The organism is Pseudovibrio sp. W64, from assembly GCF_001623145.1.
GTDB lineage: Bacteria > Pseudomonadota > Alphaproteobacteria > Rhizobiales > Stappiaceae > Pseudovibrio.
In genome coordinates this window covers 1-115,343 of sequence record NZ_LMCI01000002.1, presented here as the reverse complement: position 1 = coordinate 115,343, position 115,343 = coordinate 1, and the positions used below count along the sequence as shown (strand labels likewise).

Below are 115,343 nucleotides of genomic sequence, written 5' to 3'. Positions count from 1 at the left end.
ACCGCGCTCGAAGCAGAAGCTGCGGCTCTCGCAGTTGAGGGCGTTTCCAAATCAGGCGGTGCTGGCGCAAGCTGGGGGCTCTCTGGCATCGTACTTGCCACAAGCCACGGATTTGTTGGTGCTTATCAGCGTTCTCGTTCTGGCTTCTCCATGACAGCTATTGCTGGTGAAGGCACTGGCATGGAGCGTGATTACGAATTCGATTCCCGCACCTATTGGGATGATCTGATGTCTGCGGAAGAAGTTGGCCGGATTGCAGCAGAGCGCACCGTGCGCCGCCTCAATCCACGCCAGCTGGAAACCCGCAAGGCGCCAGTGGTTTATGAACCACGCACAGCGCGCTCCCTGCTTGGTCACTTTGCAGGCGCGATCAACGGAGCCTCAATCGCCCGTGGAACCAGCTTCCTGAAAGATAAAATGGGCCAGCAGGTCTTCGGGAAAGGTATTACCATCTCCGATGACCCGTTTAAGGCTCGCGGCGGTGGCACAGCTCCGTTTGATGCGGAAGGCACCGGTGCTGAATACCTCAACATGATTGAAGATGGTATTCTGGGCCATTGGTTCCTTGACGGATACGCAGCGCGTGAGCTTGGCCTGACCTCAAATGGCCGTGCACGCCGTTCCGGGTCCTCCACCTCTCCAAGCGCAACCAATCTGACGCTTCAGGCGGGTGAGAAAACACCGGAAGAAATCTTAAGAGATATCGGCGAAGGTTTGCTGGTAACGGATTTGATTGGTCACGGTGCAAACGGTGTAACAGGTGACTACTCCCGAGGAGCCTCAGGCTACTGGGTCGAAAATGGCGAAATCGCCTATCCAGTGAGCGAAATCACCATCGCAGGCAACCTCAAGGACATGTTCCTGAACCTGACACCGGCATCTGATCTGGACGAACGATATGCAGTGGCCACGCCAACAGTGGTTATCGAAGGACTGACGATTGCCGGAAGCTAACAAATATAGCGTGCAGGAAGATTTGGAGCTGCTGGTTTCAGCAGCTCTGGAGGGCGGCAAGATCGCCCTCTCTTATTTTGGGAATTCACCAAAAAGCTGGACCAAAGAAGGCGACTCGCCTGTATCTGTCGCTGACATCGAAGTTGATCAGTTTCTGGCATCTAAATTGCGCGAAGCACGCCCTGACTATGGCTGGCTCTCGGAAGAAACTGAAGACGATCTGGTCCGAAAAGACTATGAGACAGTTTTTATCATCGACCCGATTGATGGAACTCGTGCGTTTTTGAATGGGCGCGATGAGTGGTGCCTGTCGCTGGCAGTGGTCAAAAATGGTCGCCCAACAGCTGGCGTGATTTTTTGCCCGGTGCGTGATGAGCTTTACACCTCCGTAGAGGGAGGAGGCAGCTATCTCAATCAGGAAAAGATTGCGGTTTCAGACCGTCCGTCCGTCACCGGCGCCTACATCGCAGGCCCCGTCAGCTTCCTTGAAAAAGAAGGCGTAAAGAGTGAGCAGATTCGGTTCAGTCCTTATCTGGGCTCACTTGCCTACCGTTTTGCACTGGTTGCCTGTGGGAAATTGGATGCAGGTCTGGCGCGAGCAAGAGCGCGCGATTGGGACCTTGCCGCAGCGGATTTAATCATCAGTGAGGCTGGGGGCCAGTTAGTAGACTTGTCTGGATCGACCCTCTACTACAATAAAACTAGAACAAATCACCCCGGACTAGTAGCATCTTCTGCCAAATTGTTTAAAAGGCTTCAGGGAATATCCGTAGAGGATTAATCCTTATCGGTTTCCGGTCGGACTCTCTGTGAAGAAGGTGAGCGAACACTATGAGTGCTCAAGAAGAAAACCAACAGCTACTTCACCTCGTGTTTGGTGGTGAATTAGAAGATATCAGCAATGTTCGCTTTAAAGATCTTAAGGATCTGGACATTGTAGGCATCTACCCGAACTACGCTGAGGCACACGTCGCGTGGAAAGCAAAGGCGCAAGGTACCGTTGATAACGCATTGATGCGTTACTTTATTGTACACATGCACCGTCTGCTTGATCCGGGCGCAGAAACCAAGTAAGTACTGCGCCTCCCGGGAATTCTGCCCGAACTCAAATGGGCTTGTGAAATGTTGAAAAAACTAGGCAAACACCCGCTTGTCATGAAGCTAGCGGGCACTGCCATGGCGTATTATCTGCTCTTTGTCTACAAGAGCAGTAAACTCACCATTGATCCTCCAGAGGTTTATGAGGAACATGAGGAGGGTGCACCATTCATCGCGTCCATGTGGCACGGTCAGCATTTCATGCTACCCTTTGCTTGTCCAAAGCACTGGGATATCAGGGTTATGATTTCTCGCAGTGCTGACGGCGAAATGCAAGCGGTTTGCGCATCAAAACTGGGACTCGGTACAATCCGGGCCGCTGGTGCGCAGCGCTCCAGTCAAATCAAAAAACGTGGAGGCATGCGCGGCTTTATTGAAGCTGTGCGCGTGCTCAAAGCAGGCGCCACAGTCTCCATGACAGCGGACGTACCCAAAGGTCCTGCGCGTAAGGCAGGCAAAGGCATCGTACAGCTGGCCAAGCACTCCGGTCGGCCAATCCTGCCCGTAGCAATGGCAACCAGCCGTCATTATGACCTTGATACTTGGGATAAGGCATCCATCAATTTGCCGTTCAGCCATATTGGGTTATGCTTTGGTAAACCTATTCCGGTGCCGGCTGATGCAAGCGATGAACAGGTCGAGGAAATTCGTCAGCGTCTGGAAAACAGCATGAACGAAATAACTGACAAAGCTTATGCAATCGCCAAATCAGGCAAATAACAAACACTGGCAGAACTGGGTCCCATGAGTTCAGTGATCTTCAGAGTCTATCAAGGTCTTGGCCGTCTGGCCGCGCCGCTCCTTGTTGGCTTGTATAAATTGCGCGCCCGCCAGGGCAAAGAAGATCAGAACCGCAAAGGGGAACGGTTTGGTGTCGCCTCGAAAGAGCGGCCATCTGGAAACCTGATCTGGATCCACGCAGCAAGTGTAGGGGAGGCCAACGCCGTCCTGCCACTTGCAAAGCAAGTCGTTGACGGTGGTTCCAAAGTTTTGCTGACAACAGCGACACTGACATCTGCGCAGGTGGTTGAAGCCTCAGCGCCTGAAGGCGTGATCCATCAGTTTGTTCCTTATGATACGCGCGGCAACATCAAGAGATTTCTGAACCACTGGTCACCTTGTCTGGCAATCACAGTTGAATCAGAAATCTGGCCGGCAACATTCCATGAGTTGGAAAAGCGGCAAATCCCACTGATCATCGTCAATGGACGCATGTCAGAAGGCTCCTTCTCAAATTGGAACCGTGTTCCCTCCTTTGCCCATTCAGTCTTTGGAACCGTCGATTGCGTGCTCGCCCAGTCAGATGATGATGCGGCCCGGTTCAAGCAACTGGGAGCAATCCGCGTCAGACCTACGGGCAATATCAAGTTTGACGGCAATGTTCCTGAGTGCGATCCGGTAGAACTCGCTGACTTCAAAGATCAGCTCGAAGGTCGCCCACGATGGCTTGCAGCCAGCACGCACCCAGAAGAAGAAGTTGAAGTTGCCAAGGCTCATCAAGAGCTCAAGCACAAGTTTGATCGCTTGCTGACGATTATCGTTCCAAGGCATCCGGTCCGGGCACAGGAAATCCGCGAAGAGCTGGAGCAGATGGGCCTTGTGTGCACTCAGCGCTCACGGGGCGAAGCTATTACCAATGCGACCGATATCTATATAGCTGACACGCTCGGCGAGCTTGGCTTGTTCTATCGTGTTGCGCCGATTGTGTTTATGGGCGGCTCGCTGAGGCCAATCGGTGGGCATAACCTCCTTGAACCGGCTCAAGTAGGCTGCGCCATCCTATCTGGTGTGCATACTCAAAATTTCGCATGGATCTATCGCCAATTCTCAAAGGAAGAAGGCGTTCTTCTGGTACACAACACCAGTGAGTTGGCCGATCAGATCGAAAACCTGCTTCACAACCCTGCGGAAGTTCAAAAGCGCGCTGACACAGCAAAAGCGCTGGTCGAATCTGGACGGGGCGCTCTGGCAGCGACCCAGCTTGAGCTGCAGCAATATCTGCCTGTGAAGCAATCAGCAGCAGGGAAGGAGTAGACGATGAACGCTCCTGACTTTTGGTGGACGAAAAACGGAACCTGGCAAGCCAAACTCTTGAGCCCTTTTGGTGCGCTCTACGGCTACATGGCGACACGTCGTTTCAGGTACAATCCCAGATACAAAGCCCGTCAACCTGTCATTTGCATTGGCAACTTCACAGCAGGCGGTACCGGTAAAACACCATTTGCGCTGGCGTTGAATGCTCTGTTGAAAGAGGCTGGCCACAAACCCGGCTTTCTTCTGCGTGGCTACGGAGGTTCGATTAAAGGACCGCTGCTCGTAGAGCCGTCAAAATATGCCGCCGCAGAAGTCGGCGATGAAGCGATGCTATTGGCACGCCGCGGCCCAACTGTGATCTCTGCTGATCGCACAGCCGGTGCCAAGCTTCTGGAAGAGCAGGATATATCTGTCATCATTATGGATGATGGATTCCAGAACCCGTCTTTGCATAAGGACTTCTCCATCGTTCTTCTGGATGCGAAGACCGGTATTGGCAATGCCAGATGTATTCCGGCTGGTCCATTGAGAATGCCGTTCAAGAAACAGCTGCAGCGGGTTGGCCTGCTGATGGTTGTGGGTGAGGGCGATGCGAGTATCGATCAGCAAAAGACGGCACGCCAGGCTGGGATCGATTTGATGCACGCTGCAATCCGTCCTGTGTCCGCAGATGCCTTAGACGGGGAACGCGTGCTTGCATTCGCGGGAATTGGTCGTCCTGAAAAGCTATATTCCAGCTTGCGGGAGGCCGGAGCTGATGTCGTTGAGACCATGTCCTTCCCGGATCATCATTACTTCACGAAAGACGACGCGCGCCTGATACTGCGTGAAGCTGAAACGCAGGACTTGCTGCCAATTACGACCACAAAAGATTACGTGCGTTTGGATGGCCGCGAAGAGCAATCTATTGCGCGGCTTGCAAGCGTGGCAAGTGTGCTGGAAGTGGAGATGAAAATCGCTGAACCAGACGCCCTCATCGAGCGCCTGAAACCTGTGTTGGACTGCGAAAAGCCTTAGGCTTGTAGGCCATTGCTTTCATAGGCTTTAAGGGCAGCATCTGCATCAATGTACGCTTCCTGACGAGATACACTCCAGTACTTGAGTTCTTCAAGCATGATCGTTTTTCCAGTGATCGCACACTTCACAAAGTTACCGGGTGCTTTCACCTGATAATCACCATCCAGATATTGGATACGTGCTTCTGTTGGAACGCGTGGCTGTTCAAAACGGTTCATTATTTCAGCATCCAGAGTTGTTGTGTTTTTCCTTTCTTACCGCTCAAACCTTAAAAAGGCCAGCGGTAAGAACATGCATCTTATGCAAATAAATCTGGCAGCATTTATGCAGTTGCCAGTTTTTCCTTGCGGATTTTCTCAATCGTGCGCCAGCAAACATATTGGGCCAGAAAGGCGAAAACAACGCCGCCAATGGCTTGCCCTGCCAGAACACCGTTTGCCTGATAGAAGTAAGCACCGGCAATGGTGAACGGGATAGTCCCAAGAGTTGCTCTGCCCCAGTTAAACAGCATGGAGTAGATTGGGAAGCCCAGATTGTTGAACACAGCATTGGTGACAAACAAAGCAGCATTGAACAGGAAACCAGCTGCTGCAAAAGTGCAGAAGAAGAAGACCAGTGAAGCGCTGTCACCCTCAGCATTGAAGAACTGCACCAATGGCCCCTGCAACACAAACAGCAAACCCCAGGCTGACAGCGTGTAAACCACGATCAACAAAAGAGAATCCTTCACAACCTTGCTAAGCCGGTCGAATTCCATGGCTCCAAAATTCTGGCCAATAATGGGACCAACTGCACCGGAAAGAGCGAACAGCGCACCGAAAGCAACAGGAATAATCCGACCAACAATCGCAAAGCCTGCGACTGCTCCATCACCAAACTGAGCCATTTCCGCAATAATCCAGGCATTGCCTGCTGGTGTTGCGATGTTGGTCAACATGGCTGGTGTCGCCACTTTGAACAGATCGACGGTATCGCTGACAGTCTTAGAAATCTCAGGCTTGCCGAGCATGTTGTGCTTGATGATCAGGATATAAAGGCCAACACCAACCATCACCAGGCGAGAAACAACAGAAGCGATTGCAGCACCAGTGATGCCCATATCAAACCCGAAAATGAGGATCGGATCTAAAATGGCTGTCACAAAGCCGCTGGACAAAGTCACAAACATCGCACCACGTGCATCACCCACGGATCTCAACAGCGCAGAAAGCACCATTGCACCAACGAGGAACGGCATGGAAGGCACGACGATGTAAAGGAAGAGCAGCGTAAAATCGAGTGTACGCCCAGACGCCCCGAGCAACATCGCCAGATCATCCAGAAACGCCAGACTACCAGCCACGACAGCGAGTGATATCAATGTTGATATTATAAGCGACATGCTCACAAGGCGGTGTGCGCCTTTCACATCACCTTGCCCGATACGCCGGGCAACTGAAGCACTGGCGGCAATGGAAAGTCCAATGCCAATGGCAGAGTTGAAAAACATGATGGTTCCGGCATAGCCAATTGCCGCCGCAAGTTCTTCAATACCCAACTGTGCAATGTAAAAAAGGTTTGCAAAATCAACGAGGAAAATAGCAATCAATCCGACTGAGCCGGTGGATGTCATCACCAGCACATGGCGCATAGTCGAGCCATAGGTGAATTTTGCATCCCGTGTGCCGGATGAAGTTGGTCTGGACATAAAAACTCACTTTTGGCGATGCTGATAGCAATCGCAGGAGAGGGCCTCAATGACCCTGCAATCGTGTATCTTTCCGCTGGAACAGTGTTTCAGCATCTTCTTCAGCTCGGTTTGTAGGCTTTGGAGACGAATAATTTTGTCTTCCACCTCAGTCAGGTGAGCCCGTGCAATCTCGTCTGCGCCCTCGCAGTCATCCTCCGGATGTTCCTTAAGCAGCATAAGGCTCTCGATCATTTCCAAAGAGAAACCGAGATCACGGCCATGACGGATGAAAGAAAGTCGGTTCAGGTGGTCTTCGCCATAACGACGCTGACCGCCCTCAGTGCGCGGAGGTTCCGGAAGCAGCTTTTTTTGCTCATAAAAACGAATGGTCTGGACTTTAACGCCAGCCTTCTTCGCAAGATCACCGATTGAGTACTCACCAGCCATATCGAACCATAGGGATTAATGTGGTCTCTGCGAGAAAGCAGTGCCGCAGATCACGAAATGTTGAAATGAGCGCACACCACGCCCACGCAATAAATGTGCTTCAAATCAACCAGCGTCAAGAGCAGTGCTCTGATAACCTGATTTAATCAGTCAGGTTTTTCTGTTTTGCTTTCATCACGTGGCGTGCGCTGGTGCAACTTGTCTGAGCCAGCAAGATCACCACCGGCAAGCTGCATTGTCAGGCGTTCATCATCTCGTTTGCGAACATCATCTTCAACTTCGTCAATACGGTCTGCCGGCAAACCAAGAAACTCAAGCGCTTTCCGACCAAAAGTCAGGCTGGACTCAAAAGTCTCACGGATCTGATAGTCAACGCCCAGACGGGTGAGATCAAGTGCATGAGCCCGGTCCGTGGCACGGCAATAAAGGGCTGCATTGGGGAACGCGGATCTGATCTGCAAAATTGCCTGCTTCATGACGCGGTCATCCTCAATGCAAAGAGCAATCAAGGTTGCATTCTCGCCTCCAGCTGCCTTGAGCACGTCGGGCCGCGTCGCATCCCCATAATAAACCCTGTAGCCATATTGGCGAGCATAGTTGATCCGATCCGGCTTGTTGTCGAGAGCTGTGACGGAAATTCCTTCAGAAGTCAGCATCTGCGCAACCATCATACCAAACCGCCCAAATCCGACAATCAATACGCTCGGGCATGCATCCTCAAAGGTCTCGATTTTATTGGTCGTGTCGCCATGCTTCTTCATCCGCTCCGCAACAAAATCCAGACCTACCGCACCAAGTGGTGTGAGCAGCATCGTCAAAATAACAATAGCGCTGAGGATATTCGCAGATTCCTCTGGCAAGATTGCCGCGGCAGTCGCCGTTGAAAACAGCACAAAGGCAAACTCCCCGCCTTGTGGCAGAGTGACTGCCACGCGCAGAGCATCAGAGTTGGAAGAGCCAAACAAACGCGACAGGCCCCAGAGCAGAACACCCTTGGTGAGCATCAGCAACACGACCGCTGAAACGACATGCTGCCAGTTCGCGACAATCAGATCAAGTTCGAGCGCCATCCCCACAGTCATGAAGAACAGACCCATGAGCATAGTACGGAAAGGCTCAATATCTGCTTCCAGCGTATGTCGGTAACTAGATTCTGCCAGCATCACACCAGAGAGAAAAGCCCCCAATGCCATGGAGAGGCCAACAAGGCTCATCAAACCTGCACTGCCCAGAGCAACCAGCAGTGCTGCAGCAATCATCAACTCACGAGCGCCAGAAGCCGTTAAAAGCTTGAAGAGGGGAGAAAGTAGGAAGCGGCCCGCAAAGATCACAAAGCCAACAGCTGCGACAACCGTGATCACCTGCATGGCAATGGAAGCTTCTTCCACATCCGCTTCAGCAGGGGCCAGAATGCTGACCATGGCAAGCAGAGGCACAATAGCCATGTCCTGCAGCAGCAAGATGCCGAAGGCCCGTTGGCCATACTTGGTGCTCAGGTGTCCGCGCTCCTGCAGCATTTGCAAGGCAAAGGCCGTGGATGACAAAGCAAGACCAAGCCCGGCGATCAGGGCAACCTGCCAGGACAGGCCAAACACCATAGCGCCTAAAGTCAGTATCAAACCCGAGATTACAACCTGCGCTGTCCCAAGCCCGAATATGTCTCGCCGCATGGTCCATAATCGGGCAGGCTCCAGTTCCAGCCCGATCACAAACAACAGCAGAACGACCCCAAGCTCCGCGAAGCCCAGTATACGCTCAGGCTCATTGAAGAAGCCGATGCCATAGGGGCCAATCGCCATTCCTGCTGCGAGGAAGCCGACCACAGCACCAAGGCCAAGCCGTTTGGTGATGGGCACAGCGATAACTGCAGCGGAAAGAACCACAATGGTTTCGATAAAGAACGGGGGGACGTGAGCTTCTGCCATTGGCATCCTAAAAAGCGGAATTCAAACTATTAAAACAGACATTTCTGATTTCAGTCGATTTTGAGGGGAATACCTTAATTCTATCTAAGAGAAAATGTAGTTTTCCGTATAAAGCTAGTCTGAAGATGGCTTGTGTGGTGAAGTTTTTTCAGAATTCTCTGATTGTTCCTTCTCTGCCTTCTTTTCGGCCTCCGCAAGGCGGCGTGCTGGTTCGTTCAGGGCAGTTGATTCTGATTTCGGTTTGATCAAAGGTTTTACTGGCACATTGGGCAGCTTGAATTGCTTGTAACCCGCATACAGCCCACCCACCTGCTGCAACGCCAAAAGCTCAGCATCTCTGCGCCGCACATCCGCAAGAATTTCATAGGTGCGGTCTTCATCCTCACCCAACTCCTCCAGTATTTCCCGCCCGAACTGTAATGCCGACTCCAGGGTCTCACGCAGCTGATAGTCTGCGCCCGCTGTCACAAGTTGAATAGCGTGACGACGATCGTGGGCGCGGGCGAAGATTTTGGCGAGTGGGAACTGTGTTTTCGTCATGCGCACAATCTGGCTCGTTGTTTCGGCCCGTTCGGTACAAACCGCAATCACACTGGCATTTTCCGCCCCTGCTGCCCGCAAAACATTCAGTCGTCGACCATCTCCGTAGTAAATCCGGTAACCAAACCGGGAGGCCTCCCGGATATGCTGTGCGTCTGTATCCAGAACCGTCACAGTTGATCCCTGCGCAATCAGCATCTGAGAGGCAAGCTGCCCAAAACGCCCAAATCCTATCACCAGCACATTGGTGCGGCCTCCCTCTGTATTGGGTATATCCGGTTTCACGGGCTCAGGCCTCAGCTTCACGCCAAACCATTGCGAGAGCCAAACGCTCAGCAGAGTAAACGCCATGGTGAAAGAGATGATTGCGGAGAGCAGGCTGCTCTGATGCGGGTTCAGCAAGTCAACGGCGACGGATGCTGAGAAGATGACAAATCCAAACTCTCCAGCCTGAGCCAGCAAACCACCAATCTGCAAACTGTTTTCTGGCGTGTGACCAGACAGGCGGGTGACAGAAAAAATGCTCAGACACTTCACGACCATCAAACCAAAACTGCAGGCAAGCACCACCACCCAGTTCTGATAGACAAAGTTCAGGTCGATGGACATGCCGACCGTGATGAAGAAGAACCCGAGCAACAAACCGCGAAAAGGCTCCAGATCAGCCTCAAGCTCATGCCGGAAAGAACTTTCTGCCAGCATCACACCCGCAATAAACGCGCCCAATGCACTCGAAAGACCTACCGCTTTCATCAGCGTTGCTGCGCCAAGCACTGTGAGCAATGCAGAGGCTGTCATCATCTCGCGAGCACCAATACGGGCAAACAGCCGAAACAATGGGGTGAGCAGATAGCGGCCAACAGCAACCAGCAACAGCACGGTCGAAGCCATAATCAGCGCCGTCTCCCAACCTGGCCGTTGGCCCGTATCGATAGGAACAGGCGCCACAATTGCCATCAGCGCGAGAATGGGAACAATCATCATGTCCTGAAACAGCAAGATTGCGATAGATGTTTGCCCCATCGGCGTCGTGCGATCACCGCGGTCTTGCAAAATACGCAAGGAAAGAGCCGTTGATGAAAGCGCGAGTGAAAGGCCAATAATGAGAGATTTTTGCCAGGTCAGTCCTCCAAAATAGATAGCAAGCCCAATTAAAAGCGCGGAAAATCCTACTTGAGCTGACCCTGAGCCAAAAATCTCCTTACGCAAAGACCATAGGCGACCAGGATTCAGCTCAAGCCCAATCAGAAACAGCAGCATGACCACGCCAAGCTCACCAATGGGCCGCAACTCATCAGGAGCGCTAAAGGGACTGCCAAGATACTGCCCAATCCCCCATGGCCCTAAAATAACGCCCGCTATCAAATAGCCGACGATGGTTCCAACCCGGATCAACTTGGCAAACGGCACCACCAGAATCGCCATGCTTAGAAACAGCATGATGTCTGTCACAAAATCCAGTTGGTGGAGTGTGATCATGAAAGGGTGCGGCTCATTATTATTTTTGAAAGAAGCTACAGACCCAGCGTAAATTCGGTTTGAATGCAATACAGACAAGCTGAGGTAAATCTTCAGCACCCTTAACGAAGTGCCAGTTTGAGCTCTCAGGTTGTAGCGTAAATAGATGCAATTTAGACCTTGAACCTACAGTGACTAGAGCCTTTACAGTCGCCTTATTCTCGATTGGAGGCGCAAAATGCTAGACAAACCAAACACTCACTTAAACATCCTGCTCAAGGAAACCCCACTACTCAACTTTAGTGCGCCAACAATCCGGCAGCTCGTTGATCAAAGGAAATGGAAGGATCTATCTCCCTTTGATCGTGCTGGAGCAGTCCACGATTTCGTCCGCAATGAAATCCTGTTTGGTTACAACAAAGCAGACAATATTCCGGCAAGTCAGGTGCTGGCTGATGGAATAGGGCAATGCAACACCAAAGGCACACTCCTCATGGCGCTGATGAGAGCCGTTGGAGTTCCCTGTCGTTTGCACGGCTTCACGATCCATAAAGAACTACAGCGCGGAGTAGTGCCCGAACTGGCCTACCAGATCGCCCCGGACAACATTTTGCATTCCTGGGTGGAGATCTATCTTGAGGACCGCTGGATTAACCTGGAGGGCTTTATTCTGGATGATGCGTTTCTCTCTGCTCTTCAGCAGAAGTTTGCCCCAAGCAGACAATCCCTTTGTGGCTACGGCGTTGGCACCAACTGCCTCAGCGCGCCTCAGGTCAATTGGCGGGGGCAGGACACTTACATCCAGAAAACCGGCATTAACAATGACTTTGGAATCTATAACAGCCCGGATGATTTCTACACTGAACACATGCAGGCGTTCTCGCCAATGGTGAAGGTGCTTTATGAAAACGGCATCCGTCACGTGATGAACTGGAGAACCAATCGCATTCGCGCTGATAAAGTGCCTGCAATTCCCCTGCGGGATTAGAAGTGTTCCCACAAAGAAAAAGGGGCATCTCTGCCCCTTTCAAACTCATAGAACCTGTCTGAACCAATCAGGTCGCAGTGCCACCAATCGTCATCTCGTTGATGCGCATGGTTGGCTGTCCAACACCCACTGGCACGCCTTGACCGGCCTTGCCGCAAGTTCCGATACCTGGATCCAGCTTCATGTCGTTGCCAATCATGGACACCCGTTTGAGCGCATCTGGACCGTTCCCGATCAACATCGCGCCTTTCACTGGAGCACCAATCTTTCCGTTCTGGACACGGTAGGCTTCAGTACAGGAGAACACGAATTTGCCAGAGGTGATATCAACCTGACCACCACCAAAGGAAACTGCATAAATGCCGTCTTCCAGGCTTTCGATGATCTCTTTTGGATCCTGATCACCATTCTCCATGATGGTATTGGTCATGCGTGGCAGGGGCTGATGTGAGAAGGATTCACGGCGACCATTACCAGTTGGCTCAACACCCATCAGGCGTGCGTTCTGACGGTCCTGCATGTATCCAACAAGAACACCATCCTCAATGAGCGTGGTTCGGCCAGTCGGCGTACCTTCATCATCAACAGAGAGAGAGCCGCGACGCTTGGAGATGGTGCCGTCATCAACAATGGTCACGCCTTTTGCGGCAACCTGCTGTCCCATCAAGCCTGCAAACGCCGATGTTTTCTTGCGGTTGAAGTCACCTTCAAGGCCATGCCCCACTGCTTCGTGCAGCAAAATGCCCGGCCAGCCGTTGCCAAGCACCACGTCAAACGTACCAGCAGGAGCTGGGATTGCCTCCAGATTGACCAGCGCCTGACGCAGAGCTTCTTCAACAGCATGCTGCCAGCTTGTCTCAGCAACAAACTCACCAAACCCTTCGCGGCCACCAGAGCCAAAAGAGCCGGTCTCCTGCTTGTCGCCGTCACCAGCCACAATGGAAACGTTGAGGCGCACAAGAGGACGTACATCGCGAATACGGTGACCATCAGCTCGCAGGATGTCCACTGTCTTCCAGCTGCCTGCCAGCGAAACAGTTACCTGCTGTACGCGCGGGTCTTTCGCACGGGCATACGCGTCAATTTCCTGCAAAAGCTGTACTTTTTCAGCAAAACTTGGGCTGCCAATCGGGTTTTCATCCGTGTAGAGCTTCTGATTGGTACGAGCTGGCGGTGCTGCATAGGTACCGGAATGACCGCTCTGGACTGAAGCAACCGCATCAGCAGCGCGTTTCAAAGCAGCCTCGGAAATGTCGTCAGAATGGGCATAACCAGATGCTTCACCCACAACAGCACGCAGGCCAAATCCCTGACCAGTGCTGAACGTGGAGGACTTCAGGCGTCCATTGTCGAACACAAGCCCTTCGTTCTGACTGTATTCCAGATAAAGTTCCCCATCATCAGCGCCTTTCAGCGCTGCCGCAGTAATCTGGCGCGCTGTCTCCTCGTCCAGTCCTGAGGTCTGGAGAAGATCAATCGGTTTATCGCTCATGGGTAAAACTCCGAAATAATGGATTTGCTCTGTTGTGGCGAACAATCCGTGCACTTTCAAGGCTTACTATTCAATAAAGGAGGCGGGAAGGCCATCGCTCCCAAGTATTTGAGGGTCAATGCAGGAAAGCGAGCACCAATCCGGCACACACCAGAACGGCGCCAGAAACTCTATCAAGCCTGAATCTTGCGGAAGGAGCAGACAGCCAGTTGCGGGAATACCCGCCAAGAACGGCGATCAATCCGTCAATTAAAATCGCCATCATAAGATAAGTCACGCCCATCACCGTAAGCTGCGGATCCGCTGGATAAGCCTTGTCAATAAACTGCGGGAAAAATGCCGCCATGAACAGCAGTGATTTTGGGTTTGAAAGGCCAACAAAGAAGCCAACTTTCAAATGCTTATGGCTTCCGCTCACTACCCTGTCATGCCGCCCCGCACGCAACCAGCTAGAGATGCCCAGGTAGATTAAATAGGCCGCTCCTCCAAGCTGAATAACCTCAAAGGCATCAGGGTAGGTGTGCACCACCCAGGAAAGGCCAAGCACGACAGCAATGATCTGGACAGCTTGTGCGATTGTCATGCCGGCCATAACAATCAGGCCCGCTGAAGTGCCTTCGCGAGTGGATTTAGCCAGTATCATCATCACGTTAGGCCCGGGGATAGCCAGTAAGATGAATGTCGCTACAATAAATCCGAGGTAAAGGCTGATATTCATCATCTGAAAACCAACAGTCCCATAAGGAAAACTCCGGCAGTGAGCAAAACGCCACTGTTGAACCGCTTCAGCACACCTTCAACACGTGGAGATCGAAACAACCGCTCAACCAGTCCGCCACCTACCACAAGCGGTAGATCCAGGCAGGTCGCAATCAGAAGAAAAGTTGTCCCCAGAACAACAAACTGGGCATCTACCGGATGAGCGTGATTGAGAAAATGAGGGAAAAGAGCTGCGAGAAAAATGAGAGTTTTGGGATTGGCAATGCTGATCATGAAACCTGTCAGAAAGTCAGAGCCCTGGCTGGTGGGTTCAGCAATCCTACGGCTAGCAGCTCTCCACCTTCGAAGGCCGAGATAAATCAGATAAGCCGCCCCCAAAACGGTCACAGTCTCAAAGACATAGGGATAACTGACAATGAGCCAGGAAAGCCCAAAGGAAACCAGCACCACCTGAATGGCTTCTGCTGCTTTAACGCCAATGAGTGTAAAGAGACCAGCAAAAGTTCCTCCGGATGCGGATCTGGAAAGGATCAACATTTTACTGGCGTCAGGCACCGACATGATAATCAATGTCGTGACAACAAACGCAATATAGACATGCATTGCTATGGGCACGGATCACCTGCAAAGGTCCGGTCTGTTTGCATCAGGAGGCTGACGCTGCCGCAATCAAACAGAATGTGCTCGCATAGAAAACAGCACACCGGATTTAAAGTGCAAAAACCCTTTGCTTTGCGTGCCTCATTTTAGGAAAACTAAGAGGTCTCTTTGAAAACTGCAGAGACTGATCTCAAATTTTTAAGTGACGGAAATAACAGTGCTTCAATATTTTCAAGCGCAGGCCAAAAACAACGCTTGGGCGAATTATCGGCTACTTTCCAGTTGCAAGAAGCTCTCTGAAGACGAGCTAGCTGCAAAACGGACAAGTTTTTTCCCTTCAATCCTGATGACACTGAATCACATCCTCACAGTGGATTGGTTCTATATCAGCGCTCTGGAAGGAACGCCGCTCGGGATTAATGCATTTGATCCTGAGTACCCTTTTGAGCAACTACCGCCTCTTTTCGAGGCTCAAAGAAACTCAGATCAGAAGTTAATTGCGCACATAGGCTCAATGGACCTTGCTGACCTCTCCAAAATACATGTGCTGAGAGATGACAAGCCTCTGAGTGAACGAGCAGACAGGCTTCTTTTGCATCTCTTTCAACATCAGATGCACCATCGCGGGCAAGTGCACGCCATGTTGAGCGGAACTTCAGTCGCACCACCTCAGCTCGATGAATTCTTTCTTAGCAACGAGATGGAGCAGCAGGCCCGTAAGGATGACTTCGCCGCACTCGGGTTCTGTGAGGCTGACATCTGGCCAGATCGTGGGTGATCAGATAGTTCGGCAGGATCTTTCCTCGCGCCTGAAAAGACAAAAGCCGAGGCGATTTTCATCATCTCGGCTTTCAGATTACATTCGAGGGCAAGCACTTACACTTAAGGTAGAGCCGCGATTGCTTCTTTCAGACCAACCAGTGAGATCGGAATACCGATACCTTCTTCTGGTGTCTCAAAGATGATGAAAGTTGCAGTCTGACCAGTTGTGAGCTTGTCGATCAGATCCTTTTCCAGCATCGCTTCAGAAACGCAACCGCTTGGGGCAGGCAGACAGCGGATGAATGGCATCCGGCCAACATCTTTACCATCTACATTCAGACCAAGTTGCATCGGTAGCAAAACGCCAAGTGGAGCGAGAATGCGCAAAACGGTCGCTTGCTGGTCAGCCGTCTTAAGAATAATAGCTGTCAGGCCTACAGTATCACGTGCAGAATCTGTCACACTTTGAATAAGAGCACACTGCTCGACGTTAGAACCTGGGGATTTGGCGCAACGCTGCTGCCAATCACCAAACTCGCCTTTGAGTTCGCCAAGCGCTTGTTGAGCATGACCAGCTCCGGAAAATCCGGCGGCACCCGCCACTGTCACCGCAACTGATAGAGTCAGCGTGCGTAAAAACTGCTTCAAAAAACCTTCCTCCAGTTCACCGGCTGTGCAGTGTCTGTCTCCCCAGCCAGCCAGCGTGGGGTGTTTCCCTAAAATATTGGAATACCGCTCCTGACGTCAAAGCGCAAACTGGCATTCTTGGCTGTCCACTTAACTGACGAGGAAGGAGGGATCCGACTCACATTGTTCACGCCGAGGTAACGTTCCTTTTTGCCGATAAAGTGACGATTTAGTGAGTGAAATTGGACGCATGGATAGAAATGATCGATTTTCGATATAGGGAAAAGTAACTAGGTGAAAACAGCGGAGATCGTTCAAAATCCAATTGCATCTGCGGATTTCTTATGTTTTTTGTCCAACTCATTGATTCAAGTCAAATGATACTGCGACTTATAGTCGCTATAACCTTAGGGGAATCGCGTAGAAACCCTTATTGGGTTATTATGTCGCAGATATTCACGCAGGTGTGAGGACTGGTCGGACGGGCCAAAGTGGGCACCCCACATGTGTGGACAAGAAGAGGATTGCCGTTTCGGCGGCATTTAAGAGGGACAGGGAGCGCAAGACGTGATGAAGCTCTTGAAGCATCACCTGGCAACCATTGCCGCAACTATGGCAATCGGATTGACGGGTTTTATGGCAGGTGCAGCCAATGCAGCACAGCCAACGCCGTGGCAGATGGGCATGCAGCCTGCGGCGACGACAGTGATGGAAGACATTCGCTGGTTTAACGATTTTACCCTGATCATTATGGCCGGCGTGACGGTTTTCGTAGCACTCCTGCTGCTTGTTGTGATCATCAGGTTCCGCAAGAAGGCGAACCCAACGCCATCTCGCACTTCACACAACACTATGATCGAGGTTGTTTGGACGGTTGTCCCAATCCTCATTCTGGTGATGATCTCAGTTCCGTCTTTCCGTTTGCTCTTCAAACAGCTTGATATCCCTGAATACGAAATGACCATCAAGGCAACTGGTTACCAGTGGTATTGGGGTTATGAGTATGCGGATGAAGGCATGGAAGATGTCTCATTCGATGCTTATATGCTTGAAGATGCTTCTGAATTGGCAAAAGATAACTATAATCAATCTCGCGAAGCTCTTAAACCAAATGAACCACGTCTCTTGGCTGCCGACTACAACATTGTTGTCCCGGTCGACACAACAGTACGCGTTCAGGTGACCGCTGGGGATGTGATACACTCCTTTGCAGTTCCTGCATTTGGTATCAAAATTGATGCAGTGCCTTTTCGACTGAACGAAACCTGGTTCCGTGCTGATAACACCGGCATGTTCTACGGTCAGTGTTCGGAGCTGTGCGGAACACGTCATGCATTCATGCCAATCGCCGTACAGGTTGTGACCAAAGAACAGTATCAGGCCTGGGCCGAAGCTGCTCGCTCGGACATCGACGAAGCAAACACACTCCTCGCAAATCTGATTGCTGATGAGAAGAAGGTTGCTGCCACCGCAGCCACCGACGTGAAGGTTGTGTCCCGTTAAGCGGGGCCACTGATTGAGCCGAGTATGCGCGCGTCAAGGGCTGCAGCGCATACGAGCAAGAACTTTACGAGGGAGCACAAGTATGTCTGCGTCTGAAACGCATGCACATGACCATCCAACTGGATGGGTGCGGTGGGTCTACTCCACCAACCACAAGGATATCGGTATCCTTTACCTGATCTTCGCGATCATGGCTGGTATCATCGGCGGTCTTCTGTCCATCGCAATGCGGATGGAACTTCAAGATCCCGGAATGCAATATTTTCCAAATGCTGGAATGTTCAACGTATTCACTACTGCGCACGCGCTGATCATGATCTTCTTCATGGTTATGCCAGCGCTTATCGGTGGTTTCGCGAACTACTTTGTTCCGATCATGATCGGTGCGCCTGATATGGCGTTCCCACGTATGAACAACATTTCCTTCTGGCTTCTGCCACCAGCATTCATTCTTCTGTTGTTGTCTCTATTTGTTCCTGGAGCGGCAGGTGAGTATGGTGTTGGCGGAGGGTGGACTATCTATCCGCCGTTGTCGACATCGGCATCTCCTGGTCCTGCAATGGACTTTGCAATTCTGGCGCTACACGTTGCCGGTGCATCTTCCATTCTGGGTGCCATCAACTTCATCACCACCATCTTCAATATGCGCGCGCCTGGCATGACCATGCACAAGATGCCGCTGTTCGTATGGTCCGTGCTGGTAACAGTCTTCCTGCTGTTGATCTCTCTGCCTGTTCTGGCTGGCGCGATCACCATGTTGCTGACAGACCGTAACTTCGACACCACCTTCTTCACAGCTGCCGGTGGCGGTGACCCAATTCTGTTCCAGCACTTGTTCTGGTTCTTCGGTCACCCTGAAGTGTACATTCTGATCTTGCCTGCATTCGGCATCATCTCCCACATCATCTCCACCTTCTCGCACAAGCCTGTGTTCGGTTATATCGGCATGGCCTACGCGATGGTTGCGATTGGTGTTGTTGGGTTTGTCGTTTGGGCGCACCACATGTTCACCGTTGGTCTGTCCGCAGACACGCAGGCGTACTTCCTGTTCGCCACCATGGTGATTGCAGTGCCAACCGGCATCAAGATCTTCTCATGGATTGCGACCATGTGGGGCGGTTCCATCGAGTTCCGCACGCCAATGATCTGGGCGATTGGCTTTGTGTTCCTGTTCACCGTTGGCGGTGTAACCGGCGTTCAGCTGGCAAACGCAGGTCTCGACCGCGCGCTACATGACACCTACTACGTTGTGGCTCACTTCCACTACGTTCTGTCTCTGGGCGCTGTGTTCGCGATCTTTGCAGCCTGGTACTACTGGTTCCCTAAGATCTCCGGTTACATGTACTCCGAGTTCCTCGGCAACCTGCACTTTGCGCTTATGTTCATCGGTGTGAACCTCGTGTTCTTCCCGCAGCACTTCCTTGGTCTTGCTGGTATGCCACGCCGTTATGCCGACTATCCGGATGCATACGCTGGCTGGAATATGGTTTCCTCCTACGGTTCCTACCTCACTGGTTTTGCAGTGCTCATCTTCTTGTGGTGTGTCCTTGACGCATTCATCAAGAAGCGTGTGGCTGGCGATAACCCATGGGGCAAAGGCGCAACTACTCTGGAATGGACCCTGTCTTCACCTCCTCCATTCCACCAGTTCGAGATCCTTCCAAAGATCAAGTAACTGCACCGAAATTGCCGGGGGCGTGTCAGCGCCCTCGGTTCTAGGTAAAGCACAAGCCCGGAAGTGCTCCAATGTTCCGGGGATGAAGTCTAGAACGCTGAAAAACGGCACAGGTTTCAATATCGCGACAGAGGTACAGGCATGACAATGCTGGAACAGACACAAGGACTTCACGAGGACGCAACCGATCTTGGTGGTCGTGGAAGCGTTTCTGATTACATCGCGCTGCTCAAGCCGCGGGTAATGTCTCTTGTTGTGTTCACAGCAGCTGTTGGTCTGGTCATGGCTCCGGGTAATCAGCACCCGGTCCTCAGCTTCATTTCTATTCTTTGCATCGCCATTGGTGGTGGTGCATCTGGTGCGCTGAACATGTGGTGGGATGCAGACATTGATGCTGTCATGTCCCGCACTAAAAAGCGCCCGATCCCGGCAGGCAAAATCACACGTCAGGAAGCCTTTGCTTTTGGCATGGTTCTGTCCTTCGGTTCTGTTCTGACCCTCGGTCTGGTGGCAAACTGGATGGCCGCTGGTCTGCTGGCGTTCACGATCTTCTTTTACGTGGTCATCTACACAATGTGGCTCAAGCGCAGCACGCCGCAAAACATCGTTATCGGAGGTGCAGCTGGCGCGCTTCCGCCAATGGTCGGCTGGGCAGCTGTTACAGGTGACGTAACGCTGGTCAGCATCGCACTGTTCATGATCACCTTCACCTGGACACCTCCACACTTCTGGGCCTTGGCGCTGGTTAAAAACGGCGACTATCAGGCTGCTGGCGTCCCAATGTTGCCGGTCGTCGCAGGCGAAACCGCGACCCGTCACCAAATCGTTTTGTATTCTTTGCTGTTGCTACCAGTTGGCATGGCACCGTACTTCCTAGGCTTTGCCTCGGTGTTTTATGGTGTTGGTTCAGCCATCCTTGGCCTGGTGTTCCTCGGTTATGCAATCCGTGTCTGGAGAGTGCGCGAGGGTGATGCAGCCAAGAAAACAGCAATGTCTCTCTTCAAGTTCTCTTTGTTCTATCTCATGCTGATTTTTGCTGGGTTGCTCGCTGAGAACATGATTGGTCTGGTCTAACGCATAACTGGAAAGAGAAGAAAATGAGCAAGCAAAAAGCAGTTCTTTCTGAAGAGCAAGTCAAGACCCGCCGCGGACGTTCAGTGGCTCTTGCAGTCACACTCGGCGTTCTTGTTGCTATGTTTTATGTGATCACCATCGTGAAGCTCGGTCCGGGCATCATGGATCGTCCACTGTAAGAGACGCAAATGACTGATCAAAAACCAAAAACAGCAGAACAAGCCAAAGTAAACCGCAGCAACGCTACCGTCGCTGTGATTTGCGGGGGCGTGTTCTTTGGAATGGTTGGTTTGTCCTTTGCAGCTGTCCCGCTTTATCAGCTCTTCTGTCAAGTGACGGGCTATGGCGGCACCACACAGCGAGCAGAAGAGGCATCCGATACGATCCTTGATCGTGAGATCATCGTGAGCTTTGACGCCAACGTCGCTCCGGGTCTGGATTGGGATTTCAAACCAAAACAAAAGAAAGTCCGTGTGAAGCTGGGTCAGATGACCGAGATCATGTACGAGGCCCAAAGCCTCGCGCAGCAGGTTTCTACCGGGACTTCCACGTTTAACGTGGCGCCTTTCGAAGTCGGGGGCTACTTCAACAAAATTGATTGCTTCTGCTTTACCGAGCAACCGCTTGAAGCAGGAGAATCGATCGATATGCCGGTCGTGTTTTTCATCGATCCGGAACTGGACAAGGACGAGAGCCTGAAGAATATCAAGGAAATCACCTTGTCCTACACATTCTTTGAATTGCCGAAAGACGGCGAGGAAGAAACAGCTGCAGTGGCTTCTCCAAGCGACGCGGCCACTGACAAGCTTTAGGTTGCGAGACGGATCTGCCTTTTGCAGAAGCGACCTTTTTTGAAATGGGGAGAAAGATATGGCTGGTGTTAAAAACCACGATTATCACATTATCGAGCCAAGCCCATGGCCATTTGTTGGGTCAGTTGGGGCGCTGGTTATGGCAATCGGCGCGATTGTATTCATGCGCATGAGTGAGGGCGGCGTAAGCTTCTCATTTCTGAGCAACGCTGATGGCGAAACAACCGTTGGCTTTACGCTGAACGGTTGGGGCCTGTTTGCAATTGGTCTTGGTATCGTTCTTTACACCATGTTTATGTGGTGGCGTGACACGGTTAAGGAATCTCGCGAAGGGCACCATACACGCGTTGTATCCTTGCACCTGCGCTACGGCATGCTGCTGTTCATCCTGTCCGAAGTTATGTTCTTCGTAGCATGGTTCTGGGCCTTCTTTGATGCATCCCTGTTCGCGGGTGAAGCTGCGCAGTTTGGTCGTGTTGAGCACACTGGCGGTGTTTGGCCTCCACAAGGTATCGAAACCTTCGATCCGTGGCACCTGCCGCTGTTGAACACATTGATCCTGCTTCTGTCTGGTACAACAGTAACCTGGGCACACCACGCACTGGTTCATGGAGACCGTGATGGCCTGAAATGGGGTCTGATCGCGACCGTCGTTCTGGGTGTGATCTTCACCATTTGTCAGGCCTACGAATACTCTCATGCAGCCTTCGGCTTCTCCGAGAACATCTACGGCGCAACCTTCTTCATGGCGACAGGGTTCCATGGCTTCCACGTGATCGTGGGCACCATCTTCCTCGCTGTGTGTTTGTTCCGTGCATTGGCTGGACACTTCTCCACCACCAAGCACTTCGGCTTCGAGGCAGCAGCCTGGTACTGGCACTTTGTGGATGTGGTTTGGCTGTTCCTGTTTGCATCCGTTTATATCTGGGGCGGCTAAGCTTGCGGCATTAGCCAAGAGTGGGTCTGGAATTCAGACGAAAAAAGAAAAAAGATAAGGGCGGCGCAAGCCGCCTTTTCTATATGTATATGACCTAGGTGCCTTGCGAGCGTTCAAAGTCACCTGTGTATCCGAGGCTTCACATGAGTGAGAGGAAGAAGACAAAGACCTATCTTGGCCTTCCTGCCAACCCATTTTCCGCAGGTCTGCGCGGAAAATGTCCACGGTGCGGGGAGGGGCCATTGTTTCAGGGCCTGCTAAACCTGCGTGCGTCCTGTTCCAGATGCGGTCTTTCCTATGACTTTGCAGATTCTGGAGACGGACCTGCAGTCTTTGTCATTCTCATTCTGGGGTTTATTCTTGTTGGTGGTGTTTTGTTCGTTGAGTTTGCGTACGAACCTCCACTCTGGCTGCATTTGATTATCTGGGCACCCGTGACTGTGGTGTTGAGTGTGACGCTTCTGCGCATACTCAAAGGCCTATTGATTGCATTGCAGTACAAGAACAATGCAGCGGAAGGAAAGCTTGATGATCGCTGAAAGGGAGATTGGCGATGCTTCATCTGATTCAAAGCCTGCGCGAAAAAACGATGTCGCCTGGCATGAGGAACCTGAGTCGGTTCCTGAACACACTCATCGCAACACGAAAAAAAACAAAGATAACACCGTGACAGATGATCAAATGGAACATGACGACACTGATGCTGAGGATGCAGTAGCAAAGCCTGGGCTAGTTGCATTTCTCAAGCGCTACTGGATCTTGCACCTGTGTGCTGCAGTTGGGCTAGCTATTCTTGCCAATCTGAGTTTGTGGCAGTTCAATCGTCTGGATGAAAAGGTGGCGTTGATTGCGCGCGCTGAAGTGCGGGCGACTGAACCTGCTATTGCAGCGCCCGGCCCGACAACCTGGGAAGATATGTCGAGCGATGAAATTGACTATATGCCTGTTGAGCTGTCCGGCCAGTTTATTATCGGCGAGCTGTACTACTTTGATACCCTGACCAAGCCGAAAGGCCCACTGGGCGGGCAGGGGTATTTTGTCTACGCACCCTTCATCACGAATGACGGCTGGAACGTTTTGGTCAACCGCGGCTTTGTTCCAATTGATCGTAAAGAGTTCAGCACACGTTTGGGCTCCGCTCCACCGCGTGGGCAAATAACCATCACCGGCCTTGCTCGCAGAGCCGAGGTGGCGAGCATGTTCTCCGCAGAACCAAACCAGAAGACCAGTGTGTGGTATGTGCGCGAACCAAAGGCTATGGCTGAAGCTATGGGATTGCTACCGGACCAGACCGCGCCCTACACGATTGACCTTCAGGAGACCGTGAGCGTTGCTGGTGATCTGCCGCAAGCAGGTGAGACCCGTATGACGTTCTCTAACAATCACCTGCAGTATGCCTTCACATGGGCAGGTCTGGCGCTCACTCTGGTCGGCGTCTACTTTGCGTTCCTGATCAAGACATGGCTGGATCGGGGCAAGGTCTCTTCTGAAAACGAAGAGGACGATGACGACGACGATGACTTTGATGCGGAAGAAGAAAAACGGAAGGCTGATCGCTTCCGGATGATATCTGACGCGGCACGGCGCAAGCGAAATAAATTTCAGCGATAGACTACAAAAAAGGGGAGCATGGCTCCCCTTAAACGTTCTTGGGCAACTTGCCTTATAGCTGAGAAAGAATGTTCTCAGCAGAGGAGATCGTTGCTTCTCCCGGAGCTTCTTCAATATTCAGAGAAGCCAGCACACCATCTTTCACGATCATGGAATAGCGCTTGGAGCGGATGCCCATTCCAAAGGCGCTTGCGTCAAGCTCAAGGCCAACTGCCTTGGTGAAATCAGCGCTGCCATCAGCGAGGAAGAGGATCTTGTCATCAGCGCGCGTGTCACGTGCCCAGGCCCCCATGACAAACGCGTCGTTCACGGAAACAACAGCAATTGTTTCAACGCCTTTTGCTTTGATAGCTTCTGCATTGTCGATGAAACCCGGCAGGTGGTTCAGGTGGCAGGTTGGCGTGAAAGCGCCAGGAACTGCGAACAGAACTACGGTTTTGCCGGCAAATAGCTCTTCACTGGTCGCATCCACTGGCCCGTCTGCACTCATGGTTTTGAATGTAACGCTTGGCAGCTTTTCGCCTACTTGAATGACCATGGAAAGTTCCCCCAATTTGCTTTTGCTGATCACAACATAACAGACATCTCAATCAGAGGTCTGCATCTAAAAAGAAACGGGCTTCAGTTGTAGCCGCGAGCTATCTATTTCGCAAATACAACTAAAGCCCGTAAACAAGCTTATTTCGAAGCGCTGGCCTGAGGAACTGAAACACTTTGCGTTTCCTCAAAAGCACCATCCTTGGTCACCAGTGTAAGGCGGAGCTCAATGTCGCTCACATCTTCTGGCAGTCCAATATAGGACATAGTCCAGTGTGCCCTACCTTTTTTCACAGAGGCCAGCTTGGGCACTCCATGATAAGAACCTGCAGGGCCTTCAATGAAGAGCTCCGGCGATTTGTCCTTGGAGGAGACTTTCGCGCTGATGTTTACAGTGCGGTCCTTGCCTTCTCCGGTGATTTTTATCTCTGGAAACAAGCTCGGCATGTCGCCTTGCGTAATTGGAACCTGCGCAAAGGCATCATTGACCAGTTTGTCGGCAACATCATCTTTCATCGTGGCCGCAGGAAAGACGAGAGAGACCTCGGCCTGTCCAGGGATACAAATGTCTTTGCAGATGCCAAAGGTCAGATTTGCATTCAAAATGGCCGGGCGTCCGTCGTCCATGCGCTTAATCAGCAAAGGCAGCACCACCTTGTCTGAATAGATCAGAGATGTGGAAAATCCGTCAGAGTAAGCCTTTGGCGCAGGGAACATCAGCTCCGCGCTAGCTATATTGACTGAATTAACAAAGCTGGCTTCTGTCGGAATACCGGCTTCACCTGGATATCTCCAGTATGTGTGCCAGCCTTCTTCAAGGCGAAATTCAATCCCGCCGCGATAGAGGCCATCGGTGTTAGGCTCGCTCGCACGTAAAAGGCGAACTGCACCGCCTTGAACAATAACCCATTCAGACACACTTGATGACAAGGCGCTTGAAACAGAGGCGGAGAGCACCGCAGCAGCGATGAGGGTCGATTTGAAGAATCTAGAAATCATAGAGTCTATTTAAACGGTCCCTTTTCAAATTCCCATTAAGATTGCCTCTCAGACAATCAATGATCCGTGAACAATCTCACCTTTTTTCCACTGATCATTGATCACCGGAAAAATCCGTGAGTACCTATAATATAATTGCCTCTACACTGAACTGAGGCAATCCGTTTGAAGCATGAGGAGAGCGCCCCCAACATGTCTGGTGAAAAACCGGGTTACATTGACGGACAATATCTCATTGCCATGCCCACTATGGAGGATGGCCGTTTTGCCCATTCCGTCATCTACGTGTGTGCTCACTCCGAAGAGGGAGCGATGGGGATTGTGCTCAATCAGCCGGCCCCTAACATCACATTTGGGCAACTTTTGGGTCAACTGAATATCGTCGAAGACGAAAATGAAGATCCGCTGGCAATCGATATTTCTGAACGCAAAGTCTATCGCGGTGGGCCAGTTGATGCCGGTCGCGGTTTTGTCCTCCATTCAGACGACTATTTTCTGGAGGAGACGAGCCTCAAGATTGAAGACGGCGTTGTCCTAACCGCAACGGTCGAAGTTTTGCGCGCCATCGCAGCAGGCAAAGGCCCTAAGAAGTCTTTGTTGGCATTGGGTTATGCTGGCTGGGCACCCGGTCAGCTTGAAACGGAATTACAGGCAAATGGTTGGCTGACGTGTCAAACAGATCCCTCATTGATCTTTGAAGGAGAGGGCGATCAGAAGTGGCACAACGCGCTTGATATTCTTGGTATTGATCCCGGGATGTTGTCCAGCGACATTGGCCACGCATGATCTTACGTGCCTAAACGAGATTTCGCCGTGCAACTTCCTACAATTTCTGCTATTTCCCTGTGCGCACTTGAAACGCAAATGCGACAGTTTTGGGAATCTAATTTCAGATTCCAGCTAAAAACCTGATAGATACCAATGGGGTATGGCACTAAAATGCCCTGATTCAGGTTGAGCGAGAAGGGATGTAACGGTGAGATATGTAAGTACGCGCGGCGATGCACCAGAACTCAACTTTTCTGAGGTGCTGCTCACGGGGTTGGCACGCGACGGCGGTTTGTATCTACCAAAAGAGTTCCCGCAATTATCTACTGAGGAAATTTCAGGATTTGCTGGAAAGCCCTACAGCGAAGTCGCTCTCAAGGTCATCGCCCCATTCGTTGGCGACTCCATTCCGCATGACGACCTGAAAAAAATGATCGACGAAGCCTATGCCAGCTTCTCGCATAAGGCTGTCACGCCGCTCATCCAAACTGCTCCCAACACTTACGTACTGGAACTCTTCCACGGCCCGACCCTTGCATTCAAAGATGTGGCAATGCAGCTACTCGGTCGCTTGATGGATTATGTGCTAGCTCAAAAAGGTGCACGTGCAACCATCGTTGGCGCTACTTCAGGCGACACGGGCGGTGCTGCGATTGAAGCATTCCGTGGTCGTGAGCGCACAGACGTCTTCATTCTGTTCCCTGAAGGGCGTGTCTCGCCTGTTCAACAGCGCCAGATGACCACCTCCAAGGAAGACAACATTCATGCCCTCGCAGTCAAAGGCAACTTTGATGATTGTCAGGGCATCCTGAAAGATCTCTTCAACGACTTCTCCTTCCGCGAGCGCGTGGGCCTGTCTGGTGTAAACTCCATCAACTGGGCACGCATTGTGGCTCAGGTGGTGTATTACTTCACCTCCGCAGTGTCTCTGGGTGCTCCACATCGCAAAGTGTCCTTCACAGTGCCGACTGGCAACTTTGGTGACGTGTTTGCAGGTTATGTGGCAGCTCAGATGGGGCTGCCAGTTGAGAAGCTGGTGATCGCGACCAACACCAACGATATTCTGGCCCGTACTCTGGACACAGGCCGCTATGAAATGCGCGGTGTTGTGGCGACCACTGCACCGTCCATGGACATTCAGGTGTCGTCCAACTTCGAACGTCTGCTGTTTGCTGCAAATGGCGAAGACAGTGCAACTGTTAAAGCTCAGATGGACAGCCTCAAACAGTCCGGTGGCTTCACTCTCTCGGAAAAAACCCTAGGTTTTATCAAAGAGAAGTTCTCAGCAGGTCGCGCAAGCGAAGAAGAAACAGCTCAGACCATCACTGATACTCTTAAGGAAAGTGGTTATCTGCTTGACCCGCATACTGCGGTCGCGATCCATGTCTCCAAAGAGCACAATGATGGTGTTACCCCGATGATCGTGCTGTCGACAGCACACCCGGCAAAATTCCCAGCGGCAGTGGAAAGTGCATCAGGTATTCATCCTGACCTGCCAGCTCATCTTGCTGACCTGATGGAACGTGAAGAGAAGTTTTCCGTTCTGCCAGCAGATGCGCAGGAAATTGCGAAATTCGTTGAAGGCAATGCACGTGCCGTGAAAGCAGGCGTTTAATGGCGGTCAAACTAACAAAATTAGAAAATGGCCTGACTGTAGTTACTGATCAAATGGAATACCTCAAGACAACAGCTCTTGGGGTATGGGTAAAAGCTGGTTCTCGCTCTGAAGGCGAGCATGAAAACGGCATCACCCACCTTCTGGAGCACATGGCATTCAAGGGCACCAGCAAGCGCAATGCCCGCGAAATTGCAGAGGAAATCGAAGCCGTTGGCGGCGAGATGAATGCCTCCACAAGTGTTGAGCATACAAATTACTATGTGCGCACCTTGGCAGATGATGCGCCTTTGGGGTTGGATATTCTCTCCGACATCCTTCAGGATTCAATCATTGACCCTGAAGAGCTTGCTCGCGAAAAACACGTAATCCTTCAAGAAATTGGCGCCGCGCAAGACATGCCTGATGACCAGGTATTTGATGTGCTTCTGGAAACCGCATGGCCGGACCAGCCACTCGGTCGTCCAATTCTTGGTACGCCTGAAACTGTCACCGGCTTTTCTGCGGATGCCATCCGTCAGTACGTCGCGCGCAAGTACACAGCATCCGATATGGTGCTTGCTGCTGCTGGTGCCGTCGATCATGAAGCGCTCGTAGACTTGGCTGAAGCCAGCTTCTCAAAGCTGTCGAACGCAGCGCCGGATGAAGACTATGTGGCAAAGTATGTCGGCGGTGAAGGCTCCATTGAGCGTGAACTGCAGGAATTGCAGGTCATCCTTGGTTTCGAAGGCCTGCCCTACGAACATGAAGACTACTATGCTGTGCAGGTGCTTGCCTCGATCCTCGGCGGCGGCATGTCATCGCGCCTCTTCCAGGAAGTGCGCGAAAAGCGCGGTCTATGCTATTCTGTCTATGCCTTCCATTGGGCGTTCGCGGATACCGGCTTCTTTGGTGTTCATGCCGCAACCGGACCGGAAGATGCCGCAGAACTGACCGAAGTGCTGGTGGAACAGCTGAAAGAAATTGCTAAGGGTGTGACCGAAAAGGAAGTGTCCCGCGCCAAAGCGCAGCTGCGATCCGGATTGCTGATGGCATTGGAAAGCCCGGCAGCTCGTGCAGGTCAGATCGCCCGTCAAGTGATGATCTACGGTCATCCCGTCGCGCTGGAAGAACTGGAACGCCGCCTCAATGTTGTGTCCGCTGACCGTGTGCAGATCTTGGCAGAAAGGCTGTTTGCCTCTGACAACCCTACATATGTGAAGGTTGGACCAAAGGCTCCCATGCTAAGTTATGCTGAGCTAAAAGAACGTTTGGCAGGGATCAAAGCATAAGCCTATTGCAATTCAGGTAATGCTTTTTGCATAATGGAGCTCTGATTAAGAGGGGAGAGAAGCTGTGTCATTTTTCAAAACAAGCACATCTCCCCAATCTCTTGCGACATTGACCACAGGCCGACTGTATTTACGTGCGCCATCCATGGCGGATTTCGCGCAGTGGTCTGATCTGCGAGCTCAAAGCAAAGACTTCCTGCAGCCGTGGGAACCCACGTGGCCGGTAGATGATCTGACGAAAGCTGCCTTCCGAAAACGCATCCGGCGTTACAATCGCAACATCCGCGAAGGCTCTCACTACCCGTTTTTTCTGTTCAACCGGGATACCGACGAGTTGATAGGTGGTTTGAACCTTTCCAACGTCCGTCGTGGTGTCGCACAGGCAACCTCGCTTGGGTACTGGATGGGAGCTTCCTTTGCCGGCAATGGCTTTATGAAAGAGGCCGTTCAGCGCGTCTGTTGTTTCTGCTTCAATGATTTACACTTGCACCGGATCGAAGCAGCCTGCTTGCCTTCAAATGAAGTCTCCAGAGCGCTCTTAATGAAGGTTGGATTCTCTGAACTGGGCTTTGCACCCTCGTATTTATTCATAAACGGAATGTGGCAAGACCATATTTTGTTTGGCAAAATCCGGGATTCTGCGCCTATACCAGCCAAAGTCCTGCCACAATCAGAGGCAGATGGGGATAAATTGCCTGTAACACATGCTTGAACCATGAAACTGGCGCCTTGACGATGTAATGATCTTGGCAAGGAATTCAGTTAATTTTTCGTTATCGTGGAGAAGCCGGTGTCAGGGACTTATTGTCAGCGCATGCAGAACGTTATTCAGGCTGTTCTGTTAAGCGCTCTCCTGCTCATTGTGGTTGCGTCACAAGCCTTAGCTTTGGAGGCGATTGTCGTCCCCAAGGACGTTGATGCACTCGATCTGACCAGCTCCGTCGATATCTATCCCAACACCAGCAAAAGCATTCAGGTTTCCACCGCTCCAGACTCAGATGGCATCGTCAGACGCATCGAAGTGCGTTCCATTGACGATACTGCCAGCTCTTGGGCTGTGTTCGCGCTCTCCAATCCGGGGGAGGAGCAGATCGACCGCTTGCTTGTTGCACCTTACTACAAGATGACAGGCGGTGGTGTATTGGTGCCGGACCTTGGTCAGCGCCGCATCGTGTCTTTGACACCTAGTCAGGGCATCCCACCAATTCGCGAGCGCAGCACAGAAGCAGATATTTACCGCATCACGCTAGATCCGGGTGCGAATGTGACCTTCATCGCGGAGGTCAACACCCCAAGCCTGCCGGAACTCCGCCTCTGGAAGCCAGAAGCTTACAAAGACAACATCAACGCCTACACGCTCTATCGCGGCATCGTGCTTGGCATTGCGGGCCTCTTGGCGCTGTTCCTCACTATCTTGTTTGTGGTGAAGGGAACTGTTCTCTTCCCGGCAACAGCGGCTCTGGCGTGGGCTGTTCTTGTTTATTTATGTATCGACTTCGGCTTTTGGAATCTCGTCTTCGGGCGAACGCTGGGGGATGATCAGCTCTATCGAGCGGTGGCGGAAATCAGTCTCACAGCCGCGCTTGTGGTCTTCCTTTACGCCTATCTCGGCCTCAGCCGCTGGCACATCCATTATACGCACCTTGCAATCGGCTTGTTCATCACTGTGCTCAGCTTGTTTGGCTTGGCGCTTTGGGATCCAACCATTGCAGCTGGTATCTCCCGTATCCTGATGGGTGGTGTGGCAATCGCTGGCTTCGGTGTCATCCTGATGCTCACCGTCCGTGGGTTTGAACGCGCGATTATGCTGCTGCCGACATGGTTCTTGTTCCTCGCATGGCTGTTCGCTGCGTGGATGGCAACGACAGGCATGTTGCAAAGTGATCTGGTGCAGCCAGCGCTGGCAGGTGGTCTTGTTCTCTTCGTTCTGCTGCTCGGTTTTACCGTCATGCAGCACGCCTTTGCGGGGTCTGGTCTCTCCCACAGTGTGATGAGCGATGTCGAACGCCGGGCTCTGGCTCTGACAGGCTCCGGCGACATCATCTGGGACTGGGACGTCGACCGCGACAAAATCCACACCAGCGGTGGGCTGGAAGAAGCTCTGGGCATCAAGCCAGGTCTTCTGGATGGGCCAGCCCGCCTCTGGCTCGAAATTCTGCACCCGCAAGATCGCGACCTGTTCCGTGGCACATTGGACGCTGTGATTGACCACCGCCGTGGCCGCGTTAATCAGGCGTTCCGCCTCCGTGGCGAAGATGGTCATTATCGCTGGTTCAAAATGCGTGCCCGTCCAGTGCTCGGCTCTGATGGTGAAGTGATCCGCTGCGTTGGTACGCTGCTCGACATCACCTCTCAGAAAACCGCTGAAGAGCGTTTGATGCACGATGCCGTGCACGACAACCTGACCGGCCTGCCAAACCGCGAACTGTTTATGGACCGCCTCGTTGCTGCGCTCGCTCGCTCCAGAGCAGAAGGCAATGGTAACCCGACTGTCATTTTGATTGATCTCGACCGCTTCAAGCAGGTCAACGACAGCATCGGTCAGACAGCTGGCGATTCCATGCTGCTCACCGCTGCACGCCGCCTCTCTCGTCTGATCAAACCGCAGGACTCTCTGTCTCGCATTTCAGCAGATACCTTCGCAGTGCTGATGATCTCCGAGCAGGACGCAACACGCATCGCATCCTTTGCAGATGAGCTCCGCAAATCTCTGCGTACACCAGTCACCTTCGGTGATCAGGAAGTGTTTCTGACAGCATCCATCGGCGCCTCCATCTTTGATGGCGGTCCTGAAAAGGCAACCGACTTGATGCGCGACGCGGAGATCGCACTCAACCACGCCAAGCGCCTCGGCGGTGACCGCATCGAGATCTTCCGCCCAACGTTGAAGCCAGTGGCAAGCAACACGCTCGCGCTGGACAACGACCTGCGCTCCGCTCTTGAAAAAGACGAGATCAAGGTTTTCTTCCAGCCAATCGTACGTCTGTCTGACAAGACGACAGCGGGCTTCGAAGCATTGGCGCGCTGGGAACATCCAAGCCGCGGCCTGATCCCACCATCCGAGTTCATTCCGGTTGCTGAACAAAGCGGCCTGATCAACGAGCTTGGCCTGCGTGTGATGGAGAAGGGGGCTCGTCAGCTTGCACAATGGCAGCGCGAGTTCAAACACGCACTACCGCTGTTTGTCTCCGTCAATATCTCTTCTCGTCAGCTGTTGAAGCCGGACCTCATTAACGATGTGAAAGCAGTACTGGCACGCACAGCGCTGACACCGGGCTCTTTGAAACTGGAGCTGACTGAATCTCTGGTCATGCAGAATCCGGAATTTTCTGTGCAGGTTCTTGAGCGCCTCAAAGGTCTGGGCGCTGGTCTGTCTCTGGATGATTTCGGTACAGGCTATTCATCCCTAAGCTACCTCCAGCGCTTCCAGTTCGACACCATCAAGATCGATCAGTCCTTCGTCCGTCCTAACGGCCAAAGCGCTCGTCCGGTCATCCTGCGTACCATCGTAGCGCTGGGGCATGACCTTGGTATGGAAGTGGTTGCGGAAGGCGCTGAGACTGAGTCAGATGCACTGGAGCTGTTCCAGCTTGGCTGCGAATACGTGCAGGGCTTCCACTTCGGTCAACCAATGCGTGCTGCTGAAGCAGGCCGTATGCTCAAAGAACAGTTCGCCCAGCAGGGCCGCAACAACCAAAGCTGATACAGTAGGTAAGTTAGAAAGGCTCTGCATGGTTGCAGTGGAAAATTGTAAGCATGTGGCCTTCGCAGCAGAGCTGGAGAAAAATTGATCTATCTCCGCCAAGTTTCCTCTGAATAACTCCTGCGGTGACATACTCGAGGCAATTTTCTAAGAGCATCTATTCGGGCTCTCTTTTCCCTATCTGAGATTATTAGCTGCATGTTTTGTTTTGGTAATGCGTGTCGAAAACTACACGTCGCTTTGGGCTTGATTCTGGTTACATCCAGTACCCTAACACCGGCAAGTGCCACGCCATCGCTGGTGTTGAACCTCGATACTCAAAAAGTCCTGTACGCTGAAGATGCAGGCGATCCATGGTATCCCGCTTCAACAACCAAGTTGATGACCGCACTCGTAACCTTTGAGGCTCTTGCCAACAGAGAGGTCGACCTTGAAACGTCAGTGGTGATGTCCCCTTGGGCGATGAGGCAGGACTCATTGAAGTCCGGCTTGAAGGTTGGAAGCGTCATGACACTGCAGGATGCGCTTTTTGCAGTGCTCGTTGGATCAGCCAATGATGTCGCAGTGGCACTGGCTGAAAGTGTTGCGGGGAGTGAAGATGTATTCGCGCAGCGCATGAATGCCACCGCGCAACGTCTTGGGATGACCGCAAGCCACTTTGTCAATGCCAACGGTTTGTTCGAGCCCACTCAGCAAACATCCGCACGTGATCTGGCCATTTTGGCGAGCGAAGTCTATCTGCGCTTCCCTCAATACCGGGACGTGTTCGCCACATCAAAAGTGCTCATTGATGGTGTCGAAATCAAATCTTACAATGAGTTGCTGACACGACTGCCGGGCACAGTTGGCATGAAGACAGGTTTTGTCTGTTCATCTGGCCGTAATATCGTTGCACTTACAGATCGTGGTGGGCAACGCTTTATGGCTGTCATTCTTGGCGCGACGACGGGGCGGGAGCGCAGCGAAAGAGCAGCTAAACTCCTGACTGAGGCAATGACTGGTGAACTGACACCCAATGGTCTGCAACTGAATGAAATTGCTAACGATCTGCATCGTCAGCCTGAAAATATGCGCAAACGGGTGTGTAGCAGCCAAAGTGCAGCCTATGAGGTGCAGCAAAACAAGCGCTATCCGATGGGGATCGGCAGAAACAAGAGTTACCTGAAGGCGGCGGTGAAGCACAAAAGCCATAGCATCCGCACTTGGAAGGCTGCTGTTGGTTTTAGCGGCCCGCTACCCTATCCAAAGCCGAAGTAACTCGCGGCAATGCCTGCCATATGTCAGAGTTTGGCAGGCTTGGAAGTGAACTTGATGCCGGCTTCTTCGCAATGCAGCCAGACGACCTTGCCGCTGAAGGAAAGTTTGCGGGCTGGTACCTGAATTTTCACCGTGTCACCGGACACGAGCTTTCCGGTATTGATCAGCAGCCGACAACCACCGTTGCTGATGTCCTCAATCACGCAGGATCGGTTGAAATTATCCGTAAGCAGAACAGCAGGCCAATGACAGGCATGCCGTTTATAGTCCCGGTTTTCTATTTCCAAAAGTTTCGGACGAGGTATCATGAGACCGCCGGCCCTTACATCAATATGCGATAACTAGAATCGTTAGTTTGGAAAACTGATATACGCATTATCAATTATATATTGCGCAGATGTTAACGTGCGAGCGGCCTATCGTATCAGCCTAAGTTATTCATATCATGAAGGAAATTGAGAAAATTTCGGCTCTAAATATGCTGAGCGTACAGGTTGACTGTAACCTGCGGGAAGCACTACGTAAATTTGAGGCTGTAACCATCAAGTGGATTATCAAAGGGAAGAGCTGTTCTATTTTCCAGAAATAATCGTCAATTCACAGTCGCCAACAGAAACCTCAAGCGGTGTGCCGCCAAATGGCTCCCCGTCGATTTGAACTGCCGCTGCGCGATAGGCATCTATGCGGGCAGTTCTGATTGCCTTGCACTCAACATTACGGGATTTTGCGACGCTGCCAGTAAGTAAGCGGCATGCGTATTTGAAGAGCGCCCACACCCCGTCCTCTTTGAAGACCAGTAGATGCAGTTTCTTCTCCAGAATGGACGCATCAGGCACCACGAGGTGTTTACCAGCGTAGTAGCGGCCATTGGTGATCAAGGCCATAGCGCACTGCAGCTCTTCATCGTCTGCCCGCACTTTAAAGCTGCCTTTGCGGCGCGAAAATGCCAGCTGAGCCGCAATGAAGAGATAGGCAAACCGACCGTAACGTCGCTTCAGACGCAGAGGTACAACATGCACCACTTCCGCATCAAAGCCGGTTGACGTGGAAAGGAAGAAAGGGCGTCCATTGGCAAACCCATTGTGCAGTTTCTTCGTCTTGCCTGCGATGATGGTCTTGGCAATCTCTTGCGGCGTACTCGGCACACTCAGTTCATGAGCAAGTACATTTGCGGTGCCCAACGGAATAATCGCCAGATGCGGTTTCATTCCGCGCCCCAGCAAAGCAGAAGCAGCCTCACTCACAGAGGCATCCCCACCAGCAACAGCCAGAATATCTGTGTTTAGGTCAGGGTCCGTGCAAGTCTCAGCGATCTCGCTTGCACGGCTGGTGAGTTTCAGCTCCACCTTCATCCCGGCGTCTTCAAGGCATTGCACAATCTCTGTGATGTTTTGAAAACGGAAAGATGTCGCAGTCGGATTGGCAAGAATAAGCACACGCTTGGCTTTGCGTGATTTCTTTTTCGCCTCTTCCGGCCGAGAGTGGGGAAGCTGGTTTTCCATAAACCTGACCTTGCCTTCCCGACTTACTTGGATTTCTGAAAGGGTTTCATACCCTTGCGGGCAAGCTCATCAGCACGTTCGTTTTCTTCGTGCCCGGCATGACCTTTAATCCAGTGCCACGCAACATCATGCCGTTGTGCTGCCGTATCCAATAGTTGCCATAAATCAGCGTTTTTAACAGGTGAGTTCGAAGCAGTCCGCCAACCCTTACGCTTCCAGTTATGCATCCACTGCGTAATGCCGTTTTTCACATAGGAACTGTCGGTATAAAGATCGACGGCACATGAGCGCTTCAGGGAATCAAGAGCCTGAATGGCTGCCATCAACTCCATGCGATTGTTGGTTGTATCAGGCTCACCGCCGCACAATTCTTTTTCATGCTCGCCAAAACGCAGCAGTACGCCCCAGCCGCCAGGTCCTGGGTTGCCGGAGCAAGCTCCATCAGTCCACGTCTCAACACGTTTGGTATCGGTCATTTATCCAGCCCGTATGCACTCGCATTGGATACGCCACGATGGAACCTGAGTTTATGCAGGTATTCAAGTGGGTCTTTTGGAACAACAAGCGCACCTTCCGGCACCGACAGCCAGTCGTAAAGACGGGTCAGCAGGAAGCGCAGCGCTGCACCACGACACAGCAAAGGCAGGTTGTCGAATTCAAGCTCGCTGAACGGGCGCACACTGCGATAACCTTCCAGCAATGCCCGTGCTTTCGTGACATTGAACATGCCATCCGGCTCAAAGCACCAGGCATTGATGCAGATTGCCACGTCATAGGCAAAGGCATCATTACAAGCAAAGTAGAAGTCGATCAGACCGGAAAGTTCTTTGCCCAGATAAAACACATTGTCCGGGAATAGGTCAGCATGAATAACACCGTTTGGCAGTTCTTTCGGCCACAGTGCCTGTAGCTCATCCAGTTCCGCAGTCAGCTCTTCTGCAAGGCCAACCTTCACTTCATGCGCACGCCCACGGCTGGCATCCAGCAAAGGTGCCCAACCATCAACACTCAGAGAGTTTGGTCGCTTGATCTCAAAGTCAGCGCCTGCCAGATGCATCCGCGCCATGCCTTTACCCAGCTCAGCGCAATGCACCAGTTGAGGCTTACGAACCCACATACCATCAAGGAACGTAACCATGGCTGCCGGTCGTCCAGCAAGCTCGCCAAGCATCTGATCATCACGGTCAATAAGCGGAGTAGGGCAGTTCAGGCCATTATTGGCAAGATGCTGCATCAGTCCCAGAAAAAACGGCAAATCATCAGGATTAACGCGTTTTTCGTAGAGCGTCAGGATGTAATAGCCCGTCTCCGTATGAACCAGATAGTTGGAGTTCTCGACACCTTCAGCAATGCCCTTGTAAGAGAGCAAATTGCCAACGTTGAAACGGTCGATGAAAGCGCCCAGCTCTTCATCGGAAACATCGGTATATACAGCCATAACTATTCAGCCGGACTTGTTCCGCTAGGCGCGGCAGCGGTCCGTAACTCTTTCGGTAGATTGAATGAAATGTCTTCTTCAGCAGTTGTAACGGTTTCCAGTGTCACATCATAATGCTCACGGAAGGATTCAACAATTTCTTCAACAAGGATTTCAGGGGCAGACGCACCGGCGGTGATACCGATTGTTTTTGCACCTTCAAAATCATCCCAGAAGATCTCGGAGGCTCGCTGAATGAGGAAAGCCTTGTCACAACCTGCTCTCTCACCAACTTCGCGCAGGCGCTTAGAGTTGGAGGAGTTTGGTGCACCAACAACAATCATGGCATCGCACTTCGGTGCAATTTCTTTCACAGCATGCTGGCGATTGGTTGTTGCGTAGCAGATGTCATCCTTGTGCGGCTTCGCAATGGTTGGGAAGCGTTCTTCAAGAATTTTGACAATCTCTTCTGTGTCATCAACAGAAAGAGTCGTTTGAGAAATCCACGCCAATTGCCGGTCGGTCTTCGGTTTAAACTGGCGAGCATCCTCTGCTGTCTCAATAAGCGAGACACGTCCGCGCGGTAGCTGACCCATGGTGCCAACAACTTCTGGATGGCCTTTATGGCCGATCAGCAGAATTTCGCGCTCGCGCCTGTCATGCAAAATAGCTTCTTTGTGCACCTTGGAAACCAGCGGACAAGTGGCATCAAGGAAGAACAGATTACGCAGTCGCGCAGCCTCTGGTACAGATTTAGGTACACCGTGTGCAGAGAAAATAACAGGACGGTCGTCTACCGGTATCTCATCTAATTCCTCAACAAAAACAGCACCTTTGTTGCGCAGAGATTCAACCACATACTTATTGTGAACGATCTCGTGGCGCACATAAACAGGGGCACCGTATTTCTCGAGAGCGAGGTCGACGATCTGGATCGCGCGATCAACACCGGCACAAAAGCCACGTGGAGCGCAAAGAAGAATTTTGATCGGTGCCTTTGTGGTCGGCGTAACCTGCATGATGTATTCCTGAGTTTTGACTTTGAGCAATTGAAGGATGTTGACTGCCTCTGTCAAGAAAAAGAGTTTTTAATCGGGCATCAAGGGCTGATTTTCTCCAATATTCAGCCTGTCAGCTTCCTCTACTGTGTTTCAGGTGCCTGATGTATCTCGCCATTTGCGTTTGTGGCTGATATAGAAACAAAAACTGCAGGTAAATTTGGGATTCGTATGGTGGGCAATTTATTGGCAAAATCACTGCTCAAAAACACAGGCCGGGCAATTCTTCTGGCAGCACTTGGTGCCTCACTGGCAGGTTGCGGCAGCTTTATGTCATCGGACAACGAGCTGGAAGCATCCTCTACAAACCCGCCTGCAACTGAGAAGACCTTTGATCTGTCCGTTCTTCAGGCGCCAGCCTTATGCCCCGCTTTGCAGGAGCTTTCAGGAACAACCATCCTGACGGTGTACCCGCGCGGAAAAGAAAAGACGCCTGAGAATCTGAGCTATCAGGCCATCATCAGGGATTGGGCGCGTACTTGTAAAAAGTCCGGTCAGAATTCCGCGATGAAATTGGGCATCGCTGGCAACATTACACCCGGTCCAACCTGGAAAGGCGGCGAAATTTTGCTTCCTGTGCGTGTAGCAGTCACACAAGGTGTGGATGGCGGAGAAAAAACAATCTACTCCAAACTCTTCAGCGTTCCTGTCACTTTAGGGGCCGGATCGCCGTCTGCGACATGGGCATTTGTGGAAGAAAATATTATCCTTCCGAATGAACCGGGACAAAATGTTGTCTTTGGATTCGACGAAAAGTAAAAAATAGGTTAGTAAGTGATTACAGCTTGGCGTCATAGTGTCGCGCCAGCCTTCTTGAATGTCACGTTGCAGTCATTCAGGGGGAATACATTCGCCGGTCTGAGGAGGGCTGGCGCGTGATAGAGCTGTGCGGGAGAGAATAAGCCACCCATTGGGTTATCGCCGAAGGAGCAACCGCCCCGGAAACTCTCAGGCAAAAGGACCGCACAGTAAGCAACACTCTGGAAAGCAGTGCCGAGCACGCAATCCTGCTGGATCGCATGTTAAGGCTCTCACCGAAGGAGTAACCATTCTGGTTTTTGTAGCTGCCAGCGTGGGAAATCTCTCAGGTTCTCGAGACAGAGGGGGCGTACTCGATCATTCCGCGACTTTGGAATGGTCGTTGATGTGTACGCCACTGTCTGAGGGGACCATATGGCTGAAGCTGCAGACCTGCTAAAAACACCGCTTTTCGATCTTCATGTAGAGCTTGGCGCTAAAATGGTGCCGTTCGCTGGCTATGATATGCCAGTGCAGTTCCCGCTTGGCGTGATGAAAGAACACCTCTTCACACGTGAAAGCGCAGGCCTCTTTGATGTGTCTCACATGGGGCAGGCTTGGCTCGTAGGCCCAGACCACGCAACCACTGCTGCTGCTCTGGAAACACTTGTTCCTTCCAACATGAAGGAACTGAAGCCGGGCAAACAGCGTTACACCGTTCTGCTCAACGACAACGGCTGCATCATTGATGACCTCATGGTCTCTCGCCCTCTGGCGAGCGAAGACGATGGTCGCCTCATGCTTGTCGTAAATGCTGCATGTAAAGACAACGACTATAAAATCATCGCAGCAGCCCTTCCGGAAAACGTAAAGCTTGAGATCATTGAAGATCGCGCTTTGATCGCAATCCAAGGTCCAAAAGCTGCTGAAGTAATGGCGCTGCACGCACCAGAAGCCGCAGAAATGGGCTTCATGGAAGCGCGTCCTCTGGAATTTGACGGCATCTCCGTTATCGCCTCCCGCTCAGGGTACACTGGCGAAGATGGCTATGAGATTTCCATTCCGGCTGGCGCTGCTGAAGCAGTTGCAAAAGCGCTGCTCGCAGATGAGCGCGTTGAATCCATCGGGCTTGGCGCTCGTGACAGCCTGCGTCTTGAAGCAGGTCTTTGCCTTTATGGTCACGACATCGACGAAAACACCACACCTGTTGAAGGCAATATCACCTTCTGCATGCAGAAGCGCCGCAAAGAAGCAGGTGATTTCCCAGGTGGTGAACGTGTGCTGAAACAGCTGGCTGAAGGCACCGAAAATCTTCGTGTAGGCTTGCTGCTTGAAGGCCGTGCACCAGCACGTGAAGGCGCGGAAATCCGCGTCCCGGGTACAGAAGAAATTATTGGCCGCGTCACATCTGGCGGTTATGGGCCAACTCTCGGCGCACCAGTTGCGATGGGCTATGTCCCGTCTAATCTGGCGGAAATTGGCACAGAATTAGAGCTTGTGGTCCGTGGCCGCGCGCTTCCTGCCAAGGTTGCTGAGATGCCGTTTGTAGCGCAGCGCTACTACCGCAAACCAAAATAATTCCGGTGAGGGCAGCGGGCTGCCCCAATCACATTTCAATCGACAAACGACAGTGTAGGGAACGCTTAAATGAGCACATATTTCACAAAAGACCACGAGTGGCTGAAGGTTGAGGGAGACGTAGTAACCGTCGGTATCACTGAGTTCGCACAGAGCCAGCTGGGCGATGTTGTGTTCGTCGAACTGCCAGAAAACGGCAAAACCGTCGATCAGGACGATGAAGTTGCTGTTGTGGAATCCGTGAAAGCTGCATCTGAAGTATATGCGCCGCTCGATGGTGAGATCGTTGAAGGCAACGAACTGCTCGTTGATGAGCCTGCAAAAGTGAATGAAGACCCAGAAGGCGCTGCATGGTTCTTCAAAATGAAGCTCGGGAATGCTGCACAGCTAGAAGCCCTGATGAGCGAAGCTGACTACAAAGCATTTGTAGAAACGCTTTAAGGCAAAGCGTACTCCCGAAAAGCCCGACCGGTTTTCGGAATAAGAATACGCAATAAGCCAAAAGCCGTTCATCACCTGCCATGCACGACAGCCGCATGGCAGGAAATGGCAAAAGCCCTGTTCGCTTTTGCTGCAATGTGCATCAGACAATCTGATGGAGAGAGAACATGCGGTATCTTCCGCTTTCAGACAACGACCGCGCCGACATGCTGGCGCGTATCGGCGTAGACTCAATCGATGAGCTGTTTGCCGATATCCCAGAGGCCGTTCGCCTTGAAGAACTGACAACCTTGCCGCGTCGCAAGACCGAAATGCAAGTTGAGCGCCAGCTCAGCGCAATGGCGAACAAGAATGTCAGTGCCGGATCTCTACCGTTCTTCGTTGGGGCAGGGGCGTACAAACACCACGTGCCAGCAACGGTTGATCATCTGATCCAGCGTTCTGAATTTCTGACAAGCTACACCCCGTATCAACCAGAAATCACACAGGGCACGCTTCAGGCACTCTTCGAATTCCAGACACAGGTGGCAAACCTGACTGGGATGGAAGTCGCCAACGCGTCCATGTACGATGGATCTACCGGCACTGCTGAAGCTGTGTTGATGGCGCACCGTGTAACCCGCAAGAAAAAAGCGGTTCTTTCCGGTGGCCTGCATCCGCAGTACCGCGAAGTGGTCGAAGGTGTTTCTGCAAAGCTGCCTGGTGCATCTGTTGCGGCCCTGCCGGCAGACCCAACTGGTACAGAAGATATTCTGGCACAGATCGACGACGAAACCTCCTGTGTGGTGGTTCAGTCTCCGTCCTTCTACGGCCAGCTGATCGATCTGAAACCGATTGCAGAAAAAGCGCACAAGCACAAAGCTCTGTTGATCGCAGTGTTCACTGAAGTTGTTTCCCTCGGCCTTCTGGAAAGCCCAGGTGCTCAGGGCGCGGACATCGTGGTTGGCGAAGGCCAGTCCATCGGTAACCCGCTCACCTTCGGTGGCCCTTACGTTGGTCTGTTTGCAACCCGCCAGAAATACATCCGCAACATGCCGGGTCGTGTTTGTGGTGAAACAACGGATGCAGAAGGCAAGCGCGGTTTCGTGTTAACCCTCTCCACCCGTGAGCAGCACATCCGTCGTGACAAAGCGACTTCCAACATCTGCACCAACTCCGGTCTGTGTTCCTTGGCGTTCACCATCCACATGACCTTGTTGGGCGGCAAAGGCCTTGCACGCCTTGCTCGCATCAACCACATGAGCGCAGTTGCACTGGCAGATGCTCTTTCCGCGGTTGAGGGTGTTGAAGTGCTGAACTCCGCGTACTTCAACGAGTTCACAATTCGCACGCCAAAGAATGCACATGACGTGATTGAAGCTCTTGCTGCAAAGGGTGTTCTGGGCGGTGTTCCTGTTTGCCGTCTGGACAAATCCGGTGGTGATATCGACAACCTTATCGTTGTTGCAAGCACAGAAGTGAACACCGATGAGGACCGTGCAGCCTACGCGCAGGCTCTGAAGGAGGTGCTGGCATGACTATGAACCATCAGGGACGTCCAACACGTGCTGGTGAAGCTGGCCCCCCAATGCCGCACCAGACCTTTACGGGCAACAAAGCATTGGACATGGAAGAGCCGCTCATCTTTGAGATCGGCCACATGGACAACTGTGGTGTAGACCTTGACGAGCCAATGGACTTCGTTCCACGCCTCGGCAACCACATGCGTTCTGAGCCGGTAGAGCTTCCAGCTCTGTCCGAGCCAGAAACCATGCGCCACTACGTCCGCATGTCCCGCAACAACTATGCGATTGATTCAGGCCTGTACCCACTGGGTTCCTGCACCATGAAGCATAACCCGCGCCTTAACGAAAAGATGGCGCGTCTGCCGGGCTTTGCTGACATTCACCCACTGCAGCCAATCTCCACAGTTCCGGGTGCTTTCGAGCTGATCTCTGAGCTGGCTGACTGGCTGATGGAACTTACCGGTACCAACGCTGTGGCCATGAGCCCGAAAGCTGGTGCTCACGGTGAGCAGTGCGGTATGATGTCTATCAAGCACGCAATTGCAGCCAAAGGTGAAGAACGCTCCGTCGTTCTGGTTCCGGAAAGTGCTCACGGCACCAACCCGGCAACCGCTGCACTGGTTGGCTACAAGGTTGTGTCCATCCCGGCACGTGAAGACGGCACAGTGGCCGTGGAAGCTGTGATCGAAAAGATCGAAGCCCACGCAGGTCAGGTGGCAGCGCTTATGCTCACCAACCCGAACACCTGTGGACTGTTTGAGCCAGAAGTGATTGAGATTGCAAACGCAATCCATGAAGCTGGTGGCTACTTCTACTGTGATGGCGCAAACTTCAACGCGATTGTTGGTAAGGCAAAGCCGGGTGATCTTGGTATTGACGCCATGCACATCAACCTGCACAAAACCTTCTCCACGCCGCATGGCGGTGGTGGCCCAGGTTCTGGTCCGGTTGTTCTGTCTGATCGTCTGGCACCATACGCACCGCTTCCATTCATCCGCAAAAATGGCGATGAGCTGGAAATTGTTGAGACAACCGATCAGTTGAAGGACGGTGAACAGCCATTTGGCCGTATGACCGCATTCTTCGGTCAGATGGGCATGTATGTACGCGCGCTGTCTTACATGCAGTCTCACGGCTCTGATGGCCTCAAGCAGGCATCTGAAGATGCTGTGTTGAACGCCAACTACGTCCGCGTTGGCCTGCAGGACCTGATGACCCTGCCATTCGGTGTAAAGCCATGCATGCACGAAGTTCTGTTTGATGACAGCTTCCTGAATGATACTGGTGTTTCCACGCTCGACTTCGCAAAAGCGATGATCGACGAAGGCTACCACCCAATGACCATGTACTTCCCACTGGTCGTAAGTGGTGCAATGTTGATCGAACCAACCGAAAGCGAAAGCCGCGCTTCTCTGGACCTGTTCGTCGCAACCATGCGCGATCTGGTGATGAGTGCAAAAGCAGGCGAAAAAGACCGCTTCGAGGGTGCTCCGTTCCTGGCTCCGCGCCGTCGTCTGGATGAAACAGCGGCTGCGCGTAAACCAATCCTAAAATGGGTGGCTCCAGAACCAACCAAGGTGGAACCAGAACTCGCGTAACAACGAGCTTTCTGTAAAAACTTATAGCCCGGCTCTTGAAAAAGACGCCGGGCTTTTTTCTGTGCGGCCCAATCCATGCCCATACCGATGCCCATGGATATTGATTGATCAGAATATGCGGATACTGGCAGTGTCCTGCCCGGTATACGGTCATTCGTGCTTAGCAGATAAAACGGGTGAGGTGGGGGATGCGTAAGGCACCTAAATGGCGCAGTTGGCTGCCAACAAGTCGGCAACTTCGGTTCCGGGTGCAATCAACCCTTGCCAGAACCTTCCCGTCCATCGGTGATCGAAACAACTTCTTTCCAGACAATGCAAACCCAAGGCTCGCGCCAAATGAACAGCTGTTAACCGTTGATGAGCGCAGCTCTCGTGCGCTGCCTCAAGAGGTGCAGGCGTTTTTTGAAGAACACGGCGCATTGGAGCAAAGCCGCTATCCTTTGCCAATCACACCTGCCGGTCACACGCAGCTCAGGATGTTTAAGCTCGTTGATGCACTGGTCCTCGGCAGCACCGGAGCAACTGTCTTAAAGGCGCAGCATCGCCAGATAGAAGCCGCAGCGCCCAACACCATGCGGTTTGCGCGGTTAAAGGACAGGACGATCCAGACTGCAGCCATCAACATGCTGGGCATGGCCGCTGGTCATCGCCACTACTACCACTTCCTGTGCGATGTGGCCTTCCCGCTTCTGTTTCTGCTAGAGCAACTGGGGCCGCTGACATTCCCGCTGAAAATACTGCTTCGGGAAAATCTCCCAGAGTTTCAGAAAGAGTTTTACGAGCATTTGGCTCAAGAGACGCCTCTTCTCAGTCTGGAAGAGTGCAAAGGGAACGAACGCATCCATTGCAAGACGTTGTTTCACTGCACACCAGCGATGAACTGCGAATACAGAGTCCCAGCCAGCGAACAGGCCGCATCGATGGTCGCAACGCATTATCTGGCAGCATACCAACTTGATATGCACAAGACGCCAGCCACAAGGCTCTATATTGCGCGGGATGATGCAAAAACACGCCGAATAGTGAACGAGAAGTCCCTCAAAGAGCAGTTGGAGGCACGGGGTTTTCAAAGCATCATTCCCGGCAAACTAAGCCACAAAGAGCAAGTTGAACTCTTCAACAACGCCAGGATCATCGTTGGAACCCACGGCGCAGGCCTGACAAACCTGCTGTTCACACAAGCAGGCGGCAAGCTGATTGAGATCTTCCCCGCAGATTACGTCCAGAGCGCTTATGCATGGCTCGCGCATGTACGAGGGCTAAGATACGCGCCGGTTATTGGAGAAAAGAGCGGGGCGCACCAACACTTCTCTCTGTCTCAAAACGCAATTGGACAGATCCTGCACGAAGTTGATGCTTTGGAACTCGCTTAAACCGACTTCGGCATTACAGGCACTATAATCGCTGCCAGTGCGGCGGAACGATCAAACTGTCATCCAGATTGGGGTTCTTGAACCACTTAAGCGGCGCTATCACGTGTTTCTCTTCATTCCCGTTTAAGAAAGCAGCCCACCAGCTGAAGGTACTGTTGGCGGTGACGATGTGATCGCAAGATGACATAACCATCAGATCTTCATAGTCTTTTCCATCCTGCATCGGATCCGCAAAAAACACATTGTCTTGCTGCGGAACCACCTCACGCGCTCGTTCAGGACTGTCAGAGAAGACATAGAAGGTCAGGCCGGGAATGCGCTCTGAGAGGAAATCCATCGCGCCCTTGTAATAGCCAGCAGAGCACAGTCCAAAATTCTGTAGATTGTGCGCCTGACTATAATCGCCATAGCGCACATGCAAGGCAACGGATGGCCCGGAGTTGATCCGTTGCAGCAGTTTCAGCCGCTCAAGCACCATTGGTTTCTTCAGCGTGATCTCTTCTCGCAATTGCTCCATGATGGAGAAAGGCATCTCCCACTTTTGCCAATACCCGTCCAGATAAGCGCTTTGCTTGAAGACGGGAGTATCTCCATCTCGCAGCAACTCGTCCTCGCGCATGTAGCGGCGCTGATAGAAGGGATAGAACTTGCGGCATATCTTGACAGTTTGTCCAAACCCTTGCGCAGGCCAAAGCACGGCAGACATTTCAGATTCTGTGGCGGATAAACCCTGCGTTTTGAAAAGGTTGAGGCAATAGGAGCGGTTGAAATACTGCGCGTACTCACTGTGGTCGAAACGAAGTTTCATCCCCGTTTCAAGCGCGATTTTCCGCCCGAAAGCATACTGAAAGAGTTGATTGCCAATGCCGCCGCGGATACGGACAATCAATGTTGGTTTGAGCTTGCGCCGTCGCGCAGCACCAGACTTTCGCACCTGAGAAGCAACTGACATACGTCCCCCGTACACAAATCAGCGTGTTTACCCCTCAGCCTACCGGAGCTTTGGCAAAGGCTCACTACTAGGTTTTTGGGAGTAAATCTCCTAGGTCGAGCTGAAACCGTGCTAAGTCTGCGAGGATAAGTTGTATTGTGCTCCTGCGGTATCATGAAAATGCCATGCTTGCTGACAACACTGTGCCTGATATAACCAATTGGATTTGCTTATGAACTACGATTTACTCATTTGGGATTGCGACGGCTGTTTGATTGACAGCGAGTGGATTGGCTGTCAGGTCGAGGCCGAAGGCTTCACCAAAGCTGGATACCCGATCAGCACAGAAGAAATGATCGCCCGCTTCTGCGGTGTGTCATCTGCAGAAGTATTTGGCCAGGTTGAAGCGGAAATTGGCGTCAACATTCGCCACCACGAGGCGATCGTAAATCAGGATGAGGCGCTAAAGGCAGCCTTTGAGCAGCATCTCAAGCCAATCGCTGGCATCCATGAAGCATTGCATGAGTTGGACAACTCATTCCCGAATTTGCAAATGTGCATCGCCTCTGGCAGTTCCATGGACCGCCTGGAACATACCCTCAAGCTCACAAATCTATATGATCGGTTTGAGAATAAATATTTCTCGGCTGATCTGGTTGAAAAGGGCAAGCCAGCGCCAGATGTGTTCCTGAAAGCAGCAAGCGAGATGGGTGTCGCTCCCGAAAAATGCGTGGTTGTTGAAGACAGTCACCTCGGCTTGCAAGCCGCCCGGGCAGCAGGCATGACCGCCCTCGGCTTCACCGGAGCCTCCCACGGCAACGCAGATTTACACAGCCGGCTTGAACAGCAAAACCCAATGGCAATCTTTAATGATATGAAAGAGTTAGCCGATCTCATCAAAAGCTGAATATGCTCAAAAGTACAGCTTGAGGAGCGCCGAGCAGCACAAACTGCCAAAACTTTCTTGACAGGGCAGGGCCGTTGCGGTCATACACTTGGGCATGAACAAGAACCTGACCATCATTTCTGCGGTTTATTATTATGCGCCCGACATATCGGCGGCCGCGTTCCTATAAACTCATGTAAAATTGAGGTCAGAACCAAAAGCCGCCGCGTAGGCGGCTTTCGTGTTTTAGCTCTCCTGCGCGGCGAAGGAGAGCATTATGAAACATACAATGGTAGATACAACGCGCTGCTTCCGTCCCAAATCTGAAGCCCTTCAACTGCTGATCGATCGCGGTTTCCTGCATCAATGCACGGATCTGGAAGCGCTGGACGAAAAACTCCAAGCAGGCCCCATCACAGCATACGCTGGATTTGATGCAACGGCTGACAGCCTGCATGTCGGCCATCTGCTGCCATTAATGGCCATGCGTTGGTTGCAGAAAACCGGACATAAACCAATCCTGTTGGTGGGCGGTGGTACAACCCGCGTTGGTGATCCAAGTTTCCGCAGTGAAAGCCGTCCGCTGCTGGATGATGCCCAGATTGAGCACAATCTCGCAGGTATTCGCGCAACCGTAGAACGTCTCTTCGACTTGTCTGAAGGGCAGGGCCAGATCGTCAACAACGCTGAATGGCTGGACGAGTTCCGCTTCCTTGAGTTCCTGCGCGACTTCGGCACGCACTTCACCGTCAACCGCATGATGACCTTCGACAGCGTCCGCTCCCGCCTTAAGGCACAACAACCACTTTCCGTGCTCGAGTTCTGCTACATGATGCTGCAAGCCGTTGACTTCGTTGAGCTCAACCAGCGCTTCGACTGCACATTGCAGATTGGCGGTTCTGATCAATGGGGCAACATCGTCAATGGTGTGGACCTTGGCCGCCGTTCCGGCAGCCAGCTTTTCGGCTTCACACTGCCACTGCTGACAACAGCCTCGGGCAGCAAAATGGGCAAAACTGCAGAAGGCGCGGTGTGGCTCAACCCATCCCGCCTGTCCAGCTTCGGCTTCTGGCAGTTCTGGCGCAATGCGGATGATGCTGATGTACCTCGGCTACTGAAACTCTTCACCGATCTGCCACTGGGCGAAATTGACCGCCTGTCTTCCTTACAAGGGCAGGAGCTGAATGAGGCCAAGAAGATCCTGGCAACACAAGTCACCGGCATCGTCCACGGTCTGGCCGCAGCAGAAGCAGCCCTTCAGCAGGGAGAAGCTCTGTTCAGCGGTCAGGAAGACCTCTCTCAACCAACCCACGAGCTACCTCTCTCCCTCCTCGCCAAACCACTCGGCCTACTGGACCTGCTGGTAAAAACCGACTTCGCCACCACCAACAGCGAAGCCCGCCGCCTCATCCGCGGCGGCGGTGTTCGTCTGAATACATCCATCGTTCTGGAAGAAACTCGGGTGATTTCAGAAGGCGACCTGAAACCGGGAGAGCGACTGACGCTCGCAGTCGGCAAGCGTCGTAAGGCACTGGTGGAGTTCGGTTAAAGAAGATCAAGATGGTCAGCTTGCTGCCGGCCATTTTCCATAGACACCTGTCGCTTAAGCCTCAAAGTTATTAATGAAGCTTTTCACCACTTTGAACTGTTCATCTCGACTGCTGAACATATTCTCTGGAAAATAGTTTGTGTTGGTTGCGACAATCATAAGGGGGCCCAACAACCCGTTTTGAGAAACGCGGAAACTCTGTTCCTTCGACCCAAGAAGCAAAACCGCCTGATAAAGCGAGGGAGCATTGGAGAAACCTTGAGGCAGTGAGTTGACGAAGGCGACCATTGCTTCTCGAGTAATCAGCGTATGACCAGTATGAACAGAGCTATAAGCTGTTCGTGCATCTGCAATATTTAACGGGGTCAGTAAGCCGTTGGTTATTTCGGAATGACACCCAAAAAACGCACCTCTTAGCGGGCCTTCAGACATGTAGTAAATACCATCGGGCAGGTATTGTTTTATTCGGTTGTTGTACCTCAGATTGTTAAGTGAGATTTCATTTTTTTCAGGTGGTCAATTGTGGTGAGCATATTAGTCTTGGTGTGACCTAACGGGGCGAAAATTATGTCGTCGGTATAGCGGAATGTCTGAGTGTAGTCGTAATCGTGCTGGTAGTTTACGGTTTGGTCAGAATAAGTAGCGTGTGTTCTCTGGTTTGTGACCTGCTGATAAGGCTCAGTATTACCGGTAATTGAAGCTCGTGAGTTCCAGTCCCCCGAAAATGCAACCACAGTGGTTGTTTCTCTAGGCATAATCTTGAAGCCGTTAGCATGCATCAAGCGCAGACGAATGAACTCATTGTCCCCATTCATGAAATAGGAACTTGGAAGCTGTGGCAAAGCAAAACGCTCATTTTTGATACGGATAGTGCCGAAAATGAGGTGATCCTCTGCTATCAACGGGATCGGGGTATTTACGGGCATATTTGCTGACCTTCTAATTATTTCACTGGACATGCGGGCGTGGGCTTTAAGTAGGGCGAGGCTGATTAGCAGAAGTTGCAGCTTCATCACGCTTAAAGCCCTTAATTGCTCACCTTCAGTAGACGCGGCATTCAGAAACTCGTGAAACAAAAAAAAAGCCCCCGCCTAGAAAGGCAGGGGCCAAGTCATATGGATATGAAGCAGGGACAAACCCTGTAAACCGTGGGGCGAGGTCGCCACACGAACTGTGTAAGACGCTACTTAGGCATTTGCGAGCGGACGACTTCCCGAAGGGCGTCAACCGGCTCAAGAGCCTTGCCACGTTTAATGTGCCAGAAGGTCCAGCCATTGCAGGCTTGCTGACCCTGAACGAGCGCACCCACCTTATGGATGGATCCTGAATGCTCGCCGCAGATCAAGGAACCATCGGCGCGAACCGTAGCCTTGAAGCGTCCACGGGCATCGGTCAGTTCCGCGCCCGGTGTCAATAATCCTGTCTCCAACAAATTGCCAAACGGAACCCGTGGAAGGGAGCGTTTGCCTTGTGTCATCGCCAGAAAATCATCGTTGGCAGGTGTAACCCGGTCAATCCGTTCGGAAGCTGCTTTAATGTAAGAGTCTTCACGCTCACATCCCACAAAGTGGCGGCCAAGCTTCTTGGCAACAGCACCAGTGGTGCCTGTGCCAAAGAATGGATCAAGGATCACATCGCCCTGGTTTGAAGTGGAGAGCAGCACGCGGTAAAGCAGGCTCTCCGGCTTCTGAGTTGGATGCACTTTGTCGCCGTTGTCGTCCTTCAGGCGTTCGTGACCAGTGCAGATAGGCAGCACCCAGTCAGACCGCATCTGAAGATCGTCGTTAAACGTCTTCATCGCATCGTAGTTAAAGGTCGGCTTGCTCTCTTGTGAAGGGCAGGCCCAGATGAGCGTCTCATGAGCATTAGTAAAACGTTTGCCACGGAAGTTCGGCATCGGGTTTGTTTTCAGCCAAACCACATCATTGTTGATCCAGAACCCAAGGTCCTGCATCACCGCACCAACGCGGAAAATGTTGTGATAAGAGCCAATAACCCAGATGGACCCGTTTGGCTTCAACACGCGGCGAACCGCTTGCAGCCAAGCACGAGTGAACTCATCATAAGCTTTAAAGCTGGAGAACTGATCCCAGTGATCATCGCAGGCATCTACCTTCGAATGATCAGGTCTGTGCAGATCTCCGCCCAGCTGTAGGTTATAAGGGGGATCGGCGAAAACCACATCCACGCTGTTGTCAGGAAGCTTGTTCAAAGCCTCAACACAGTCGCCCTTAATAATTGTATCAAGCCAGTCTGGCTTGGTGGAAATGTGGGGTGCCATCAAGGACACCCCTTCTTTACGCTGTACTCTCATTGCGACGCAACACCTCACGCAATTCATGAGTGCTATGGTTACCCACTATGGTAAACCAGAGGTTAATAGTGGATATCTTTTATTCTTTTAGAATCAACGCTTTATTTACAGATTCGAATATTCGTCTCGAAGTTAACCCTCATTAATATTCGGCCGCAGATTCCCTTGGGGTAGAGGTTTATGAGGAGTTAAAATGGCGAAAATAGAGACCCTAAATATTTTTTTGAGAGTCAAGCTTTTTTGCTGGCTAAAAAGAACAAGGTAAACGCACTGCGGGGACAGCGGGCAAATCGGTTAACGAGTGTGGCAGGGCTTACGCTGCGGACAGCGCAAAAAAAAGCGCGCCATGTAAAGCGCGCTTCCAAATTGCAAATCAGTGCAAGAGAGGGGCTTACTCAATCCCCATGCAATTGGCGTAGAACGTGACTGTCGCTGGCCAGTCAGAAAACACACCGCTCACCTTCACATCCTGTGCCAGCACATCCAGCAGTTCATAAACGCTGCCTTCGCTGGTGATCGCATCATTGATGCTGCGATAATACCAGCCGCCTTTGTTGTGAGAGAGCAGGCCAGAGCGCTCCAGCGTCCAGGTAAAGATCTTGATGCCAGCCTCATTCGCAGCCTTTGCATAAGCCGACGGCACGATCTTCCCGTCATCCAGAGTGACAAGCATCCAGAGAGGAGGGGAGATATAGTTCACGCCCATCTCTTTCAACTCAGCCATGGACGGCTTGAAACTGGTTGGATCAGATGTGTCAAAGCCCTGCATGCGGAAGCGGCCATCAAGGAACACAGCCTGCTTTCCAAACTCAGGCTCATTCTTGATCCAGTACAGCACATCATCCAAAAAGAAGGACTGCGGATAAACGTCAGAAGCCGGAATACCTGCTGCTTTATACTCTTCAATCAGCTTCTGAGCGAAATCTTCCTGAGTGAACCCGTCAAACGGCATCTTCACGCTCGGGCGCTTCAACTCCGGCGTAAATTTAACGCCTTGTTCTTTGAAGAGCTCAATGGACTGAGCATGGGTCATCAAAGTGCCGCCAGCACCAGCTGCCGCATAAAGGTCTGTGCGCCAGTCAGCTGTGCCTTTCAGGAAGTCCTCAACCGTTGTTGCAGCTGGATTAGAGGCGTCCATCTTGCCGGTGAGACCTTGGAACTCCGCCAATGTGATCTCAGAGGTTCTGCACTCTGCCGTTGCTTTCTCGCCATTGGCAGCAGCAGTAAACGGAGCAACACACGTGCTTGCCAGATCAGTCGCGAGGATATCTGTGGTGGTCGCCAGATCATTTTGAGAATGACGGCAGACCAGCTCCTTATCCTTGGTGAAGGTAACATCACATTCCTGCACCCCCGCACCCATCACAGCTGCAGCTTGATAAGACTCTAAAGTATGCTCAGGAAACTGCAGGGGAGCCCCACGGTGCCCGATCGTGAAACTGGAAGCCTTTGCAGGATTGCCGATACAGGCGCGCAACTTATCCTTCAACGGGCTCTCTTGCATCTGCTCAACGAGAAAAGCAGGCCGCGGCCCCAACTGGGCAGCTTGTGCGCTCACAGTAAGGCAGGTGCCAGCCACCAAACCAAGCGCAGCAGTACGAACAAAGTGCATAAAAAGATCCCTCCCGATCATCTGAAGCGTAGTCCTGCAAAGTGCCTCTAGAACTCGCCCATGCAATTTTCAGGATAGTTTTACAGAATAAACTGAAGGAGATAAGGGTAAATATGTAGCTATGAATCTCAATTCTGTGTGCAGAGCTGAAACTGACGCTGCGTGAAAATATCCTCACTCGCTAAAAAATAAACCATATTTGTCCGCAGTTTGTCTTGACCCTGTCGTAAACATCCCTCAGATATATAGTGACACGAAAGAGGAGAAACCGAACGTGTCGACTATATCCGATAGCGACGTTGTGATGGAAAGCCGTTCCATCCGTACGCCTGAGACAATTCCCCCACAATCCTTTAAAGATGCCAGTGAAGCTGTTGCGCACCTGATCTATCTGTTTGATCGGGCGACTGACTTTCTACGTGAGAATTTTAAAGAGGCTGCACAGGGCAGCATGTCGGAAACCCGGGTCAGAGCATTTTACCCGGAACTGCGATTTGAAGTTTCCAGCCACATCCGCGTTGATACGCGCCTGTCCTATGGCTTTGTGGCGAGGCCTGGCAAATACAAAACCACAGTCACCCGGCCTGATCTGTTTAAGAACTACCTGGAACATCAGATTGATCTCCTGATCAAAAACCACGGCCTTGAAGTGGTGATCGCTGAAAGTGATCAGCCGATCCCGCTGCATTTTGCCTTTTATGATGGCGCACACGTGGAAGGCGCTTTGCCATCCAGCGAAGAGCGCCCGCTGCGTGATGTGTTTGATGTGCCGGATCTTGCCGTCATGGATGATGCTATCTCCAATGGCACCTACCGTTCAAAAGATGGCTTTGAGCCGCTGGCGCCGTTTACGGCTCCGCGCGTGGATTACTCCCTGCATCGCTTGCAGCACTACACCGCAACCGCGCCGCGCTATTTCCAGAACTTCGTGCTCTTCACAAACTATCAGTTCTACATTGATGGCTTTGCGCAGATGGCAAAAGAGCTGATCAATGATCCGGAGAGCGGATATGTAGCCTTTGTCGAGCCGGGCAATCTCATCACCTACGCAGGTGATAAAGAGCCGCGCGAAGGTGTGGCCCCGCCGCGCCTGCCACAAATGCCAGCCTATCACCTGCTGCGGGAGGACAACTCCGGTATCACCATGGTGAACATCGGTGTTGGCCCGTCCAACGCAAAAACCATCACCGACCACATTGCAGTGCTTCGCCCACATGCCTGGTTGATGCTCGGCCACTGCGCTGGGCTCAGAAGCAGCCAGCAGCTCGGTGATTACGTACTGGCTCATGGTTATGTACGTGAAGACAAGGTGCTGGATGCTGACCTGCCAACATGGGTTCCAATCCCGCCTCTGGCAGAAGTACAGGTCGCGCTGGAAGATGCCGTTGAAAAGACCACCGGTTACAGCGGCTATGACCTGAAGCGGGTGATGCGCACAGGAACCGTAGCCTCCATCGATAACCGCAACTGGGAACTGCGCGACCACCGCGAGCCGGTGCAGCGTTTCTCCCAGTCCCGTGCGATCGCGCTGGATATGGAATCTGCAACCATCGCTGCCAACGGTTTCCGCTTCCGCGTTCCTTATGGAACCTTGCTCTGCGTATCAGACAAGCCGCTGCATGGGGAATTGAAGCTGCCCGGCATGGCGACAGACTTCTACCGGACGCAAGTGAACCAGCATCTGGAAATTGGTGTGAAGACCATGGAGGTCCTGAGGGAAATGCCGTTGGAACGGCTCCACTCTCGCAAACTCCGCAGCTTCATGGAAACCGCATTCCAATAAGCACCAATCAGCATTTGTAAAAACAAGAAAAGCCGGGCTCAGACCCGGCTTTTTGCTGCGCACTCAAATCACACCGCCGGCCTTCAACGCTTTCATCATCACTGTTGGCAGGGCTTCTCCCTCAAGCTCATCTGGTGCTGACCACCAATATCCATCAGGTTCATCATAATGGGCTGGTGCCTGTGCCTGCCAGACGCTCATTTCCAGATGGAAGTGCGTGAAGGTGTGCTTCACATCCTTTGGCGTACGCACCCAGTCCGCAGTGATTGGAGCATGTGAGAGGTCTTCCATCGCTGCATCATCTGCCCAATGCGTGGTGATGGGCTCACTCATGCCAGCAAGCAGTCCTTTATCTTCGCGTTTGCGCAGAAGAATGCGGCCACGTGCATCGCTGAGCAGAAAGGCCATACCACGCCGTGTCGGTTTCACCTTCTTGGGGGCTTTGCGTGGGAGAGTGTCCGCAATGCCTTGCTTGCGACCCTCACAAACATCCATCCACGGGCAGATGCCACAGGCCGGAGAATTCGGCGTGCAGATCGTGGCGCCAAGGTCCATGATGGCCTGCGCAAAGTCACCGGGTCGGTCATGCGGCGTTACTTCAGCCATCAACGGCTTCACTTCAGCTTTGAGGGCAGGGAGCTCTGTCAGCAATGCATGGCGGCGGGACAGAACCCTCTCCACATTGCCATCAACCACAGCAGCATGGCGCCCAAAGGCTATCGTGGAGATTGCAGCAGCCGTGTAAGGACCGATGCCGGGGAGCTTTAAAAGCCGCTCTTCTTCCTCAGGAAAACGCCCATTGTGATGCAATTGGACAAATTTTGCACACTTATACAGATTTCTTGCACGGGAATAATAACCAAGCCCAGCCCACGCTTTTAGGATGTCTTCTTCCTCCGCATTGGCCATATCAGCAAGTGTTGGCCATGTCTTTATGAAGAGATTGAAGTAGTTTTTCACTGCCGCAACAGTAGTCTGCTGAAGCATGATTTCTGAGAGCCAGACATGGTAAGGGTCTGGTTTTACACCGGAAAGTATATCAGCTGGAGCTGTTCGCCATGGCAGTTGGCGAGAATTTCTGTCATACCAGTAAAGAACAACTAGATTATCTTGCATGGTTTTGTGGGTTAACCTTGGTTTTGATCCCTAAATAATTGGGGTTCCCTTGGTAATTCATGGTACCGCGGAAAACGGGACTGAATTAAGACTAATATAAAGCAATGGTCATATATGTGCCTTAATCTAATGGCGTGATGAAGACGATGAAAGCAACTGCGCAAAATCGGGTTTCCAGGAGATCAAGCCATCAGCTAAACGAGCTGATTGGTAAGACCATGCACCCTGTCGCGCGCAAGCGCGGATTTGCCAGTGCCGACCTTCTCACCGCCTGGCCAGAACTTGTCGGCAAGAAGTATCACGGAAAAGTACAGCCCGGTAGGCTTGTTTGGCCAAGAGCCAAAAGCTCTGAGGGAGAGCCGGTTGCAGAACCTGCAACACTTCTTGTTCATGCGGATGGCTCCACTGCTTTGTTCTTCACGCATGAAGCTCCACAACTGCGAGATCGGATAAACGCCTTTTTAGGCTGGAATGCGGTTGGCCGCATCAAGGTTGTGCAGCGTCCGGCGCTCAGAACCAAAAAGATCACGCCAAAACCGCTTCGTGAGCTGTCAGAAATTGAAAACCGCCGCATCGAGCAGAAGGTTGCCTCAGTCTCTGATGAACGGCTGAAGAATGCGCTGGAAAAGCTCGGCAAGAACCTCATTGCCCGCACACCTGCAAGCAACTCCTGATCCATCCTTAAAGACCTGCAGTTCTGAATGTGTGATTACTGGCTGACCACCAGATCATGCCCCTTTGCGGTATATCCCAGCAAAAGGTCAGGGCGCTCCATCAAAAGATAGGCTGTCGTTGTTTCCTGCGCATTCCGCAGCTCAATGGTATCACCATTCACCGCCCACGCCGTCACGCTGCTCAGCTCTTCATTGGTGCAGCCGCTTGTTGCTGCATGCCCGTTTGGAAAACTGCTGGTCACAGCTGGTGTCACAACAGCAGCGCCTGACGGGGTCTTGCTAAACTGAACCCGGCAAGGAGCTGAGCTGTTTCCGCTGCCCTCGCTGACGACCCAGTTCGTAGAGGTAAGTGCGCCCAAATCTGCGGTGCCTGTATAAATTGTATTGGATGTGGCAGGTATAGCGGTCGTTTCAATCGTCGTTTCTTGAGTAGTTGTAGGTATAGCTTCGACGAAATCTTCAGATACAGAGGCTTGGCAGGCAATCAGTGGTGTGCTGAGAAGCATTAATGTAGTCAAGCGCTTCATAATGTATCCGTATATCTTGTTAGAGAGTTCTGTAAATATTTAATAACTCATTAATGAGGCAAAAACAAAACAACACGAGAAATTATTGTTGTTTTCCATGCATAAATTCTGTGGGTATGTATTAGCAGTGCAAATTTAATCATAGCGGATATCTTGGAGCGCTCTCTGCCCGTTTACCGCGAAATGGTAGAAGCCCTTTGTTTTAAACGAAGGAAATCGTTTTCTTGCCTAACGTATGCGTCAATCCTGCTGCCTTACCAAAATTTAATATGACTACTCAGGATATTCGGTAGCATCCGACAAGTATTTGCCATAGTTTCCTGAAAACCAATTGTTGCTGGAAAGCGAGCTGTGGGCATGGCTGTATTCTGCGGATGTTCACCAGTTTGTGATCAATAGCTCGTGGGTTGGAGTGGTTATACTCCAGACCAGATGCTGGCTGTCTTTATGGCGATAAACGCGCCGAGTCAGCCAACAGGGCAACACATTTTAACTTGGGATAGAAAAACGTGACACTCTCTCGCCGTAAGTTTCTTGAGCGCACCAGTGCTCTTACAGCCGCTTCTCTTGCCTTTGCCGCTATGCCAACTGTTGCCTCTGCACAGACCTATTCCGAGGCAGACCTGAATAAGGTTGGCCCGTTGGGTGATAAGGTTATCGGCCAGGCAGACGCTCCTGTCACTGTCATTGAATATGCCTCTTTGACATGTGGTCACTGCGCCAACTTCCACAACACCACATATAAAGAGCTGAAGAAGAAATACATCGACACCGGCAAAGTGCGTTTCATCTTCCGTGAATTCCCGCTGGATACAGTCGCCGCAGCTGGCTTTATGCTTGCGCGCTGTGCACCGGAAGACAAATACTTCGACATTATGTCTCTGATGTTCGAACAGCAGCGCAGCTGGGCATTCACCAATGATCCATACAGTGCCCTGTTGAATATGGGCAAGCAGCTCGGTTTCACTGAAGAAGCTGTAAAGGCTTGCTTGACGAATCAGGAAATACTAGACGGAGTAACGGAAGTTCGTGACTACGGCTCAGACACGCTGGGTGTAGATTCAACACCGACCTTCTTTATCAACGGTGAAAAAGTAAGCGGAGCGCTCTCTCTTGAGGAGTTCAGCAAGTACGTGGATAAGAATCTGTAAGACAAGCGGGCAGCCCTCAGGGCTGAATCTCCTGCTCGCAGATCTATGCGCGTATGATCGCTTACACCCTGTTGTAAGAGTAGGGGGCGCTCTATGAAGTTTCAGCGCCTCCGTGTCCTTGGGTTCAAATCCTTTGTTGAGCCTATGGAGTTTGTCATTGAAGACGGCCTGACAGGCGTTGTCGGGCCCAATGGCTGCGGAAAGTCCAATCTTGTAGAAGCGCTGCGCTGGGTTATGGGAGAGAGCTCCTACAAGAACATGCGCGCCTCCGGAATGGATGATGTAATTTTCTCGGGCAGCCTCAACCGCCCGGCGCGTAACACAGCCGAAGTGACGCTCTTTCTCGACAACCAAGATCGAACAGCCCCCACTGGGTATAACGATAGTGACACGCTGGAAGTCACCCGCCGCATCGAGCGCGAAGCTGGCTCTGTCTATAAGATCAACGGCAAAGACGCTCGTGCAAGAGACGTACAGCTGCTGTTTGCCGACGCCTCCACCGGTGCGCGCTCACCGGCAATGGTGCGACAGGGGCAAATCGGCGAGCTGATTTCGTCCAAACCAACATCGCGTAGAAAGATCCTGGAAGAAGCCGCAGGCATCTCCGGCCTGCACAGCCGCCGGAAAGAAGCAGAAATCCGTCTGCGGGCTGCTGAAACCAATCTGGAGCGACTGGAAGATGTGGTCGTCCAGATTGAAGGGCAACTCGACGGCCTGAAGCGGCAGGCAAGACAAGCCACCCGCTACCGCAACCTCTCCTCAGAAATTCGCAAGGCCGAAGCGACGATCCTGTATCTGCGCTGGCAAGAAGCAACAGCCGCACTGGATGCCGCCCGCAAGCAATATGCGGATGCTGAGATCGGAATGCGGGATATCGCGGGTCTGCAGGCGTCTACGGCGAAAGAGCAGGCACTCGCTGCTCATGAAATTCCAAAGCTCAGAGAAGCTGCAGGTGGCGCTGCTGCTGCGCTCCAGCATCTGATTATCGCGAAAAACGATCTTGAGTCAGAAGACCGCCGGATCAGAGAAAAGCTGATGGACCTTCAGGCGCGTCTTGCTCAGATGGAGCAGGATATCGAGCGTGAAGCCCAACTTGCCAGCGAAAACACCAGTCATCTGGAAGAGCTGGAGGAGGAAAAGCAAGAACTCCTCGAAGCTGCCGAGACTTTGGACGAGCGTGCGGCTGAAGCTGAAGAACTGGTGTTGATCGCGGAAGACAATCTCGATGCCAGCGAGATGAAACACTCGCGGATCACACAGGATCACGCCAGCCTCCTCGCCAAGCACACCCAGCTCGACAACCAGATCTCCGGCATTCGCCAAAAGAGCGCCCGCTTTAAAGAAGAAGCAGACCGCTTCAAAGGCCAGCTTGAAGCAGTCGAGGCAGATATTAAAGCCGCCAGTGGCCCAAGCGATAAGCGTGAAGAGCTGGAAATGGCTCTGGAAGAATTGGCTGAAGCAGAAGAAACCGCAGTCGAAGCGGAAGAGACACTGGCAACGGCACGCGAAACGGAAAACAACTGTCGCACTCCATTGAATGAAGCGCATTCAGCTCTTTCCAGATATGAGACAGAAGCCAAGACACTGCAGGCCGTCCTTTCTGCTGGCCAAAGCGGAGACTGGACACCTGCTGTAGACCGCATGAGCGTGAACCCGGGTTTGGAAACAGCGCTGGGTGCCGCCTTGGGCGAAGACCTTGATGCTGCAATGGAAGAAGATGCTCCCGTCCATTGGAGCCTGAATGCGGGGGCAGGCAGTGATCCTGCCCTTCCAGCAGGTGCGACACCACTTTCCCAATATGTGCAGGCGCCCAATGAGCTGGCACGCCGTCTTGCTCAGGTTGGGCTGATTGAGGCTGAACACGGCTCAGCTTTGCGCAAAGAGCTGAATGTTGGCCAGCGACTGGTCAGCAAGCAAGGGGATCTGTGGCGCTGGGATGGCTTGATCATCGCAGCAGATGCACCAACACCAGCTGCACAACGTCTCGCGCAACGAAACCGCTTGGCGGAACTGGAAGACCTTGTCGAACAGACGAGGGATCTGGTGGAAGAAAAGAAAGAAGCGCTGGAGACCGCGACCGAGCACAGGCGTCAGGCCGAAGTTGCTGAGCAGGACATGCGTCAGAAACTGCGTCTGGAGCAATCTCGCATTGTCGCCTTGCGGGAAGAGCTCGCGACTGCTGAGCGTGCCTTAACAGAATTGTCGGTTCGTAAAACAACGCTTGAAGAACAGCTTCGCCGCGCAAATGAAGATTATGAAGAGACTGCAGCTTCGCTCGAAGAAGCCGAGAGCGCTCTGGAAGACCTGCCGGATATTGCAGGCGTAACAGCTGAGCTAGAAAGCGCCTCCAAAGATGTTTCCACCTGCCGCAGCAAACTGGCGGAGGCCAAAGGGGCCACCGATGCGCTGAAGCGGGAAGGGGAGCTGCGTGCGCGGCGCCTTGAAACCATTGAACGCGACAGGCAGAACTGGGTTCAGCGCGCGCAAAACGCAGACAAGCAAATCTCCATCCTGCGCCAGCGCCGGGATGATGCCGTAGAAGAGCGTCTCATCCTGTTGGAGAGCCCGGAGGAGATTGAGCTCAAACGTCAGGACCTGATGAATGGCCTCACATCTGCAGAGAGTGCACGCAAAGCAGCTGATGACAAACTCGCGGAAGGTGAAAAGCGCCAGCTGATAGCCGACCAGAAGGCTCGTGAAGCCATGGAAGGCTTATCTGGTGCTCGCGAGCGCAAGGTCCGTGCCGAAGAGCGCCTTGAAGCAGCCAAAGAGCGCCGCCTGGAAATTGAGCGCCGCGTGGATGAGGTGCTGGAAGTTAATGTCTCTCGTCTGCATGAGATGGCCGGCCTGTCACAAGATGCGCCTTTGCCGGATGCCGAAGGCGCCGAACGCAAGCTTGACCGTTTGAAGGCTGAGCGGGAACGTCTGGGAGGCGTAAACCTGCGTGCCGATGAGGAAATGCAGGAAATTACTGAGCAGCGAGACACGCTGATCACCGAAAGAGACGACCTGATTGAGGCCATCAGGAAGTTGCGCACAGGAATCATGAACCTGAACAAGGAAGCGCGGGAGCGGCTCTTGAGCTCTTTTGATCAGGTCAACGACCACTTCAAGCGTTTATTCACACACTTGTTCGGCGGTGGAACGGCAGAGCTGAAACTGGTGGATGCGGAAGACCCACTCGATGCTGGTTTGGAGATCTTCGCACGCCCTCCGGGCAAGAAGCCCCAGACCATGACACTGCTTTCAGGGGGAGAGCAGGCCCTCACCGCCATGGCGCTCATATTCGCAGTTTTCCTTACAAATCCTGCCCCAATCTGTGTTCTGGATGAGGTTGACGCTCCGTTGGACGATGCCAATGTTGAGCGTTATTGTGCTTTGCTGGAGGATATGGCGCAGAACACGGCAACGCGTTTCACCGTCATCACGCATAACCCGATTACCATGGCGCGCATGTCCAGATTGTTCGGTGTAACCATGGCTGAAAGAGGGGTCTCTCAGCTCGTTTCAGTAGATCTTGAGACGGCTGAACGATTCACCGAACCGGCCTAAAATAGGGTACAATACGGCCTTGAAAGTATCCTTTATACGTATTCTCTGTTAGAAACTCTGGAAACTCTTTAGATATCAGTTATTTAGCTTAAGTAGCTCTAACCTTGACAGTGCAGATCACGAGCATTATGGTGCCCCCGACTTTCAGGGGCATCCATGTCTTTGAACTATCTGCCGGTATCTAGGAAGAATGAACATGTCTCCCGATGAGAATAAGCAGAGTGAAAAAGACATGAAAGAAACTGATCGTCACCTGTCTGAGCGGCTAGAAAAGCTCGGCAAAACGTTGGATACACGCTTGGACGAAGCCTCTGCTAAAGAGGAACCGAACAAGACCAGCGCGATGTCAGGCTTGTCACAGGCTTGGAAGATGTCTTCCGAGTTTATTGCCGCTATCTTTGTCGGGGGGGCACTCGGCTGGATGGCGGATAGCTGGATCGGGACCAAGCCGTGGGGGATGATAATTCTCCTTATGCTTGGCTTTGTTGCGGGAATATTAAACGTCCTTCGGGAGGCGGGCAAAGTCGCCGGTCCTGAAAGACGGATGAATTCCGGCAAGAAGCAGGACTAACTAATTCATCGCGCTCTTGCGCTCGTAAATTGGCACTTCAGGGGTACTACCTGTGGCTGGAAATTCAGGCAACGCGATCGATCCGATCCACCAGTTTCATATCTCCAAGATCTTTCCTGTGGAGATTGGCGGTGTTGATTTCTCCTTTACCAACGCTTCCTTGTTCATGGTTGTCACCGTCGCTGTAGCGACCTTGTTCCTCGTTCTGTCTACCAACAGACGTGGTCTGGTCCCAAGCCGCGCTCAACTCATGGCGGAAATGTCCTACGAGTTTGTTGCTGCCACATTGCGAGGATCAGCAGGCAATGACGGAATGCGGTTCTTCCCGCTCGTCTTCTCCCTGTTCATGTTCGTATTCGTTGCAAACATGCTCGGGATGTTCCCATACTTCTTCACCGTTACAAGTCAGATCATCGTGACATTTGCACTCGCAATTCTCGTGATTGGCACTGTAACGATCTACGGTTTCTTCAAGCACGGTGCAGGCTTCCTTAAGCTGTTCGTCCCAAGTGGCGTTCCAGCTGGGGTTATTCCTCTGGTCTCCGCGATTGAAGTTATCTCTTTCCTTTCACGTCCAGTTAGCCTGTCCGTTCGTTTGTTCGCAAACATGCTTGCTGGTCACATCACTCTGAAGGTTTTTGCAGGTTTTGTTGTCATGCTCACCGGCTTCGGTGCAGTTGGCATCGCATCTGCGATCCTGCCTCTGATACTTACAGTTGCCATCACGGCTCTTGAGTTCCTCGTGGCATTCCTTCAGGCCTACGTCTTTACCGTTCTTACGTGCATGTATCTTGCAGATGCGCTCCATCCGAGCCACTAAGTAACGTGTAGAATCCGGGTTTCAAACCCAAAACAAAGTCATAGACGAATTTGCTAGTTTAGGAGCACTTGTCATGGAAGCAGAAGCAGCAAAATACATCGGTGCCGGTATCGCATGCCTTGGTATGGGTGGTGCAGCTCTCGGTCTTGGTAACATCTTCGGCAACTTCCTTGCCGGCGCACTGCGCAACCCATCTGCTGCAGATGGACAGTTTGGCCGCCTCATCCTCGGCTTTGCTGTGACCGAAGCTCTCGGCATCTTCTCCCTTCTCGTCGCACTTCTGCTGCTGTTCGCAGTATAATCGACGACAACGATTAGAGCGTTTTATGATGACGGTTCCTCATGGTAGGGACCGTCTCTAAAATCATAAAACGTTACGAAGAGCGTTCACGGAGAAGTTGATGTCGAATACTCAAGGCAACCTGAATACAACTGCCGAAGTTGGCATTGTAGAGGAGGGCGGTAGCTTTCCTCCGTTCGACAGCACGACTTACCCGTCTCAGCTGTTGTGGTTGGTTCTTTCCTTCGGCGTTTTCTACTGGGTAATGTCGAAAGTGGTCCTCCCACGCATCGGCGGTATCCTTGAAGATCGTCGCGATCGCATCGCAGGTGATATGGCAGAAGCATCCCGTCTCAAACAAGAGACAGATGAAGCCATTGCATCCTACGAAAGTGCTCTAGCTGAAGCGCGCAAAAAAGCCACTACCATGGCTCATGATGCACGTTCTAAAGTGAAAGCAGAAACAGAAAGCGCCCGCGCAGCGGCTGAAGAGCAGCTGGCAGCCAAGCTTTCCGAATCTGAACAGAGCATTTCCAAGATCACAGCTGAAAGCCTGTCTCATGTTGGCGAAATCGCCGCCGAGACAACAGGCGAGCTTGTAAAGGCACTTATCGGTGGCCGTGCTCCAGCGAAAGCTGAAGTTGCCAAAGCCGTTGATGCTGCACTTAAGTAAGGGGTGACAGAATGTTCGATGCAAGCCTTTGGGCACTCGTTGGTCTCATCCTCTTCTTTGCCCTGCTGTGGTACCTGAAAGTGCCTGGCAAGGTTGGTGCAATGCTTGACCAGCAAGCGGACAACATCAAGCAAGAGCTTGAAGGCGCCCGTAAGCTGCGTGAAGAAGCTCAGGCTCTGATGGCCGAGTACCAGCGCAAGCGTAAAGAGGCTGAAGCGGAAGCAGATCAGATCGTTGCTGACGCAAAAGTTGAAGCTGATCGTCTGGCTGAAGAAGCCAAGGCAGCTCTCGAAGAGATGATTGCACGTCGCACCAAAGCAGCCGAAGCGAAAATCGCTCAGGCTGAAGCAAATGCGATTGCACAGGTTCGCTCCCGTGCTGCAGATGTTGCAGTTCAGGCAGCTGAAACCATCGTCGCTTCCAGCACTGCCAAAGAAGAAATTCAGGATAAAGTGCTCAAGCAGAGCATCAAACAGGTTTCTGAAAACCTGAATTGATCCTCAGAATTTCTGACAAGAATATCAAAAAAGGCTCCCGATTTTCGGGAGCCTTTTTCTTTGTCTAAACATTACTTGGCTTCAGCTTCCTGATAACAAACTAGACATGCCATTCAGCAAGTCCCAACCGTTCTGAGGTGTCGATTTTAATTGGCAATGGGCTGTCATCCGGCTGGTGCATCAAAACAACATCCGCCTCTGTGCAGTGCGTCAACAACGCAATGATGCTGCCTGAGCTGAACGCATCAGCGTGTATGGTGTTCCCGGGCACTAGAATACCGCTGCCATGTGGAACAAGGAAGTTGGTGAGAGCAAACTGATCTTCTTCAAGCTGCGTCCCTACAGTGATCACAATCTCACTCTGTTCAGAAGCTGGCATGAACACATGCGGGAAGTCGTGCGTTTCAATAAAGAAGCCATTCGCAACATCCAGCCGGTACTGCGGGTAGGCCTTGCCAAACTCATACTCAACAGCATTCAGATTGCCATCAAACTTCAGCGGGACTGTCTGTCCTTCATCGAAGATTTTGACACCGAAGGCAGCTGCGATGTCATCCCGGTTTGGACTGATTGGCGTCACAAGAGGAATGTCGAGGCTTGTCTCAGCGGAGGCAAACAGTCCGCTTGCGCCAAACACGTTTCCGGGTGCAGGAACCTGTACGGTGGATGCATCCAGCCATCTGCCTTGCGTTTGCAGATATGACCCATCAGGCAAATTCGCGATATCAGCAGGGGAGGCAGCAACTGACTTGTGTGTACCAGCTGTTTCCTGAGCTGGTGAGGCGCTGGTTAGGAACGGGGCTTTAGCAGACAGCACTGCATCTTTGCCGCCCTCCACGACGTTGTGAAGCGCATTTGTCGTCATTCCGAGTTTGTCATTCACCATGCGATGAACAGAAACTGCAGCAAGACTGGAATCCACTTGCCGCTCCGGAATAGCAGGATTGTATTTTACGCTGATACCAAGATCTCCAAGATGACGTTCCTTATACGTCTCTTGTAGATCAGCCGGCTTGGCAGTGTTTTGAACCGCCTGTGGTTGGACTGGGAGGGTCTCGTTCCGCACGGCACCTGTGATAGCTGGCATTTCAATGCTCCTGAATTTAGAGTTGCAATGCCGCCATGATGTGAGCTGTTACGCCTCTGGGTTGTGTTAAAATGCACTCAAAGGCGAGTAAGTGCCGCAAGGTCATTCAACTCTGCGTTATAATGCGAGAGCATTGGGAAAGTCTGAGTGTTTGAGTCCAAATCAGCAATGCCGCTTTTGAGTTCGCTCTAACCGCTGGTCGAAATCATCGCTGTCAGTGCGAAACGCACATTTCCATTCACAATTCTAACCGATCACATGAACACCAATAGTGGCGTCCCTAAAATAAGTACCGACCTCACACGAATTAAGGAAAGTTCTGCCGTCCTAGGCCAAACGAGTACCTCAAGAACAACGGTTTCCTGCGCTTCGTAGCGGCATAAGTCTTGCGTGATCGAATTCTGAATTTTGCTTAAATTATGAGTTTTGATCAAATGATGAGCCACGCTAATTTTTCACTCACCAAACCACTCGCTTCTCTCAATGCTGTTCGCATTGAGGCTGATGAAGTAAGACCAATCAATCCAGAAGAAACGCGCAGTTTTATTAGGTTAGCAAATGCGGAGATAGATAAATTCTACACGAAGGGCGCACCAATCAAAATATCCACGAGCGGATCATCGGCGGAGATGATTGATATACAGCGTTTACTTTTGCAAACGCAGGAAATTTGGCAAAAGCACTTTGGATGATCTACAGGCACGATTGTCACCGTCTAAGAGGTTGAAACCAACTCAGAGACGCGTTCTGTGCTGGGTTGGTCGCGTTGCTTTTACGAAGAACCAGATCGTCTGAACCCCAAGCAGAAAGATGTAGACTTTGAATATGGTGAAAGGGAACAGAGACATAGCGATTAGATCTGCAAAAATGTTTCTCTGATTCAAAGTCTTTAACTGCGGACCGTCTTTAGCCTGAAGAGAGTAACCAACTCCATCAAACTGGAAATAGACACCAAGGCGTTCTGCTTCCTGAGTGGATGTTGGAAGGTAGTGGCCGGAGCATTTCTCGACGACTTTTGGCGATTGGGTTTCGCTCAATAGTGATCCGCTGAATGAATACAGCTGGAAGCTCGGACTTGAAGCGCGCTTGTGCGTGCAATCAATGACACGAGTATCCGGAAAGATCCTGAATACTCCGGTGACTGCCGTCTTTCCTAAAAAGAATCCAGAAAGAAATCCATGCTCTCGATGGTAAATCTGTATGCGATTCCAATAGGGCACGTAGGTTACAACAAAATCACCATCAACTGACAGTTCAGTATGTTCCGCGAGTGGAAACTCGACATGTGTAAGTTTGTCCCCACCATGGAAATAAGCAACTCCATGAAACAGAAAGCTCAGGAATAGAGATAGGGCAAAATATAAAAAGAAACAGCGCGCGAGTCTGTTTGTAAATAACTGGTTTAAATCGTCGGATGTCATAATATTACTCAGAAAGCATCCCTTGTCTTCAGGCTGACCGAACTACCCCTCAATCATCTCCCGAATAGGTCGGAAGGAACAGCGGTGGAGCGGGGTTACGCCGTGGGCGGCCAGCGCCTGCTGATGCTGTTTGGTGCCGTAGCCTTTGTGTTTGGCAAAGCCGTACTCCGGGAAATGCCTGTCCATTTTCACCATCAGGCGGTCACGGGTCACCTTGGCAACGATAGAAGCAGCTGAGATGGCGAGGCAGCGGCCATCACCCTTGATCAGTGCTTGGCCTTCCTGCGGCAGGTGATGGGGCACATCCTTGCCATCAATGAAGAACCGTTTCACCGGAACGCTGAGCGAGCGGGCGCAGGTGCGCATGCCCTGCAAGGTTGCTTCGCGAATGTTGATCCGGTCAACGGTCTGCGCACTTTGCACGCACACACTCACATCAGCCATCTCAAGGATCTGCTCAAAGAGCTCCTCGCGCTTGGCCTCGGTCAACTTCTTGGAATCGTTCAGTCCCTCTGGCAGGTTGTCGTAGTCGAGGCTGGCCGCGGCAACCACCACAGGGCCAGCCCATGGCCCGCGCCCGGCTTCATCAATACCGGCAAACCGCCCTTGCAGGTCTTGCTCAACAGAGCGCTCAAAGCGCAGGTCAGGCGCATCAGGAAAGGCGATATCAAAGAGGGAGTTTGCAAAATACGACATGCCCCTCATTGCCATGCAGCCCGGCAGCTTTCAAGCATCAAAACACGCCTCGTCTACAGCAATGAAAGCTGCACACCGCCGCAAGTTGGTTTGATGAAATGGTCACAGGACAACTTCATTGATCGCGAGGATAAACCCTTGCTCTTACACGCCAGCTGAAAGCGCTTTGCCAGCTGGTCAGCGTAAGGACCTTTACCCTTGAAGCGCTGCGTCCACTGAGCATCATAGTCCTTTCCATCACGCATGGAACGCAAAAGGCTCAGCACGCGTCTGTAACTGCCCGGAGCTTCCCGCAAAAGCCATTCCTTGAAGAGTTCAGAAACCTCGCGAGGAAGGCGCAGCAAAATGTAACTGGCCTCTGTCGCACCATGCTCCTTACAAACCTCAAGAATGCTCTCAAGTTCATGATCCGTCAGTCCAGGAATGATCGGAGCTGCCAGCACAGCGGTTGGAATACCCGCATCAGACAGTGCCTTGATCGCTTGCAAACGGCGAGGCGGCGTTGACGCGCGCGGTTCAAGGCTCCGCGCGATCTTCCGGTCCAGCGTGGTCACAGAAATTGCCACCTTTGCCAGATTACGCTCTGCCATTTCGCTGAGAATATCGATGTCCCGCATGACCAGCGCTGACTTGGTGACAATGGTCACCGGGTGGCCCGTCTTATTTAGCACCTCCAGAACATCGCGCATGATTTTGTGCGTGCGTTCAATCGGCTGATAGGGATCAGTGTTGGTGCCAATCGCAATGGGTTTGGGTTGATAAGAGGATGCACCCAGCTCCCGCTCCAGCACCTGTGCTGCATTGGGCTTGGCAAACAAGCGGCTTTCAAAATCCAGCCCTGGCGACAAGCCCATATACGCATGGGTTGGCCGCGCAAAGCAGTAGATGCAGCCATGCTCACAGCCCCGATACGGATTGATCGAGCGATCAAAAGGCAGGTCAGGAGAGCTGTTCTTGGTGATCACATGCCGTGCAGTTTCAATCTGCACTTCTGTCTTGATTGGCGGAAGTTCATCAATTGTTCCCCAGCCGTCATCCATCAGTTCCCGGCTTTCCGCCTCAAACCGGCCAGCCTTGTTGGAATGTGCCGCACGGCCCCGACCTGTCATGTTGACCGGAAGCGAAGATCCCAAAGGATCAGCGGCCTCAGTTTCGGCCCTGTGATTTTGTGCAGTTGACATGGGGCATGCACTTTCATCTTCTTATGAGAACATAAGTGGAACATTGCTCAAAATATCTGGATTTGCAAGCCTTTACTTTTCAAAGATAAGGCAAATCACTGTAAGCTGTTGGAATGATTAGTGCACTTATTCCCACCTATAACAGCGAGCACCGGCTGGTGCTTACCCTGTCCGCTCTGGTCCCGGCTTCCGCAGAAGGCATCCTGAAAGAAGTCATAATCGCCGACGAAGGCTCATCTGATGGGACAGAGATCGTCGCAGATGCCAGCGGTGCGGATTTCGTCAGCACCATCTCGAAATCTGGTTTCGCTCTGGCCGAAGGGCTCCAACGGTGCACCCGTTCCAACTGGGTTTTGCTCATCCAACCCGGCGCTATATTGCAAGTAGGCTGGCAAGCAGAAGCAGCGTCTTTCATAGAGCGCGCGGAGCGGGTCGGAACCGAACAGAATCTGGTTGCTGTGTTTCCCAGCCGCACAGAAGAATTCGGCACTGTGGCACAACTCAAGCAGAAACTTATCACCCTCACGCATCGCTTGCTGAAAGCGTCATGCCACCAGCTCCCCATGCTGATCCACAAAGACCACCTGCAACAAGCTCTGGCGAACACGTCAGGAATAAACCGGCAGGCTCAGCTCCAGAAGGTTTTGAGGGCTAGCCGGGTCCATTGGTTGAACGGTACAGTGATCTTTCAAAATACGGCGAGATAACGCGGTACCAGCTTGGAGGGCTCATGGATTGGAATCAACACCTGAACCAATACTGCGAGCGCACCTCCGCTGCATTCTGGTCTGAGCCACTCAATGCAGTGAGCAACGCTGCTTTTATCATTGCCGCGCTGATTGCCCTTCAAATCTGGTTGAACGCGCACAGCAGCGCAAAAAAAACGCATTCAACGCAAACCAACGCACAAGATAACGCAGCTTTGGTTCTCATCGCTCTGCTGACCATAATTGGGATCGGGTCGTTCCTGTTTCACACCTTCGCAACCTTCTGGTCTATGCTGGCTGATGTCATCCCGATTGCGATCTTCATGCTGGTTTACTTCTACCTTGCCACGCGTCGATACATGGGTGCCAACCTCTTGATATCACTGGGCGCAACGCTGCTCTTCTTTGGGGCAATGGCATTTGGCCCAAGGCTGTTTGAGGGGATACTCGGATCCACTGCAGGTTACTTTCCGGCACTCCTCGCAATCCTGCTTTTTGCAGGCCTGACCCGCAGCAAAAACAGGCAAACATCCAACGCTCTGCTGGCCGCAGGCGTGGTCTTCGCACTTTCGATGAGTTTCCGGATTTTGGACGAACCAATTTGCTCGATTTTGCCAGTTGGAACACATTCCTTGTGGCATATTTTGAATGCAATTGTTTTGCTTATTCTAATTCGCGCATTTATACGCTTTAAGACGTATTGAGATACTGCAAAATCCTAGGCGATGGTCTAGGTTTTGCAAAACTGCGACATCTGAACCGGAAGTCATAGTGATTCCCGGTGGCGAGCCGCTCATTCACTCGGTCAGGCAAGAATAGACGATGACGGACAAAAAACGCCCTACCTCCGGCGAACTCGATGAACAAGCGCTCTTTTACCATGAGTATCCGCGCGCGGGTAAATTGGAAATTCAGGCAACTAAGCCATTGGGAAACCAGCGAGATTTGGCGCTTGCCTATTCTCCGGGTGTGGCTGCTCCGTGTTTGGCAATCCATAAGGATGAGTCAAAAGCGGCTGACTATACCGCACGTCAAAACCTTGTTGGTGTCATCTCCAATGGGACCGCAGTTCTGGGTTTAGGCGCGATTGGTCCTCTGGCATCCAAGCCGGTGATGGAAGGTAAGGCTGTCCTCTTCAAAAAGTTCGCTGGCATTGATGTATTCGACATCGAAGTCGACGAGACCAACGTTGATAAGTTCGTTGATGCAGTCGGCGTTCTGGAGCCAACTTTCGGCGGTATCAACCTGGAAGACATCAAAGCGCCAGAGTGTTTCCAGATCGAGAAACGCCTGCGCGAAAGAATGAATATCCCGGTTTTCCATGATGATCAGCACGGTACCGCGATCATCGTGTCAGCTGCGGTGCGCAATGGCATGGAGCTCTCCGGCAAAAAGCTGGATGAGATTAAAGTCGTTGCTTCCGGCGCGGGCGCTGCAGCGCTGGCCTGTCTTAACCTCTTGGTGTCCTCCGGTGTAAAGCGCGAGAATATCTGGGTCTCTGACATTGAGGGCGTTGTTTATGAGGGCCGCGAAGCCCTTATGGATGAATGGAAATCCGTATTCGCGCAGAAAACCGACAAGCGCACGCTGGATGATATCATCGAAGGCGCTGATGTCTTCATCGGCTTGTCAGCAGCTGGTGTGCTGAAGCCGGAGATGGTCGCCAAGATGGCAAAACGCCCTCTGGTGATGGGCCTTGCCAACCCGAACCCGGAAATTATGCCTGAAGATGCACTGGCTGTTCGTGACGATGTGGTCATGTGTACAGGCCGTTCGGATTACCCGAACCAGGTGAATAACGTCCTCTGCTTCCCATACATCTTCCGCGGCGCTCTGGATGTTGGAGCAACTGCCATCAACGAAGAAATGAAGCTGGCTGCTGTTGAGGCAATTGCTGCTCTGGCACGGGAAGAACCAACAGATGTGGTGGCCAAAGCCTACGGCGGTGTCACCCACACATTCGGCCCGAACTACCTCATTCCATCCCCGTTCGATAACCGCCTGATCCTGCGCATTGCCCCTGCTGTTGCAAAAGCTGCCATGGAAACTGGCGTCGCAACCCGCCCGATCGAAGATTTCGACGCCTACATGGATAAGCTGAACCGCTTCGTGTTCCGCTCCGGTATGGTGATGAAGCCAATCATCGCGCAGGCAAAGGCAGATAAGCAGCGCGTTATCTACGCTGATGGCGAAGACGAACGCGTTCTGCGCGCCGCTCAGGTGGTGCTGGAAGAGGGCCTCGCGACACCAATCCTCATTGGTCGTCCGCAGGTTCTGGAAAACCGTTGTGAGCGCTTCGGCCTGCGCATTCGCCCGGGTACAGATTTTGAGTTTGTGAACCCGGAAGACGATCCACGCTACCGTTCCTATGTTGATACACTGGTGCAACTGGTTGGCCGTAAAGGCGTAACGCCGGAAGCTGCCAGAACGATGGTGCGTACAAACTCCACTGTCATTGGTGCACTGGCGTTGCATAGAGAAGAAGCTGATGCGCTGATCACAGGCCTCGAAGGCCGCTTTGACAAGCATCTGCGTGACATCAACAACATCATTGGTTGTTCCGAAGGTGTAACGGATTTCTCAACGCTCTCACTGCTGATCAACTCCAGTGGCGCGTACTTCCTTGCAGATACTTATGTCACTGAGTGTCCATCCGCTGAAGAGATCGCAGAGATCACGCATCTGGCGTCTGAGCAGATCAAGCGCTTTGGTATCACACCGCGTGTTGCGCTGCTGTCCCACTCCAACTTCGGCTCCCGTCCGTCAGAAACCTCCAACAAGATGCGGGAAGCCCTGCAGATGGTTTGGAAACAGCTGCCAGAGTTGGAAGCTGAAGGTGAAATGCATGGTGATGCTGCGTTGAAGCCGGAAATCCTGAAACGCTACATGCCAGATGCGCATATCTCCGGTCCTGCGAACCTGCTGGTGTTCCCAACTCTGGACGCCTCCAACATCGCATTGAACCTCATCAAAGCAATGACAGACGCGCTTCATGTTGGTCCAATTTTGTTGGGCGCGAAGAAAACTGCTCACATCATCACGCCATCCGTGACCTCACGCGGCATCGTAAATATGACAGCACTTTCAGCTGTTGATGCACAATGTCGTAAGCAGAATGCAGGCGTTTGCCTGGCACCACATAGCTAAAACAACTCCTTCGGCGGGCACTGGTTAATATGCCCGCCGAAGTTTTGTCAGCTTGAAAATACCTTCCCCGTACGGCATGCTGATTGCATTGATACCGCTTGATATTACGGGGAGGGTAGTATGAGCTTTTCAGAAGCAACCGGGCGTCGCATTGATCGCCTGCTGGGCGAGTACGGCGAAAGCCACCAAAATCACAAAAACAAAGCCATTCACTGGATCTGTGTGCCGGTCATTTTCTGGACGGTAACCGCACTGCTGTGGTCTGTTCCAACACCGATCGGGTTGTCGAACATCTCACCGTGGCTGAACTGGTGCACGATCGGGCTGGGGCTATCGATCATCTACTACCTGTCATTGTCCATCACGCTGGCAATTGGCATGGCCGTTTTCTCAGCATTGATGATTTGGATTAACATGACTTATCAGCAGTTTGGGCTTGGTATCCCACTCTGGCAGACAGCATTGGCAGTGTTTGTGATTGCTTGGGTCGGCCAGTTTATCGGCCATCATATTGAGGGGAAAAAGCCGTCTTTCTTTAAAGATCTGCAGTTCCTGTTGGTTGGACCTGCTTGGCTTATGCATTTCATTTTTAAAAAGATTGGCATCCCGTATTGAGGGACAAAATAAAAAACGCTGCTCTTAAGGCAGCGTTTTTTCTGGGTTGATGTAAACATCACCAATTTCGCGCGTATCCATTCGCTGAAGAGCAGGGTGTGAAAGTGGGTCAGCACAATAAGGCTTTGAGCCTGCAGCTGCTTTGGTCTTTCGGGGGGATTTTCCGCGCAACAGATCTTTAAAAAGATTTTTCATTGTCATTTCCTTTGTGACTTGATGGAGCGACAATGCGTCAATTGCATTGCAAGTGCTATCTGGAATAACTAAACCCCGGTTTAGATTTACTGCTCGGAACTGTCCTCGATGAAAAATCTCAATCAAGTCAGCCTCGCTGGCCTTCGCGTTGTTGAAGCTGTCGGGCGCCTGGGCTCCCTGAAAAATGCGGCTGAAGAGTTGGGCATTACGTCCGGCGCCGTCAGCCAGCAACTGCACAAAACCGAGTATCAGTTGGGCCGCCCGCTGTTTACTCGAGAGACAGGCGGATTGAAGCTGACAAGCCTTGGTGCCGAGATTTGTCACGAACTCACATCAGGCCTCAAGCAAATCTCAGAGGCTGTCGCATTGGCAGACCGGGACAGGGAAGAAAGTCTGTTCCTGTCAGTTGCTCCACTCCTTGCGGAAAAGTGGCTGGTCTGGCGCCTGAGCAGCTTCATGAAAGCCAATCCGGACATCAACCTCAGGCTGGATGCCAATGACCAGTTGGTGAACCTCAATCATTCCGATGTAGACGCCTGTGTCCGCGTCCATAAACGAGCGCCTGATGATGTTTACTCAGAGCGCTTGTGTGAGCACTTCATCTATCCGGTCTGCTCTCCTGAGATCGCAGAGCGCCTCAAAGAGCCACGGGATCTTCTGAATGAAGTGATCATCCGCGACTATAACTCCTATTACCGTTGGAGCGACTGGCTGGCCCCGTTTGGTCTCAAAGAAAGCCAGCTTCCAAGAGGTCATGGCTTCTCCAATGCATCGCTCTGCATGGACGCTGCAATTGCTGGTCACGGCGTGTTCTTGGGTTGGGATACGCTGGTCGCCAATGCTGTGAAGCAAGGTCAGTTGAAGATCCCGTTCGGTCACCGCTGTTCAACAGGACGATCCTACTGGTTCATCTGCAGGGAAGGGGCCTTGCGCAGCCCCAGTGTTCGCAAGCTGCGGGATTGGCTGAAAGAAGAAATCGCACAAACGGCGGTTGAGTACGAAAAAGCTGTCAAAGTCTAATCAAATAAAAAGCCCGGTAACTCAGCAGAGTTCCGGGCTTTAAAATGTCTTATGGTGTCAGCTTAGCCAGCGATCTTTGAGAAATCAGCGACCTGATGAACAGCTGCACGAATTTCTGACAGGATCTTCAGACGGTTCTCGCGAACCTCCGGTTTTTCAGCATTCACGTGGATGTCGTCAAAGAAGCCGTCAACAGGACCGCGCAGTTTGGCAAGAGCAGCCATTGCAGCGGAGAAGTCAGCAGCATCAAGCAGCGGCTTGATTTCAACCAGAACGCTATCCAGCGCAGCTGCCAAGTCTTTTTCTGCCTGTTCTTCCAGCAGAGCAGCATCAGGCTTGCCTGTAAAGGCCTTGCCGTCCTTCTTCTCTTCCGCACGCAGAATGTTCGCGGCACGCTTGTAACCTGCCAGCAGGTTGACGCCGTCTTCGCTGCCCAGCAATCCAGCAAGAGCTTCTGCCTGCTTCACGATCAGATTGATATCATCCTGACCACCACGAGCCAGAACCGCGTCAACCAGATCATGACGCACGCCTTTGTCTTTCAGAACCACCTTCATGCGGTCTGCAAAGAAGCTGAGCAGATCATCCATCAGACCTGATTCCAGAGAGGTCTCAGGGATCTTGTCGGAAACGTTTGCCAGCACCACGTCAGCCGCTTTGGAAACCATGGAGAAGATGTCTTTAACAACGCCTTCGCCAGTTTTACCTTTGCCGATGAATGGAAGATCGGAGAGCGCGCTTTCACCGCGTGCAGCTGCAATGTCTGCAAGGTTGCGGCGCAGGCTCTGAACCAGAACATCACGCAGTGGCAGGCGCAGGTCGTTTTCCAGCACAAGGCGGATAACACCCAATGCAGCACGGCGCAGCGCAAATGGATCTTTGGATCCAGTTGGCTTCTCGTCGATTGCCCAGAAGCCAGCAAGAATGTCCAGTTTGTCTGCCAAAGCAACAGCGATGGAAACAGGTGATACTGGTACATCATCAGACGCGCCGGCTGGCTTGTAGTGATCTTCAATCGCCTGAGAAACAGCAGCATCTTCGCCCTGTGCTTCTGCATAGTAGCGACCCATCAGGCCTTGCAGCTCAGGGAACTCGAATACCATTGCAGAAACGAGGTCAGCTTTCGCAAGACGTGCAGCACGCTTAGTCTGCTCGATATCAGCGCCAACGAGTGGAGCGATTTCCGCAGCAAGACGCTCAAGGCGATCAACACGGGCAGCCACAGTGCCCAACTTCTCGTGGAACACGATGTCCTGCAGCTTGGAGACGTTGCTCTCCAGCTTGGTCTGAAGGTCCGTTTCCCAAAAGAACTTGGCGTCGGAAAGGCGTGCAGAAACAACCTTTTCGTTACCCGCAATGATCTTGGTTCCACCATCCTTTGCAACGATATTTGTAGTCAATGCAAACTTGTTGGAGAGGCGGGATGTCGCTGGATCACTCAGTACGAAGTTCTTCTGGTTCACCTTAATGGTGAGCTGAATAACTTCGTCAGGCAGCTGAAGGAAACTCTCATCATAGGAACCGATAAGCACGGTCGGCCACTCGTTGAGGCCGGACACTTCATCAAGAAGGCCAGCATCTTCAACCAGTTCAAGACCAAGCGCCATAGCCGCGTTTTTCGCATCTACATCGATGATGTCTTTGCGGCGGTCTGCATCAAGCACAACCTTGGCAGCTTCCAGCTTGGACATATAGTCTTCCAAGCGGCGCACTTCGATTGCCTCAGGTGCCATAAAGCGGTGACCATAGGTGGTCTGGCCTGATTTGATACCATCAACTTCAAACGGAATAACTTCTGGCTCTTCAGTCTCTGGGCCAAAGGTACAAACGATTGAGTGCAGCGGGCGAACCCAGCGCAAGCTGCCAGAACCCCAGCGCTGAGACTTCGGCCAAGGGAAGTTGCGAATGATGTCTGGCATCACGTCAGCAACAATATCCTCGGTCTTGCGGCCTGGCTTTTCGATAACAGCGACGTAAAAATCACCCTTTTTCGGGTCATTTTGAATTTCAGCGTCGTCGATAGAAGAAAGGCCTGCGCCACGCAGGAATCCGGCCAATGCTTTCTCAGGTGAGCCAACGCGCGGGCCCTTCCGCTCTTCACGGGTTGCTTTGGAACCTGCAAGCAAGCCAGCAATGTGCAGTGTCAGGCGGCGTGGAGTGGCATAAGCCTTCGCGCCTTCATAGGTTACACCTGCATCAACAAGAGCATTGGTCAGGAGGGATTTCAAATCCTCAGCCGCACGACGCTGCATGCGGGCAGGAATTTCCTCGCTAAAGAGTTCGAGGAGAAGATCTGGCATTGGTGAACGACGCCTTTAACTGGTCAATCAATCGCGAATTTCTAAGGTGGATAGTGCCTAGCAATACTCAAGGGCATTGTCACCCCCAATAGGCAGTGCGGAACCGTAATTGAGCAAAAAACATCAGCCGGGCACAACCAATCAACAGGGGTGTGAACAGCTGCATTGCATCAGACTTTGTGGTGCTGAGATAATCTAAGCCCGTCTACGCAGGTTCCTCAGTAGTTTCATTGAGTTCGCCAAACAGGTTGAGTTCCAGTCGCAGGCTGTTGGGATCCTGACTGGAGCTGCCCACGACCACATTGTAGACGATGCGTTCAACCACCATCTGGTTGCGTTCACTATCAAATATCGCAAGCTCCTCAATCGGGATGGAGACAGTCACCTGCCTGCTTTCACCTGCTGGAATACGAAGACGCTGGAAGCCCTTCAGCTCCTGTTTAGCGCGTTCTACTGCGGATCCTTTAGGGGCAATATATACTTGCGAAACTTCTTCCGCCTCAACTTGCCCGATATTGGCGATGGAGAACTGAACCTCAATGCTACCAGTAAGGAGCTCATCAGGAGGTGTAACAACAAGTTCCGAATAATGGAATTGAGAGTAGCTCAGACCAAACCCGAAAGGATACGCCGGTGTGACATCATCTTTGTCCAGTTTTCTGTATCCATGCCAAAGGTCATAGATCACTTTACGCGCATTGCGATCAAAGTCAGGCAGGTCACTCTCTCGCCTTGGGATGACAAACGGCAGCTTGCCACTGGGGGAGACTTCGCCGGATAGAATTCGGGCAAGTGCAGTTCCTCCCTCCATACCTGGATACCAATGCAGCAAGATGGCAGCAGGTTTATCTTGCCATTCGTTCATCAAAATAGTGCCGCCACCCATAACAACCACGACACAGTTGGAATTTGCCGCACAGACCTGCTTAATCAATTCAACATCGTGCGGAGGCAGACGAAGGCTCTGCCTGTCGCCGGAACCATAACCGTCTTCAACTCCTCCGGACTCTTGAGGTTTGCCCGCAGAACCTCCACCACCAAATGCGCGTAAAAATTGAGAGGCAATCTTCGCTTCTTCACGGTTCCGAGGTTGAGGAAGAACCTCATGAAAGCGTGCTGCCAGATCAGCGGAGACCCATTCACCTTCACAGCTGTGGTCATTCCCGACCACCAGCACAACGGCATCCGCTCGTTTTGCGATCTGGAGGGCGCGATTGATGTTCTGGCCTCTGTCCTGCCAGATGTCGATCTTGTGTTTGTAGTAGGAACGAAGGCCTGCGAGCGGCGTGGTTATATGTGTCGGCTGTGTATCACTCGTTCCTTTGTCGCCTGTATTAGCCACACTCGCCAAACGCCCAATAACACCAATACTTTGAATGTCCTTAAGAGGTAGAAATCCACCTTCGTTCTTCAGGAGCACAGTCGACTTCTCAGCGGCCTCCTGCGCAACAGATCTAAATTCAGCGCAGCCAACGCGGGTCTTCTCGTAATGGCCTTTCCGCAGCACTCGGAGCTGTTGCAAAATAAGCCTGTAACAGGCGTCATCCAATGCTGCCTCGGAGATCTCTCCATCATCAATCAGTTCCGACAGGTGCTGGTGAAAGTGCAGTTGGAACGGCATCTCCAGATCCATGCCGGCAAGAGCAGCCTCCCTCGCATTGCGTATGCCGAACAGGAAGTCACTCAGCACAAATCCCTTAAACCCCCAATCTGTTTTCAGCAGTTGGGTGAGAAGCTCTTTGTTGTGTCCGCAAAGCTCGCCATTGATGGAACTGTAGGACGTCATAACAGCCGCTGCACCTGCCTCAACCGCCTTCCTGAAGTGAGGAAGATACACCTCATAGAGTGCTCGCTGTCCCACTGTAACATTGAGGGAAAGCTTGGAGTGTTCCATGGATGCCAGAGCAAAGTTTTTGATGCATGCCATGCCATGTTGTTGAACACCGCGAACGAGGGCTGAGCCCATTGCACCGATCAGGAAGCTGTCTTCACCATAGGATTCCTGTGCTCGTCCCCATGCCGGATGGCGCATCAGGTTAAGTGGCACGCCCCCAAACAACGTGCCACCAAAGGCGCGCATCTCATATCCAATTATTGCGCCAATCCGTTCTTCCAACTCAGGGTCAAAGGTTGCCGCTCTTGCAATCACTGTAGGAAACGTTGTGGCGCCCTTCAGCACGATCCCGCGTGAGCCTTCTGTATAATGAACACCCGGCAAGTGATGCTCTGGCAACGTCCCCGCTGCCCACGGACCGGATTGAGAGCCGTTCTTCATCATGTCCCGAACGCCCGGCCAGAAGGCCTGATCACCGTCTCGCATGGCCAGTTTGTCATCACGGCTCAACCGCGAAACAATCGCACTGGCGATCTGCTCATCACTCAGGTTTTGCGTGGAGGAAGGTTGAGCAGTCATCTCAGGTGGAGGAAGGGAAGAGGATGCTGCAGTGCCATCTTCGTGCGCTTCGGTACTTTCGACAGTCATGGAACAGAGAACTCCGCGAATGCACCCCAATTTGGATCAGCGCATAGATACGCAGGCAGCTGGCAACGGGGGAGTGATTGGCAAATCAAACAGGATATCGCTTTAAAAATATCCGTTTGATTGCAGTCCTGAAAACCTACTGATTATCAGCAGGCATCTTTCAAGGAGTCGTAGGGCAGAGAAGTGACAACAAAAAATGCCGAGGCATTTCTGCCCCGGCACTAAGAATTCATCATGTTGACTGGGACTAGCCTTTGTAGCCCACACCACCAGCTTCGGTCTGCAGGAAGGCTGCACCACAAGCTTTGGAAAGTTCACGCACACGCAGAATATAGCTCTGCCGCTCGGTTACGGAAATGACACCGCGCGCATCAAGCAGGTTGAACACGTGGGAGCATTTAAGCGCTTGGTCATAAGCAGGCATAACAACCTTCTGCAGGCCATCGCCAGCTTTCTCCATCGCTTCTGCGCTTGCTGCCAGCAGACGCTTACACTCGCGCTCATGGTCCGCAAAATGGCGGAACAGCATTTCAGTGTCGGAATGCTCGAAGTTATGACGGGAATATTCCTGCTCGGCCTGCAGGAACACATCGCCATACGTGACCTTCTCGTCGCCTTCAAGGCCGTTGAAGTTCAGGTCGTAAACATTGTCGACACCCTGAACATACATGGCAATGCGCTCAAGACCATAAGTCAACTCACCAGCAACAGGCTTACATTCAAAACCAGCTACTTGTTGGAAGTATGTGAACTGAGAAACTTCCATGCCGTCACACCAGCATTCCCAACCAAGGCCCCATGCGCCAAGTGTCGGGTTCTCCCAGTCATCCTCAACGAAGCGAATGTCATGGATTTCTGTATCAATGCCGATTGCACGCAAGGAAGCCAGATATAGCTCCTGAAGGTTCGCAGGAGAAGGTTTCAGCATAACTTGAAACTGATAGTAGTGCTGCAAGCGCATTGGATTTTCGCCATAGCGACCATCGGTAGGACGGCGAGATGGCTGCACATACGCCACTTTCCATGGACGAGGTCCAAGCGAACGCAGTGTTGTTGATGGATGGGAAGTGCCCGCGCCGACTTCCATGTCATATGGCTGCACAATAACGCAGCCCTGATCGGCCCAGAATCTCTGGAGAGTCATGAGGAGACCCTGAAAGGACTTGGTTGGCTGCATATGTGCCGGAACGGCTTCACTAGACATGGGAGTGTTTCCTGAAAATCCAAAATGTACTGCACCGAAACGGCGCAAAATCCAAGTTGAGGCACAGGTGCCACGTCAAACAGGGAAGGTCAAGCATTCCTGAAAAATCAAAGATATTTTGTGAAAAAGACGGGGAGTAAGGCGGATTACTCTTCTCATGCTCATTTCCGGAATCGCAGCTGTGTTTCGGCGCAGGCCCATACCCCACAATATCAAGGATATTGAGCCCGGGAAAAAGCTTATTTAGTGGCAGGGTCATTGTAGTCTGCATAAAAGCTGGAGAGCGTACCGATGGTGATGTCCCGCCTGCCTGTTCTGAGTGATCGTCAAGGATTTGACCGCCGTTGGTATGCGCCAAATCTGAAACGCGTTTACGCCCCTGCTTCAGCTGCAGAAGTAACAGCCGCTTGGAGAGAGGTGATTGCGTCAGGAGCAAAGGCAGGCGAACTGCAAATTACCTGTGGTCGCCACTGCTATGAGAACTTCGTCTACAATGCGGGCACAAAATACATCATCGATCTGACCGGGCTACGTGGTGTGGGCAGTGATCCAAACTACGGGTATTACATCGATGTCGGCTTTGGAAACTGGGATATGTATCGCATGTTCAACAACATGTTTGATACCACACTACCAGCGGGCAGTTGCTATTCAGTCGGACTAGGCGGGCACATCACTGGCGGAGGGTATGGTCTCTTTTCCCGCGCATTTGGATTGACCGTTGATTACCTGTCTGCAGTGGACGTGGTGATCATGCCTCAAGGGGCTCCAACGCCTGAACTCTATGAGAAAGTTTCTCCCGTGAACCACCCGGATCTGTTCTGGGCGATCTGTGGCGGTGGTGGAGGAAACTTCGGCATTATCACCCGCTACTATTTCCAGGACACTCCGAAAGCACCGCAATATCTTTACACCACCGCGTTTTCATTTGATTGGCAGGATGAAAATGGAAACCTGCTCATCACAGAACCTGTCCTCAAGCAACTATTGGACAACTTCACCCAGTTCTCACAGGAAGGGCAGGACGGAGACACATCCAAGTGGCCCAGCTTTGGCATATTCCATGCAAACCATCTTGCTGCTGGGAAAATGGTTTTCGCATCCTATTATTTTGATGCCCCATCACTCGGGGTTCAAGGTCAGGAGTATGAGGCCTATCTGAATGACAGGATCAAGGATCAGAAAAGGGCGCTGGGCGATATAACAAGATTATCAACCGAGCCGGGCCCCATAAACGGGCATCCATGGCACGGCACTGCAAAGGCTATCAGTCCGGTGAGTGCAACGGCCCAGCTTCGCCGTTTCACGTTTCTGGAAGGCGTTCAAAACACAAATGGTTCCGGCCCAAATCAGTTTGGAAAATACAAATCAGCTTACATGAAGAAAGGCTTCACTGACGACATGGTCGCCGCGCTTCATGAGCATCTGCAGAAAGTCCCGGATGGAGTGTCACTGAGCGATATGAGCCAGAGCCTGTGCCAGATTGACAGTTACGGCTGTGCTATAAATCAGGTCTCCAGCACGGCAACGCCAATCGCACAACGCAGCTCAATCATGAAACTGCAATACCAAACTTATTGGGACAATGACGCGGCAATCGGACAGGATAACAAGCAGCTTGAGGAAGCCTATGTTGGCTGGATCAACGAAATGTATGCTGATGTTTACGCCAAGTATGGCGGATTTCCTGATCCACGAAACGATCCGGATGACATTGTTGACGGTTGTTACTTCAACTATCCAGATTCATGTTTGGGAGTAAATGGGGAGAACTCACCCGGCATAGATCATGCCATGTATCTCTATTTTCTGGAAAATTACGATACAGGTCCGGCAGATCGAAACCTGCGGGCAATAAAATTAAATTGGAATCCGCAAAACTGGTTTGCAAGCGCACAGTCTATTCCTGTTAAATAAGGAATACGTGCAAAATTATCATGGCACCAGGCCCGCAGACCAAACGTCATGCGGGCATCTTTCAGTCAACGACTAGAGCACAGCTCTTAGTAGTTGCTTACAGGGCGGTATTTGCCAGTGGCCGGATCTTCAACCAGACGCGTATATGCTGGATCAACCGGACGCTTGCGAGCAGTTGCATAGGCAGGCTGTTTCTTGAATGCCATATTGGAAATTTCTTTCTTTACGGCTTTGTAAAGAGCATATCCACCTGCAATCAAAGCAACAGTTCCTAATACCTCAGTCATCTGCATTTTCCTTCCATCACTTATGTGAAGCATTGTTATTTCTGGCAATTTGGGCAATCCTATGGAGATTGCTCAAAGACCAAACTTTGCCCAAAGGCTTTTTTCTTCCAGGGTAGCAAGTGTAGCCGCAGGCAATGTGCCAGCAGCCTCATTCAGACCTCCCTGAAGGTTCGCACCGGGTATAAAGCGGCTAAGAAAGCGCTTTTTGGTGCCAACAAATTTCACTTTGGTTTCTTTGCCGTACCGTTCATGGATCGTGGAGTGAAGATCGCCCAGACCATCTACGAGGCCCAGATCACGCGCTTTGGCTCCAGTCCAAAACAAGCCGGAAAATAGGTTTTCGTCATCGCTCAGCACGTCACCGCGGCGGCTCTTCACCATGTCGATGAACATCTCATGGATTTCGTGCTGCAATGTTTTGAGGTGCTCAATGTCCTCTTTAACTTCCGGTGAGAACGGGTCCAGTGTGACCTTCTTGTCTCCGCTGGCATAAACACGGCGCTGGACGCCGGTTTTCTCCAGAAGCTCTGTAAAGCCAAACCCGGCAGATACGACACCGATGGATCCAACAATAGAGGACGGATCAACAATGATGTCATCACCAGCCAGTGCAATCATGTAGCCGCCAGATGCAGCAACATCTTCTACAAAAACAAGAATTTGCTTGTTGTTTTCATCAGCCAGCTGACGAATGCGTTTGAAGATGAGATGAGATTGAACCGGCGAACCGCCAGGTGAGTTGATGGACAAGGCAACAGCCGGAGCTTCTTTAAAGCTGAAAGCTATTTCTAGCGCGTCTTCAACACTGCTCAGGTTCAAACCTGATTTCAATGGAGATGCAGCACCAATAGCACCATGCAAACGGACGACGGGTACGATAGGTCTTACTTTGCCCAATTTGCCCGGAAGGTAGCTGCGCAGCTTGTTCAACAACTCAAAATTCTCCTTTGCGTCGATAACTTGTATGTCGTTGGGGTAACCAACTTCATCCAATATAGGCAGCAATCATCAGGAGAGAAGAGCTTTTGCCAAAAGAAATGGCAATTTACGCAATAAAACGCAACAGTGTGATCCTCATAACAAATCTACACCTTGAGAACTCAGAGAGCCTCATCAAAACAGCGGGGATTACTCGGTTGTTTCAAGCTCGGCACGAATCTGGAGCATGTCTCGCCAGGCATATCTTTTCTCAGCAGGACTGCGCAGAAGATAAGCAGGGTGATAAGTCGCGATCGCCTTGCGCTGAGTACCCTCGCCGCCATAGCTCAGCCATTTCCCGCGCAGCTTGCGAATGCCATCACGGGCACCGCTGAGTGTCTTGGCAGAAGCCGCCCCGAGGAAAACAACAATCTCCGGATCAACCAGTTCAATCTGCCGCTGAATGAACGGACGGCAAATTTCCGTTTCATGCGGGGTAGGGGTGCGATTTCCCGGTGGACGCCATGGAACCACGTTGGCAATGTAGACCATTGACCGGTCAAGTCCGGCAGCTTTCAACATCCGGTCCAGCAGATGACCCGAACGCCCCACGAATGGCACGCCCTGAATGTCCTCTTCGCGTCCTGGAGCTTCCCCAACAAACATGATGCGTGCTTTGGAACTTCCATCCCCAAACACAAGGTTCTTTGCTGTCAGTCGCAGATTACAGCCCTCAAACCCTGCAAGGATTTTCCGAAGCTCATCAAGTGACTGCGCCGAACCTGCGGCGGTTCTGGCCGAACCAACTGTTTCCGCATTCGGAATAACAGCATTCGCGTCTGTCACCGCAGTTGGTGTAGACGTCGTAATAGCTGCTTCCTTGGCAGCACGCTGCCGCTCCAGAATCTTCTTCGCTTCCTGCTTTGCATCTGCGGAGACGCCATTCTCGCGCAGGTTACGTGCCATTTCAGCAGGTGAAACACTGAGGTTTTTGGACTGTGACGGCGCTGGCTCTGGTGCGCTGAACGAGCTGACTGGAGCGATGTTCTGCTGCGGAGCAGAGCGGCTCTTCACCTGCTTTTCCATCTGGCTCTGAGTTTGCGCAAAGCGGTCCACTGGAGCATCTTCCAACGCACAGTCGACGCCGACGGCGCTTAAAAACTCCAGATAAGCCTCCAGCTCGGCGGCATTTGCGACAGGAACTTCAGACATAGCCATTTACTAGTTGTGGCACACAGGTCGGCACAGGCGAAAGGGAATAACTCTTTTGCAATGCACCATGGATGGGCAGCAGCCCAGTCCGCCCTATATTCATTATGAAAGCGCAACTGTCCAATAGAAAAACGAGAATGGGCTAACTCAATGGGGAACAGTGTAAAGTGGTTCACGTTAACTTGGGGAAATTACAATAATTCCTTAAGGTGTAGATAGGTTTTTTGATGGGGTACCTGACGGAATGCACCTTAAAACGCATTGCGCTATAGTATCCGCTCAATTACACAGAGACTAAATAAAGTTTTGACACTTGAGGTGCTGGAAAATAATGCGCTGCCACATCATTTGACGCGAAATGAAGTGGATAAAGTGTAAAGGGAGAATACTATGTCTGAAGGGGAAACTCTGGCAGAACGCGAATCCATGGAATTCGAGGTTGTGATTGTAGGCGGCGGTCCTGCAGGTCTATCAGCGGCAATCCGGATTAAGCAGCAGGCTGCGGAGAAGGGAGAGGAAATCTCCGTCGTCGTGCTCGAAAAGGGCTCTGAAGTTGGCGCTCATATTCTGTCTGGTGCGGTGATTGATCCAATTGGCATCGATCGCCTGATCCCTGACTGGCGTGAAGACGAGAGTGCTCCGATCAAGACACCTGTAACAGCAGACCATTTCAATCTGCTTGGCCCTGCAGGTTCCCTTCGTCTGCCAAACTTCCTGATGCCGAAGCTCATGAACAACCACGGCAATTACATTGTGTCTCTGGGCAATGTCTGTCGCTGGCTCGCAGAAAGAGCAGAAGCGCTCGGCGTGGAAATCTATCCAGGCTTCGCAGCAGCTGAAGTGCTTTACGATGATTCCGGCAAAGTGATCGGCGTTGCAACGGGTGATATGGGCGTTGCGCGTGATGGGTCTCATAAAGATGGCTACATGCGTGGTATGGCGCTGTTCGGCAAGTACACGTTGATCGCCGAAGGTGTCCGTGGCTCGCTTGCAAAGACGCTGGTAGACAAATTTGACCTTGATCGCGACAGTGATCATCCGAAATTCGGTATTGGTATCAAAGAGCTGTGGGAAGTAGATCCATCCAAACATAAACCGGGTCTGGTTCAACACTCCATGGGTTGGCCGCTGGACGGTAAAACCCAGGGCGGGTCTTTCCTCTACCATCTGGAAGACAATCAGGTTGCGGTTGGGTTTGTAGTAAACCTCAACTACCAGAACCCGTATATCTCTCCATTCGATGAATTCCAGCGTTTCAAAACCCATGCGGGTGTAAAGGACGTGTTTGAAGGCGGTAAGCGCATTTCGTACGGTGCACGTGCTATCTCCGAAGGGGGATATCAGTCCGTACCGAAGCTCTCTTTCCCAGGTGGTCTTCTCATCGGGTGTTCCGCTGGCTTCGTCAACGTTCCACGCATCAAAGGCTCTCACAACGCTGTCCTCTCCGGCATTCTGGCTGCGGATATGGTCGTTGACTCGCTGGGCCGTGGTGAAGCACACGAAGAGCTGGATCAGTTCGATGGTGCATGGCGCAATTCTGAAATCGGTAAAGATCTCTGGAAGGTACGCAATGTAAAGCCGTTGCAGACCAAGTTTGGCAGCTTGCTGGGCATGGTCTTCGGTGGTCTCGACATGTGGACCAACGAGCTGATGGGCTTCTCCTTCTTCGGCACCATGAAGCACGGCAAAACCGATGCTGCGAGCCTGAAGCCGGCGAAGGACTGCAAGAAGATCAATTACCCGAAACCAGACGGGAAGATCTCCTTCGACAAGCTGTCCTCTGTCTTCCTCTCAAACACCAACCACGAGGAAGACCAGCCGATCCATCTGAAGCTGCGCGACGAGACTTTGCAGAAGCTTTCCGAGCACGATGTCTACGCTGGTCCGTCGAACCGTTATTGTCCCGCTGGTGTGTATGAGTGGGTGGAAGAAAACGGCGAACCACCACGCTTCCAGATCAACGCTCAAAACTGCGTTCACTGTAAGACCTGTGACATCAAAGACCCGAACGGCAACATCACCTGGACCGTTCCGGAAGGCACAGGCGGACCGAACTATCCAAATATGTAAGGTGTTGGATAAGATCAGAATAAGAAATAGGCCCGGTCATCAGATCGGGCCATTTTTAATGGTGAATAGGTAGAAGAAAATCCTATCTTGATGATTAGCATTAAGCTCGTAAGAGAGACTAAGATGGATACTTCTTGATAAGAAGTACCTTTTCTTTTGTCGCTGATGTGAGAATGCCTAGAGCAAAGCAGAGAAATTATGAATTACATTGTTCTCTATGTAGTGAGCATTTTAATGGCTATATTCTTTTATTTTATGTGCTCATTTGGTGCGAATATTCAGAATATTTCTAAAAAGAAAGAAGAAGATAACAAGTTATATAATTTTCTTCAGTTTTTTACGGATAAGATTTGCTATCATTTGAATATTAAGAATACTGCCACCAATAAAGCTGCAGTTAATCTCGCAATATGCGCAGCAATAATTTTGTTTGGTCGGTTTTTTATCGCAAACGTTGGGCCTCTAGTGAGCAGTTGACTTTGTAGAGGCCAAACGCTCTAACGTCTAGCCGATCTCAATATCAAGCCCCAGATCCAGAATAGGTGCGGAGTGCGTGATCCAGCCGGAGGAGATGATATCAACGCCAGCTTCCGCAATCGCCTGAATGGTCGAAAGCGTAATCGTGCCAGAGGCTTCCAGCACAGCTTGCCCCTTGTTGATCTCAACCGCCTGCCTCAAAAGATCAGGCCCCATATTGTCCAGCATCACCACATCAGGTTTGGCCGTGAGGGCTTCCTTCAGCTGATCGAGTGTATCCACCTCAACCTCAATGCGCACAAGGTGTCCGGCAAAAGCGCGGGCACTCTCAATCGCGGGGACAACTCCACCGGCAACGGCGATGTGGTTGTCCTTAATCAGGATTGCATCATCCAGACCAAACCGGTGGTTCATACCGCCGCCACAGCGCACCGCATACTTCTCGAAACTACGCAGTCCCGGAGTGGTTTTTCGGGTGCAAACCACTTTTGCGTTGGTATGTGAAATTTTGCGTTGAAATGCGTTCGTAGCGCTCGCAATGCCTGAAAGGTGGCTTAAAAAGTTCAGGGCCACACGCTCCGCTTCCAGCAGTGCACGAGCGGGACCGTGAATGCGGGCGATGATGGTACCCGGCTCCAACTTATCCCCGTCTTGCGCCAGCACGGTAACATCGAGAGTAGGATCAACCTGACGAAATGCGGAAAGAGCCAGATCAATGCCAGCCAGCACGCCATCCTTACGAGCCGCAATAACACCCGTTGCAACAGCATTAGCCGGAATGGTCGCTTGCGAGGTGATGTCACCCGCACGGCCAAAGTCCTCAAGCAAAGCAGCTTTGACGGCATCATCCACCATGATCAACGAAAGCTCGGGCAATGAAGACGGACGGCTCATAGCATATCTTCCTCTTCAACAGCCTGCTGGCCAACATCGCTGGCAGCAGCCTCGCTCGCCAGATTCTCAATTTGTGCAAGCTTCACAAAGGAGCGCTTGGCAGCCTCCGCCTTCTGCGGGAAGTCAGAACGGAAATGACCGCCACGGCTTTCTTCGCGAAGCAGAGCAGACCCTGTAATCAGCTTGGCTGCAATCACCATGTTGAGAATGGAGTCGCGGCGGCACAGCGTCTCAGCGTTCTGCAACCGTGCAAGCGTCTTTGTCAGCCCTTCTGCATCACGAACCACACCAACATGGCGGGACATGGCAGAACGAACCATGGAAACAACGGCACGTTCCTGCGGATTGCGTGTGGAGGCCTGGTCATCAACATCATCGATTTCAGCCCAATGATGCACCCGGTGATGCGGCATGAGAGCCTGAATGTCTTCTGCAATGCGACCTGCAAACACAACAGCTTCAAGCAAGGAGTTGGACGCCAGACGATTGGCACCATGGGCCCCCGTCGCCGCAACTTCACCTGCCGCCCAAAGGTTGTCGACAGAGGTCCGGCCAGAGGCATCGGTCAGAACACCGCCCATGTGATAATGCGCTGCCGGAGCAACAGGGATCAGGCCATTGATCGGGTCAATACCAGCCTTCTCGCAGGCTGCATAAACGCGGGTAAAGTGCTCAGGGAAGCTTGCACCAATGGCCTCTCGGCAATCAAGGAAAGCACCACGGCCAGCCGCAAGTTCTGTATGGATCGCGCGCGCAACAATATCACGAGGGGCCAGCTCAAGATCAGGATGGATGCCATCCATAAAGCGGTGACCGTCATTGTTGATGAGGATCGCACCATCACCGCGGATTGCTTCACTTGCAAGCGGGGCTGGGTCCTGCTCAACATTGAGAGCTGTTGGGTGGAATTGAACGAATTCGGCATCAGAAACCAGCGCACCTGCACGGGCAGCCATCGCAAGGCCATGTCCGTTTGCTTCACCCGGATTGGTGGTTGTTGAGTAAAGATGGCCAACACCACCGGAGGCCAGCACAACAGCTTTTGCAGGAATGGTAATGCGCTGTGTCCCGCCGCGGCGACGCGCAGTAATGCCGGTGACATACCGGCCTTCTGCGATCAGTTGACAACCAATGTATCCTTCGATGATGCGGATAGACGGTGTCTTGTAGGCCGCATCAACAAGCGCCTGCATAATGGCTTCACCAGCCATGTCACCACGCACACGCACAACACGGTGGCTGGAGTGGGCAGCCTCGCGGGAAAGGGCCAGCTTGCCAGCAAGGTCTTTGTCAAAGGGTACGCCATAGCCCAGCAGATCGTGAATGCGGTCAGACGCTTCACGTGTCATGCCTTCAACAATGGCTTCTTCGCAAATGCCGTCGCCTGCTGTCAGCGTATCCTGCGTATGGGCAGAGTGGTGATCACCCTCGGCCACAGCAGCAGCAATGCCGCCTTGTGCCCATGCAGAAGAGGTGCCACCACCAATTGGCGCGTTGGTCACAATGGTCACTGGCCGCGGCGCAAGCTTGAGCGCGCAAAACAGGCCAGCAAGGCCACCACCTAAGATAACAACATCATCCACGCCGTTCAGAGCAACAGCAGGGGCGAGAGAAGAACCGAACTGAGACATTTCAGAGATTATTCCAGACTATGGGGACCTGATCTAAAAGGCCCGCTGCCGTTAAAGGCAGCAGGGTGCACTGAAGACTTTTCAATATGCCAGCTACACGAAAGCCTCTAGTTCTTCAAGTTGATCATGCGTTCTACGGAGGCACGAGCGCGATCCGCCACACTTTCATCAACAATCACTTCACCAGACATATCGAGCAAACAGTCCAAAATTTTGGTGAGGGTGATGCGCTTCATGTGTGGGCACAGGTTGCAAGGGCGAATGTAGTTCACGCCAGGTGTGGAGGAGGCAACATTGTCCGCCATGGAGCACTCGGTGATCATCATCACCTTCTCAGGGCTGTTGTCCTTCACCCAGTCAATCATATGAGAGGTTGAGCCAGCAAAGTCAGCTTCTGCAACAACTTCCGGCGGGCACTCTGGGTGCGCAATGATCTTCACATCAGGGTCAATGGCTCGGTAGTCGCGCAGCTCTTCCGCCGTAAAGCGCTCATGCACTTCGCATGAGCCGGCATAGGTCAACACATCAACATCAGTCTGGTTGTTCACGTTGGCTGCAAGGTACTGATCAGGGATCAGCAGCACCTTGTCAGTGCCCATGGCTTCAACAACCTGAACCGCGTTGGAAGAGGTGCAGCAAATATCGCACTCAGCCTTCACATCGGCGGAGGTGTTGACATAAGTGATGATCGGAACGCCCGGATTGGCTTCGCGCAGCTTTCGTACATCTGCACCTGTGATGGATTCTGCAAGGGAGCAACCTGCATCCATATCCGGGATCAAAACGGTCTTTTCCGGAGACAGGATCTTGGAAGTCTCAGCCATGAAGTGCACACCGCACTGAACGATAACCTGAGATTCAGTCTTCGCAGCTTCTTTCGCCAGCTGCAGGCTGTCGCCAACAATATCAGCCACACCGTGGAAGATATCCGGGGTCATATAATTGTGCGCCAGAATAACGGCGTCGCGCTCTTTCTTCACTTTGTTGATCGCAAAAATCAACGGGGCAAGAGCAGCCCATTCAATCGCAGGAATGAAGTCCTTTACCTTCTCATAGGCCTCTGCTGTCGCTTCTGCGACCTCAGGCGTGTAGGCAAGGTCTGGACGCTCCAAAGGGGTATACTGTTTGGGCGCTGGTGCGCCAGCTTGAACAGCAGCACCCTCAATGCCGGCAGTAATGTCATTGACAGCAAGGCTGTCTGCTTCAGCGAATGTAGTCGTGGCGGACATGCGCTATCCCTTATTCTGCCGGCCTGGAACCGGATTATACTCAATGTGAGTATAAGGGGTCTATAAAAAAACACGGCCACAATGCCGATGCCAACCCTTATGCTCATTTTGAGTTTTTATAGACCTCTTCCCTCGCGTCGACAACCTATTCTTTTGCCGGATGCATATGATTGCTGCGTTTAAGCTCGATTTAGCCTTACTGAGTAATCACTTAATTTCCTAAATTTGCAGGGTACAAATGAGAAAAGCCCGACATTTCCGCTTAATCAGAGGAAATGCCGGGCTCACATCACTTGAGAGCAGAAAAGGGCTTTTACTTGGCTGGGACGTAGCTGGATGGGTTACCATCAGCGCCCTGATTGACCATGTAGTACTGGTTCTCACCGCTGTCGAACACGAGGAAACCATCCTGATCAGCAGGCTTGGTCTGTGTGCCCCATGGAGATTGAATGATCACTTCAGCAGCTGGGGCATAACCGATGGCAGACATGCGAACCATCTCAACGGGAACGGTCTTCAGTGCTCCCGTCAGGCCTGCGTCTTTTGCATTAAACAGCGCAAGAACTTCCGGAGCCATATCCAGACGCTTTACAAGGCGGGTGTTTTTGGCTGCGACTTCTTCCAGACCAACCATCTCGTACTTGGAGGTGAACGTCTCTTTGCCAATCACGTAAAAATCAGGGCCGGTCTTGCTCATTTGTAACGCAACCACAGAGCCAACGTTCTTGGCGATGTAAGCATCATCGTAGCTGGTGGAATCTACAGAACCTAGTGGGCCACGGATCGCTTCTGGCAGGTCTGCCAGTGTGTCGCCAGTAATCTTCCAGCCGAGGATTGGACGGTCCTTGATGTAAAGCTCTTTGGCAGGTGCATGCTTTTCAACGCGTGCAGTCAGCTCAGCCTGGCTCTGCACATCGTCTTGTGCAGAAGCTGCCAAAGGTGCGCTTACAGCAAAGGCAAGCAGGCCTGCAGCGAGTGTTTTTCCGAAAGAAAATGAGTAGGTCATGGTCGGCCCCTAAATGTTGACGGGGGAATTAGGTCAGGACCCAAATCAAAGTCAAGCGACTCCGCCAGTTTCGCTAGCATTTTGAAATATATTAGTATTCTCACATATGCCTGCATTTGATCAGAGAGAGCTTTCCAGCAAAATGCCTTAGGGATAAAGACTCATTCCAATTGCTGATGGATGACCTAAGTAATTTCAATTATTGCAGAACGGAAAATTAGATTAAACCTGATTATTCCCCGCTGCTCAGCGAAAAACGGACACCATTGGTCCAGCGTCTGGCCGAAACTCTCTGCCGGATGCAGGAAAGGAAATTGCATGTCTCAAGCGACCCAGGTCGAGAACCAATCCTCTGTCCGGCGCGGCCCCAACATCCCGCTCATAATCATCAGCGGATGTATCATCGGCATTCTCTCGTTTGGACCACGGGCAACCCTTGGATTGTTCCTGACGCCTATGTCCTCAGAGTTTGGCTGGGGCAGGGATGTGTTTGCCTTTGCGTTGGCACTTCAAAACCTCGTTTGGGGTGCTGCACAACCTTTCGCTGGGATGATGGCAGATAAATTCGGCACAGGAAGAACTCTGGTGCTCGGCGCGATCATCTACGCCATCGGCCTCTATCTTATGAGCCTGTCAGACACGCCACTCTTACTGCAGGTCTCCGCAGGTGTTTTGATCGGTCTGGGTGTCGCCTTCACATCCTTCTCGCTTGTTTTGGCTGCCTTCGCCCGGTCTGTTCAGCCCCAATACCACGGCATCGCCTTTGGCATGGGCACAGCTGCCAGCTCCTTCGGCCAGTTTCTCTTTGCACCGCTGGGCCTGGGCCTGATCGAAAACTATGGCTGGTCCAGCGCGCTGATCTATATGGCAGCTGTCGTCGCCATCGTACCCCTGTTCGCTTATATCCTGCGCGGTCGTTCCGCAGCTCCAGCTGCTGGCAACTCTGCCAACCCGCAGGACAGCATGACCCTTTCTCAAACATTGGGTCTGGCCTTCAAAACCAGAGACTACATCCTGCTGGTCTTCGGCTTCTTCGTCTGTGGTTTCCACGTGGCGTTCATCACCGTGCACATGCCGACCTTCATCGTGGATCAGGGTTTTGACGTTTCCGTCGGTGCATGGGCGCTGGCTTTGATCGGCCTGTTCAATATTGTTGGCTCCATGTCCTCCGGTGTGTTGGGGTCACGCGTTCCGAAACAATACTTGCTGTCATTCATCTATATTGCCCGTGCCATCGCCATCACGCTCTACATCACACTGCCAATCTCAGAAATGTCGACACTGATCTTCGCAGCCACCATGGGCATTCTGTGGCTCTCCACCGTGCCACCAACATCAGGGCTCGTCGCTGTCATGTTCGGCCCACGTTACATGGGAACGCTGTTCGGCATCGTGTTCTTCTCTCACCAGATCGGATCTTTCCTGGGAGTATATCTGGGCGGTGTGCTCTATGAGCGCAGCGGCAACTACGATGCCATCTGGTGGCTCGGAATCGCACTCGGCATTTTCGCGGCCATCGTACACTGGCCAATCCGCGAGCAATCCGCCACCGCAGGGCGTCTGGTCGCCAAGCCTGCGTAAGACGCCTATTGGGTGAACTAGCTAGGTTTGTCAGTGTGTTACACCGGAATATTGCCTAGCGTTATTTTCTTGCCTTATGGCCCTCCTTCTGCCAGCTTTCATGCAACATGAATTGGCGAGAAGGATTGGCCATGAGCGAGTTTGATGCCCTCTGGATTGAAGCAGATGAAAGCGGCCGCAAGCCACTGCCTGCCAAGTGGAACAAAGTTACCGTTGATCAGCTCTCTGCAGGAGACGTGACGGTCAAAGTCACGCACACCACCATCAACTACAAGGATGGGATGGCCCTTGCAGGCGCACCGGGCATCACCCGCAAGTTCCCGATGGTGCCGGGCATCGACGTGGTTGGCGAAGTGCTTACCAGCGAAAGCAACCGCTTCAAACCGGGCGATCAGGTCCTCCTCAACGGCTACGGTGTTGGTGAAGTCCACACCGGTGCCTACGCGCAAGTCGCCCGCTTGAAGTCCGAGTGCCTTCTGCATCGCCCGGAAGAAATCTCTGCCGCCCGCGCAGCTGCCATTGGCACCGCAGGTTACACCGCCATGCTCTGCGTTATGGCGCTGGAGAAATACGGCCTGACACCCGAGCACGGACCAATCGCAGTCTCCGGCGCATCCGGTGGTGTTGGGTCCGTTGCCATCAGCCTGCTGTCCAAACTCGGCTTCGAGACCATCGCCTTCACAGGGCGCACCGAGGAAGCTGACTTCCTCAAGAGCCTCGGCGCAACAGAAGTCCTTGATCGGGCTGAGTTGGTCGAAAAGGGCAAACCGTTCGGCAAGGAACGCTGGGCTGGCGCAGTTGATGTTGCAGGTAGCCATACACTCGCAAACCTGCTGGCACAGACCAACTACGGCGGTGCTGTTGCTGCGTGTGGTCTGGCGCAGGGCATGGACCTGCCTGCATCTGTTATGCCGTTCATTTTGCGCGGTGTAGCGTTGCTCGGTGTGGATTCCGTTATGGCGCCTATGGCCCTGCGCGAGCAGGCTTACCGCCGACTGGTGCAGGATCTCGATCTTGCCAAGCTGGACACTCTGTCTGAGACCATAAAGCTGGCAGATGTTGAAGAACGCGCTGCCAAACTGATGAAAGGGCAAGTACGCGGTCGTACCATCGTGGAAGTCGAGTAACGCTACAACAAGTAGGTTTAGTAAAAAGAAACCCCGCATCAGCCAGTCGCTGGTGCGGGGTTAAAATTGGAGCGGTCAGGCCACCAAATTCTTCTCACATAGGAGGTCGTGGATTAGCTCCAACCACCTCGGTAGGTCTTGTAGAAGATGTGCTTACCAATGCGCTTTTTACGCTGCATGGTCGGTGCCCAGTTCGGGCGAACATAAGTTGCATGGTAATGAGTGGAGGCATCAACAGCCGGAATGCTCACTTCACCCTTTACAATCTGCTGCGCGATCTTCTTCGCTTTGGCCCAGGGACCAGCTTCAGTCACGCGCTCTGGAATGCCATCACAAGCAAACGAGAACTGGCAGGCGTTCTTCATGCCCTTGTTCTGATAAACCACACCGCACACTGTGTTCGGATAAGCTGGGTTCTTCAGACGGTTGAGAACAACCTGCGCAACAGCAATCTGCCCGTCACGCGGTTCACTGCGTGCTTCAAAATAGATCGCCTCAGCCAGACAGCGCATTTCCTTCTTGGATTTTCTCACAGAGCTCGGCAACTGGCGCATGTACCACCAGTGCGGATTGGTCTCTGAAGTAGAGGCCAGCTCTTTGTCTGAAAGTCTTGGCTTGCCGGAAGGCGTAATCGAAACTTTAGGCTTGCTCAGCAGCGCATCAAACGGTGCTTTGTTGGTTTGCGGTGTGGCTGGAGCATAAGCAGTTGCCAAAGCAATCTCGTTTTGTTTGGCAATAGAAAGGGTCGCTGGCTTAACTGTCTTCTGCGCAATTTGCTTGCGGGCAGCAAGTGCTGCACGGCGTGCCGCCTTGCCGAGTGGAGACGTGTCCGCCTGCCCATTGTTGTCGGCAAGACCAGCCAGTGCATCCCCACCATAATGGCCGTTGAAAGCCATTTGCGGCAGCTGGGAAACAAATCGGTCGGAACTCTTCGGTTTGCCTGCATTTTGAATGAAAGCCACAACACGGCTCGGCAGAGTAGTGACGAGCATGTCACTCTTACCGGTGCGGTTCACCGCATGGCGCTGTGGAGTTTTCTTCTCAGGAGCTACGAAGTACTTTGCAAATTTCTGGCTATCCCGTGCGGAGACAGATTGCATCCATCGCGGCGTGTCCTCGTCGAGGTTTCCGGTCAGTGCCGGAATATCCTGCAACGCAACTGGAGATGCAGCAAAGGTTCCAACTGCAAGCCCTGCAGCTAGAATAGGGTACTTAAAGTACATGAGGACAGCACGGCGTCCTGCATTCTTCTTCATCCCATGGCCCGACATACGCAATCTACTCCAAATCAACGCCCAAAAACTCAGCGTCTCTCACTCCCTGAAAAGGGAACCCCAAACTCTGAGATCGACAGGATGAAGAAGCCCGATAAAACACTCCCGCCCGTCACTTTTCCGGATGAGTGCATTTTTCGCTTTTAACCTTGATATAAAGTTAAGCCCGCCAAAACCCCAGTTATTCTGCCACAGTTCACGCCGCTGACAGCCAGCATATGGTTAATATGCAGGGACGGTACTCACCAAAAAACTAGGGCTATTTCATGTCTGGGTGGATTTTTCAGTTGGCCAAAAATCATAGGAAACAAAAGGCTTCATGCAGGAAATGACACCTGTGATATCTTGGTGTGGCTGTAGGATATCAACACAATCAAAATCTTAACAAGATTAACCATAAGGCTCCCTGTTAAATCCACAACTCCGTTTTTCCTATGAATTTTTGCCGAGAAAAAACTCAAAAAAAGTGTAGATAACCTTACGTCACTTAAGGCGAAAATGTGAATCAGAGCAAGCTAACGCGCAATCCCGGGGCCGGGCGCTCTTTCAAAATGTCTCTTCTGAATTGGTAAAGAGCCGCTGGACGCCCGCCCGTCGCGGTTGAAGTTCTGCCCGTCTGCTCAACCAGCTGTCCCGTTTCCACCAGACGGCGGAAGTTCTGTTTGTGAATATGCCGGCCAGAAATCGCCTCTACCGTCTGCTGCAGATCGGTCAGGGTAAACTCAGGTGGCATCAGTTCGAAGACAACGGGCCGATACTTCAGTTTTGCCCGCAACCGGGAAAGTGCCGTTGCCAGTATACGGCGGTGATCATGGGCAAGGCCCTCGCCAAGGTCTGGCAAGGTGCTGCGTTCCAGCGCAGTTGGCTGCTTATCGCGCAAGGCCTCACGCATAAGACCGGAGCCATAAAGCAACTCGTAACGGTCCAGAACGCGTTCCTCATCCCATTTCAAGGAGCCCACACCAAAGGCGAGCTGATAACGATCTTTCCGGCTCAACTCATGGTAGGTCTTGGCATCGTCATCCGGGGCCTTGCTGAAGGTCTCCATGCTGGGATGAATAATCTCTCCCAGCATCTTCGGCTGACCGCCACGCCAGTCTTCCCAGGGAAAAAAGTCATACCAGGGACGCCAGCGAGCACCTTGTCTGGCAAGCAGCCGCTCAGATTCTGGTGTCTGGCGTGTCAATGCCAGATAGCCGACAGAAACCATATGCGGCTCACCAATCCGCGCCAGAGAATATCTGTCGCGGTCACCAAAGGTGTAAAGCTGTTCCACATGGCCAATATGAAGAGCGGTCTGTTCTTCAACAAACGCACGCAAACCCAGCTCAAAGGTGCGGTGTACGCGTGGGTCAAACGGGCCGGAGGGCAGACCAGACAACTCGTCAGGCACTTTTTGCGGCACAGTCAAAACAAAGGGCACTTTGTCTTTTACGGAAACAATGACAGCACTCAGACCAATGCCAAGCTGGACAGGCTCCATGTCAGCACCGCGTTGGGCTGCATTTCCTGTTTCCACTGCATTGCTCATCAATGTTTGCTCCGTATCCGTCATGCCAGTTCAACAAGTGCGGCAGGATCAAGCGAGAACAGGTTGCCCTCAAAAGTCTCTGCACCACGACCAAGCTCGATGATTGATTGTATCATGCGCCCATTTCGCTGCAAAAGAGTGTCTGCCAAAGAGATAAGCAGCGGATTGGGTGTGGCGACAGGAGAAACCTTGCGCAAATGTTGGGCCAGCGCACGTTCATCTATATCCGGCATAATCGCACAGGCAATGATGTAGGCAGCAGCTGTAGACCGGCTGACACCAGCCCAGCAATGCACCAGCAAAGAGCCGTTCCATGCAGCATCACGGGAAAAATCCAACAATTGCTCCACATGCGTCGCATTGGGGGCAAGCAGACCTTCACGTGCTTCAGTAATGTCGTTGAACTCCAGCACCAGATGGTGAGCAGGCTTTGTCTCAGAAGGCAAGATCACCTCTGTTCCCGGAGAAACGAGAGAAAGCACATGGCTCGGCCTTGCTGAGGTCAACGTGTCTTCCAGCTTGGAAAGTGGACAGACATGCAACATCAGCGGCCTCCAACTTTCTTGCGAGCGTCATCAAGCTCAGCAAACCGGGCCAGAAAGACCTCTTGCGCATCCTTGGTTGGCAGCGGCTCAATGCTTGCTGCCAAGGTGTCCAGTTGCTCTGCTGTAACCTTTGCAGGCTTACCGAAAATCTTGTCTGCTTCGTCCTTGCTAAAGCCCGCCAGATGGATTGCTTCCAGATAGGCACTGATAATGTCAGCCTTCTTGGCAAGCTTGGCAATGCTGTCTGGCAAGTCGGGGGGCAGGTTGAACGCCCTGTGAATGGCATGGTGCAGCCGCTCTTCAACGGCCTTGTAGGTGCCACCCATCACGTTCTTGAAAGGGGAGATCATATCCCCGATCACATACTCAGGCGCGTCATGCAGCAAGATTGCCATACGCCATTGAATATCAAGATCAGGCTTGAGCATCAGCGCAATCTCTTCCACCACCACACAGTGCTGGGCAACAGAGAACGCATGATCGCCAATTGTTTGCCCGTTCCAACGCGCAACCCGCGCCAGGCCGTGCGCTATATCAGAGAGTTCCACATCCAACGGAGACGGATCAAGAAGATTAAGCCTTCTGCCAGAAAGCATCCGCTGCCAGGCACGGGGGGAAGATGAGGAAAGCTCTGCACACATTAGTCAATCAAGCCAGTCGTCAAGGTTAAGGTGGTGTCTACAGTGTATCTCCGAAAAGTGGAAACTGGTTTTCGGATAAAGATACGCAAAAACAAAGGCTAAAGCAGTTCATGTGTTCCAGCTTAAATGCGAACTGCTTTAGCTGTATCTCTTAATCAGATGAAGGCCAGTTGAAGCTTGCCCATTCTTGAATGGAAGGGGTGAGGGCAACACCATCACATGTCAGCGACACACCTGCATCCATCGCAGTTTTCACACGGTCCAGCCTCAGCAGGGCAAGCCCATCAGTATCCTGCGAAGACCCCAATGTTCCAACGCTCTTCTCTCCAGCCAAAACATCGCTACCAGCGGCAGGCAGCGCACTTTCAGCGGAAACTTTGATGATACGCTTGCGGGCCGTTCCGCGGTGCTTCATGCGGGAAACAACTTCCTGCCCAATAAAGCAGCCTTTGGAGAAAGCCACTCCATTGAGACTGTCCATGTCCGTATCATGCGGAAAGACGTCTGCCAGCTGAAAGTCCAGCCCACTCTGCGGAATGCCAAGTTGGATGCGATGCGCATGATAGTCAGCTTCTGAGGCAGTCTCTGCAACTTCGCCGGAGGAAACATAACGAACACCCATATCAGCATGACGAGGATCGCGCGGTTTATCCGCTGGCAAATCATCTCCCCATTCTGCGATCACAAGCATGGTCTCATCAGCAGGTTCCACAATCACCTTGGCGCGAAGCTTGTAAAAACCAAGACGCTTGGCAAACGCATCAAGTTCATCAGCGCTCACATCAATCAGGAAACCGCCTGTACTCTCATCTGCAAATACAATGAAGTCCCAGAGGATCTTTCCCTGAGGCGTAAGAAGGGCACCAAATGCGTTGGATGTCGCACTAATCTCGCTGGTGTCACAGCTGACGAGATTTTGCAGAAACTCCTTGGCATCTTCGCCAAAAACCTTCACGAGCCGACGCGAAGTGAGAATGGTACGTTGTGATGCCATGGGTCCGTCCTTCCAATGAATAAAACAACAAGAGTGTTTCATAACCCATCAGCTATGCGCACACCACGGAAAAAGAATAGTTTCTGTGGGTGACGAGGGAACTCCTCACCTGCGCCCTGACACCTGCATGTAGGAGGAAAAACGCAAAATATGAGGCAGGTAAATAGAAATGTAAGTGCACTGAGTTGTTTACTGGAACATTCCAGTATTGCCGCGTTTTCAAGATCTTTCTGCAATTACAATCAATGTTGCGACGTCGCAAAACTGTCGTGTGCGTGAACTAACTCTTTCTCTCGATTGATTTCAGTTCTTGATTCTGGAGATGCACGTGACATCAACTATCAGGCAGTCAAAGAAACGTTTGGATCGTGCAGTACATCGTTCAAAACTGATCTCCATGGAAGGCGTGCTGGAACGTCTGTTCACCTTCGCATTTAAGGGGCTGGTTTATCCGCAGATCTGGGAGGATCCGGAGGTGGATATGCAGGCACTGCAACTCAAACCTCATTCGAAAATGGTGACAATCGCTTCTGGTGGCTGCAATGTCATGTCTTACCTCACAGCAGACCCGCAGGAGATTACGGCAGTCGACCTCAACCGCGCGCATGTGGCTTTGAACCGCCTGAAATTGACCGCGCTGGAAGAGTTCCCCGATTACGAGACGTTCTATCGGTTCTTCGGTGAGGCTGATGAAAAAGCCAATATTGCCGCCTATGAGAAGTATCTGAAGCCCGCCATCGATCCGGAAACCATGGCCTACTGGGAAGGGCGGGACATGACGGCGTGGGGCCGCAAGCGCATCACCCTGTTCTCACGAGACCTCTACCACCACGGAATGCTCGGCTACTTTATCGGTCTTGGTCACTTCCTTGCAAAAATCTACGGCGTTGACCTGCGCAAAATGGCAGACGCACGTGACCTGAACGAACAGCGATCATATTTCGACAAGGTTTTGGCGCCGCTCTTTGATAAACGCCTGATCCGCTGGGCGACCTCTAAAAAGATGTCGCTCTACGGCCTCGGCATCCCTCCTGCGCAATATGAGTGTCTTGCCGCAGAAGGCGGTGGCAATATGGCGGGCGTTCTCAAACAACGCTTGGAAAAGCTGGCCTGCGACTTTCCAATGGAAGATAACTACTTCGCCTGGCAAGCCTTCACCCGCGGATACGCGCCATCACAGATGCACAGTGGAACCGGTCTTTCCGGCCCTTTGCCGCCCTATCTGAAGCCGCAACACTTCCCGGAAATTCGGAAAAGAGCCTCTCATGTGCGCGTTGTTAATCGGTCTTTCACAGAGCATCTGGATAATCAGGATGCAAACAGCCTTGATGCCTACGTCCTGCTGGATGCGCAGGACTGGATGACAGACAGGCAGCTGAACGATCTATGGGCAGGAATATCCCGAACGGCACGACAAGGAGCGCGCGTCATCTTCAGAACGGCTGGCGAGCCAAGCATTCTGCCGGGGCGGGTCAATAACGAAATACTGGGGCAGTGGACCTATGAGGCGGCTGAAAGTGCACGCCTCAACAAGCTGGACCGCTCCTCTATCTACGGTGGTTTCCACCTCTACATCTATAACTGAACAAGAATAAGCATGTGAGGGAAGTGAAATGGCGAATGTAAAGTCCTCAGCCTCACTGATGGATAAAATCTATAAGAACCAACGGCATTTTTATGATCTGACCAGAAAGCACTACCTTCTTGGGCGGGATCATTTGATCAAACATTTGGCAGCACCGCGCGGCAGCACGGTTCTGGAGCTCGGCTGCGGAACTGGCCGCAACTTGATTGAAGCCGCAAGGGCTTACCCAACCTGCCAGTTCTTTGGCGTCGATATCTCCGAAGAAATGCTGAAAACCGCAGAGGCCAACATACACAAAGCAGACCTGTCTCACCGGATCCATCTGGCGCAGGGTGACGCCACGAGCTTTGATCCGTTCGAGAAGTTCGGCATCGACACCTTCGACCGTGTTTTCCTGTCCTACTGCGTCTCTATGATCCCACCATGGGAAGACGCTCTGCGCAACGGCACAAAGCTTCTGGCAAAAGGCGGCCAGTTGTCCGTTGTCGATTTTGGTCAGCAAGAAAGACTGCCCGGCCTGTTCAAGCTGATGCTCAAAAAGTGGCTCGGCAGATTCCACGTCTTACCGCGTGAGAACTTTCACGAAGTCATGAAAGGGCTGGCTGACGACAACAGAGCCAAACTGCGGTTCTTGCCTCTGTACCGTGGTTATGCCTATTACGCGGAACTCGACAGCAGCTTTTACACTCGCTTCATGGAAAAGCCTGAGCAGATGGACCTGCTGAAAGCGGAAAACGAAAGCCACCGCGAAATCCGCAAGGCGGGGTAACTGAGCAAAGAAAAGCCCACCAGAGCATCTGATGGGCTTTCATCAATCGTTCATTGAAGACAACTTAGTCTCCGGCAATAAAGCTCCGCACATCCCCATCCTTGGAAATGCCAAGGCGATAGAAGGTCCATGCGCCATAATCCAGCATCTCAAAGTAATCGGCTGCAGTGACGATCTGGTACATCTCAACCTTCTGCGAAGGCGTCAGGTCATGCAAAGGGTAGCGGGCAAAATAAGGCCAGATGTAAGCCTCTTCTTCCGTTCCCTCATTGAGCCGCAAATATCCGGCTGTCACAATATCCAGTAGGATCGCAAGGATCTCGTGGCCTTCACCATCACCAGAGCTGTCTTTCAAAAAGCTGACCGGATCGCGCACAGGTGTGAACGAAAGTTCCGGCGGTTGCTCCTGCTTGGCAAACAAAGGCGCCAACGCAGCAACATTGCCACTGCGAGCAATTTTGATCAGCGTCGCACGGGTTGCTCTGACAGCCTCCGGCAATTCTGTATCGTCATAAAAGACGTCCAGCTTTGGCAACGGAGGTTCCTCTGCAAACTCACTGTCCAGTGCATCTTCACTGCTGGTATCTCTGTTGAAACCTTCATCAAGCAGAGGAAATTGTTCAGCCTTGGGGCGTTGGATGCGAATCGTTTCGGTCTTGATTGCCTGTGTTGCAGCCATAGCCGGAGCTGTAGTGCAAAGTAACCCTATGATGAGTAGGCGAAAATACATGAAGTGCTCCGAAACGGATATGAGGCGCGTGCTTTGCACTTAGTTTAAGGGCTTGTTGGGAATCAAGGAAGAAACGGACCCTAACCTATGCACAAGCTAGAGAGCCTTTAGAAAATTTATAGGAAGATCTGACAGGTCTTCTGCGTAGTTGGGAAGTATGGATTAAAGCGTTGAATATTGAACTCTTCATTACAGGCATGATTATCGGGCTCGTAACGTCTGCTCCGATTGGTCCTGTAAACGTGTTGGCGATTAGGAGGGCAGTGCATTACGGCTTCCTTCCGGGCCTCATCGCAGGCTTCGGGGCAGTTCTGGCCGATGGTGTATTTGCAACCGCTGCTGCCTTTGGTGTGACGGCAATTTCGGAGTTCGTTGAACGCCACGAGTTCTATATCCAGACGATAGGCGGGTTTCTTCTGATCATCTTCGGCATCGTCGTGTTCCGGTCTCATCCACATTTAAAGGGTGGCAGCGATGGTGGTCCAACAATTTGGCGTGGGATGATTGTCTCCTTCGCCATGACCGTGACCAATCCAGGAGCAATTCTTGGCTTTATCGCTATTTTCGGTTCACTGGGAGAGCATGCGCCCGAGAAGGGGGACTATGTCGGCGCTCTGGCACTCGTGCTGGGCGTGTTGAGTGGCGCACTTTTATGGTGGGCTTGCCTGTCAGCGCTTGTGTCCAAGCTGCGAAATCGCATGAATGACAACTGGCTTTCCACCATCAACCATGGGGCAGGCATTATCCTACTGCTCTTTGCAGCGCTCATCCTTGCCAAGGTTGCAAGTGATTTGATTTTCTAGAGCGACTTCTTGTCGTTTGATTGGATGCAAGCAAACGACAAGAAGTCGCTTTAACACACCGGGCCGGAATCAAAAAAGCCCCGATCAATCGGGGCTCTTTGAAAAACAGCAGTGCTGAAATTAGTGCAGACGACGTTCCAAAGAGTAGTCACCGCGCTCAACGCGCTGTGGCAATTCCTGCGCAAATTTGGAAACAGCTTCTTCTCCATAAAGAGAAACCAGATCCATCATTGCTGAGAACAGCGCTGCATGCGCAAGAGCTGTACTGTCGATGCCGTGGGAAAGACCATCCTCCCAAGCTTCCTGAATGAAGCTTAGAGCCAGTCGGCGGATGTCTGCATCAGATGCATCGATCTCTTCTGTGAATTCGCCGGCGATAGCGTCGTCCTTGATCATGCTGGCTCTCATGTCCCTCTATGTGCTGCTTCTTGTTATTTGCCGTTACATGTAACGGGCAAACGAAAACAAATGAAGCGTCGCATGCCTTATCTGTTAAACGGAAGTTAACACGCAAAACGGCAGGAACAACCGACTCACTGATGTTTTGGTAAACTCGTCCAGAGCTTCTGTAAGTTATGGTTAATATTTGTGGCGAAGCCGAGTTATCCAAAAAACACGCAATAATTGTCTGTGGAAAACGGTTGCAACCGGCTTTTCTATCAATCGCGGCTGTACTTGCCCGTTACTTCTTGGGTGATAATTACACCTTCATCGGCGAATCTGCGGGAGGCTTCAATAGCCGCTGGAGTGCAGGTTTGATAGACCGATGCGAACCCCCGATAGCTCTGATTAAACCGTTCAACAAGCCGCCGGCGCCTCAGCTCGTTCTGCACTTCTGCACCCAGTAAGGAGTACATGCGCTGACGCCATTCGTCTGCTTCATCATGACCGCAAAGCGGGCGTAAATAATGGAGCGCGCCAAGTATTTCTGAGAGGCGAATAAGCTGTTGCTCGTAGGGAGGTTCTTTCAACTCTGGCTGTACAGGTTGACCCGGAGATTGCGGGGAACTCTGAGCAAATGCAGCAGGGGCCGCCGCAACACTCAAAAGCATCAGACCAAGGCAAATCCCCCGGCCTGTCGGCCAGGTAGGTTTAGCAAAGTTTCGTGTCCAAGCTTTAAGTCTTGCAATGTCAGTCAAGCTACATCCCACAGCATGCTGGTTGCTTCAGATTCTGTAAGGATGGCCGTCTCCCGGCACTCTGTCCACTATGGAACCTTGGGGATTTCCGGTTTTCCCTTGTTGCACAGCAGGCTGCAGGACTGATGCTTGTGCGTATTCTAAAAAAGTAGTTCCGGTTTTCGGATAAGAACACGTGTAAAAATTAAGAAGTCAGAGCTTGAGGCATCAATGTAAATGCACAGGTTCTGCTCTAACTACATCTTAGAAGATTTAGAATGTGCTGTTGCATGCCGGGCGCGAGAGGCAGGTTCATAGCCTCCTCCCAAGTGTACCAGCCCAGTTCAGCAGCATCAGAGCGTGCTTCTTCCTCACCTTTGACCTGCGTACAGCGAAAGACATGGATGCGATATTGCTCCTTGCAGTCTTCCGCAGAAGGGTAGGACACCGTCCATTCCTTCAGGTCTGAGGCGCACAAAGATGTTTCTTCTTTAAACTCTCTTTGTGCGGCATCCTTAAGGTTTTCACTGGGAAGAACCTTACCGCCAGGAAAACTCCAGAGGCCTTTGGAGGGCGACTGGGCTCGTTTTACGAGCAGAACTTTTTCGTTCTGCACACAGGCAACACTGGTTGCCTCAATGTATTCCGGAATAATTTTTTTGCTCATGAGAACAGGGCGTCAACGTCCGCTTGCGTGCTTTCCTCAGTGCTGATTGTCTCATCCGGCAGATGTCCATGGATGATTGACCCGGCTTGCGAAAGCAGGGGCCTGATGACGGTAACGGCTTTATCCTGAACGATTTGCAGCAGTTCACCTGTTACTTCAGCGGAGCCTAGCATTTTTTGTAAGGAGATAACTTCCTGATCAACTTCGCCAATACACTTCTCCAGAGCATTCCGCAGCGGTAAATCAACAGCTCCGTATGCACGGATCGCCAATTCTTTTGCTGAGAATTTAGAGGCACTGAAATGTGTGATATAGTCAGCTGGTTCCCAGGCCAGAACATCTTCTGCGCAATCGGGAATATCAGGAAGCATTTCAAGAAGCATAACAACCTCATTGAAATGATTAAGATAGTCAGTTGCAAGGCCCGTGGATGGATTGATGTTTGCATGCGTCAAAAGCTCAGGAGAAAGTTCTCCTACGCCGATTTTATCGCAGTACATATCCATTGCAGCCTCCCAGCTTCCTATCTGTCGCGCGGAACCTATCTCTCGATTGGTTGCAATTTTACTAAAATGCGAACAGAGTAATCTGCATGTGTGGTAGATATAGCCTGTCAGCGTCTCCGGAAGAAGTCAAAGCGTTGTTTGATTACATCGAACAGCCAAATTTTCCACCGAGATACAACATAGCACCGACTCAGCCAATTGCACTCGTAAAACACGAAAATGGTGGGCGCCACTTTGGGTTAGCACGATGGGGCCTGGTCCCGTCATGGGTCAAAGACCCAGCAAGTTTCACGCTTTTGCTCAATGCCAGAGCCGAAACTTTGGAGGAGAAACCCTCGTTTCGTGCAGCGGTGCGTCACCGTAGATGCTTGATACCTGCAAACGGTTTTTACGAGTGGCAACGCAAAGGTGCGGCAAAGCAGCCCTATTGGATTGCCCCAGCGGATGGACACCTTCTGGCCTTCGCTGGCCTGTGGGAAACTTACTCCCATCCTGATGGCGGAGACATTGATACCGCCGCTGTAATCACCGTCGAGTCGAATATGACGGTGAAACCGGTTCACCACCGGATGCCCGCAATCATCGCGCCGGAGCATTTTGACGACTGGTTGAGCAACGGCACAATCATGGCTCGAGACGCTATAAAGCTCTTACAACCTGCAGATGACGGGCTGTTAATCACCACGCCTGTTTCAACGCGGGTGAACAGCGTCGCCAATGATGACCCGTCCTTGTGGGAACGAGAGGTCATTCCAGTTCCTCCTGAGCCAGTCAAACCTCCTGCCAAGCCAAAACCTCAAAAGAGGGTTGCAGGCGGCTCTTCAAGAAACAACGGGCAGTTAGACTTGTTTTAGCCTCTGAGCAACATACTGGACACCAACATGATGAGACGATGAGGGATCAAGCATGCTGGCGTCGCTTAAAGGTAAATCTGTCATTGTGACGGGTGGTTCTCGGGGGATCGGCTTGGGCATCTCGCTGGCTTTTGCTCGCGCCGGAGCCTTTGTCACCATTGCAGCGCGCGGAGAAGAAACTGGCGCTAATGCTGTGGAGGAAATCGCACTGGCTGGCGGGGCAGGGCAATTTCTTCAATGTGATGTCACCCAGTGGCAAGCGGTAAAGGCCATGGTCGATGAGACCACAGAAGAAAACGGGCTGGACATTATATGCGCCAACGCAGGCATCTTCCCCAAGCAGACGATTGAGGAAATGGAGCCCGAGCAGTGGGATCATGTGCTTGATACAAACTTGCGCTCCTCCTTCTACTGCGTAAAGGCAGCGCTCCCGCATATGAAACAAGCAGGGCACGGGCGGATTATCCTTACCTCGTCAATAACGGGCCCAATTACAGGGGATGCAGGCTGGTCACATTATGCAGCCTCCAAAGCGGGGCAACTGGGCCTCATGCGAACAGCTGCCTTGGAGTTGGCCCCGCACAAGATCACAGTGAACTCGGTTCTGCCCGGTAATATCAGGACAGAAGCGCTGGATGATCTCGGTGATGAGTATCTGAAGAAGATGGGGCAAACGATTCCGCTTGGCCGATTGGGTGCGCCACAAGACGTGGCAAGTGCTGTGCTCTTCCTCGCCAGCGAGGAGGGAGGCTACATCACCGGACAGCAGATTGTCGTTGATGGAGGACAGGTGCTCCCGGAGGGACTGGAAGCACCTGAGCAGTAATGTCTAGAGAACGCGGCCCGGATTGAACATGTTCGTCGGGTCGAGAGCCTTTTTAACAGAGCGCATCATGTTCATCTCTGTGGCGCTCTTTACCTCTGCCAGCAAATCACGCTTCAAAATGCCGATGCCATGCTCTGCAGAGATTGAGCCGTTGTAACTGGCAACAATCCCATGCACGACACGGTTCACATCATCCCATTTCGCAAGATACTCGGCTTTATCGGCATCCTTAGGCTGGGTGATGTTAAAATGGATATTGCCGTCGCCCATATGGCCAAACGGAACCGGACGACATCCCGGCACAGCCTCTTTAACAGCGGCGATCGCTTCTTCCAGAAACTCGGGAACCTTTGCAACAGGCACAGAGACATCGTGCTTGATGGATCCGCCCTCATATTTCTGTGCCTCAGAAAGCCCATGCCGCAACCGCCAGAAGTCAGCAGCCTGCGCTTTGCTCTGCGCCAGCAATCCGTCACGCAGCAGATCAGCCTCAAAAGCCTCGGTAAAGATGGTCTCTGTCAGGCTGACAATGTCGATGTCTTTTGTACCCGCCGAGATCTCGATGAGCACATACCATGGATGCTGCTCTTCGAACGGATAGCGTGACTGTTCCATATGCTCACAAACGAACTGCATGCCGCTCTGTGGCATCAACTCAAATCCGGTAAGCATGTTCCCGGCGTGACTTTTTGCCAATGAAAACAGTGAAAGTGCCTTAGCAGGCGAATCTAGCGCGACCAGAGCCACCTCTACCGACGCCGGAGCTGGGTATAATTTGAGGCTGGCACCCGTAATGATCCCCAAAGTGCCCTCTGAGCCGATAAATAATTGTTTCAAATCGTAACCGGTATTGTCTTTGCGCAGGGTCCGAAGCCCTTCCCAGACCTCACCATTTGCGAGCACAACTTCGAGCCCGAGAACAAGATCTCGCGTGTTCCCATAGGACAGGACGGCAGTGCCTCCGGCGTTGGTTGCAATGTTGCCACCAATCTCACAGGAACCTTGCGAAGCGAGCGTCAAAGGGAACAATCGATCATGCTTTTCAGCCGCGTCATGAACAGCCTGCAGTGTGACGCCTGCATCTGCTACCATCGTATAACCTTCAGGGTCGATGTGGCGAATTTTATTTAATCTAGAAAGGGATAGCACGATTTCGCTACCGTCTGGATTGGGGATTTGCCCCCCAACCAAACCCGTGTTGCCACCCTGTGGAACCACAGTAAGACCGTGCTGAGCCGCAAGCTTCACGCACTCTGCAACCTCTGATGTGGAACCGGGTCGCAGCACCATGGGAGTGGCGCCTCGAAATTTGTCCCTCCACTCAACAAGAAATGGGGCCTTGTCATGGTCGCTGACAAGCACATTTGCGTCCCCAATGATCTTTTGAAACGCGTTCACCAAATTTGGAATAGTCATGTTTCCGTCGCAGTGTTGGAAGTTGATCTGGCTCTAACTATCAGATAATGGGAGCGCAAGAACACGTCCATGTCTGATTGGACTTTTTTCGACGGCTTGAAGCCAAATGAACAGTGTGCCATAGCATTTTGGGGCTGTTCACTAGATTAAGTGATATTCACTCAGGAGAAAAACATGGCAGAAGCGCAAGGATTGATGGCCGGCAAACGTGGTCTCATCATGGGACTGGCCAACAATCGGTCCATCGCTTGGGGTATTGCAACAGCACTACACGATGCCGGAGCTGAAATCGCACTCACCTATCAGGGTGAAGCGCTGAAGAAGCGTGTTGAACCATTAGCAGAAAAGCTCGATGCACTTGTTGTAGGTGATTGTGACGTTACGAACGAAGCAAGCATTGATGCAGCATTTGAAGTTCTGGAGCAAAAATGGGGCAAGATCGACTTCGTCATTCATGCGATCGCTTTCTCTGACAAAGAAGAACTGACTGGCCGTTATCTGGATACCAGCGCAGACAACTTTGCAAAGACAATGCAGATTTCCTGCTACTCGCTGGCATCCGTTGCCCGCCGTGCAGAAAAGCTGATGACTGAAGGTGGTTCCATTGTAACTCTCACCTACTACGGTGCTGAGAAGGTCATGCCAAACTACAACGTCATGGGCGTTGCAAAGGCTGCATTGGAAGCAAGCGTCAAGTACCTTGCAGTTGATCTTGGCCCTAAGAAAATCCGTGTGAACGCGATTTCTGCAGGTCCGATCAAAACACTGGCAGCAGCTGGTATCGGCGATTTCCGTTACATCCTCAAATGGAACGAGTACAACGCACCGCTGCGTGAAACCGTAACCATCAATGATGTCGGAAACTCCGCTCTCTACCTCACATCCGACCTGTCCCGCTCTGTCACTGGTGAAACTCACCACGTTGACAGCGGCTACCATGTGGTTGGCATGAAGGCAGTAGACGCCCCGGATATCTCCGTCGTCTAAATTGCTTCAGCAATTAGGTTTGAGAAAAGGCGCTTCTTGGAGCGCCTTTTTTGCGCTTGAGAGGCCGGTAAAGGTACATATGACTTAAATCAAGAATGTGTGCATAACTGTTGTTTTCTAACGAGGAATGACACATGTACCTCGTAAGAAGCCGCTACAAATCGGTTGCCGACTAATCTCCTACAGAAGGCCCATGGAATGACTGGCTCGTTGATGCCCCTTGCGAAAACCACACCAACTCCGCTTTTGTATGTCCGTCACGGACAAACAGACTGGAACCTGGAAGGGCGTATGCAGGGCGGTCAGGATATTCCGCTCAACGACACCGGTCGCAAGCAGGCCCGGCGCAACGGTATGGTGATGAAGGATTTCCTCCCAGATCTTGGCAAGACCGCAGATGATTTCATCTTTGTCAGCTCACCGATGATCCGCGCGCGGGAAACCATGGAAATTCTGCGCAAGGAAATGGGGCTCGACCCATACGACTACAAAGTCGACGAACGCCTTCGTGAAATTACATTCGGCAATGTGGAGGGAATGACCGTTCCTGAAATGATGGTTGAACGTCCTGAAGTGGTTCGCATGCGGCGCGAAGATAAATGGGGCTATGTGCATCCCGAAGGGGAGAGCTACAAAATGGTCTCTGATCGCATCTTCGATTGGATGTCAGAGCAAAAGGATCCCATGATCATCGTGGCACACGGCGTGGTCATGCGGGTACTGCGCGGATTGCTCTGCGGATATGCACCAGCAGAAATCCCGGATCTGGAGACGCCACAAGACCAGTTCCTTCTCTGGCGAGACGGTTCTGAGGCGTGGATCTAAAGCTCGCTGTCTAAAAGAACTCGCAAACACGCGGTCCATTCTGATTAATGGGTGCACCAAAATGCGTGCTCTCACGTCCAGCGCTGCACCAAGCCTTTAAGATTGGGGGCTTACAACGCATTTCCTGGTCGTTAAATTGATCAGGTTTTTGCGTCAGCGATAAACTGTGACACATAAAGTGAATACTACAGCAAAGGCAGTCCACGACATTTTGGAGTGCTTTGCTACAATCTGCATAAAGACCAGCTAAACAGGCTACCTAAATCAGTTGTAACTCGTTATTTTTAGGCAACAAGAGCAGAACGCTCACCTATGAAATCTCGACACTCTTAAACTTTTTGGAAGATCTTGATGAAGACGTCTCGACCACTCAAGGCAATCAGCAGCAATACCGTTTTTGGAGAGGGCGATGTCTTCGTACTCTTCGGCGAACTTTTTGGTCGCGGATATGCGACTGGCTTGATCGATCAGGCAAAGGCAGCCGGGATGACTGTGATCGGCATTACTGTCGGTCGTTCCGATGAAAACAACAAGCCACGCGCACTCACACCAGAAGAGCTGGCAGAAGCAGAAGCCAATCTGGGCGGCAAAATCATCAACGTACCTCTGCGTGCGGGTTTTGAACTGGACGCGCCGGAAGGCACAGCGACGCCGACTGATTTGGTCAACGAAATGACCATTAAAGATTGGCAGGACCACAAACTCGACTGGGATCATGTTGAGATCTGCCGCGGTCTTGGTTCCAACCGTTTTAAAGGCGCTCTTGCTCAGGTCATGGACCAGCTGGATACCATGATCCCAGCGGGTAAGAACGTCTTCTTCGCCCACACAATGGCAGGCGGTATTCCCCGTGCAAAAGTGTTTATGGCAATCGCGAACCGCATCTACAAAGGCCGCGGTGCACGCTACATGCCGTCTCAGTCTCTTATCGAGAGTGATCTGGGCAAACTGATCCTGCAAAACTTCGAGGAAGTCACCGCAAACAGCTTCGGTTACCTGCTGGAAGCCAGTAAGACGCTCCGCGACCGCGTGGAAGCAGCTGGCGGCGAAGTGCGCTACACCGCATATGGCTATCACGGCACCCGCATTCTGATCGAAGATGAGTATTGCTGGCAGACTTACACAAACTACACGCAGGGCTACGCGAAAATGGCTCTGGAGAAGTTTGCTGAAAGCGCATGGAAAGACGGCGTGAAGGCAACAGTGTTCAACTGCCCTGAAATCCGCACCAACTCTTCAGATGTGTTTGCTGGCATCGAGCTGTCTCTCCTGCCACTGCTGCAAGCCATCAAGAAAGAAGGTGGTGGCGCATGGGTGGATGCACTCTGGCAGAAGTGCGAAGGCATGCTCAAGCCGGAAGCGTCTCTGGAAGAGGTGCTGCAAAAGGTATCCGACTACCAGACCAGTGAGGCAATGCAGCCGTTCTACAACTTCGAAGCTTGGCCAATGCCAAACTCAGCGGAGCAGGTAGACAAGACTGTTGGCACCTCGCAGGAAATCGTAGACCTGCATAAAGAGCGCAACGTTCTGGTCAGCGACGAGCTCAGCCAGCATGTTGTTGCAGCAACTGGCATGCTCATGTTTGGCGAAGCCAGCCAGCCGGAAGGCCCGGCTTTGTGGCTCGACCATGATCTGGTTGCAAAAAGACTTATTCAGGAACACGGCGCCTAAGGTTTATCCAGGGCCAACGTTCTCTATGAAAAGTTTGAATGAATGAGAAAAGCCCGGGGACGTGCCCAACACGTTGCTCGGGCTTTTTGTATGAATTTGAGCTTACGCATTAAAATGGCGATGCCTGAATGCTCTTTTCACGCGTTGAGATCTCCCATTTACAGTCCTGAATCTGGGAACAAGCCTAAATCCAACTTGTTCATTCGGGAAAATTACGCAAGTGCTGCAAGGCTCTCAATTGACCTCTCGCGTGAACCCACCTAAAACCACTAGAATTCTCAGAGCGCGTTCCGTTTGATTGAAGAGAGTCAGCCGGACAGGACGTGCTCATGCTCTAAAAGTGAACTGCTAGAACATGTCCCACAACACCTTTGGTCATCTGTTTCGCGTAACAACATGGGGCGAAAGCCACGGACCAGCGCTTGGCTGCGTCGTCGATGGTTGTCCGCCTCTGCTTCCAATCACAGCAGAAGAGATTCAGGTGTATCTGGACCAGCGCAAGCCGGGGCAAAACAAGTTTACCACCCAGCGCCGTGAACCGGATCAGGTCAAAATTCTCTCTGGTGTGATGGTGGATGAAGACGGCGTACAACGTACGACCGGTACGCCCATCTCCCTGATGATCGAGAATACTGATCAGCGTTCCAAAGATTACTCCGAAATCAAAGAACGCTACCGTCCGGGCCACGCAGATTACGCCTACGATGCCAAATACGGTATCCGCGACTATCGCGGCGGTGGACGTTCATCAGCACGCGAAACAGCGTCCCGCGTGGCTGCTGGTGGTTTGGCGCGCAAAGTCATTCCAAACATCCTGATCCGCGGGGCTCTGGTACAGATGGGCCCGCATAAGATCAATCGCGACAACTGGGATTGGAACGAGGTGGGCAACAATCCATTCTTCTGCCCGGATGCGGAAGCTGCCAAGTTCTTCGAAGAATACCTCGATGGGATCCGCAAGGAAGGCTCTTCAATTGGGGCCGTGATTGAAGTGGTAGCTGAGCACGTCCCAGTGGGTCTCGGTGCCCCGCTTTACGGCAAGCTGGATCAGGATCTCGCATCAGCCATGATGTCCATCAACGCAGTGAAGGGTGTTGAGATCGGCAACGGTTTTGAAGCGGCATGTTTGACTGGTGAAGAGAACGCTGACGAAATGCGTATGGGCGAAGATGGCAAGCCTGACTTCCTGTCCAACCAAGCAGGTGGCGTGCTGGGCGGTATCTCTTCCGGTGCGCCGGTTGTGGTCCGCTTTGCTGTAAAGCCAACCTCTTCCATCCTGACGCCACGCAAATCCATCACCCGCAGCGGGGAAGAGGTCGACGTGATGACCAAAGGTCGTCACGACCCTTGCGTTGGCATCCGCGCAGTTCCGGTTGGAGAAGCCATGATGGCATGTGTTCTGGCAGACCATGTGCTGCGCGACAGAGGCCAGTGCGGCGAACGGTAAAAGATCATTCAACCTCTGATTTCATTCTTATTGAAAAGGCGCTGGCAAAACCAGCGCCTTTTTTCGTTGTTTGAAAGGGAAGCTGTGGGATGAAAATAAAATATCCCCCCAAAAAAGGGGAGCTTTTGCTGGTAAGCGCGCAGACTAACACGAGCACGGTAATGGTTGCCGGACGAAGTGTCCAAGCCGCACCAGTGCTCAGAGTGACTCATCCAAAAGATGAGATACGCTGCCCTCAGATTTTCCTGTTTGAAGACCTTCTTTATGCCGCCTAAACACAACGCTTTGACGAGCATCGAATACTCACTCATTGATTGTAGTAGTTATGCTGGCCGTAGTTTACTTCGCCAAAGCGTGCCTTCGTGACGTTCAAGCTCTGGAAGACATGGAGAGCGACGAAAACAAAATGGCCTGAGACATTCGATGGCGGCTTCCCCTGGCAATTGCACGGGGGTAGATTACTGCTCCACTGTGAAATGAAGTTCTAACCGAAAATGCCTAGATGACGAAGGAGCCGTGGATGTTTCCTATTCCGTTGGACGCTGTAATATTTGATATGGATGGGTTGTTGCTAGACACAGAAAGGCTTTATCGGTCGGCTATCTTCGGTGCATGCGAGGACCTTGGTCATAACATGCATGATATTCTTCATCTCAGCTTGATCGGCACTCCCAAAGAAGTAGGGGACGCGAAGCTGAAGGCACACTTCGGTGATGAATTTGCGATCGATACATACCATGAAAAATGTCGAGATCGGTTTCGTGCCTTGTGCGCGACGAGTATTCCATTGCGTCAGGGGGCGGGCGAAATACTTGATTGGTTGAAGGAGTTTAACATTCCGAGGGCCGTAGCCACCTCCACCCCTCGGGCGTTGGCTCTGGATCATCTGGATAAAGCGGGCATCCTTGATCGAGTTGATGCTGTCGTAACCCGAACGGATGTCGAATTCGGCAAGCCGCATCCTGAGACTTTCTTAAAGGCTGCCGCCGCAGTGGGTGGCCGTCCTTCACAATGCCTTGCTTTAGAGGATTCCCATACCGGTATCCGTGCGGCTACCGCCGCAGGCATGGTCACGGTCATGGTGCCAGACCTATTGAAGCCAACGGAGGAAACCCGATGTCTGGGCGTTTCTGTCGTTCAGGACCTTGATTGCTTGCTTTCGCAATTGCGGTCCAGTGTCGACCAGTCTGAGCGGCATTGCCATCTATGAACCCGCCCCGGATTTGCGGAATAAAAATAAAGTATCACCCAAAAAGGGGGGGCTGGTAATTGCACAGACTAACACGAGCAAGGTCATGTTTGCCGGAAGAAGTGTCCAAAACGCACCAGTCCTCAGTGTGATACTTTATTTTTATCCAACAGGAGCACGCTTCTATTCAATGAGGCGTTTCTTTACATTAGCCTGCCTTCTAGCTCTGGATGCATTCCAAAAAACTTATCCCCCTGGTTCAAAACCATGCCCATACTAAGCGCATGCCTACGTAACGGGCTGCTGGCGGAGCGACCGTCAG

Annotated in this window: 108 protein-coding genes and 1 riboswitch (1 of these 109 running past the window's edge); of the genes, 59 read left to right on the top strand and 49 right to left on the bottom strand. The window is 52.1% G+C overall.

From position 1 onward, the window contains the following. The 6 genes in view from PsW64_RS01365 to lpxK are tightly spaced (at most 50 nt apart) and all read left to right on the top strand, a layout consistent with a single transcriptional unit that may run on beyond the window. Positions 1-954: the 3' portion of a TldD/PmbA family protein gene (locus PsW64_RS01365; protein WP_063287191.1), read on the top strand. The gene continues 390 nt to the left of window position 1, outside the view; 954 of the gene's 1,344 nt are visible here — the last part of the coding sequence; its start codon lies beyond the left edge, outside the window; it ends in the stop codon at positions 952-954. Next, positions 941-1,735: a 3'(2'),5'-bisphosphate nucleotidase CysQ gene (locus PsW64_RS01360; RefSeq protein ID WP_063302442.1), complete on the top strand. Its 795-nt coding sequence runs from the start codon at positions 941-943 to the stop codon at positions 1,733-1,735. Before PsW64_RS01365 ends, PsW64_RS01360 begins: the two co-directional genes overlap by 14 nt. 50 nt (positions 1,736-1,785) lie before the next feature. Beyond that, entirely contained in the window at positions 1,786-2,028 is a 243-nt protein-coding gene (locus PsW64_RS01355) for a DUF4170 domain-containing protein (RefSeq protein ID WP_057462263.1), read from the top strand. Between the two features lie 48 nt (positions 2,029-2,076). Next, positions 2,077-2,772, top strand: a complete 696-nt coding sequence (locus PsW64_RS01350) for a lysophospholipid acyltransferase family protein (protein ID WP_057462264.1) — start codon at positions 2,077-2,079, stop codon at positions 2,770-2,772. A 24-nt stretch (positions 2,773-2,796) separates the two neighbouring features. Then, a complete protein-coding gene (locus PsW64_RS01345; RefSeq protein ID WP_063302441.1) occupies positions 2,797-4,086 on the top strand; it encodes a 3-deoxy-D-manno-octulosonic acid transferase in 1,290 nt (429 codons plus the stop codon). A gap of 3 nt (positions 4,087-4,089) precedes the next feature. Then, a complete protein-coding gene (gene lpxK / locus PsW64_RS01340; RefSeq protein WP_063302440.1) occupies positions 4,090-5,103 on the top strand; it encodes a tetraacyldisaccharide 4'-kinase in 1,014 nt (337 codons plus the stop codon). On the opposite strand, the gene PsW64_RS01335 is transcribed toward lpxK, so the two are convergent. The 5 genes from PsW64_RS01335 to PsW64_RS01315 form a co-directional block, all read right to left on the bottom strand. Next, positions 5,100-5,321: a DUF2093 domain-containing protein gene (locus PsW64_RS01335; RefSeq protein ID WP_093517470.1), complete on the bottom strand. Its 222-nt coding sequence runs from the start codon at positions 5,319-5,321 to the stop codon at positions 5,100-5,102. The two genes, lpxK and PsW64_RS01335, sit on opposite strands and share 4 nt — an antisense overlap. Positions 5,322-5,425: 104 nt before the next feature. Further along, positions 5,426-6,790, bottom strand: coding sequence for an MATE family efflux transporter (locus tag PsW64_RS01330; RefSeq protein ID WP_063302439.1), 1,365 nt, complete (start codon positions 6,788-6,790; stop codon positions 5,426-5,428). Between the two features lie 6 nt (positions 6,791-6,796). Next, on the bottom strand, positions 6,797-7,219 hold the full coding sequence (locus tag PsW64_RS01325) for a MerR family transcriptional regulator (protein WP_057462269.1): 423 nt from the start codon (positions 7,217-7,219) through the stop codon (positions 6,797-6,799). Positions 7,220-7,365: 146 nt separating this feature from the next. Continuing rightward, positions 7,366-9,144 carry a monovalent cation:proton antiporter-2 (CPA2) family protein gene (locus PsW64_RS01320; RefSeq protein WP_063302438.1) on the bottom strand — a complete coding sequence of 593 codons (1,779 nt, stop codon included), beginning with the start codon at positions 9,142-9,144 and terminating at the stop codon, positions 7,366-7,368. Between the two features lie 114 nt (positions 9,145-9,258). Then, on the bottom strand, positions 9,259-11,163 hold the full coding sequence (locus PsW64_RS01315) for a monovalent cation:proton antiporter-2 (CPA2) family protein (protein WP_063302548.1): 1,905 nt from the start codon (positions 11,161-11,163) through the stop codon (positions 9,259-9,261). 217 nt (positions 11,164-11,380) lie between these two features. Between PsW64_RS01315 and PsW64_RS01310 the strand changes: the two genes are divergently transcribed. Beyond that, positions 11,381-12,130: a transglutaminase-like domain-containing protein gene (locus tag PsW64_RS01310; RefSeq protein ID WP_063302437.1), complete on the top strand. Its 750-nt coding sequence runs from the start codon at positions 11,381-11,383 to the stop codon at positions 12,128-12,130. 67 nt (positions 12,131-12,197) lie between these two features. On the opposite strand, the gene tldD is transcribed toward PsW64_RS01310, so the two are convergent. From tldD to PsW64_RS01295, 3 genes are all read right to left on the bottom strand, one after another. Beyond that, the gene (gene tldD / locus PsW64_RS01305; RefSeq protein WP_063293732.1) at positions 12,198-13,622 is read right to left on the bottom strand and encodes a metalloprotease TldD; all 1,425 of its coding nucleotides are present in this window, start codon (positions 13,620-13,622) and stop codon (positions 12,198-12,200) included. Between the two features lie 115 nt (positions 13,623-13,737). After that, entirely contained in the window at positions 13,738-14,343 is a 606-nt protein-coding gene (locus PsW64_RS01300) for a LysE family translocator (RefSeq protein WP_208980501.1), read from the bottom strand. Beyond that, positions 14,340-14,957, bottom strand: coding sequence for a LysE family translocator (locus tag PsW64_RS01295; protein ID WP_208980500.1), 618 nt, complete (start codon positions 14,955-14,957; stop codon positions 14,340-14,342). The genes PsW64_RS01300 and PsW64_RS01295 overlap by 4 nt, the downstream gene beginning before the upstream one ends. A 187-nt stretch (positions 14,958-15,144) precedes the next feature. On the opposite strand from PsW64_RS01295, the gene PsW64_RS01290 reads away from it, so the two are divergent. Further along, complete coding sequence (locus PsW64_RS01290; protein WP_342633459.1) at positions 15,145-15,720, top strand: DinB family protein; 576 nt, start codon at positions 15,145-15,147, stop codon at positions 15,718-15,720. A gap of 104 nt (positions 15,721-15,824) precedes the next feature. Here PsW64_RS01290 and PsW64_RS01285 read toward each other — a convergent pair whose 3' ends face one another. Further along, a complete protein-coding gene (locus tag PsW64_RS01285) occupies positions 15,825-16,352 on the bottom strand; it encodes an invasion associated locus B family protein (RefSeq protein ID WP_057462274.1) in 528 nt (175 codons plus the stop codon). 549 nt (positions 16,353-16,901) lie between these two features. On the opposite strand from PsW64_RS01285, the gene coxB reads away from it, so the two are divergent. The 8 genes from coxB to PsW64_RS01250 all read left to right on the top strand — a co-directional run bounded on the left by coxB (position 16,902) and on the right by PsW64_RS01250 (position 23,943). Then, positions 16,902-17,834, top strand: a complete 933-nt coding sequence (gene coxB / locus PsW64_RS01280) for a cytochrome c oxidase subunit II (RefSeq protein ID WP_063302436.1) — start codon at positions 16,902-16,904, stop codon at positions 17,832-17,834. An 82-nt stretch (positions 17,835-17,916) separates the two neighbouring features. After that, complete coding sequence (ctaD, locus tag PsW64_RS01275; RefSeq protein WP_057462276.1) at positions 17,917-19,509, top strand: cytochrome c oxidase subunit I; 1,593 nt, start codon at positions 17,917-17,919, stop codon at positions 19,507-19,509. 141 nt (positions 19,510-19,650) lie between these two features. Beyond that, the gene (locus tag PsW64_RS01270) at positions 19,651-20,583 is read left to right on the top strand and encodes a heme o synthase (RefSeq protein WP_063287204.1); all 933 of its coding nucleotides are present in this window, start codon (positions 19,651-19,653) and stop codon (positions 20,581-20,583) included. A 23-nt stretch (positions 20,584-20,606) separates the two neighbouring features. Further along, on the top strand, positions 20,607-20,762 hold the full coding sequence (locus PsW64_RS27515; RefSeq protein WP_193757736.1) for a hypothetical protein: 156 nt from the start codon (positions 20,607-20,609) through the stop codon (positions 20,760-20,762). 9 nt (positions 20,763-20,771) lie between these two features. Continuing rightward, a complete protein-coding gene (locus PsW64_RS01265) occupies positions 20,772-21,395 on the top strand; it encodes a cytochrome c oxidase assembly protein (protein ID WP_063287205.1) in 624 nt (207 codons plus the stop codon). Between the two features lie 58 nt (positions 21,396-21,453). Continuing rightward, complete coding sequence (locus tag PsW64_RS01260; protein ID WP_063293734.1) at positions 21,454-22,332, top strand: cytochrome c oxidase subunit 3; 879 nt, start codon at positions 21,454-21,456, stop codon at positions 22,330-22,332. Positions 22,333-22,475: 143 nt separating this feature from the next. Further along, on the top strand, positions 22,476-22,871 hold the full coding sequence (locus tag PsW64_RS01255; RefSeq protein WP_208980499.1) for a DUF983 domain-containing protein: 396 nt from the start codon (positions 22,476-22,478) through the stop codon (positions 22,869-22,871). Positions 22,872-22,998: 127 nt separating this feature from the next. Beyond that, the gene (locus PsW64_RS01250; protein WP_208980498.1) at positions 22,999-23,943 is read left to right on the top strand and encodes an SURF1 family protein; all 945 of its coding nucleotides are present in this window, start codon (positions 22,999-23,001) and stop codon (positions 23,941-23,943) included. Positions 23,944-23,995: 52 nt separating this feature from the next. Here PsW64_RS01250 and PsW64_RS01245 read toward each other — a convergent pair whose 3' ends face one another. Together PsW64_RS01245 and PsW64_RS01240 are read right to left on the bottom strand one after the other, a co-directional pair. Then, on the bottom strand, positions 23,996-24,481 hold the full coding sequence (locus tag PsW64_RS01245; RefSeq protein ID WP_057462915.1) for a peroxiredoxin: 486 nt from the start codon (positions 24,479-24,481) through the stop codon (positions 23,996-23,998). Between the two features lie 140 nt (positions 24,482-24,621). Then, complete coding sequence (locus tag PsW64_RS01240; RefSeq protein WP_063302434.1) at positions 24,622-25,479, bottom strand: protein-disulfide reductase DsbD domain-containing protein; 858 nt, start codon at positions 25,477-25,479, stop codon at positions 24,622-24,624. Between the two features lie 192 nt (positions 25,480-25,671). Between PsW64_RS01240 and PsW64_RS01235 the strand changes: the two genes are divergently transcribed. The 6 genes from PsW64_RS01235 to PsW64_RS01210 all read left to right on the top strand — a co-directional run bounded on the left by PsW64_RS01235 (position 25,672) and on the right by PsW64_RS01210 (position 34,093). Continuing rightward, a complete protein-coding gene (locus tag PsW64_RS01235) occupies positions 25,672-26,265 on the top strand; it encodes a YqgE/AlgH family protein (RefSeq protein ID WP_057462914.1) in 594 nt (197 codons plus the stop codon). Between the two features lie 190 nt (positions 26,266-26,455). Next, positions 26,456-27,862 carry a threonine synthase gene (thrC, locus tag PsW64_RS01230; RefSeq protein ID WP_057462913.1) on the top strand — a complete coding sequence of 469 codons (1,407 nt, stop codon included), beginning with the start codon at positions 26,456-26,458 and terminating at the stop codon, positions 27,860-27,862. Beyond that, positions 27,862-29,133, top strand: a complete 1,272-nt coding sequence (locus PsW64_RS01225; RefSeq protein WP_063302433.1) for a M16 family metallopeptidase — start codon at positions 27,862-27,864, stop codon at positions 29,131-29,133. Before thrC ends, PsW64_RS01225 begins: the two co-directional genes overlap by 1 nt. 64 nt (positions 29,134-29,197) lie before the next feature. Beyond that, positions 29,198-29,845, top strand: a complete 648-nt coding sequence (locus PsW64_RS01220) for a GNAT family N-acetyltransferase (protein WP_063302432.1) — start codon at positions 29,198-29,200, stop codon at positions 29,843-29,845. Between the two features lie 102 nt (positions 29,846-29,947). Further along, entirely contained in the window at positions 29,948-32,836 is a 2,889-nt protein-coding gene (locus tag PsW64_RS01215; protein WP_063287212.1) for an EAL domain-containing protein, read from the top strand. 198 nt (positions 32,837-33,034) lie between these two features. Then, positions 33,035-34,093 (top strand): D-alanyl-D-alanine carboxypeptidase family protein, encoded by a 1,059-nt coding sequence (locus PsW64_RS01210; protein WP_063302431.1) that lies wholly within the window; start codon positions 33,035-33,037, stop codon positions 34,091-34,093. Positions 34,094-34,116: 23 nt separating this feature from the next. On the opposite strand, the gene PsW64_RS26985 is transcribed toward PsW64_RS01210, so the two are convergent. The 5 genes from PsW64_RS26985 to ispH form a co-directional block, all read right to left on the bottom strand. Then, on the bottom strand, positions 34,117-34,401 hold the full coding sequence (locus PsW64_RS26985) for a PilZ domain-containing protein (protein WP_082830975.1): 285 nt from the start codon (positions 34,399-34,401) through the stop codon (positions 34,117-34,119). A gap of 264 nt (positions 34,402-34,665) precedes the next feature. Continuing rightward, positions 34,666-35,595, bottom strand: coding sequence for a diacylglycerol/lipid kinase family protein (locus tag PsW64_RS01200; RefSeq protein WP_063302429.1), 930 nt, complete (start codon positions 35,593-35,595; stop codon positions 34,666-34,668). Between the two features lie 23 nt (positions 35,596-35,618). Further along, complete coding sequence (rnhA, locus tag PsW64_RS01195) at positions 35,619-36,071, bottom strand: ribonuclease HI (protein ID WP_057462906.1); 453 nt, start codon at positions 36,069-36,071, stop codon at positions 35,619-35,621. Next, on the bottom strand, positions 36,068-37,033 hold the full coding sequence (locus PsW64_RS01190) for a homoserine kinase (RefSeq protein WP_063302428.1): 966 nt from the start codon (positions 37,031-37,033) through the stop codon (positions 36,068-36,070). The genes rnhA and PsW64_RS01190 overlap by 4 nt, the downstream gene beginning before the upstream one ends. A gap of 2 nt (positions 37,034-37,035) precedes the next feature. Next, positions 37,036-38,031: a 4-hydroxy-3-methylbut-2-enyl diphosphate reductase gene (ispH, locus tag PsW64_RS01185; protein WP_193757735.1), complete on the bottom strand. Its 996-nt coding sequence runs from the start codon at positions 38,029-38,031 to the stop codon at positions 37,036-37,038. Positions 38,032-38,241: 210 nt separating this feature from the next. Here ispH and PsW64_RS01180 point away from each other — a divergent pair, with 210 nt between their 5' ends. From PsW64_RS01180 to PsW64_RS01155, 6 genes are all read left to right on the top strand, one after another. After that, positions 38,242-38,829 carry a hypothetical protein gene (locus PsW64_RS01180; protein WP_057462917.1) on the top strand — a complete coding sequence of 196 codons (588 nt, stop codon included), beginning with the start codon at positions 38,242-38,244 and terminating at the stop codon, positions 38,827-38,829. Between the two features lie 120 nt (positions 38,830-38,949). Further along, positions 38,950-39,044: riboswitch (glycine riboswitch) on the top strand. A 199-nt stretch (positions 39,045-39,243) separates the two neighbouring features. Further along, positions 39,244-40,386, top strand: a complete 1,143-nt coding sequence (gene gcvT / locus PsW64_RS01175; RefSeq protein ID WP_063302427.1) for a glycine cleavage system aminomethyltransferase GcvT — start codon at positions 39,244-39,246, stop codon at positions 40,384-40,386. Between the two features lie 69 nt (positions 40,387-40,455). Further along, the gene (gene gcvH / locus PsW64_RS01170; RefSeq protein ID WP_057462902.1) at positions 40,456-40,827 is read left to right on the top strand and encodes a glycine cleavage system protein GcvH; all 372 of its coding nucleotides are present in this window, start codon (positions 40,456-40,458) and stop codon (positions 40,825-40,827) included. Between the two features lie 167 nt (positions 40,828-40,994). Further along, complete coding sequence (gene gcvPA, locus PsW64_RS01165; protein ID WP_063293744.1) at positions 40,995-42,344, top strand: aminomethyl-transferring glycine dehydrogenase subunit GcvPA; 1,350 nt, start codon at positions 40,995-40,997, stop codon at positions 42,342-42,344. After that, entirely contained in the window at positions 42,341-43,930 is a 1,590-nt protein-coding gene (gene gcvPB / locus PsW64_RS01160) for an aminomethyl-transferring glycine dehydrogenase subunit GcvPB (RefSeq protein ID WP_063293745.1), read from the top strand. Before gcvPA ends, gcvPB begins: the two co-directional genes overlap by 4 nt. A 188-nt stretch (positions 43,931-44,118) precedes the next feature. Beyond that, positions 44,119-45,303 carry a glycosyltransferase family 61 protein gene (locus tag PsW64_RS01155; protein WP_063302426.1) on the top strand — a complete coding sequence of 395 codons (1,185 nt, stop codon included), beginning with the start codon at positions 44,119-44,121 and terminating at the stop codon, positions 45,301-45,303. Positions 45,304-45,325: 22 nt separating this feature from the next. Here PsW64_RS01155 and PsW64_RS01150 read toward each other — a convergent pair whose 3' ends face one another. Then, a complete protein-coding gene (locus PsW64_RS01150; RefSeq protein ID WP_063302425.1) occupies positions 45,326-46,255 on the bottom strand; it encodes an alpha-1,2-fucosyltransferase in 930 nt (309 codons plus the stop codon). 211 nt (positions 46,256-46,466) lie between these two features. On the opposite strand from PsW64_RS01150, the gene PsW64_RS01145 reads away from it, so the two are divergent. Further along, the gene (locus PsW64_RS01145; RefSeq protein ID WP_208980497.1) at positions 46,467-47,141 is read left to right on the top strand and encodes an HAD family hydrolase; all 675 of its coding nucleotides are present in this window, start codon (positions 46,467-46,469) and stop codon (positions 47,139-47,141) included. A gap of 256 nt (positions 47,142-47,397) precedes the next feature. After that, positions 47,398-48,669: a tyrosine--tRNA ligase gene (gene tyrS / locus PsW64_RS01140; protein ID WP_063302424.1), complete on the top strand. Its 1,272-nt coding sequence runs from the start codon at positions 47,398-47,400 to the stop codon at positions 48,667-48,669. Between the two features lie 54 nt (positions 48,670-48,723). Here tyrS and PsW64_RS27300 read toward each other — a convergent pair whose 3' ends face one another. The 4 genes from PsW64_RS27300 to PsW64_RS01120 all read right to left on the bottom strand — a co-directional run bounded on the left by PsW64_RS27300 (position 48,724) and on the right by PsW64_RS01120 (position 52,595). Further along, positions 48,724-49,101, bottom strand: a complete 378-nt coding sequence (locus tag PsW64_RS27300) for a hypothetical protein (protein WP_153042321.1) — start codon at positions 49,099-49,101, stop codon at positions 48,724-48,726. A 47-nt stretch (positions 49,102-49,148) separates the two neighbouring features. Continuing rightward, positions 49,149-49,745, bottom strand: a complete 597-nt coding sequence (locus PsW64_RS01130) for a hypothetical protein (protein WP_193757734.1) — start codon at positions 49,743-49,745, stop codon at positions 49,149-49,151. A 107-nt stretch (positions 49,746-49,852) separates the two neighbouring features. Further along, a complete protein-coding gene (locus PsW64_RS01125; protein ID WP_063287226.1) occupies positions 49,853-50,950 on the bottom strand; it encodes a site-specific DNA-methyltransferase in 1,098 nt (365 codons plus the stop codon). 424 nt (positions 50,951-51,374) lie between these two features. Then, positions 51,375-52,595, bottom strand: a complete 1,221-nt coding sequence (locus PsW64_RS01120; RefSeq protein WP_063293751.1) for a glycerophosphodiester phosphodiesterase family protein — start codon at positions 52,593-52,595, stop codon at positions 51,375-51,377. Between the two features lie 304 nt (positions 52,596-52,899). On the opposite strand from PsW64_RS01120, the gene PsW64_RS01115 reads away from it, so the two are divergent. Then, positions 52,900-54,378 carry an AMP nucleosidase gene (locus PsW64_RS01115; protein WP_063293848.1) on the top strand — a complete coding sequence of 493 codons (1,479 nt, stop codon included), beginning with the start codon at positions 52,900-52,902 and terminating at the stop codon, positions 54,376-54,378. Positions 54,379-54,441: 63 nt separating this feature from the next. On the opposite strand, the gene mutY is transcribed toward PsW64_RS01115, so the two are convergent. After that, a complete protein-coding gene (gene mutY, locus PsW64_RS01110) occupies positions 54,442-55,494 on the bottom strand; it encodes an A/G-specific adenine glycosylase (RefSeq protein ID WP_063302421.1) in 1,053 nt (350 codons plus the stop codon). Between the two features lie 137 nt (positions 55,495-55,631). Here mutY and PsW64_RS01105 point away from each other — a divergent pair, with 137 nt between their 5' ends. After that, positions 55,632-56,168 carry a DUF721 domain-containing protein gene (locus PsW64_RS01105; protein ID WP_082826820.1) on the top strand — a complete coding sequence of 179 codons (537 nt, stop codon included), beginning with the start codon at positions 55,632-55,634 and terminating at the stop codon, positions 56,166-56,168. Between the two features lie 35 nt (positions 56,169-56,203). Here the strand turns inward: PsW64_RS01105 and PsW64_RS01100 are convergent, their stop codons facing one another. Further along, positions 56,204-56,695 carry a hypothetical protein gene (locus PsW64_RS01100; RefSeq protein WP_152986677.1) on the bottom strand — a complete coding sequence of 164 codons (492 nt, stop codon included), beginning with the start codon at positions 56,693-56,695 and terminating at the stop codon, positions 56,204-56,206. Positions 56,696-57,204: 509 nt separating this feature from the next. On the opposite strand from PsW64_RS01100, the gene PsW64_RS01095 reads away from it, so the two are divergent. The 7 genes from PsW64_RS01095 to PsW64_RS01065 all read left to right on the top strand — a co-directional run bounded on the left by PsW64_RS01095 (position 57,205) and on the right by PsW64_RS01065 (position 64,239). Continuing rightward, positions 57,205-57,846 carry a DsbA family protein gene (locus PsW64_RS01095; RefSeq protein WP_057462890.1) on the top strand — a complete coding sequence of 214 codons (642 nt, stop codon included), beginning with the start codon at positions 57,205-57,207 and terminating at the stop codon, positions 57,844-57,846. A gap of 93 nt (positions 57,847-57,939) precedes the next feature. Beyond that, complete coding sequence (gene smc / locus PsW64_RS01090; protein WP_063302420.1) at positions 57,940-61,398, top strand: chromosome segregation protein SMC; 3,459 nt, start codon at positions 57,940-57,942, stop codon at positions 61,396-61,398. A gap of 196 nt (positions 61,399-61,594) precedes the next feature. Beyond that, positions 61,595-61,969 carry an AtpZ/AtpI family protein gene (locus PsW64_RS01085; protein WP_108817844.1) on the top strand — a complete coding sequence of 125 codons (375 nt, stop codon included), beginning with the start codon at positions 61,595-61,597 and terminating at the stop codon, positions 61,967-61,969. A 52-nt stretch (positions 61,970-62,021) separates the two neighbouring features. After that, the gene (locus PsW64_RS01080) at positions 62,022-62,789 is read left to right on the top strand and encodes a F0F1 ATP synthase subunit A (RefSeq protein WP_063287232.1); all 768 of its coding nucleotides are present in this window, start codon (positions 62,022-62,024) and stop codon (positions 62,787-62,789) included. Positions 62,790-62,862: 73 nt separating this feature from the next. Next, positions 62,863-63,090, top strand: a complete 228-nt coding sequence (locus tag PsW64_RS01075) for a F0F1 ATP synthase subunit C (RefSeq protein WP_008549639.1) — start codon at positions 62,863-62,865, stop codon at positions 63,088-63,090. A gap of 100 nt (positions 63,091-63,190) precedes the next feature. Then, on the top strand, positions 63,191-63,742 hold the full coding sequence (locus PsW64_RS01070; protein WP_063302419.1) for a F0F1 ATP synthase subunit B: 552 nt from the start codon (positions 63,191-63,193) through the stop codon (positions 63,740-63,742). A gap of 11 nt (positions 63,743-63,753) precedes the next feature. Further along, positions 63,754-64,239, top strand: coding sequence for a F0F1 ATP synthase subunit B family protein (locus PsW64_RS01065; protein ID WP_057462886.1), 486 nt, complete (start codon positions 63,754-63,756; stop codon positions 64,237-64,239). Between the two features lie 100 nt (positions 64,240-64,339). On the opposite strand, the gene PsW64_RS01060 is transcribed toward PsW64_RS01065, so the two are convergent. After that, positions 64,340-65,326 carry a hypothetical protein gene (locus PsW64_RS01060; protein WP_063302418.1) on the bottom strand — a complete coding sequence of 329 codons (987 nt, stop codon included), beginning with the start codon at positions 65,324-65,326 and terminating at the stop codon, positions 64,340-64,342. Positions 65,327-65,745: 419 nt separating this feature from the next. On the opposite strand from PsW64_RS01060, the gene PsW64_RS01055 reads away from it, so the two are divergent. Then, positions 65,746-66,018 (top strand): hypothetical protein, encoded by a 273-nt coding sequence (locus PsW64_RS01055; protein ID WP_208980496.1) that lies wholly within the window; start codon positions 65,746-65,748, stop codon positions 66,016-66,018. Positions 66,019-66,060: 42 nt separating this feature from the next. Here the strand turns inward: PsW64_RS01055 and PsW64_RS27840 are convergent, their stop codons facing one another. From PsW64_RS27840 to PsW64_RS01040, 3 genes are all read right to left on the bottom strand, one after another. After that, complete coding sequence (locus PsW64_RS27840; protein WP_208980495.1) at positions 66,061-66,363, bottom strand: hypothetical protein; 303 nt, start codon at positions 66,361-66,363, stop codon at positions 66,061-66,063. A gap of 426 nt (positions 66,364-66,789) precedes the next feature. After that, a complete protein-coding gene (locus tag PsW64_RS01045) occupies positions 66,790-67,443 on the bottom strand; it encodes a ribonuclease HII (RefSeq protein ID WP_063302416.1) in 654 nt (217 codons plus the stop codon). A 53-nt stretch (positions 67,444-67,496) separates the two neighbouring features. Then, complete coding sequence (locus PsW64_RS01040) at positions 67,497-68,624, bottom strand: PA0069 family radical SAM protein (RefSeq protein WP_063293760.1); 1,128 nt, start codon at positions 68,622-68,624, stop codon at positions 67,497-67,499. 113 nt (positions 68,625-68,737) lie between these two features. On the opposite strand from PsW64_RS01040, the gene PsW64_RS01035 reads away from it, so the two are divergent. From PsW64_RS01035 to PsW64_RS01020, 4 genes are all read left to right on the top strand, one after another. Then, entirely contained in the window at positions 68,738-69,331 is a 594-nt protein-coding gene (locus PsW64_RS01035; protein ID WP_063302415.1) for a glycosyltransferase family 2 protein, read from the top strand. A 23-nt stretch (positions 69,332-69,354) separates the two neighbouring features. After that, positions 69,355-70,035, top strand: coding sequence for a ceramidase domain-containing protein (locus tag PsW64_RS01030; protein ID WP_063302414.1), 681 nt, complete (start codon positions 69,355-69,357; stop codon positions 70,033-70,035). Between the two features lie 118 nt (positions 70,036-70,153). Then, positions 70,154-72,478 (top strand): NADP-dependent malic enzyme, encoded by a 2,325-nt coding sequence (locus PsW64_RS01025; protein WP_063302413.1) that lies wholly within the window; start codon positions 70,154-70,156, stop codon positions 72,476-72,478. Between the two features lie 120 nt (positions 72,479-72,598). Further along, positions 72,599-73,093 carry an Mpo1 family 2-hydroxy fatty acid dioxygenase gene (locus PsW64_RS01020; RefSeq protein ID WP_057464857.1) on the top strand — a complete coding sequence of 165 codons (495 nt, stop codon included), beginning with the start codon at positions 72,599-72,601 and terminating at the stop codon, positions 73,091-73,093. Between the two features lie 24 nt (positions 73,094-73,117). On the opposite strand, the gene PsW64_RS27510 is transcribed toward PsW64_RS01020, so the two are convergent. Then, positions 73,118-73,288 carry a hypothetical protein gene (locus tag PsW64_RS27510; protein WP_162531840.1) on the bottom strand — a complete coding sequence of 57 codons (171 nt, stop codon included), beginning with the start codon at positions 73,286-73,288 and terminating at the stop codon, positions 73,118-73,120. Positions 73,289-73,396: 108 nt separating this feature from the next. Between PsW64_RS27510 and PsW64_RS01015 the strand changes: the two genes are divergently transcribed. Beyond that, positions 73,397-74,308, top strand: coding sequence for a LysR substrate-binding domain-containing protein (locus PsW64_RS01015; RefSeq protein WP_063302412.1), 912 nt, complete (start codon positions 73,397-73,399; stop codon positions 74,306-74,308). A gap of 62 nt (positions 74,309-74,370) precedes the next feature. On the opposite strand, the gene glyS is transcribed toward PsW64_RS01015, so the two are convergent. The 3 genes from glyS to PsW64_RS01000 form a co-directional block, all read right to left on the bottom strand. Beyond that, positions 74,371-76,608 (bottom strand): glycine--tRNA ligase subunit beta, encoded by a 2,238-nt coding sequence (glyS, locus tag PsW64_RS01010; protein ID WP_063302411.1) that lies wholly within the window; start codon positions 76,606-76,608, stop codon positions 74,371-74,373. A gap of 205 nt (positions 76,609-76,813) precedes the next feature. Beyond that, a complete protein-coding gene (locus PsW64_RS01005) occupies positions 76,814-79,090 on the bottom strand; it encodes a beta-glucosidase (protein ID WP_063302410.1) in 2,277 nt (758 codons plus the stop codon). A gap of 247 nt (positions 79,091-79,337) precedes the next feature. Beyond that, positions 79,338-80,294 (bottom strand): glycine--tRNA ligase subunit alpha, encoded by a 957-nt coding sequence (locus tag PsW64_RS01000; RefSeq protein WP_057464861.1) that lies wholly within the window; start codon positions 80,292-80,294, stop codon positions 79,338-79,340. Between the two features lie 291 nt (positions 80,295-80,585). Between PsW64_RS01000 and PsW64_RS00995 the strand changes: the two genes are divergently transcribed. Beyond that, positions 80,586-82,211, top strand: coding sequence for an FAD-binding protein (locus tag PsW64_RS00995; RefSeq protein WP_063302409.1), 1,626 nt, complete (start codon positions 80,586-80,588; stop codon positions 82,209-82,211). A gap of 86 nt (positions 82,212-82,297) precedes the next feature. Here PsW64_RS00995 and PsW64_RS00990 read toward each other — a convergent pair whose 3' ends face one another. The 3 genes from PsW64_RS00990 to PsW64_RS00980 form a co-directional block, all read right to left on the bottom strand. Continuing rightward, the gene (locus tag PsW64_RS00990) at positions 82,298-82,498 is read right to left on the bottom strand and encodes a hypothetical protein (protein WP_208860103.1); all 201 of its coding nucleotides are present in this window, start codon (positions 82,496-82,498) and stop codon (positions 82,298-82,300) included. A 72-nt stretch (positions 82,499-82,570) separates the two neighbouring features. Continuing rightward, a complete protein-coding gene (locus PsW64_RS00985; protein WP_063293850.1) occupies positions 82,571-83,431 on the bottom strand; it encodes a S49 family peptidase in 861 nt (286 codons plus the stop codon). A 195-nt stretch (positions 83,432-83,626) separates the two neighbouring features. Beyond that, on the bottom strand, positions 83,627-84,628 hold the full coding sequence (locus PsW64_RS00980) for a uracil-DNA glycosylase (RefSeq protein WP_208980493.1): 1,002 nt from the start codon (positions 84,626-84,628) through the stop codon (positions 83,627-83,629). A 390-nt stretch (positions 84,629-85,018) separates the two neighbouring features. Here PsW64_RS00980 and PsW64_RS00975 point away from each other — a divergent pair, with 390 nt between their 5' ends. Then, positions 85,019-86,698, top strand: a complete 1,680-nt coding sequence (locus PsW64_RS00975) for an electron transfer flavoprotein-ubiquinone oxidoreductase (protein ID WP_063302407.1) — start codon at positions 85,019-85,021, stop codon at positions 86,696-86,698. Between the two features lie 504 nt (positions 86,699-87,202). Here PsW64_RS00975 and nadC read toward each other — a convergent pair. The 4 genes from nadC to PsW64_RS00950 all read right to left on the bottom strand — a co-directional run bounded on the left by nadC (position 87,203) and on the right by PsW64_RS00950 (position 91,935). Continuing rightward, positions 87,203-88,069, bottom strand: a complete 867-nt coding sequence (gene nadC / locus PsW64_RS00965; RefSeq protein ID WP_063302406.1) for a carboxylating nicotinate-nucleotide diphosphorylase — start codon at positions 88,067-88,069, stop codon at positions 87,203-87,205. Further along, positions 88,066-89,700 (bottom strand): L-aspartate oxidase, encoded by a 1,635-nt coding sequence (locus PsW64_RS00960; RefSeq protein WP_063302405.1) that lies wholly within the window; start codon positions 89,698-89,700, stop codon positions 88,066-88,068. The genes nadC and PsW64_RS00960 overlap by 4 nt, the downstream gene beginning before the upstream one ends. Before the next feature lie 107 nt (positions 89,701-89,807). Continuing rightward, entirely contained in the window at positions 89,808-90,929 is a 1,122-nt protein-coding gene (gene nadA, locus PsW64_RS00955) for a quinolinate synthase NadA (RefSeq protein ID WP_063287254.1), read from the bottom strand. A 313-nt stretch (positions 90,930-91,242) separates the two neighbouring features. After that, entirely contained in the window at positions 91,243-91,935 is a 693-nt protein-coding gene (locus PsW64_RS00950; RefSeq protein ID WP_063298847.1) for a hypothetical protein, read from the bottom strand. Between the two features lie 318 nt (positions 91,936-92,253). On the opposite strand from PsW64_RS00950, the gene PsW64_RS00945 reads away from it, so the two are divergent. Both PsW64_RS00945 and acuI read left to right on the top strand, forming a co-directional pair. Further along, a complete protein-coding gene (locus PsW64_RS00945; RefSeq protein WP_063302404.1) occupies positions 92,254-93,516 on the top strand; it encodes an MFS transporter in 1,263 nt (420 codons plus the stop codon). Positions 93,517-93,623: 107 nt separating this feature from the next. Next, on the top strand, positions 93,624-94,643 hold the full coding sequence (gene acuI / locus PsW64_RS00940) for an acrylyl-CoA reductase (NADPH) (protein WP_063302403.1): 1,020 nt from the start codon (positions 93,624-93,626) through the stop codon (positions 94,641-94,643). Positions 94,644-94,756: 113 nt separating this feature from the next. Here acuI and PsW64_RS00935 read toward each other — a convergent pair whose 3' ends face one another. The 5 genes from PsW64_RS00935 to ygfZ form a co-directional block, all read right to left on the bottom strand. Further along, entirely contained in the window at positions 94,757-95,914 is a 1,158-nt protein-coding gene (locus PsW64_RS00935) for a cell wall hydrolase (protein ID WP_063302402.1), read from the bottom strand. A 508-nt stretch (positions 95,915-96,422) separates the two neighbouring features. After that, positions 96,423-97,448, bottom strand: coding sequence for an NUDIX hydrolase (locus tag PsW64_RS00930; protein ID WP_063302544.1), 1,026 nt, complete (start codon positions 97,446-97,448; stop codon positions 96,423-96,425). Positions 97,449-97,468: 20 nt separating this feature from the next. Beyond that, positions 97,469-97,993, bottom strand: coding sequence for a tyrosine phosphatase family protein (locus tag PsW64_RS00925; protein WP_063302401.1), 525 nt, complete (start codon positions 97,991-97,993; stop codon positions 97,469-97,471). Then, positions 97,993-98,634, bottom strand: a complete 642-nt coding sequence (locus PsW64_RS00920; protein WP_063302400.1) for a YfbR-like 5'-deoxynucleotidase — start codon at positions 98,632-98,634, stop codon at positions 97,993-97,995. Before PsW64_RS00920 ends, PsW64_RS00925 begins: the two co-directional genes overlap by 1 nt. Positions 98,635-98,785: 151 nt before the next feature. Continuing rightward, the gene (ygfZ, locus tag PsW64_RS00915) at positions 98,786-99,628 is read right to left on the bottom strand and encodes a CAF17-like 4Fe-4S cluster assembly/insertion protein YgfZ (RefSeq protein WP_063302399.1); all 843 of its coding nucleotides are present in this window, start codon (positions 99,626-99,628) and stop codon (positions 98,786-98,788) included. Between the two features lie 322 nt (positions 99,629-99,950). Between ygfZ and PsW64_RS00910 the strand changes: the two genes are divergently transcribed. Continuing rightward, positions 99,951-101,213: a DUF3419 family protein gene (locus PsW64_RS00910; RefSeq protein ID WP_063287260.1), complete on the top strand. Its 1,263-nt coding sequence runs from the start codon at positions 99,951-99,953 to the stop codon at positions 101,211-101,213. A gap of 28 nt (positions 101,214-101,241) precedes the next feature. Next, positions 101,242-101,982 (top strand): class I SAM-dependent methyltransferase, encoded by a 741-nt coding sequence (locus tag PsW64_RS00905; protein ID WP_063302398.1) that lies wholly within the window; start codon positions 101,242-101,244, stop codon positions 101,980-101,982. A gap of 64 nt (positions 101,983-102,046) precedes the next feature. On the opposite strand, the gene PsW64_RS00900 is transcribed toward PsW64_RS00905, so the two are convergent. Further along, complete coding sequence (locus tag PsW64_RS00900; RefSeq protein WP_208980491.1) at positions 102,047-102,712, bottom strand: hypothetical protein; 666 nt, start codon at positions 102,710-102,712, stop codon at positions 102,047-102,049. Between the two features lie 170 nt (positions 102,713-102,882). On the opposite strand from PsW64_RS00900, the gene PsW64_RS00895 reads away from it, so the two are divergent. Next, positions 102,883-103,515, top strand: a complete 633-nt coding sequence (locus tag PsW64_RS00895) for a LysE family translocator (RefSeq protein ID WP_208980490.1) — start codon at positions 102,883-102,885, stop codon at positions 103,513-103,515. A gap of 120 nt (positions 103,516-103,635) precedes the next feature. Here PsW64_RS00895 and PsW64_RS00890 read toward each other — a convergent pair whose 3' ends face one another. The 4 genes from PsW64_RS00890 to PsW64_RS00875 all read right to left on the bottom strand — a co-directional run bounded on the left by PsW64_RS00890 (position 103,636) and on the right by PsW64_RS00875 (position 105,806). Further along, positions 103,636-103,911 carry a hypothetical protein gene (locus tag PsW64_RS00890; RefSeq protein WP_014284380.1) on the bottom strand — a complete coding sequence of 92 codons (276 nt, stop codon included), beginning with the start codon at positions 103,909-103,911 and terminating at the stop codon, positions 103,636-103,638. A 263-nt stretch (positions 103,912-104,174) separates the two neighbouring features. After that, a complete protein-coding gene (locus PsW64_RS00885; RefSeq protein WP_063287261.1) occupies positions 104,175-104,654 on the bottom strand; it encodes a TIGR02301 family protein in 480 nt (159 codons plus the stop codon). 232 nt (positions 104,655-104,886) lie between these two features. Beyond that, on the bottom strand, positions 104,887-105,300 hold the full coding sequence (locus tag PsW64_RS00880; RefSeq protein ID WP_063287262.1) for an NUDIX hydrolase: 414 nt from the start codon (positions 105,298-105,300) through the stop codon (positions 104,887-104,889). After that, the gene (locus PsW64_RS00875; RefSeq protein ID WP_057464878.1) at positions 105,297-105,806 is read right to left on the bottom strand and encodes a hypothetical protein; all 510 of its coding nucleotides are present in this window, start codon (positions 105,804-105,806) and stop codon (positions 105,297-105,299) included. Before PsW64_RS00875 ends, PsW64_RS00880 begins: the two co-directional genes overlap by 4 nt. A gap of 86 nt (positions 105,807-105,892) precedes the next feature. On the opposite strand from PsW64_RS00875, the gene PsW64_RS00870 reads away from it, so the two are divergent. Together PsW64_RS00870 and fabG are read left to right on the top strand one after the other, a co-directional pair. Next, positions 105,893-106,660: an SOS response-associated peptidase gene (locus tag PsW64_RS00870; protein ID WP_063302396.1), complete on the top strand. Its 768-nt coding sequence runs from the start codon at positions 105,893-105,895 to the stop codon at positions 106,658-106,660. 52 nt (positions 106,661-106,712) lie between these two features. Further along, positions 106,713-107,486 (top strand): 3-oxoacyl-ACP reductase FabG, encoded by a 774-nt coding sequence (fabG, locus tag PsW64_RS00865; RefSeq protein WP_063302395.1) that lies wholly within the window; start codon positions 106,713-106,715, stop codon positions 107,484-107,486. A 3-nt stretch (positions 107,487-107,489) separates the two neighbouring features. Here fabG and PsW64_RS00860 read toward each other — a convergent pair whose 3' ends face one another. Continuing rightward, positions 107,490-108,902 carry an FAD-binding oxidoreductase gene (locus PsW64_RS00860; RefSeq protein ID WP_063302394.1) on the bottom strand — a complete coding sequence of 471 codons (1,413 nt, stop codon included), beginning with the start codon at positions 108,900-108,902 and terminating at the stop codon, positions 107,490-107,492. Between the two features lie 174 nt (positions 108,903-109,076). Here PsW64_RS00860 and fabI point away from each other — a divergent pair, with 174 nt between their 5' ends. From fabI to PsW64_RS00830, 5 genes are all read left to right on the top strand, one after another. Further along, entirely contained in the window at positions 109,077-109,889 is an 813-nt protein-coding gene (gene fabI / locus PsW64_RS00855) for an enoyl-ACP reductase FabI (protein WP_057464882.1), read from the top strand. A gap of 198 nt (positions 109,890-110,087) precedes the next feature. Beyond that, complete coding sequence (locus PsW64_RS00850; protein ID WP_057464883.1) at positions 110,088-110,714, top strand: histidine phosphatase family protein; 627 nt, start codon at positions 110,088-110,090, stop codon at positions 110,712-110,714. Positions 110,715-111,065: 351 nt separating this feature from the next. After that, a complete protein-coding gene (locus PsW64_RS00845) occupies positions 111,066-112,385 on the top strand; it encodes an enoyl ACP reductase FabMG family protein (protein WP_063287266.1) in 1,320 nt (439 codons plus the stop codon). 355 nt (positions 112,386-112,740) lie between these two features. Beyond that, on the top strand, positions 112,741-113,832 hold the full coding sequence (gene aroC / locus PsW64_RS00840; RefSeq protein WP_057464885.1) for a chorismate synthase: 1,092 nt from the start codon (positions 112,741-112,743) through the stop codon (positions 113,830-113,832). Between the two features lie 520 nt (positions 113,833-114,352). Then, positions 114,353-115,042 (top strand): HAD family hydrolase, encoded by a 690-nt coding sequence (locus tag PsW64_RS00830; RefSeq protein WP_063302543.1) that lies wholly within the window; start codon positions 114,353-114,355, stop codon positions 115,040-115,042. The last annotated feature ends 301 nt before the right edge of the window (positions 115,043-115,343 follow it).

What these genes read in the sequence shown, in the direction of transcription:
- PsW64_RS00930 (WP_063302544.1), bottom strand. Translation starts at nt 97,448, where the DNA reads ATGAGCAATGCAGTGGAAACAGGAAATGCAGCCCAACGCGGTGCTGAC.
- gcvPA (WP_063293744.1), top strand. Translation starts at nt 40,995, where the DNA reads ATGCGGTATCTTCCGCTTTCAGACAACGACCGCGCCGACATGCTGGCG.
- PsW64_RS27515 (WP_193757736.1), top strand. Translation starts at nt 20,607, where the DNA reads ATGAGCAAGCAAAAAGCAGTTCTTTCTGAAGAGCAAGTCAAGACCCGC.
- PsW64_RS01190 (WP_063302428.1), bottom strand. Translation starts at nt 37,033, where the DNA reads ATGGCTGTATATACCGATGTTTCCGATGAAGAGCTGGGCGCTTTCATC.
- PsW64_RS01345 (WP_063302441.1), top strand. Translation starts at nt 2,797, where the DNA reads ATGAGTTCAGTGATCTTCAGAGTCTATCAAGGTCTTGGCCGTCTGGCC.
- PsW64_RS00945 (WP_063302404.1), top strand. Translation starts at nt 92,254, where the DNA reads ATGTCTCAAGCGACCCAGGTCGAGAACCAATCCTCTGTCCGGCGCGGC.
- PsW64_RS00980 (WP_208980493.1), bottom strand. Translation starts at nt 84,628, where the DNA reads ATGTCTGAAGTTCCTGTCGCAAATGCCGCCGAGCTGGAGGCTTATCTG.
- PsW64_RS01145 (WP_208980497.1), top strand. Translation starts at nt 46,467, where the DNA reads ATGAACTACGATTTACTCATTTGGGATTGCGACGGCTGTTTGATTGAC.
- PsW64_RS01035 (WP_063302415.1), top strand. Translation starts at nt 68,738, where the DNA reads ATGATTAGTGCACTTATTCCCACCTATAACAGCGAGCACCGGCTGGTG.
- PsW64_RS01040 (WP_063293760.1), bottom strand. Translation starts at nt 68,624, where the DNA reads ATGTCAACTGCACAAAATCACAGGGCCGAAACTGAGGCCGCTGATCCT.
- PsW64_RS01150 (WP_063302425.1), bottom strand. Translation starts at nt 46,255, where the DNA reads ATGTCAGTTGCTTCTCAGGTGCGAAAGTCTGGTGCTGCGCGACGGCGC.
- fabG (WP_063302395.1), top strand. Translation starts at nt 106,713, where the DNA reads ATGCTGGCGTCGCTTAAAGGTAAATCTGTCATTGTGACGGGTGGTTCT.
- PsW64_RS00950 (WP_063298847.1), bottom strand. Translation starts at nt 91,935, where the DNA reads ATGACCTACTCATTTTCTTTCGGAAAAACACTCGCTGCAGGCCTGCTT.
- PsW64_RS01235 (WP_057462914.1), top strand. Translation starts at nt 25,672, where the DNA reads ATGTCTGGTGAAAAACCGGGTTACATTGACGGACAATATCTCATTGCC.
- PsW64_RS01245 (WP_057462915.1), bottom strand. Translation starts at nt 24,481, where the DNA reads ATGGTCATTCAAGTAGGCGAAAAGCTGCCAAGCGTTACATTCAAAACC.
- smc (WP_063302420.1), top strand. Translation starts at nt 57,940, where the DNA reads ATGAAGTTTCAGCGCCTCCGTGTCCTTGGGTTCAAATCCTTTGTTGAG.
- coxB (WP_063302436.1), top strand. Translation starts at nt 16,902, where the DNA reads ATGAAGCTCTTGAAGCATCACCTGGCAACCATTGCCGCAACTATGGCA.
- PsW64_RS01055 (WP_208980496.1), top strand. Translation starts at nt 65,746, where the DNA reads ATGAGTTTTGATCAAATGATGAGCCACGCTAATTTTTCACTCACCAAA.
- PsW64_RS01325 (WP_057462269.1), bottom strand. Translation starts at nt 7,219, where the DNA reads ATGGCTGGTGAGTACTCAATCGGTGATCTTGCGAAGAAGGCTGGCGTT.
- PsW64_RS00830 (WP_063302543.1), top strand. Translation starts at nt 114,353, where the DNA reads ATGTTTCCTATTCCGTTGGACGCTGTAATATTTGATATGGATGGGTTG.
- glyS (WP_063302411.1), bottom strand. Translation starts at nt 76,608, where the DNA reads ATGCCAGATCTTCTCCTCGAACTCTTTAGCGAGGAAATTCCTGCCCGC.
- PsW64_RS01125 (WP_063287226.1), bottom strand. Translation starts at nt 50,950, where the DNA reads ATGGCACCCCACATTTCCACCAAGCCAGACTGGCTTGATACAATTATT.
- nadA (WP_063287254.1), bottom strand. Translation starts at nt 90,929, where the DNA reads ATGTCCGCCACGACTACATTCGCTGAAGCAGACAGCCTTGCTGTCAAT.
- fabI (WP_057464882.1), top strand. Translation starts at nt 109,077, where the DNA reads ATGGCAGAAGCGCAAGGATTGATGGCCGGCAAACGTGGTCTCATCATG.
- PsW64_RS01320 (WP_063302438.1), bottom strand. Translation starts at nt 9,144, where the DNA reads ATGGCAGAAGCTCACGTCCCCCCGTTCTTTATCGAAACCATTGTGGTT.
- PsW64_RS01155 (WP_063302426.1), top strand. Translation starts at nt 44,119, where the DNA reads ATGCGTAAGGCACCTAAATGGCGCAGTTGGCTGCCAACAAGTCGGCAA.
- PsW64_RS00875 (WP_057464878.1), bottom strand. Translation starts at nt 105,806, where the DNA reads ATGGATATGTACTGCGATAAAATCGGCGTAGGAGAACTTTCTCCTGAG.
- PsW64_RS01315 (WP_063302548.1), bottom strand. Translation starts at nt 11,163, where the DNA reads ATGATCACACTCCACCAACTGGATTTTGTGACAGACATCATGCTGTTT.
- PsW64_RS01335 (WP_093517470.1), bottom strand. Translation starts at nt 5,321, where the DNA reads ATGAACCGTTTTGAACAGCCACGCGTTCCAACAGAAGCACGTATCCAA.
- PsW64_RS01070 (WP_063302419.1), top strand. Translation starts at nt 63,191, where the DNA reads ATGTCGAATACTCAAGGCAACCTGAATACAACTGCCGAAGTTGGCATT.
- PsW64_RS00870 (WP_063302396.1), top strand. Translation starts at nt 105,893, where the DNA reads ATGTGTGGTAGATATAGCCTGTCAGCGTCTCCGGAAGAAGTCAAAGCG.
- gcvPB (WP_063293745.1), top strand. Translation starts at nt 42,341, where the DNA reads ATGACTATGAACCATCAGGGACGTCCAACACGTGCTGGTGAAGCTGGC.
- PsW64_RS00900 (WP_208980491.1), bottom strand. Translation starts at nt 102,712, where the DNA reads ATGTATTTTCGCCTACTCATCATAGGGTTACTTTGCACTACAGCTCCG.
- PsW64_RS01025 (WP_063302413.1), top strand. Translation starts at nt 70,154, where the DNA reads ATGACGGACAAAAAACGCCCTACCTCCGGCGAACTCGATGAACAAGCG.
- PsW64_RS01355 (WP_057462263.1), top strand. Translation starts at nt 1,786, where the DNA reads ATGAGTGCTCAAGAAGAAAACCAACAGCTACTTCACCTCGTGTTTGGT.
- PsW64_RS00905 (WP_063302398.1), top strand. Translation starts at nt 101,242, where the DNA reads ATGGCGAATGTAAAGTCCTCAGCCTCACTGATGGATAAAATCTATAAG.
- PsW64_RS01265 (WP_063287205.1), top strand. Translation starts at nt 20,772, where the DNA reads ATGACTGATCAAAAACCAAAAACAGCAGAACAAGCCAAAGTAAACCGC.
- PsW64_RS01105 (WP_082826820.1), top strand. Translation starts at nt 55,632, where the DNA reads ATGAAGACGATGAAAGCAACTGCGCAAAATCGGGTTTCCAGGAGATCA.
- ctaD (WP_057462276.1), top strand. Translation starts at nt 17,917, where the DNA reads ATGTCTGCGTCTGAAACGCATGCACATGACCATCCAACTGGATGGGTG.
- PsW64_RS00960 (WP_063302405.1), bottom strand. Translation starts at nt 89,700, where the DNA reads ATGTCTCAGTTCGGTTCTTCTCTCGCCCCTGCTGTTGCTCTGAACGGC.
- PsW64_RS01180 (WP_057462917.1), top strand. Translation starts at nt 38,242, where the DNA reads ATGGTGGGCAATTTATTGGCAAAATCACTGCTCAAAAACACAGGCCGG.
- ygfZ (WP_063302399.1), bottom strand. Translation starts at nt 99,628, where the DNA reads ATGGCATCACAACGTACCATTCTCACTTCGCGTCGGCTCGTGAAGGTT.
- PsW64_RS01310 (WP_063302437.1), top strand. Translation starts at nt 11,381, where the DNA reads ATGCTAGACAAACCAAACACTCACTTAAACATCCTGCTCAAGGAAACC.
- PsW64_RS01100 (WP_152986677.1), bottom strand. Translation starts at nt 56,695, where the DNA reads ATGAAGCGCTTGACTACATTAATGCTTCTCAGCACACCACTGATTGCC.
- gcvH (WP_057462902.1), top strand. Translation starts at nt 40,456, where the DNA reads ATGAGCACATATTTCACAAAAGACCACGAGTGGCTGAAGGTTGAGGGA.
- PsW64_RS01005 (WP_063302410.1), bottom strand. Translation starts at nt 79,090, where the DNA reads ATGACTGTCGAAAGTACCGAAGCGCACGAAGATGGCACTGCAGCATCC.
- PsW64_RS01115 (WP_063293848.1), top strand. Translation starts at nt 52,900, where the DNA reads ATGGAAAGCCGTTCCATCCGTACGCCTGAGACAATTCCCCCACAATCC.
- tldD (WP_063293732.1), bottom strand. Translation starts at nt 13,622, where the DNA reads ATGAGCGATAAACCGATTGATCTTCTCCAGACCTCAGGACTGGACGAG.
- aroC (WP_057464885.1), top strand. Translation starts at nt 112,741, where the DNA reads ATGTCCCACAACACCTTTGGTCATCTGTTTCGCGTAACAACATGGGGC.
- PsW64_RS01000 (WP_057464861.1), bottom strand. Translation starts at nt 80,294, where the DNA reads ATGTCTAGTGAAGCCGTTCCGGCACATATGCAGCCAACCAAGTCCTTT.
- PsW64_RS01225 (WP_063302433.1), top strand. Translation starts at nt 27,862, where the DNA reads ATGGCGGTCAAACTAACAAAATTAGAAAATGGCCTGACTGTAGTTACT.
- PsW64_RS00925 (WP_063302401.1), bottom strand. Translation starts at nt 97,993, where the DNA reads ATGTTGCATGTCTGTCCACTTTCCAAGCTGGAAGACACGTTGACCTCA.
- PsW64_RS00850 (WP_057464883.1), top strand. Translation starts at nt 110,088, where the DNA reads ATGACTGGCTCGTTGATGCCCCTTGCGAAAACCACACCAACTCCGCTT.
- PsW64_RS01255 (WP_208980499.1), top strand. Translation starts at nt 22,476, where the DNA reads ATGAGTGAGAGGAAGAAGACAAAGACCTATCTTGGCCTTCCTGCCAAC.
- PsW64_RS01260 (WP_063293734.1), top strand. Translation starts at nt 21,454, where the DNA reads ATGGCTGGTGTTAAAAACCACGATTATCACATTATCGAGCCAAGCCCA.
- PsW64_RS01075 (WP_008549639.1), top strand. Translation starts at nt 62,863, where the DNA reads ATGGAAGCAGAAGCAGCAAAATACATCGGTGCCGGTATCGCATGCCTT.
- PsW64_RS27510 (WP_162531840.1), bottom strand. Translation starts at nt 73,288, where the DNA reads ATGAAAAATCTTTTTAAAGATCTGTTGCGCGGAAAATCCCCCCGAAAG.
- PsW64_RS01215 (WP_063287212.1), top strand. Translation starts at nt 29,948, where the DNA reads ATGCAGAACGTTATTCAGGCTGTTCTGTTAAGCGCTCTCCTGCTCATT.
- PsW64_RS01350 (WP_057462264.1), top strand. Translation starts at nt 2,077, where the DNA reads ATGTTGAAAAAACTAGGCAAACACCCGCTTGTCATGAAGCTAGCGGGC.
- PsW64_RS00890 (WP_014284380.1), bottom strand. Translation starts at nt 103,911, where the DNA reads ATGATCAAGGACGACGCTATCGCCGGCGAATTCACAGAAGAGATCGAT.
- PsW64_RS00920 (WP_063302400.1), bottom strand. Translation starts at nt 98,634, where the DNA reads ATGTGTGCAGAGCTTTCCTCATCTTCCCCCCGTGCCTGGCAGCGGATG.
- PsW64_RS00995 (WP_063302409.1), top strand. Translation starts at nt 80,586, where the DNA reads ATGGTGATGTCCCGCCTGCCTGTTCTGAGTGATCGTCAAGGATTTGAC.
- PsW64_RS01020 (WP_057464857.1), top strand. Translation starts at nt 72,599, where the DNA reads ATGAGCTTTTCAGAAGCAACCGGGCGTCGCATTGATCGCCTGCTGGGC.
- PsW64_RS01030 (WP_063302414.1), top strand. Translation starts at nt 69,355, where the DNA reads ATGGATTGGAATCAACACCTGAACCAATACTGCGAGCGCACCTCCGCT.
- PsW64_RS01015 (WP_063302412.1), top strand. Translation starts at nt 73,397, where the DNA reads ATGAAAAATCTCAATCAAGTCAGCCTCGCTGGCCTTCGCGTTGTTGAA.
- PsW64_RS01240 (WP_063302434.1), bottom strand. Translation starts at nt 25,479, where the DNA reads ATGATTTCTAGATTCTTCAAATCGACCCTCATCGCTGCTGCGGTGCTC.
- gcvT (WP_063302427.1), top strand. Translation starts at nt 39,244, where the DNA reads ATGGCTGAAGCTGCAGACCTGCTAAAAACACCGCTTTTCGATCTTCAT.
- mutY (WP_063302421.1), bottom strand. Translation starts at nt 55,494, where the DNA reads ATGCAAGATAATCTAGTTGTTCTTTACTGGTATGACAGAAATTCTCGC.
- PsW64_RS00910 (WP_063287260.1), top strand. Translation starts at nt 99,951, where the DNA reads ATGCACGTGACATCAACTATCAGGCAGTCAAAGAAACGTTTGGATCGT.
- PsW64_RS01330 (WP_063302439.1), bottom strand. Translation starts at nt 6,790, where the DNA reads ATGTCCAGACCAACTTCATCCGGCACACGGGATGCAAAATTCACCTAT.
- PsW64_RS27300 (WP_153042321.1), bottom strand. Translation starts at nt 49,101, where the DNA reads ATGTCTGAAGGCCCGCTAAGAGGTGCGTTTTTTGGGTGTCATTCCGAA.
- PsW64_RS00845 (WP_063287266.1), top strand. Translation starts at nt 111,066, where the DNA reads ATGAAGACGTCTCGACCACTCAAGGCAATCAGCAGCAATACCGTTTTT.
- PsW64_RS00935 (WP_063302402.1), bottom strand. Translation starts at nt 95,914, where the DNA reads ATGTCGGGCCATGGGATGAAGAAGAATGCAGGACGCCGTGCTGTCCTC.
- PsW64_RS01210 (WP_063302431.1), top strand. Translation starts at nt 33,035, where the DNA reads ATGTTTTGTTTTGGTAATGCGTGTCGAAAACTACACGTCGCTTTGGGC.
- PsW64_RS01060 (WP_063302418.1), bottom strand. Translation starts at nt 65,326, where the DNA reads ATGCCAGCTATCACAGGTGCCGTGCGGAACGAGACCCTCCCAGTCCAA.
- PsW64_RS01045 (WP_063302416.1), bottom strand. Translation starts at nt 67,443, where the DNA reads ATGTCGTATTTTGCAAACTCCCTCTTTGATATCGCCTTTCCTGATGCG.
- PsW64_RS01065 (WP_057462886.1), top strand. Translation starts at nt 63,754, where the DNA reads ATGTTCGATGCAAGCCTTTGGGCACTCGTTGGTCTCATCCTCTTCTTT.
- tyrS (WP_063302424.1), top strand. Translation starts at nt 47,398, where the DNA reads ATGAAACATACAATGGTAGATACAACGCGCTGCTTCCGTCCCAAATCT.
- PsW64_RS01200 (WP_063302429.1), bottom strand. Translation starts at nt 35,595, where the DNA reads ATGGAAAACCAGCTTCCCCACTCTCGGCCGGAAGAGGCGAAAAAGAAA.
- PsW64_RS26985 (WP_082830975.1), bottom strand. Translation starts at nt 34,401, where the DNA reads ATGATACCTCGTCCGAAACTTTTGGAAATAGAAAACCGGGACTATAAA.
- PsW64_RS01270 (WP_063287204.1), top strand. Translation starts at nt 19,651, where the DNA reads ATGACAATGCTGGAACAGACACAAGGACTTCACGAGGACGCAACCGAT.
- PsW64_RS00990 (WP_208860103.1), bottom strand. Translation starts at nt 82,498, where the DNA reads ATGACTGAGGTATTAGGAACTGTTGCTTTGATTGCAGGTGGATATGCT.
- PsW64_RS01085 (WP_108817844.1), top strand. Translation starts at nt 61,595, where the DNA reads ATGTCTCCCGATGAGAATAAGCAGAGTGAAAAAGACATGAAAGAAACT.
- lpxK (WP_063302440.1), top strand. Translation starts at nt 4,090, where the DNA reads ATGAACGCTCCTGACTTTTGGTGGACGAAAAACGGAACCTGGCAAGCC.
- acuI (WP_063302403.1), top strand. Translation starts at nt 93,624, where the DNA reads ATGAATTGGCGAGAAGGATTGGCCATGAGCGAGTTTGATGCCCTCTGG.
- PsW64_RS00860 (WP_063302394.1), bottom strand. Translation starts at nt 108,902, where the DNA reads ATGACTATTCCAAATTTGGTGAACGCGTTTCAAAAGATCATTGGGGAC.
- PsW64_RS00975 (WP_063302407.1), top strand. Translation starts at nt 85,019, where the DNA reads ATGTCTGAAGGGGAAACTCTGGCAGAACGCGAATCCATGGAATTCGAG.
- PsW64_RS01300 (WP_208980501.1), bottom strand. Translation starts at nt 14,343, where the DNA reads ATGATGAATATCAGCCTTTACCTCGGATTTATTGTAGCGACATTCATC.
- PsW64_RS00880 (WP_063287262.1), bottom strand. Translation starts at nt 105,300, where the DNA reads ATGAGCAAAAAAATTATTCCGGAATACATTGAGGCAACCAGTGTTGCC.
- PsW64_RS01120 (WP_063293751.1), bottom strand. Translation starts at nt 52,595, where the DNA reads ATGCACTTTGTTCGTACTGCTGCGCTTGGTTTGGTGGCTGGCACCTGC.
- ispH (WP_193757735.1), bottom strand. Translation starts at nt 38,031, where the DNA reads ATGCAGGTTACGCCGACCACAAAGGCACCGATCAAAATTCTTCTTTGC.
- nadC (WP_063302406.1), bottom strand. Translation starts at nt 88,069, where the DNA reads ATGAGCCGTCCGTCTTCATTGCCCGAGCTTTCGTTGATCATGGTGGAT.
- rnhA (WP_057462906.1), bottom strand. Translation starts at nt 36,071, where the DNA reads ATGACCGATACCAAACGTGTTGAGACGTGGACTGATGGAGCTTGCTCC.